Genomic DNA, 115343 nt, shown 5'->3' with positions numbered 1-115343 from the left:
GGGCGGTGGCGTTAGATTGCGGGGAAGTCGACCGTGGTGGCGGCCACGTTGTTGATCAGGTTGGTGAAGAAGTTTTCGGCCACCACGGCAACGATCTCCACGATCTGGCCGTCGCCGAACCCGGCGGTGCGGAGGGCCGCGATGTCTTCTGCCGAAACCTTGCCCCGTGCCTCGGCCACCTTGCGGGCAAATTGCACGGCCGCTGCAGCATGCGGATCGGCCGAGGTTCCCTGCCGCGCCAGGTCGATTTCTTCCCTGCTCAGCTTGGCGAAATTGTGGCCGGTGAAGCTGTGGGCGGCATCGCAATATTCGCAGCCGTTCACAGCCGCCACGGCAAGGGCGATGCGTTCGCGGGTCTTGAGATCGATCGCCTTGCCCAGGCCCTGGTTGAGCGCCGCGTGGGCGGTGATCACCGCCGGGCTGTTCGAGAGCACGCGGAAGAAGTTGGGCACGCGACCCAGCTTGGCGTTGATGGCGCCCAGCGCGGCCTGCGAACCTTCCGGGGCGGCGGCAATTTCGGGAATGGTGATGCGGGACATGACGATATCCTTTTGCCTGTGAGTTTGTCCGCTGGCGCTCATGCGCCGGTGGGAATGGGGTTTTCGACAAGGCTCTGGTTGAAGGCGTCGAACAGGGCATGTTCGCCGGCTCCGGGGTTGTCGCGCATGGCGCGGATGCCTTCGACGATCACCTCGGGCGCGTCGGTTGCCAGCGCCACCAGGGTCTGCTCGATGAAATCGGGCAGCGGCATCGCGCGGGGATCGCCGCTCTTGTAGATGAGGTCGGTATCGACCCACGGCGGGGCGATTTCCTGCACGCGCACCGATGTGTCGCGCAGCTGGAACCGCTGCGACAGCGCGTAGGAATGCAGGGCTGCCTTGGTTGCGGAATAGATCGCGTTGCTGGCGATCGGCACATAGGCCAGCACGCTGCTGGTGTAGAGCACGGTCGCTTCGGGCTTGGTCTTGAGGTGTTCGATCAGGGCCGAAGTCACACGGATCGGTCCCAGCAGGTTGGTGGTGATCAATTCCTGCGCGAGCTCGTCGTCAACCGGGCCGGAGACGTCGTCGAACGGCATGAAGCCCGCGTTGTTGAACACGACATTGAGATCGGGGTAGCGCGCGATCACGTCCCGCGCTGCGCGCTGGATGCTATCGAGCTTGGTGACGTCGAGCTGTACCGACGCCATGCCGGGATTGGCTGCCGTCACCTCTTCCAGCAACGCGGTGCGCCGCCCCGAGATGATGACCTTGTTGCCCAGCTTGTGGAGCGCTTCGGCCAGGCCACGGCCAATGCCGCTGGTGCCGCCAGTGATGAAGATGGTGTTGCCGGTGAGTTTCATGAGGGTAGTTCCGTTTCCGGGAGGGGAGGGGGAAGAGCGATCAGGCCGCGGCGTGGAAGCGCGGCGCGGAATGGGTGGCAGAGAGCTGGGGGCCGAGGGCGGCGCGGGCGGCCTCGAAGGCGTGCCACAGCGCCACGTCGCGCAGCGCAGGGATGGTGCTGGTTTCGCCCTGGTCGAGCCCGGCGAGCGCGGCGTCGACCATGTCTTGCGCGTCCATCACGATCTCGGTGGGCAGATGCTCTACCGGCAACCCGCCGAGGGCCCAGAAATCGGTGCGGGTGGCGCCGGGCAGCACGGACTGGGCGCGGATGCCCTTGTCAGCCAGTTCATGGTTCAGCGACGTGGTGAAAGCCTGCACGAACGCCTTGGTGCCGCCATAGACCCCATTGAGCAGTTCCGGGGCCACCGCGACGATCGAGGCGATGTTGATCACGGTGCCGCCGCCGCGTGCCACGAACCCTGGCACCGCCGCATAAGTCAGCCGCATCAGCGCGGTAACGTTGAGCTGGACCATGGCGGTCATCTTGTCGACGTCGCTTTCCAGCAGCGCGGTGTGCGTGCCGATCCCGGCGTTGTTGACCAGCGCCGTGACGCTGGCATCTTCACGCAGAACCTTTTCGACGCGGGCGAGGTCGGCGCTGTCGCCCAGGTCGGCGGCGAGCACTTCGACCGAGCGGCCGGTCTTGTCCGAGATCTGCGCGGCCAGTTCCTGCAGCTTGTCGCGGTTGCGGGCGACGAGGATGAGGTCATACCCCCGCGCAGCGAGACGGTCGGCATAGATCGCGCCGATACCGGTCGATGCGCCGGTGATGAGAGCGGTTCCCTTGGTGGTGGCGGTCATGGTCGTGGTCCTTGTGCTTGTCGGTGCGAGCGTCATCGCTCGTGACAAGGACCTTATGGACCAGACGGCCTATGTCCGATATGACGTAGAAACTACGTTTTTCAGACATAGCTTGTGGAGGCCACATGCCGCACGTTTCCATGGTGTTGACCCCAGGCTTCCAGTTCCTTGCGCTGGGGGTGCAGGCCGCCTTTGAATTGGCCAATGTCGTGCAGGAAGAACCGTACTATACCTTGTCGATCGCCTCGGTCGCGGGCGGGGAGGTCTTGTCGTCCAGCGGGTTTGCCGTTCCTACGGTGCCGTTGGCGCAGGTCGGGCCGGTTGATACCCTGTTGCTGCTGGCGGGGCTGGTACCACCGCCGCGCCAGGACGAGGCAACGCTGGAAACCCTGCGCACCATGGCGCGCGAGGCGCGCCGCGTGGCTGGCCTGTGCACGGGGGCATTCCTGCTCGGGCAGATCGGCCTGCTCGACGGTCGCCGCGCCACCACCCACTGGGCCTTTGCCCGCCAGATGCGCGAAGACTTTCCCAACGTGCGGGTCGAGGACGACCGCATCTTCATCAACGAAGGGTCGGTGTGGACCTCGGCCGGGCTTACCGCCGGCCTCGACCTGGCTATTGCCCTGATCGAAAAGGATCTGGGGCGCGATGTGGCTGGCGCGATCGCCCGCCGCCTGGTGATGCACCACCGCCGTGCCGGCGGCCAGTCGCAGCATTCCGAAATGCTCGAACTGGCGCCGAGCAGCGACCGTATCCAGAAGGCCGTGATCTTTGCGCGGGCGCACCTGGCCAATCCGCTGACCGTAGAGGAACTGGCCGAGATTGCCGCCCTCTCGCCCCGCCAGTTTGCCCGCGCCTTCCGCGCCGAAACCGGGCAGACACCGGCCAAGGCGGTCGAGCAGATCAGGCTGGAAGCCGCCCGGTTGATGATCGAGGAAACCCGCCACCCGATGGACCAGGTCGCGCGCGAATGTGGGTTCGTCGACATTCGGCGCATGCGGGAGGCATTCATGCGGCAATATGGTCAGCCCCCGCAGACAGTGCGCCGGCTGGCCAAGGCCGCTTAAGCGTTCGCGCCCGAACCCTACAGCCCGGCCGTCACCAGCGACGGTCAGAGTTCGGGTAGGGTTTGTCCGGCAAAGCCCCAGCCGCGCAAGGCGGGTTGCGCGGCGCGGTCGATCAGCCTCTCGGCATCGGCGATCGAGAAGGGATGGGCATTGTCCATGCCATCCAGTTCGTCCCAGGTAATCGGCACGGCAACCGGTGCCCCTTCGCGGGCGCGAGCAGAGTAAGGCAATACCGCTGTGCTGCCGCGATGGTTGCGCAGCCAGTCGATGAAGATCCGGCCCTTGCGCTTGGCCTTGCTCATGGTGGCGGTGAAGCGCTCCGGTGCGGCCAGCGCCAAGGCCTCGGCAAAGCGGCGGGCAAAGTCCTTGTGCGTGTCCCAATCGTGGCCGGGCGTAAGCGGTACCACCACGTGCACGCCCTTGCCGCCCGACAGCATGGCAAAGCTGACCAGGCCGATGTCAGACAGATGACCGGCGATATCGTGGGCGGCGCGGCGCACTTGCGCGAAGTCGAGGTCCTCGTCGGGATCGAGATCGAAGATCATCCGGTCGGGCTGTTCCACCGCCTGCGCGCGGGCACCCCAGCCGTGAAATTCGATCGAGCCCATCTGCACGCAGGAAAGAAGTCCGGCGCTATCGGTAACGTAGAGGTAATCCTCTGTTCCACCGTCCTTTTCGGTGATGGGCACATGGTGGACATCGTCGCCGAACGAGCCGCTGTCATGCTTCTGGAAAAAGCACGCCTTGGCCCGCCCTTGCGGACAGCGCACCAGGCTGAGCGGGCGGTTGGCGGCAAAAGGCAGCATCAGCGGCGCGATGGCCTCGTAATAGTGCGCCAGATCGCCTTTGGTCTGCCCGCTTTCGGGGAACAGGACCCGATCGGGATGCGAGATCTTTACAGGGGCAGTTGGCGCGGAAAGGGGGGCAGGGCGTTCGGGCGTCACATTCTTGGCCTTTTTATCCTGCCGCAGCCCGACAAAGCTGGCATGGCGCACGCGGCCGTCGGCGGTGAACTGGGCAAACGCGATTTCGGCCACCAGCTTGGGCTTGATCCACTGCGCGCCACGTGCCTCGGCCGGAGGGACCAGCGCCCCGGCCTTGCCCTGCGCCAGCGGCGCCATCACTTCGGCCAGTGCCTGCAGCGTCTTGGTATCGAAGCCCGTGCCAACCTTGCCCTTGTAGACCAGCGCGCCGTTTTCCATCTGGCCCAGCAGCAGGGCGCCGAACGGCCGCGCCCGCGCCGGGCTTTTCGTCCAGCCCAGCACGACAAACTCCTGTCGCAGCGTGCATTTTACCTTGACCCACTGGCGGGTGCGGTCTCCGCGATAAGGCGCATCCACCCGCTTGGCGATGATGCCTTCCTGCCCGGCCTGGCACATCGCACCGAACAGTTTTTCGCCGGCGCCGATGACATGCTGGGCAACATGGAGCGGTGGCTGCGCCTGTGCCATCAGCGCTTCGAGGCGTTCCTTGCGCTCGATATTGGGCAGCGGCTTGAGATCATCGCCCGCCAGGCGCAGCAGATCGAAGGCGAAATAGGCCAGCTTTGCGCTATGGCCCGACTTGAGAGCGGCCTGCAGCGTTGAGAAGCTGGGATTGCCCTGCGCGTCGAGTGCCACGGCTTCGCCATCGATCAGCGCGGGCGGAAGGTCGAGCGCGGCCAGGGCGTCGGCCAGCGGCTGAAACCGTTCGGTCCAGTCCAGCCCGGTGCGGGTCAGCAGCTTTACCTCGGCACCCTTGACCGCGGCGAGCAGGCGGTATCCGTCGAACTTGATTTCGTGCATCCAGTCGTTGCCGGTGGGCACGGCATCGACCAGCGTGGCAAGCTGCACCGGCTCGAACGCGGGCAGGCGGGCGGCAGTTTGGCGTTTTGCGCGGCGTTTGGGCTTTGTCGCGGCCGTGGCATTGTGGCGGGCCGCATGCTCCATCGCCTCGGCAAAGCGCTTGCCTTGCTTGCCGGCCAAGGACTGGCTGCCCCGCTTGTCGGCAGCGATCTGGGCCATGGAGCGGCCGGTCAGAACACTGGTCAGCCCGCGCTCCACCAGATGTTCGCTGCTGCCGGCATGATCATCAGCCACTTTGCGGAGCAGCCAGTTCTCCCGCTTTTCCTTGCCGCGCGGCTTCATCCGCACGAGCAGCCACTCGCCGTTCATGCGCTCGCCAAACAAGCGGAAATGCAGGTGGCCCTTTTCCAGGTCCTTGGCGCTCTTGCCTTCGACTGGTTCCCAGCGGCCCTGGTCCCACAGCATCACGGTGCCGCCGCCATACTCGCCCTTGGGGATGCTGCCTTCGAACCGCGCATAGGACATGGGATGGTCTTCGGTGCGAACGGCCAGGCGCTTGTCATCGGGGTTGAGGCTAGGGCCACGCGTCACCGCCCAGCTTTTCAATACGCCATCGACTTCCAGCCGGAAATCCCAATGCAGGCGGGTGGCATCATGCTTTTGCACGACGAAGAGGTGGCCCTGCTCGCTGGGCTCTTCCACGCCCTTTGGCTCGGCCGTGCGGGTGAAATCGCGCTTGGCGTTATAGGGCGCGAGCGGATCGGCGCGGGCCACGAGACTATGCCTTCTTGCGGCGGGTGGCAGGCTTGCGGGCCGGGTTTTTCGCGGGTTTTCGCGCGGGCTTGTCCTCTCCCACCGATTTCTTCAGGGCGGCCATCAGGTCGATCACATTGCCTCCCTTGCCACCGGAATCGTCTTCGGCATCTTCGAGAATGCGCTTGCCCGTGCCCGCCTTGCGCTTCTTCTCGATCAGCCGGTGCAGCGCATCGACATAGCGATCGTGGAATTCGGCAGGCTTGAACGGTGCGGTCTTCTTTTCGATCAGCGTTGTGGCAAGGTTGATCAGATCCTCTGACGGTTCCGTCTCGGGGATGTCCTTGAAATAGCCCTGCGCGCGGTGAACCTCGTCGGCATAGCGGAGCACTTCCAGCACCAGCCCGCGCCCGCATGGTTTAAGCGACACCAGTTGCTCGCGCCCGCGTACCGACAACTGGCCAAGCCCTACGCGCCTGGTTTGCCGCAGGGCATCGCGCAGCACGCCATAGGCTTCTTCGGCAAGGTCGTCGGCCGGCACCACGAAATAGGGTTTTTCGTAATACAGCACGTCGATCTCGGATGGCTCGACGAACTGTACCAGTTCTAGCGTCTTGCGGCTTTCCACCTGCGCCGCCGCGATCTCCTCGTCGTCGAGCAGGACATATTCATCCTTGGATACCTCATAGCCGCGAATGATTTCATCGCGGTCTACCGGCCCCACCCCGGGCGCCACCTTCTCATAGCGGATGCGCTTGCCCGAAGGCTCATGGATCTGGTGAAAGCTGATCGCCGCGCCAGAGCGCGTGGCAGGGTAAACCTCCACCGGAATGGAGACGAGCGCGAGCCGGATCTGTCCTTGCCAATAGGCGCGAGCGGGCATGGTGTACCTCCGCCTAGCAAAAGCGCCGGGCGTGGCAGGGGTTCCCCCGATGAACCTATGTCAAGATTGATGCCGGCATGCCGGCGAGCCGCTCAAAAAGGCGCGACACTAAATTTTCCGGGCCGCTCCAGGGTTAACGATAAATTTTTCATATCCCGTGCAGTATCTGGCCGAGCCGACCAGGACGCCGACATCCGACGATGACGAACACGCTTTTCACGATCTATCTGTTCATCGTCGTCACGCTGGTCGCCAGCGCCGGGATGACCCTGTGGGAACGCAACGCGCAGCCGGCGCGCCGGCGGTTCCTGGGAACCTGCGCGGCCGGCTATGCCGTGCTGGCCACCGGTTGCGTGATCGCGACGACGCGCACGCACATTCCCGGAATTACCGGCGCGGTGTTGAGCAACCTCGTCATGCTGTGCGGCTATATGGTCGTGCTTGATGCGGTGGCGGCGCTCGATGGGCGGCGGCACCGGGGCAAGTCGGCGCTGCTGCTGGGCGGTATGGCCGCGCTATGGGCCTGGGGCGGGGCGCAGTGGGCGGTGTGGACCTGGCTCTATGCCGCGGCGGTGCCGATCGCGATCGTGTGTCTTGCCACTACCTGGGAGGCATGGCGCAGCCCGCCGTTGCGCACGCTGCGCTCGCGCAATGTGCTGATCGCTGTGACCGGGTTCCACGGTGTGGTCTATGCCGCGCGGGCACTCGTACTGCCGGGTATCGTGGCGCGCTTTGGCCAGGGTGCCATCGAACTGTCGAGCACGGTGACGCTCTATACCGGTGTACTGTATTCAGTCGTGCTGCCGATGGTGATGCTGGTACTGGTGCGTGAAGAGGCCGATGCCGGCCTGGTGCGCCTGGCCACGACCGATCACCTCACCGAACTGGGCAACCGCCGCTGGTTTTTCAGCGAAGGCGCCGAGCTGATCGCGGCCGCGCCCGGCGACCTGGCGCTGCTGGCATTCGATATCGATCATTTCAAGTCGATCAACGATCGCTTTGGCCACGCGACGGGTGACAAGGTGCTGAAATCCTTTGCCCTGATCCTGCGCGATGTGGTGGGCCCGCATGCCCTGCTGGCGCGCATCGGCGGGGAGGAATTTGCCATCATGCTGCCCGGGTACGACGGCCAGGGCGCGCGTCGCGTTGGCCAGGCGGTGATCGACCGCTTTGCCGACAGCGCCGTGCTGTGCCGCAGCGGCGTCGCTGTCAGCGCGACGGTGAGCGTGGGGCTGGCCGAACTGGGCAACACCGGCCGCGATGTGGCAACCTTGCTCGGCCTGGCCGACCGCGCGCTTTATGCCGCCAAGACTCTGGGCCGCAATCGCTTGGAACCCGCGCTGGTCGCGCTGGTGCCACCGGCCATGGCAGTGGCCTGATCCCTCGGTTCGATCGCGCTTGCAGCGTGGTTCTGGGACGCATGCCAGACCAGCACCAGATATGTATTGATTAATCACCAACCTTCCTCCACAACGGCGGTGAAGGCGCAAGACTGCCATGGCAGCGGCGCAGCACGAGACAAGCGCGGCGCGATGCCGGGCGGAGGAGAGCGATGCGCAACGATGAAGACGAGCGGCTGTTGTCGCCAGGATATGGCCGCACTTTCATCGCCATGAGTTTCCTGGTGGCGACGTTCAACTTCGCCGACCGTTCGGTCTTTGCTGTCACCGCGCAGGCGATCAAGAGCGACCTGGCGCTCAGCGATTTTCAGCTTGGCATTCTCCAGGGCTTGTCGTTCGCAGTGCTCTATGCGCTGCTCGGCGTGCCGATCGGCCGGCTTGCGGAACGCCGATCGCGCCTGGGCATCATCACCGCCGCCATCGTGTTCTGGTCGGGCATGACGATGGCCTGTGCCGCGGCCGGCAGCTTTGTCCAGATGATGCTGTGCCGCATTGGCGTGGGCATGGGCGAGGCAGGATCGCAGCCGGCGACCTCGTCGCTCGTTGGCGATCTCTTTCCCCGGCAGCGGCGCGCCTCGGTCATGGGGCTGATCCTCCTCGGGTCTCCGATCGGTACGTTTATCGGCGCTTCGGCGGGCGGCGCGGTGGCGGGGCTGTGGGGCTGGCGCACCGCATTCGTGGTGATGGGCCTGCCGGGGCTGCTGATAGGCCTGCTCGTGGTGCTGCTGCTGCGCGAACCGCGCCGCGGGCTGGCCGATGGCCTTGGCGCAACGCCGCGCCCGGCGCCCGATTTTCGCGCGTTCCTCAAGGTGGTGGGGCGCAAGCCGGCGCTGGTCTACGTGATCGCCGGCGGCGCGCTGGCGGGTTTTGGGATGAGTTCGATCTCGCAGTTCCTGGCCGTGTTCCTCAGCCGTGCCTATGATCTGCCGGCGCGCACGGCCGGCACGCTCTATGGCACGATTTCGGCACTGGCGCTGGGCAGCGGGCTGCTGATCGGGTCGTTCGGCACCGACTGGCTGGCGCGGCGGGGTGATGGACGCTGGCCGGCCTGGGGCGCGGCGATCGGCCTGCTCATCGCGCCGTTCTCCTATTGGATTGCGCTCAATGCTGCCTCGCCGGTTACCGGCACGGTGCTGTTGATCATCTCGGGCTGCTTCCTGCTGCTGTATTATGGGCCGACCACGGGCATGATCCAGAACCTACTGGAGCCGCGCATGCGCGCCACCGGGGCTGCGGTGTTTGGCATGTTCTATACCCTGGTTGGCTATGGCGGCGGTCCCACGTTCGTGGGCTGGATGAGCGACTGGTTTGCCACGCGAGCCTATGGCGCGGCGGATTATCTGGCGCGGTGCCCGGCGGCGCGACCTGGCATGGCGGCGCTGGATGCGGCGCACCAGGCCTGTGCCACAGCCTCGGCCAGCGGGCTGCGGTCCGCACTGATGGCCTCGGTCTGCGTGTTCTTTATCGCCGCGGCCATGTTCCTGCTGGCAGCGCGCACCCTGCGCCAAGACTATTTCGTGGCGGAACCGGCGGCATGAGCGCGGATCTGCGTGCCTGGTTCGAGGGCTATATCGCCGCGTTCAACCGCAACGATTTTGACGGCTTTGGCGCCTATTATGCGCCGGACGTGGTCTTTGCCGGCCAGGCTGCCCAAGTGGTGGGGCGTGCGGCGGTGCTTGATTTCTATCGCACCGTGAAGGCGCACCTCGATGAAACGCTGGACCTGTTGACGTTTGTCGGCGCGCCGGACGGCAGCCGCATTGCCGCCGAACTGCGCACGAGCCTGGTGGCGCGTCGCGACTGGCCCGAGATGCCGACTGGCGCCATGCGCGTGGGCGATCGCCGGGAGAGCGTTAACTTCGTGATCTATGATATTGAAGACGGACACTTTGTCCGCGTGCGATCGGCGCGCTTTGGCAGGGGTGCAGCATGACGCCCGAGGCCCGCCTTGCCGCCTATATCGATGCGTTCAACCGCAGCGATTATGATGCCTTGTGCGATTTCTATGCGCCCGATGTGCGGCTGGTGATCGGCAACGGCACCCAGTTGGTGGGCCGCGAGGCGATCGTGGCGTTCTATCGCCCGATCAAGCAGCAGACCCAGCGCACCATCACCGTGCGGCAATGCTTTCACGATGGCCAGGTGCTGGCGGCAGAGCTGGAATCCGAATTCCTGGCGCTGACCGACCTGCCGGAATTTGCCGCCGGGCCGATGCGGCGCGGTGACCGGCGTTATCTCAACAGCCTGGTATTCTATGATTTTGCCGGGCCGCACTACACCCGCATTCGCGCGGCCGTGCTCAAGCGGGCTTATCGCCCTGTGGCGTGAGCCTTGCTGCCCGGCCAAGGAAAGCCATCGGCCGGTTCGGTACTGGGCGCGGCCGGCGCGAATGAGCCCGCACGGTTGACGTCACCTCCCAGATAGCGCGTGCCCGTGGGATAGGCATAAAGCGACCTTTCGCGCAGCGCACCATCGGCGAGGCGCGCCACTGCCGGCACTGCATCGGGCACATTCCCTTGTTCGACCCATTGCACCATCGCCCCCAGGAAATCCTGCTCATAGGGCACATAGCCGCCCTGGCAGTGATAGCCGCCGGGCACCAGGAACAGCCGGGCGAACGCGCGCGTGGCGGCAAGGCCGGCCATGGTGTCGCGCACGGCCTGATAGTAATCAAGCATGCCGCGCGCGCCGGCGGCATTGTCGGCCAGGCCCTGCCACAGGATCAGCTTGCCGCCATGGGCGCGAAAGCGGGTGAGATCAGGATCGGTGGCATCGAACGGCGCCCCGGCGGCAAGCAGCCGGGCGAGGCTGGCACGGGTGAAGCGCCAATCGCGCCAGGTGAAGTTTTCCGGCAGCGCATCGGGCAGCAGCAGCCGCGAAAGAAACGCTTCGGCGGCAAACTTGCCGGTCTGCGTGGCAGCGCCCGGACCGATCCAGCCCAGTTCGCTGCCATAAGGCGCGCCACCTGGAAACAGCGCCGTACCATCGGGCGCGGTCGGCCCCTGGTAATAGGCCCGCGCGGCATCAACTTGGGCCGTGTTGAGGCAATCGCTGCCGTCCTTGTCGCGGCAGCGGAGCGTGGCCGGATCGAAATGGCAGCGGCGCGGATCATCGATCTGGCCATCGCGGATGCCGTCCAGCGCGTCACAGTTGGTGATCACCGCCTGGTGGAGCAGGACGACTGCGGCGGGGGTGAAGACCTCATGCCCGGCTGCGTCGAGCCCGTGCTGCGCTTCCCACAGGAACAGTTGCATCGCTGCGGGCATGGAGACCGAGGAACCCGCAACAATGCCGTCGAAATCGTCGGGGTAGCGTTGTGCCTCCATCAAGGCCTCGCGTCCGCCGCCCGAGCAGCCGACGAAATAGCTGGCCGTGGGCGCGCTGCCGTAAAAGCGCGTGACGATTGCCTTGGCGGCCATCGCCGTGGCGTGGGTTGCCTTGTGGGCAAACTGCATCCGCAATTCCGGGTCACTGGCCCAGGTGGCATCACCGATACCGGCCCCGAAATGGCCGCCGTTGTCAAAGGCCACGGCAAAGCCACCGTCGGCGAGATGGGCGTTGCTGCATGACGGCACGATGGTGTTGCCGATCACGCCACACATGCCGCCGCATCCGCCCTGAAGATAGCGGCCGCGATAGCCCGCCAGCGGCAGGCGCAAGACGAACTGGGTTTGTGGCGCGGCATAGCCGGTGACGAGGCAGGTGGCATCTTGTTCGCTGGCACTGATCACGCGATAGGCGATCGCGCCGGCTCGCGCCGTGACGGGCGTGACCAGCGCGGCGCAAGGAAGCACCGGTGGCTGCATGGCTCGTTCCGGCAGAGCGAGCAGCGGGGCAGCGGGAACAGCGTTGGCCGTGGCGGTGCAGAGCATGCCCAGCCAGAGACCGAATGCGAGTGCAAGGCCGCGCATCATGCGGCGTACCGTGCGATCAGCGCCTGTTCGGCGCCCAGCGGATCGGCGCGCGCGCCCGATACTGCCGCAAACACCATGGTTTCCCGCTGGGGCAGCCGATAGGCGGGCCAATGCGGAACACCGGCACCGTTGGGATCGCCATGGCGGGCAAAGTGCGTCCATGCCGCGCTCATGGTGTCGGCGAGCGGCTGCGCAGCGGCAAAATCGGGGCCGATCGCGCCGGGCGCGCGCGCCAGGGTATCGAACACCAGCGGCAGATCGAGGCCGTGCGGGCTGCGCATGCGGCCACCCTGCGGCTTGACCGGCCAATCGAGCAGATAGGCAAAGACCGGTGCCCGACCGAGCGCGGCATGGCGATCGGCGGCGATGCGGGCATTGCGGCCCATGCCAAGCTCGGTCGTGATGGCGAAATAGGCGTCACTTGCGCTGGCGCCGGGATGAAGCGCGCGAAAACCGGCGATCAGGCCTGCCGCGTCGTGGACGCTGGCGGGAAGCATGGCCGGCAAGCCCGGCCAATCGAGCGTGAAAGCGCCGGGCGGGGGAAACAACCCGGTCGTTTCCGTGGCAGTATGGCCGACGAGCAGGGGAACGTCGGGCGCGACCGGCGGTGCGCCGGGGCCAAAGGGGGTGTGGGGCACGACGGTGCCATCGGCCACCACGCCCGGCCCGCGGGTGGGGTCACCGCCCGTTACCTGGGCGATGGCATCGAGCAGGCGTTTCGCCGGCACCTGGCGCAAGGTATCGAGCGCGGTTGGCGCCAGGCCGAGCGCGGCCATGATCGCGCGGGTCTGGCGTTCCGCGTCATCGGGCGCGATGGTATAGGTGCCAAAACCGCTTTGCAGGATCGCGCGCTGAAACAGGCCGCGTGCCGCTGGCATCGCCAGCAGCGCCGCCACCTTTGATCCCCCGCCCGATTGCCCGAAGATCGTGACCCGGCCAGGATCGCCACCGAACGTGGCGATATTGGCGCGCACCCAGCGCAGCGCGGCGACAAGATCGAGCTGGCCGACATTCGATACCGCTGTGCCGGACTTGGCGAGATCCCCGAAATGGAGGTAGCCAAACGCATTGAGGCGGTGATTGACCGAGACCACTACCACATCGCGGCGCTGACACAGCCGCAGCCCATCGTTGACCGGCGCATCGCCGGCACCCAGTGCAAAGCCGCCGCCATGGATCCACACCATCACCGGGCGGCGCTGTCCATCGTTCACGCCCGGCGTCCAGACATTGAGGACCAGGCAGTTTTCGCTTTGCCGCGCGCCTGTTTCGGCAGGGGCGCCGGGTGGGGCAAGCTGCGGGCAGCGATCGCCGAACGCCAGCGCGTCGCGCACCCCGGACCAGCGTGGTGGCGGCACGGGCGGCAGGAACCGTCGCGCGCCACCCGTGTCGGCGCCATAGGGCAAGCCGCGAAAGACATGCACGCCCTGCTCGATCGATCCGCGCACCAGCCCGCTGGTGGTGCGCACCACGCCGCCCTCTGCAGCACGGCTGCCCGGGGCCAGCCACAGTCCACCGCCGGCGGCAAGCGTGGCGCCCAGCACGGTTCGCCGGTTGACAGGGGTGGTTAGCGCGGCGTTGTCAGCCATGGCAGGCACTCCGTAAACAGGGCTGGTGGAGGCCCGCTCGCTGGCCGGCCTCCATTTGCCACGATCGGCAGGTCGGTCAGAAGTTGTAGCGTACGCCCACGCGATAGCGCCGGCCGATCACGTCGTAATAGACCGAGTTGTTGTTGCCGTTCCACAAGGGCGGCGGCATCACATCGAACAGATTGGTGACGTTGCCATAGACCTGGAGCGTGCGCGGCCCGTTTTTGATCAGATCGAAACTGGCGCCGATATTGGTGTAAAACCGTGATGGCACGCGGTTGATGTTGATGCTGTTGACCAGATTGACGCTATAGCCTGGGTCTTCCGGCCCGATCAGCGACGCATCGTATTTGCCGCCCGAGATGAAATGCCCCTGCAGGTTGAGCGTGAGGCGGCGCAGCGTCAGCGAGGCGAACCCGTCAACCACCCAGGATGGTACCCCGTTGAGGCCGTTGTCGCCAGCCCGGTTGACCGGCGTGGTTGTGCCCGGCATCAGCACCGCGCTATTGGTCAGCTTGATGGTATGTGTGGCGAGGCCGCGCAGATCGAGCGACGAATCCGCGCCCAGGTTGGTGTGATAGCTGGCTTCGAAATCCAGGCCTTTGAGATCCTGGCGGTTGAGATTGAGATAGAGCACCGACACCGACTGGAGAATGCCGCTGGAATTGCGTGTCACCAGGCCACAGATATCGGCAGCGCCGGTGGTGTTGCAGGTATTGACGATGACCTGCGCGCCCAGCGTGGCGATCGCGTCGCGGATGCTGATCTTGTAGTAATCCGCCGAAAGCCGCAGCCCGCGCAGCGCCCCGCCGGGTTGCAGCGTGATCCCCGTGGTAAACGTGCGGGCCTTTTCCGGGTGCAGGTTGATGTTGCCGCCGGTGTAGATCGTGGCGAACACTTGCGAGCCGGTCTTGGTATCGGACAGCGCGCCCACGCCCGTGACCGGGGTGGTGAACAGTTCGGCCGTGTTGGGCGCGCGGATATCCTGCGATTCCGTCACCCGCAGCAGCACCCCATCGATCGGCGCATAGGTGCCGCCGATCTTCCACGTGGTGGCGTTGAAGCTGTTGGATACTGTCAGGTTGGCGGTGTTGTAATGGGTGCGGCGGATCGCCCCGTTGAGGTCAAGGCTGCGGCCAAGCGGGCTGTCCTTGAGCAGCGGCAGGCCCGCTTCGACATAGCCCTCGATCACGTTGACGTGGCCGCGCGTGGGCGTGGCGTTGTAGACGTAAAAGCCATTGGCGGCCGAGATCGGGTCGACGGTGATCGACAGCTGATCGCGCCGCGCTTCCACCCCGGTGGCGAGCGTCATCGGCCCGGCCCAGCCTTCGAACAGCGTGCCATGCACGTTTCCGGCGCCCGCCCACTGGCTGAACCGCGTGTGCTGATAGGTCGTGCCAAAGGCATAGGCCTTGGCCTCGGGCGAGAACTGCCCTTGGCCCAGGATATCGAGCGGCCGGCACGCCGTGTTGGGATCGGTGAGCGCGACGCGGCAGATCGGCTTGCCCGTGACGGGATCGGCCACGGCATCGATCGCCTTGGCATAGTTGGCCGTGATGCGATCGTTGACCGTGGACTGGGTATAATCGGTCACGCCATACTGGACGTAGCCATCCCATGCCCAGGTGCCACCCAGCTTGCCGTTGGCGCCGGTGACGATGCGGAAGGTGTCGCGCTTGGACACGCTGTTCATCTGCCCGAAATCGGTGCCGAGCTTGCCGATGACGAGACCGGTAATCCCATTGGCCTGCATCGTCTGCTTGATCGCGTTGGGCAGGAACGGATTGTCGATCCTGATCAGGCTGCCGTTGCCAGGGAAACCGCCATCGCGCACTTCGGGCCCGCTGGTATATCCGGCGACATGGCCATAGCTCATGTCGATGAAGCCCGTGAAAGCGGGCGAGGCTTCGTATTCGAAATGGCCGAACGCGTTGTAGCGCGTGACCGGGATCGACAGCGCGGGATCGCCGAAGAAGCTGTTGAGGCCGGCACCCGTGCCACCCTCCATGAACAAGGCCCCGGCGTTCTGGCCATAGGAGAACGGCACGGGGTTGCCATTGGCATCGAACTGCAAACCGCCGAGCGGCCCACCGCGCGCGGCCGAGCGCGTGCCGGCAGCATTGACCACGCCGGTGATCAACCCGCCCGGCGTGAGTGTGGCGGTGTGCACGTTATAGGCAATGTTGTTGGCCGGCCGCCCGTTGACACCAGCGGTCTGGGTCAGATTGCCCACCTCGTTCGAGCAGTTGGTGCGGGTGTAGCATCCGCCCACGCCCAGATCCTTGTCGTATTCCGCGCCGAACACGGCGTGGCCGCGGCCGTCGGCAAAGCTGGTACCAGCGGCGATCTGGGCCACGTAGTTGTTGCCATCGCCGCGATCGGTCACACCATATTCGAAATTGCTGCGCACCCCTTCGAGATGCTTGTTGAGGATGATGTTGATCACCCCCGAAACCGCGTCGGAGCCATAGGCGGCAGAGGCGCCGCCGGTGACGATATCGGCGCGTTCGATCAGCAGCGTGGGGATCAGGTTGAGATCGACCGTGCCGGTGGACGTGCTGGGGGCAAAGCGCCGGCTGTCGACCAGCACCAGCGTGCGGCTTTGGCCAAGACCGCGCAGATCGGCGATGCGGGCGCCCGCATTGACCGGGCTGATATTGGACCCCACGGTCGAATTCGATGGCGAGGACGATGCGCGGAACGAGGGCAGCGTGGCCAGGGCTTCGCCAATGTTGGTCGAGCCCATCTTTTGCAGCCGCTCGGTGCCCAGCGTGGTAACCGGCGTGGGCGCGTTAAACGAGGAGTTGGCAAGGCGCGAACCGGTGACGATGATCGCCTGCTCTTCGGTGCGTTCGGCCCCAGCGGGCTGATCAGCGGGCAGATCGGCGGAGGGGGCCGGCGTTGCGGCGGGGGCCTCTTGCGCCGCGGCGCATGATGGCAGCGCGGCAAGGCCAAGCGCGGCACTGGCGAGCAGCCTGGCGTGGCGGGCGGAAGCGTTGGCAGTCTTACCCTTCATGATGGCGTCCTCTCTCGTTCCCCGATTGCAGGTTCGGGGTTTATGGTTCTGATGATGGCATTCGTGCGGGGGGTGGTGGCTGGGCGCCTCGATCACCGCACGAGGTAATAGCGAAACAGCGAATGGTCGGGCGGATCGCTGGGCGATACGTGCGGCCGCCGCACGCCGACCCCAACCAGCACGCTGCGGTTGAGCCATTCGTGCGGCCCGGTCGGCGCGCGGAAATAGGGCGTGCAGCGGAAATAGCGCGGGATGGCTGGCGTATCGTCGGCCATGCCGGGAAGCCGCAGCGGTCCGTGCACATAGCCACGGTTGTGGATGTAGATATGGGCGCCGTCGTCGGCCTCGATCATGTAGTGGGCGTTCAACTCGACCACGCCGTCGGCGCGCACGATCGGCCAATCCGCGCCACTGAAATCGACCAGCCGGCCGTTGAGCCGTGGCCCCGACACGATGCAGTCTGCGCCGACCGAGGTGTAGCCGGCGCTGGCTCCGCCCGAAATCGGCCAGACCCAGCGCTTGTCGAAATTGATGCGGATATCGAACGCGTGCTCGGCATGCAGCGCAAGATTGTCGGCGTGGTCCATGACCTAGTCCTCCTTGGCCGGAACAACCGGCAGCAGCAGGTGCGATGGGTGTGCCGCGCCCAGGTGCAGCACGTGGCGCCCGGCGTTGCGGGTCTGCTCGTGACGGGCAAAAGGCAGGCCGGGCAGGCCTTTGTCGGGAATGTCACGCCCCTGGATCACCAGGCGCAGGCTTTCCCCGGCGGCAAAGCGGGTGGACGACGGCCAGATCTCGATATCGACCGGCACGATTTCACCGGGGCGCAGGCGCTGCTCGGCCGTATGCGGATGAAACGGCTGTAGCGCGGTGCTGCGCTGTGGATCGGTGGCGCGATGGCTGGCGCGCAACCAGCCCAGGGCAACCGGCCCGTCTTCGAAAAAGGCGTAGAAGGTCTGTCCCACAGGCGCGCCGGTGGCGTCATGCTTTTGCAGGGCAACGAACAGGTCCATGTCATCGGCGCCCTCGGCCTCCACCCACAGGCGCAAGGCGGCATGGCCGGTGATCTCGGTATCCTGGGCAAAGCGGTGCTCGAACACGGCGCTGCCGGTTTGCGCATCATAGGCCGTTTTGCCTGCCGCTTGCGGTGCGGCCAGGTGCAGTCCACCGTCGGCGCCTAGCCACAGCGGCGTCGGCTCGATGCGGGCCGGCGGCCATTCGGCCTCGTCGCGCCACTCGGCAATATCGTGGCGATCGCGCACTTCGATCCGCACGCGCGGCCAGGCCGCCAGGCTGGTTGCGCGGCCAAGCAGGAAGTGATCGAAAAACGCTTCGCGCCCGGCCTGGCTCTCGGGCCGGTAATAGTTGGCCCACTTCTTTTGACCGTGCACGGTCAGCCATTTTTGCGGGCTGGCCATGGCCTTGAACGCTTCGAGCGTGCCACGGGTGTGCAGCCCCTGGTCCGACCAGCTTGCCACGACCCAGGCAGGGGTGCGGATCGCGCCGAGGTCGATTTCCTTGCCCTGCCAGAACGCATCGTGGAGCGGGTGGGCCTGGGCATTGGCCCAGGTGTCTTCGGTTTGGCCCAGCGAATAGGCGATGTTGTCCGACGCGCGGGGCAGGAACCCGGTTTCGAGAATGCCGCCGTGATAGGCAAATTCGCGATACCAGTCGGTAAAGCCTTCCCACGGATTGATCGCTGCCAGCGCGGGCGGGGCCAGCGCCGCCACCCAGAACTGGATCGCGGCGAGATAGGAGACCCCGGTCATCCCGATCTTGCCGTTGGACCAGGGCTGCTCTGCCAGCCAGGCGATGGTATCGGCGCAGTCCTGCGCCTCTACCGCGCCATTGTGGTGGAAATCCCCTTCGGAAAGCCAGGCGCCGCGCGGATCGACTACTGCCACGGCATAGCCGCGTGGGCACCAGGCGAGGGGGTCGGCGCCTTCGAACGGCGTCAGCGGCGAAAGCCAGGCGGGATCGACGCCGGAATGGGGCCAGAACACCCGGTTGCTGCGGGCGTGCTTGCCATAGGGGCTCCACGACAGCAGGCAGGGCAGGTCTGCCAGGCCCGCCGTTCCTGCCGGGCGATAGATGTCTGCGAAGATGCGCACGCCATCGCGCAGCGGGATCGCCACGTTGCGTTCGATCACCAGCCCGGCATCATGCTCTATCGCATGATCGCGCGGCGGCAGGGGCGGCTTGCCCGGCGCGCTATGGGGATCCTTGCCGGGGCGCATGAGCGGGGCAAACGCGGGCGCAACCATCACATCACCACGAAGTAGTGAATGCGGTTGGCGTTGGGGATCTTTTCCGCCACGCCGATGAACACGTGCTGGCTCATCCAGGCATGAGGCCCCTCGGGCGCTTCGAACCGGGGCGCCACGCGCATGTAGTAATCGTCGGTGCCCACGTCCTCGTTGCGGGCCATGCGCGCCGCGATTTCGGGGCTGCGTGCCCAGCGATAACCGCGGTTCTGCATATAGATCACCGCGCCATCATCGGCTTCGAGCAAGTAGCGCGCATCGAAATCGATCACGCCGTTGGGGCGCTGCAACGGGAAATCGCCACCCGACATCGGGATCACCCGGCCGTTGAGGCGTGGCCCCTCGATCGTGCCCTTGGCCGCATAGATCGCCGCGCGGGTATCGCCAATGGCAGAGGGTTCGATCCAGCGCAGACCGGCGAGATCGATCGAGATGGTAAAGGCAAATTCGCAGCGCGGCGCGAACGGATGGTCGGACGCAAGGGGGTGCGCCGACACCGGGGGGTGTGCCGGCGCAGGGGGGTGGGATTCGGCCAAGCGATCCTCTCCTGAATAGTTTTGCGAGTTGTTGATTTCTCACTATGTCAGGTGTTGATACATCCACAAGTCTGGCATGACAAGGGGCATTCTTTTGGCTATGGCGATGGGCATGGACACGGACAGCGCCAGTGAAAATCCCAGCCACGCGCGCGTCGCGGATGACAGTTCCCTCGTGCCGGGCCAGAGTGACGGGCACGCGATGCTGGCCGCGTCAGAGCGGCGCTGGCAGCTGTTCGGGCTGAGCCATCTGCCCTATCGGGTCCTGCTGCTGGCCAAGATGATCGACCGCGTCACCTCGCAACACGTGCGCGACCGCGCGGCCATGTCGCTGGCGGAATGGCGCGTCATCTCCCACGTCGAACTGATGAAGCAATGCAGCGCCGCCGAAATTGCCGAGGCGGCATTTGTTGATCGTTCCGAGGTGAGTCGCGCGGTTGCCGCGCTCGAGTCGCGCAAGCTGATCCAGCGCGATCCCAACCCGCGCAACCGCAAGAGCAGCCTGATCTCGCTGACGCCGGAAGGAAAGGCGATCTACGCCATGGTGCGTGAAGAACGCACCCATATGTACGAGGAATGGCTGGAAGACCTGTCGAGCGAAGACCGCGCCCAACTCGACACCGCACTGCGCACGGTGATGCGCCGGATTGTGCTGTCAAACCCGGATGCGCTGAAGGCGTGAAGCCGCGACATCGCGGTTTCATGCGGTCGTTTCGACCTGGCCATAGGCCTATCCAATGGCATCAGAGGTAAAATGTATTTCTGGCTGATAGCGCGCTGCCGTATCGCGGGCCGATAAGGCGGTGCAGGAGAGGATGCATGCGGGCGATTATCCGTCATTCCGGCAGGTATGAGTCCGAGTGTCGCTACGTTCTCCCAATGCTCCAATACATTCAAAACGCTGAGCTGCGACGCGCTACGACGCGGCTTGCCAGCGCAAGGAATAGAATGATGCGCAAGGTAATTCTGGCCAAAACTCTCGCGGTCGTGGTTTGTGCGGCGATGGCGGGCAGCGCTGTTGCCTCCACCAAGCCGGCAACAGCGGCGGCGGCCAGCACCGCCCCCGCGCAAGCGTCAGATGGGCTGTTGCTGCTCGGGACGTCCGGCGGCCCCCTGGCGCGCGCCGATCGCGCTGGCATTGCCACGCTGCTGACGATTGGCGGCCGGAATTATCTCGTCGATGCGGGCGAAGGAGTGGTGCATCAACTGGGCAAGGCAGGAATGCAGGCTCCCGCAGCGCCGATCGTTTTCCTCACCCACTTGCACGATGATCACTATGCCGGGCTGCCAGGGCTGGCATCTTTCAGCTATACGCTGCGCGCGCCACGTCTTGATGTCTATGGCCCGGCTGGCACCGTCGATTTGGTCAGGGGTGTGGCCCAGGTCATGGTTCCCAACGCTCGCATCCGCATGGCTGAGCAGGGATTGAAACACACCCCCGCAGAGTTCGTGGTGGCCCATGAATATGGGGCGGGCACCATCTTCGACGATGGCAACGTGAGCGTGTCGGCCGTGGTCAACACGCACTTTGACTTTCCTGACGGAAGCCCGGCGGCGGTCAACAAGTCGTATTCTTTGCGCTTTGACGCAAAGGGGCACTCGATCGTGTTCACCGGCGATACCGGTCCCTCTCAAGCAGTGGCGACGCTGGCCAAAGGCGCCGACGTTCTGGTTTCGGAAATGGCCTCGAACGCTGATCGTGCGGCGGTGCCGCCGTTTGTGCGACCACACATGGACCGCGAACATCTCTCGCCGCTGGAAGTGGGCAAGCTGGCCGCAGCGGCAGGAGTAAAGACCCTGGTCCTCACGCATATTGGCATCACCGATCCGTCGGACGTCGCTGAAATTCGCAGCGTTTTCAAAGGGCGGATCATCGTGGGTGCAGACCTGACCAAAGTTGCGCTTTGATCGGTTTCCACCGGCGAATTACCCACGCTTCTGCCATTTCACCGGGATGCGCAGATACGTGACGCCGTTCGCGTCGGCCGGTTGGAATTGGCCGGCCCGAATATTGACCTGAATCGAGGGGAGCAGCAGCTTGGGGACCGACAGCCCGGCGTCACGCTGCTCCCGCATGGCGACGAAATCGTCCTCGCTCACGCCGTCGTGAACGTGGATGCTGGATCGGCGCTGTTCGCCCACGGTCGTTTCCCAGCGGTAGTCATTGCGGCCCGGCGCCTTGTAGTCGTGGCAGAGGAACAGCCGCGTCGCATCGGGCAGGGCCAGCAGACGGCGGATCGAGCGATAGAGCGTGCGGGCGTCTCCGCCCGGGAAATCGGCGCGCGCGGTGCCATAGTCAGGCATGAACAGCGTATCGCCCACGAATGCTGCATCGCCAATGTGATAGGCCACGTCGGCCGGCGTGTGGCCGGGCACATGCAGCACCTCAACCTCCAGTTCCCCGATGGCAAAACGCTCACCATCCGCGAACAGCCGATCGAAATCCGAACCGTCGGTCTTAAGATCGTCCATGGCGAACACGGGCCGGAAAATCTTCTGCACGTCGCGGATATGCACGCCGATCCCGATCCAGGCGCCGGTATGTGCCTTGATGAACGGTGCCGCCGACAGATGATCAGCGTGGGCGTGCGTTTCCAGCACCATGGCGATCCGCCAGTCATGCGCCTGGGCGAAGGCCAGGATCTGCGCGGCCGAGCGCGTGTCGGCGATTCCGCCAGCCATGTCGAAGTCGAGCACGGGGTCGATCACTGCCGCTGTGCGCGTAGCCGGGTCTGCAACCAGGTAGCTGATCGTGTTGGTCGGTTCGTCGAAGAACGCCTGGATAAAGGGCTGTGCCATCATTTCCTCCGTTAGCCCTTGCTAATATATTAGGATATGCTACTTTAGCAATATCTAATGGAACGGCGCTGATGGTCAGGCCCCTGATGGATCTGGCGACGTTCTAGGCCAAGGCCGGGCAGGTCACCGATACGCTTGAGGCGCTCGGCAATGCACGCCGGCTGATGCTGCAAGGAGTGATGCGATGACGCTTGCCAACCTTTCCCCCCTAGATGCCCGCGCCGCGATCGATACTGGCGCTCGTCTGGTCGATGTGCGCGGCGCCGATGAACACGCGTGCGAGCGTATTCCCGGTGCCGTCAACATCCCGCTGGACCGCATCGGCGATCTGCCGCGGGACGATCGGCCAGTCGTTTTCCACTGCAAGTCAGGAATGCGGACTGCCGCCAATGCAGCCCAGCTCGCCGCCGCAGCCGGGGGCGCACCTGCCTTCATTCTCGGCGGCGGGATCGACGCCTGGCGGCAGGCTGGCCACCCTACGGTGATCGACCGGGCGCAGCCGCTGGAGATCATGCGCCAGGTGCAGATTACCGCGGGCGCGCTGGTGCTGGCCGGGGTGCTGCTTGGCGTGCTCGTCGCGCCGGGCTTTTTCGCGCTGTCGGCGTTCGTGGGCGCAGGGCTGATGTTTGCCGGCGTGACGGGATGGTGCGGCATGGCCCATCTGCTGCGGGTGATGCCATGGAACCGGCGGGCTGGTGTCTTGCGGTGATCATGCACTCCGCCACTGTCCTCGCAGCGCTCCTGTCGGGCGGCGTGATCGGTTTGATCCTTGGCCTGGTCGGGGGAGGGGGATCGATTCTGGCCGTGCCGCTGTTGGTCTATGTCGTGCGGATTGGTTCGCCGCACGCCGCCATCGGCACCGCCGCTGTCGCTGTCACCGTCAATGCGCTGGCCAGTTTGGTCGGTCATGCGCGCGGCGGGCGGGTGAAGTGGCGCTGTGCCAGCGTCTTTGCCCTGTCGGGCATGGCAGGCGCGGCATTGGGTGCCGAACTGGGCAAGGCTGTTGACGGCAAACGGTTGCTGGTGCTGTTCGGGCTGTTGATGATCGGCGTGGGCCTGTTGATGTTGCGCAAGCGGCGTGGGCAGGAGGCGCCCGACGTGCGGCTGACCCGCGAAAGCGCGGCAAAGCTGTTGCCGCGCCTGGTTCCGATTGGCTTTGCGGTTGGCCTGGCTGCAGGGTTTTTTGGCATTGGCGGCGGGTTTCTGATCGTGCCGGGGCTGATTCTGGCCACCGCCATGCCGCTGCCGCTTGCCATCGGCACGTCGCTCGCCGTGGTCAGCGCGCTGGGCTTCACCACTGCGGCATCGTACGCCCTGTCAGGGCTGGTGGATTGGAACGTGACGGCATTGCTGGTTGCCGGTGGCGTCATCGGTACGATGGCGGGCATCGCGCTCGGCAAGATCATCGGTACGCACAAGGGGCTGCTAGAGCGCGGGTTTGCCGCCGTGGTCATCGCGGTGGGCACCTATGTGACGCTGTCCTCGCTCTGACCGGCGCTGTTCCATAGCGGTTCGCACCATCGCATTTTGCCCGTCGATTTTGGGCCAAAGCGCGATGACCTTCGGCAATAGCGGTAGCAGGCGTTCTGGCTGGTCCGTACACTGGCTCGCCTGAAACCGGAGCCAAGCACCATGATCAGACGCACAGTTGCGGTCATGCTGGCATCGAGCATAGCCTTGTTCATCGTTGCGCTGGTGATGGCGGCGCATGCCCGGCCGGCTGCCGATGCGGCTATCGCCTTTGCGGGGCGCGGCAGTGCCATCTTGGTTGCTGGCGCGGCCGGACTGCTTTTCGCGCAGGCGCTCGGAACGCGCCGTCGATCGTCGTGACGCGTCTGCCGTCCTGTGTGGCCGGGGCGGGCGCTGCCTGGTACACGCGCGGTGTGGAACTGGCCGCATGAGCATTCTCGAGCGCGCCGAATACCTCTTCCATGGCACGGCGGCACGGGGAAGGGCTGACGAATTTCAACCCGTGCGCTGGTGGTTGACCGAGACGGACTGGCACCGGCTGCTGGCCGAGCGGGCCAAGCTCGAGATCATGCCCGGCTATGCGCTGATGCGGCGGCTGTTCGGTCTGCCAATCGCGATCGACTATTACAACCAGGGATCGCGCCTGGTCACCCGGGACGGCACGGCGATCCCGTTCTGGCCCGTCGCCAGTTCGTGAAAGAACCGCTGGTGCCTGGGGGCAACTGCTGTAGTCCAGCTCATGTATCTGAACAGGCTGACTTTATGCGTGATGCGGCACTGCTTGGAATCGGGATCAGCCGCCGGTCGAAGGAATCGCGAAGCCTGCTCCCCCCAGTCAGCTGAGGCTGGCTTTCGACGGTGTTGCCAAGCAGCCACAGCTGAAAATCTCTTGCGGGCGCTCCAATGAGCCTCTGGATCATTCCTATAATATGTTATATAACATAACTTGATGGCGCGAAACGCGTTGCAGGTTTGGAGAGGGAAAATGACTGCATATCGAGTGAAACCATGGCTGGCGTGCGCTTTGCTGGGCACCTCGGCCCTTTGCGCGATCCCGGCGTTCGCTGCCGATGCGCAGGAACAGCCAGCCGCTGCATCGGCTTCCGCTGCCCCGAGCGATCCCGACGTCAAGGACATCGTCGTCACCGCGCAGCGCCGTCGTGAAAGCGTGCAGAGCGTTAACATCGCCGTGACGGCACTTTCGGGTGACGCCCTGACCGAAAAGCGCGTGGCCCGTGCGCTCGATTTGCAGACCGCCGCGCCCGGCATCACCATTTCGCGTTCCGGCATCACCGACAGCTTCAACATTCGCGGCATCGGGCTTGCTTCCGCTTCGCCGCAGGTAACCAACGGGGTCGCCACCTATATCGATGGCGTGTTCCAGACCCCGATCGTGTCAAACGGGCAGTTCTACGACATGGCTGGCGCGGAAGTGCTGCGCGGGCCGCAGGGCACGCTGTCGGGTGCCAATTCCACCGGTGGCGCCGTCTACCTCACCACGCAGCGTCCGCAGCTGGGCAAGCTGGGTGGCTATGCCAGCGCCAATTACGGCAATTACAACAATGCCGGCATCAACGGCGCGCTGAACCTGCCGGTGGGTGATAACTTCGCCATCCGTGCTTCTGGCCTGTTCAATCGCCATGATGCCTGGTTCAAGGATATCGGGCCGGCCAAGAACCAGCCAGAACGGCTCAACGAAATTGATGGTCGCGTGCAGGCGCTGTGGAAGCTTGGCGGGTTTCAGGCCAACTTGAAGGTTGAGGCGGTGCAGCGTCGCACCGGCGGTTTTGCGCTGCAGCCGATCAACACCACGCTGGCCAACAATCCCTATGTCGTGGGCCGCACCAACACCCCCTGGACGGTGAGCTATGACTCGCCGGTCGCCAACTTCGAGCGCGCCTTCACCACGATGCTGGAAGCGAAGTACCAGTTCGATGGCGGGCTGACGCTGCGCTCGGTCACGGCCTATCAGAACAAGCGCCTGGCGGCTGTGTCGGAAACCGACGCCACCTCGATCAACCCCACCAACTGGGCCAGCTATCCCGCGCTGGCTGCGCTGGGCAAGGTGCAGAACCAGGTGGTTGGCGCCAATAACGTGCGCGAGCGCGTTTACAGCCAGGAAATCAACATCATCTCGCCCGACAGCGGCGCATTCAAGTATGTGCTGGGCGGCTATGCGCAGCGCAACAAGATTGATCTGCGCAACTGGAACAGCACCAACGGCGCGTTCACCACACTGCCCCAGCCGATGACCAACAAGGTGTTGCTGGGCGTATTCGGGCAGGCCAGCTATCAGTTGGCGCCCAAGTTCTCGGTCGATGCCGGTTTGCGCTATTCGCATTTCCACGTTGATGGCTTTGGCGCGGTCTATCGCGCCGCGCCGGGCTCCACCATCACCCAGGTGATGACGGTGCCGCCGGTAGGTGCCTCGGTGCTGGTGCCGCAGACCGGTAACGAGGGCGATGGCCGCATGACCGGCAAGCTCGCGCTAAACTTCAAGCCCGATGCCGACAACCTGCTGTTTGTCTTTGCCGCGCGCGGTTACAAGAATGGCGGCATCAACCCGCCGGGCGGCAGCTTTCGCCCGGAAACGGTGTGGGACTATGAAGCGGGCTGGAAATCCAGCTTCTTCGATCGCCGGTTGAAGACGCAGATCGGCGCGTTCTACATGAAGTATAACAACTTCCAGATGGACGTGATCAATCCGCTGTCGGGCCAGAGCGGCGTGGTCAATCTCGCCAACTCCGACATCAAGGGGTTTGAGGCCAGCTTCCAGGGCAAGTTCGATGCCCTGTCGGTGGATGGTGGCCTGTCGTTCGTCGACAGTTCGCTCAGCGCGCTCTCGCTCGTCAACAAGTGGGCGATCCCGGCTGGTGTAAGCACGCCGCAGTGCAATCCGGCAGGCACGCCGGGCACGGTCGGCAACGGCTGCTTCAACTATGTGATCACGAGCACGTCGGGCGGGCCGAACCTCTACAGCCCGAAGTGGACGTGGAACGTGTCAGCCGCCTATCGCATCGACCTGGGTGGTGAACGCACGCTGACCCCGCGCCTGGGCTATGCCTACATCGGGTCGCAGTGGGCCTATCCCACCTATCAGGCGGCTACCGACCTGATCGCGGCGCGCGGGTTGCTCCAGGGCAGCATCACGCTCGACATGGGGGGCTTCAAGGCCGAGGTCTATGGCACCAACCTGGCCAACAAGTTCTATGTCGCCGGGCAGAACGGCAAGAACGAACTCTATGGCGCGCCGCGCGAATATGGCGTGCGCTTCAGCAAGACGTTCTGATGGTGCGTCTCTTCCCGGCGGGGCGCTTGCCCTGCCGGGAAAGCATTATGGCGGGCACCACAATGCCCGCAGCAAAGGCACCAGTTCGGCCTTGAGATGCTCTGGCACCGCGGCATAGATGCGCGCTTCATGGGCGGAAAATTCTGCCACGATGCGTTCGGCCAGGTTTGTTCCGGCTGGGCTGAGGTGCAAAGTCTGGATGCGGCCGCGGCCCGGCCCGGTCACGACCAGTCCCCGTTCCACAAAGCGGCGGATGATCGGGTTGAGGTTGGGGCGCTTGATCGACAGCAGGCGCCCGCATTCGGCTTGTGACAGTCCTGGATTGCGGCCGATCAGCACCAGGATCGAGGCTTCCGATACGCCCACGCCCATTGGCTCGAGATGTTGCGCCAATTGGGCCAGGCGGCTGCTGGCGGCGCGGCGCAGAAGATAGCCGGGATAGGCGAGAAACGGATTGTCCATGGAAATATTCATCTCGATCTGATGCCGCCTGGGCAAGCGGAGCGGCGGAATTTGCCCCGCACAGGGCATGTTATTTATCATAACGCGATGGCGATCAAGCACCGAGCAAAGGAGTGGCGATGAAGCACAATCTGGCGATGGCCCCGTTGACCTTGGCAATTCTGCTCGCCGGGATTGGCCCAGCGCGTGCGGCGCAGGCCCAGTCCACGCAGGCCCCTTCCGCACAGGCCCCTTCCGCACAGGACTGTGCCGCCTTGGCCAAAGCCACGTTTCCCGATGCATCCACCACGCTGTCGCTGGCCGTCTTTCGTGCGGCAACGGCACAGGAGATGCCGGTGGTGGATGGCGCCCGCCCGGCTGCTGCAATCCCGGCAATGCCGGCGCATTGCGAAGTGATTGGCAAACTACAGGAACGCGCGGGTGCCAATGGGCAAATCTATGCGATCAAGTTTCACATGCGCCTGCCCGCCGCATGGAACGGCCGCTTTGTGTTCCAGGGCGGCGGTGGGTCTGATGGCAACCTGGGCGATGCGACGGGCGGCTTTTCCAGCCAACCGGGCGTGACCGCACTGGCACAGGGCTATGCCGTCGTTTCTTCAGACTCCGGGCATGATAACGCGGTCAACAACGATCCGGCGCGCCAGGGTATCGTGACGTTCGGCCATGACGCGCTGGCGCGGCACAACTATGGCTTTGGCTACATCGGCCCGGTGGTACAGGCGGGCAAGGCCTTGATCCAGGCCTATTATCGCCGCGCGCCAGCGTTCACCTATTTCGTTGGCGGCTCCAAGGGCGGCCAGGAAGCGATGATGGCGGTGCAGCGTTTCCCGCAGGAATTCGACGCCGCGCTGATCGGGTATCCGGGCTTTCATCTGGCCTATGCGTCCATTGCACAGCTGTGGGATGGACAGGCCTTTGGCGCTGTCGCCAAGGCCATGGGACAATTGGGCAACGATGGCTTGCCACTCGTCAACAAGGCGATGAGCGACCAGGACATTCTCTTGGCGCAGGGCGCGATCCTGAAGGCCTGCGATGCGCTCGACGGGCGCAGCGATGGCATGATCGAGCATTTTACCGCATGCACCACGGCGCGCGTCGTGCCCGAACTGGCCAAGATCACCTGCCCAAGCGACGATCCGGTACGCAAGACTGCCATGTGCCTGCTGCCGATGCAGGTTGCGGCGCTGCGCAAGGTGATGGGTGGGCCGCGCACCCGTGATGGCAAGCCAATCTATTCCGAATGGGCGTGGGATGCCGGCATTGGTGCAGCCACGGCCCATGGCGTGACGCAGGGTTGGCGGATCTGGAAAATGGGGGGTTATGCCTCACCCATCAACAACGGCGCCTTGCTGCGCCTGGGCGCGCCTACCAATTCGGCAGTCTTCCGCTCGCCGCCGCTCGACGTGGCGGCCGATGTCACCTCGCTGACCCGCTATGCGCTGAGCGCCGACATTGACGAGGCCTATCGCGCAGCGCATGTCAAATGGGGCACATTGCACGAAGCGCCGGTGGATTTCATGCATGCCGACGCAACCGATCTTTCGCCGTTCTATCGGCGTGGCGGCAAGATCATCGTGTTCCACGGTGTCAGCGATCCGGTGTTTTCGGTGCTCGATACGATCCGCTGGCTGTCCGCAGTGGACAGGCATGAGCACGGCAACTCTGCACGCTTCATCCGTTTTTACGCGGTTCCGGGCATGAACCACGGGCGCGGTGGCCCGGCAACCGATCGGTTCGATATCTTCTCGTCGCTGGTCGCTTGGCGCGAAAAGGGTATTGCGCCGCAGGCGATCACCGCCACGGCCGGTGAGGACAGCCCGTGGCCAGGGCGCACCCGCCTGCTGTGCCCCTATCCGCAATGGCCGCATGCACGCGCAGGCAAAAGCGAAAGCGCGGCTTCGTCAGTCTGCCGGTAACGGCGACGACCGGGGATTTGCTGCGCAACATCGAGCCCAATGTACCTGGCTAAAGTGTGACGGAAAACGTTGTCAGTCGTGCGTTAGGTTTGTATCACTCGGCCATGACCTCGTTTATCGGAGCAGACATGGGTTTCCACTCCAATGCCTCTCTTCGCCGCCGCGCCCAAAGGATCGGCGCGCGGGCGCTGCTTGCTGCCTCGCTTGCCATGGTGCTGGGTGGCAGCACCATGGCGCATGGTTCGAACCAGCCGCTCTACGTCAATCCCGACAGCACCGTTGTGCGGGCGGCCAAGGGGCTGACCGGCCAGGCGGAGCAGGACGCGCGCCTGATCGCGCGGTTCCCCACTGGCACGTGGCTGACCAGCGGCACCCCCGAAGAGGTGCAGGCAGAGGCGCACAAACTGGTGGGCGATGCCGCTGCAAAAGGCGCGATACCGGTGTTGGTGGCGTACAACATTCCGTTCCGGGACTGCGCGCTCTATTCCGCCGGCGGGGCAGCAGACAGTGCGGCCTATGCTGCGTGGATTCGCGGCCTTGCCGCAGGCATCGGCAACGGCCGGGCCATCGTGATTCTCGAGCCGGACGGCTTGGGCGTGATCCCTTGGAACACCACGTTGAATGGGCAGCCGGAAAGCTGCCGGCCGGCTGGCATGGATGCCAAGGCAACGGTCGAACGCTATCGCCAATTGCGCGATGCTTCGGCAGTGCTTTCGGCCTTGCCGGGTGTGCAGCTCTACATGGACGGTGGCGGCAGCAGCTGGCTGGCCCCCGGCGAAATTGCCGCGCGCCTCCTGATGGCCGACGCAGGCAAGGCGCGGGGGTTCTTCCTCAACGTGTCGAACTATGAGAGCGATATCCGGCTCAAGCGGTATGCCCGCTGGGTCAGCGACTGCATGGCGCTGGTCTCGCAAGGGGGCCTCAGCCCGCGCGAGTGCCCTGGCACGCCGATCACCGGCGCGCGCGACTATCCGGGCGCCTGGGCGGATGTGGACGCCGCCTATGATACCTTGTTCTGGCGCCTGCACCTGAAACGCGATCCGCAGGCGCAAAAGCATGCCGTGCTCGATACCAGCCGCAATGGCCAAGGCGGATGGGTGCCCAAGCCCGGGCGCTATCGCGATGCAGAGGTGTGGTGCAACCCGCCCGAACGGGGGCTCGGCCGCCGGCCGACACTGGCCAGCGACGATCCGTACATCGACGCTTTCCTGTGGATCAAGATTCCCGGTGAATCCGATGGCCAGTGCTATCGTGGCACCGCCGGGCCAGGCGATCCCGAACGGGGCATGGTTGCGCCGGCAGCCGGCGCGTGGTTTGCGCAGCAGGCCCGCGAGCTGATTACGCTGGCGCGTCCCGGCGTGGAATAGGCGCGCGGGGCGTGGAAGTGGGGCTAATCGTGGTGAGCAGGCGGTGGCGCGGTTGAGCCGCGCACCAGCAGCGCATGGGCATGCTCGTGGCGCTGTTCGAGGGTGGGGCCATCGGGCGTGGCATCGAGCCGGGCGATCAGCCGGTCGGCCGCATCCCAGGCCATCGCGCTGACGGGTTGATGCACCGTGGTCAATTGCGGCCAAGCGGTGCGCGACACTTCCGAATCGTCAAATCCGGCGATCGACAGGTCATCGGGCACGGCAAGCCCCAGCGCGCGCGCGGCCGCGAGCGCGGCGGCGGCCATGTCGTCGTTCTGCGCCAGAATCGCAGTCGGTGCCGGATCGCGCCGCAAGAGATCGAGCGCGGCATCATAGCCCACAGCATAGGTGAAATCGCCGGTCACGATCAGATTCTCGTCCAGGATTTTGCCGTGCTCGGCAAAGGCGCGGCGATACCCTTCCAGACGGGCGAGGCTGGCGGCGTGCGCCGGGTCACCCAGGATGATCCCCACGCGGCTGTGGCCCATGTCCAGCACGTGTGACGCCACGGCCTGGCCGGCGGCGACTTCATCCATGGTGATGACGATCCCGCGTGCAAGATCCTTTTGCGGGGTGATCCGCGCATAGGGCAACCCTTGGCGATCAAGCAGGTCGAGCAGTTCGATTTGATCGCATGCTGGCGGCGCCAAGAGCACGCCGTCCAAGCCCGTGCGCAGCAGCAGTTTGCCCAGTTCCTCTGGCCGTTCCGACGCGTGGTTGAACGGCAGCACCACCAGCCGGTAACGCCCGTTGTGCATCCGATCTAGCGCGCCGTTCTGCAGATCGACGACGTAGCTCGGGCTCGGCCGTTCATAGGTCAGCCCGATCAGGAAGCTGCGGCGCGCGATCAGGCTCTGCGCGGTCAGATTCGGGTGATAGTCGAGCTTGGCGGCCGCATCCTTGACCAGTTGCCGAACGCGCGCGCTGACATGCGGTTCGTCATTGAGTGCGCGAGAGACCGTTTTGGGCGAAACGCCGGACATCTTGGCCACATCGATGATCGTCGTACGCCTGGAAATGTGGGCCTCCGTGCTGCTGCTGTCCAATCGGTACCTTTGGGAGCGACGGGTTTCTTAGCGGGTCTCTTGACTTCTGTCGATGTCCGCCGGTAAACGTTGTCAGTAAGACGGTAAACGTTGTCAGTTCCGAGCAGCAGGGCCGGTACGACATCAGGAGGGGTTTCATGGGAGTGAGGGGACGCAAGGGCTTGGCGCTGCGGATGGCATCTGTGGCGATGGTTGCGGCACTCGTGCCGGCCGCCCATGCGCAACAGGCAGCGGCCACCGACGGCGCCGGCGTGGCCCATCCGGAACTATGGCCAAAGCGTGAGCAGCGCATTGCGTCGGACCCGGCGATGGAAAAGCGAATCGACCAATTGCTCGCTGCCATGTCGCTGGAACAGAAAGTCGGGCAGATCGTGCAGGGCGACATTGCCAGCACCACGCCCGACGACGTGCGCCGCTACCATCTTGGTTCGGTGTTGAACGGCGGCAATTCCGATCCGGGCGGGCGCTACAACGCGCCGGCCAAGGACTGGCTGGCGCTGGCCGATGCGTTTTACGAAGCGTCGATGGCGCCCAGCGGCAACCTGCCGCGCATTCCCATCATGTGGGGCAGCGATGCCGTGCACGGCCACAACAACGTGGTCGGCGCAACGCTTTTCCCGCACAACATTGGCCTGGGCGCCGCGCGCGACCCGGAATTGCTGCGCAGCATCGGCGCTGTCACGGCCAAGGAAATGCGCGTTACCGGGCTGGACTGGACTTTCGCCCCGACGCTGGCGATCGTGCGCGACGATCGCTGGGGCCGCACCTATGAAGGCTTTGGCGAGGCGCCGGAAATCGCCGCCTCCTATGCTGCCCCGCTGATCGAAGGGCTGCAGGGCAAGATCGGTGACAAGGACTGGCTGCGCGGCCCGCACATTATCGCCACGGCCAAGCATTTCCTGGGCGATGGCGGCACCTATGGCGGCAAGGACCAGGGCGATACGCGGATTTCCGAGGCTGGCCTGATCAACACCTTCAGTGCGCCCTACATTCCCGCGCTCAATGCCGGGGTGCAGTCGGTCATGGTCAGCTTTTCCAGCTGGAACGGCACCAAGATGCACGGCAACCAGTCGCTGCTGACGGGGGTGATGAAGCAGCGCTGGGGCTTTGACGGTTTTCTGGTGGGCGATTGGAACGGCCACGCCCAGGTGAGCGGCTGCACCGCCACCGATTGCGTTCAGGCCGCCAAGGCCGGCCTCGACATGTATATGGCGCCCGACAGTTGGAAGGCCTTGTGGCAAAGCACGCTGGCCCATGCGCGCGACGGGTCGCTCCCCATGGCACGGCTCGACGATGCGGTGCGGCGCATCCTGCGCGTCAAGCTGCGTGCTGGCCTGTTCGAGGCGGGCAAGCCGTCGAGCCGGCCCTTTGGCGGCCAGTTCGACCTGTTGGGCAGCGCGGAGCATCGCGCCGTAGCCCGCCACGCCGTGCGGGAATCGCTGGTGCTGCTCAAGAACGCCGGGCAGTTGCTGCCGCTCAAGCCTATGTCCAATGTCCTGGTGGCGGGCGATGGCGCCGATAACCTGACCAAGCAGACCGGCGGCTGGACCTTGAGCTGGCAGGGCACCGGAACCAAGCCGGCCGATTTCCCCCATGCCCAATCGATCTGGTCTGGCATTGCCGAACAGGTAAAGGCGGCGGGCGGTTCGGCCACGCTTTCGGCCGACGGCAGCTTTACCAAGAAGCCTGACGTGGCCATCGTGGTCTTTGGCGAAGACCCCTATGCCGAATTCCAGGGTGATCGCCCCGATGTCGGCTTTGACGATGCACGCAGCCTGGCCCTGCTGCGCCGCCTCAAGGGCGCTGGCGTGCCGACGGTGGCGGTGTTCCTGTCGGGCCGGGCGATGTGGGTAAACCCGTTCCTCAATGCCGCCGATGCCTTTGTCGCGGCATGGCTACCGGGTTCCGAAGGCGGCGGCATTGCCGACGTATTGTTCGGCAAGGCCGATTTTCGCGGCACCTTGCCCTATAGCTGGCCGCGTTCGAGCGATCAGACCGCCGTCAACGTGGGTGACAAGGATTACAATCCGCTGTTCCCCTATGGCTTTGGCCTGAAATATGGCCAGCCTGGCGATCTGGCACCGCTGCCCGAAGCGCGCGCTACGGTCGCGGCGGCTGATCCCGGCGTCCTGTACGCCGCCGGACGTCCCGGCGCAGGGCGGCAGTTGCTACTGGGGGCGCCCGGGGCGCTGTCCACCAATCCTGGCCCGGAATTGATCGATGCGCGCCCCGCCGATCACCACGCGCAAGAGGATTCGGTGCGGCTGCACTGGACCGGCGCTGGCCCCGCCATGGCGGCGATTGCCGGGGATACGCCGGTCAATCTGACGCGCGAGAGCAATGGTGGCCTCGCTGTCGAGCTGGAATTCCGCATCGATGCGGCACCCACGGCCGATGTGAGCCTGCTGATGCAATGCAGCGGCGAAAAGTGCGGCGGCGGCTTCCCGGTCGGCAGCGTGTTCAAAGCGGTGCAGGCCGGCCAGTGGTCGCGCCTCGCCATTCCGCTGCACTGCTTTGAAAAGGCCGGCGTGGACATGGGCAAGGTGACCGTGCCGATCGCGCTGTCCACCAGTGGCGCGATGACCGTCACGCTGTCGTCAGCGCGGATCGTATCGCCGGTCGGGCCGGTGCTGACCTGCAACTGACCGCGCCGCGCCAGGGAGCGGCGCGGCACCGGTCCAAGACCCATGAACCAATCGACATTTCATTCAATCGCCATCCAGTCAGGAGAGGAATACATGAACAGGGGAATCTGGAAGCGCAGCATGGTGCTGGCGCTGCTTTCGACTTGCGCGGCAGCGCCGGCCCTGGCGCAGGAAGCGCCCGCTGATCAGTCGGCCGCCAAGCCGGCAGCGGCTGCGCAGCCCAAGGATGGTCCGGGCGACATCATCGTCACCGCCAACCGCCGCGAACAGAACCTGCAGGATGTTTCCGGCGTGGTCCAGGCGCTGGGCTCGGACCAGCTGCGCAAGGACGGCATTGTCGAACTGCGCCAGTTGCAGCAGGCCGTACCGGGGCTGAGCATTGCCAACCAAGAAGGCAATGTCGAAATCTTCATCCGCGGCGTCGGCTCGGCCAACAACACCGAACTGGGCGATCCCGGCGCTGCGCCGCACCTCAACGGCACCTACATTCCGCGCCCGCGCGGCCTGGGCCTGATGTTCTATGACCTTGAACGGGTGGAAGTGAACAAGGGGCCGCAGGGCACGCTCTATGGCCGCAATGCGCTGGCCGGTACGCTCAACATCATCACCGCCAAGCCCAAATTTGACAGCTATTCCGGCTATATCCAGGCCGAATTCGGCAACCGCAATTCCTATGCGGCCGAAGGCGCCGTCAATATCCCGATCGCGTCGAACTTCGCGATCCGCGCGGCAGGCTATTACGTCAACCGCGACTATGGTTTCCGCAATGTCTCGACCGGCGCACCAGCGATCGGTCTCAAGCCCGCTGGTCTGGAAGAGAACTATGCCGGCCGCCTGTCGATGCTGTGGGAGCCGACCAGCCGCCTGACCATTTCGGTGATCGGCGATTATGGCAAGGAAACCGGCACCGGCTATCCGGGCGCCAACATCTACAGCGCGGTTGAAGCCACTGGCCTGACGGCCAGCGACCTGGACCTGCGCCGCGTGGTCTATCGTGGGCTCCAGGGCAAGATGACCAACGAGCTGTGGGGCGTTCAGGGCAAGATTGCCTATGATTTCGACAAGGTGGGCATGGAACTGACCGGCAGCTACCGCTCGGTCGATTTCAACCAGGTCAACGCGTCGAGCGATGGCATCGATTACCCCGGCCGCAACCTGGCGACCGAGCAGTACGACAATTTCTCGGGCAACTTCTGGCAAACCAAGTCGCAGAGCGAAGTCTTCGAACTGCGCGTCTTTGCCAAGAAGGGCCAGCGCTTCCGCTGGAACCTGGGCGCGTTCTATTTCAACGAAGACCAGCAGGTTGGCTATCTCGCGCTCGCCGATCGCGGCTATTGCTGCTATTCGGGCACCGAATTCACGATGCCTGACGTGCGCGGTAAGAGCCACGCGTTCTATGCCGACGGCACCTATGACGTGGCTGATCGCCTGCGTGTTCTGGGCGGCATCCGCTATACCGAGGAAAGCAAGTCGCGCTATGGCATTGGCGGCAACTGGGCGTTGACGCTGGGCGGCGCCAACTATGCCTGCTGTCTCGCCACGCGCCTTGGCACCGAAGGCTTTGTGCCAGCCTTGCTCAGCCGCCCGAATTTCGACGTGTCCAAGATCAACACCCCGCAGGGCATGGCGCAGTTCCTGATCCAGGGTATCGCCTCGCCCGGTGCGCGCGACACGCTGATCAACCAGATCGGCGCCATTGCCAATGGCACCAATCCGGCCGGCAACTGCTTTACCCGGCCTGATATCGACAACGGCTTTGTCACCTGCCCGACCAACACCAACGGCGGTTTCAGCTATGCCAATCTGACCATCCCCGGCCAGCAGGTGGGCAGCGCTGCATTCAAGTATGCCGATTGGCGCCTTGGTTTCGAGTATGACCTGAGCACCGGCCACATGGTCTATGGCAAGGTTTCAACCGGCCACAAGGCGGGCGGTTTCAACGACAGCTTCAACGGTTCGACCGTGCCGGAAACCTATCGTCCGGAAAAGCTGATCGTGTACGAAGTTGGCAGCCGCAACACGTTTGACGTGATGGGCCGCCGCGCGGTGTTCAACCTCACCGCCTTCTATTACGACTACAAGGACCAGGTCTTCCAGGACCTGACCTGCATCAACCTCGACACCACGCAGACGCCCAACGTCTGCAACGGCTATTCGCTGGTCAACCGCAACATCGGCGCCTCGCGCCTGTTCGGCGCCGAAGCCGAATTCCGCGTGGCGCTGCCCTACCACTTCTCGGTCGACGTGAATGCGGCTTACCTCGATACCCGCATCACCAGTGGCGAAGTCGCGGACGTGCGCGCGCTGGACAACAGCGCGGGTGGCAAGTCGCCGCTGATCAGCCTGGTCGGCAACCAGCTGCCGCTGGCCTCAAAGGTCAACGTCAGCGCGCATATCGCGCAGTGGATCGATGTGGGCCGTGGCCGTTTCGATTGGCAGGTTCTGGCCAACTATCGCTCGGCCTATTACCTGACGCAGTTCAACAACAAGGACGTCGTGTTCCTGAACGGCACGCGGCAAACCGCGCTGCAGGCCGGCTTCCCGGACCGTCAGCCCGGCTTTGTCACGCTGAACCTGGGCGCAGGCTACCAGGTCAACAATGTGCGGATCGAGGCATGGGCCAGCAACCTGCTCAACGTCCAGGCGTCGCAAAAGGAACTGGCGGGCTCCGCGCTCAACATTCGCTTCCTCAACGACGCCCGCACCTATGGCGCGCGTCTGCGCCTGACGTTCTGATCGGGTTCTGAGCGCAGCAAGAGGCCCGGCTTGCCACACGGCAGGCCGGGCCTTTTTGCGGGCGGAATTGTGCCAACGTTTATCGCGAGGCTGACGACAGCACCGCGCTGGCCTCCGCTTCGGCGACAAGGCGGGCGGCATCGTCGGGCAGCAGCCAGCCTTGCCGCACGCGTTGCGCCGCGAGGGACCGGACCCGCGCGACAAAGCCGGCGTGGCTGCCATAGCGTTCTTCCAGCGACAGGCGCGGATCGCCCTTGGCGAGGCGTTCCGCCTTGGTGGCGGCAAAGGGAATGAACCCACCGGCAAAGCCGCAGGGCCCGCCCGCGCCATATCCCTTGGCCAGCACGTTCCAGCCGAGATAGGTGCCCAGTGGCACGAGATGCTGCACCGAAGGGACGTCGCCGCCGGTCTCGTTACCATCGCGGTCCACGCGCGGCACCAGCGAGGGGATAGTGCGGCGAATGGCGGGCGGCTGCTGGGTGATCACGCCCGACAGATCGGGATAGTCGAACCCGGGGCCGTAATCGTAATCGAGCAGATCGTTCATCTTGCCGTCCGGCACCGGCGCGCCGGGGATGGCGGGCCAGTGCATGGCGGCGGCATGGGGCGGGACAAGATCGCCATGGGCCAGGGTGGGATACTGGCTGGGCGGCGGCGCGCGGCCAGTGCTGACCCATGCCACCAGCCGCTTCATCAGCGCGCGCATCGTCGGCAGCGATGGATTGGGATTGTTGGGCAGCGCGCAGACCGGCGCACCGGGCCAGGGCTTGTCACCATCGAGCGAGATGCCGCCGGTGTAGGAACCGCCATGGGTCACGCCAGGGAAGTAATAGCGTCGCACATTGGCCGGGATTGGCACATCGGCGCGGGCATCGGTGCCGACCAGCGCGGGCGACAGGCGCAGCCCCCAAAGTTCGGTGGAGCCGAACGTTTCCATGATCTTGGGGCAGGTTTGTGTTGCCGTGCAGCGATCGAGCAGGCTGTGCGTGCCCCGGCCGCGCACCCGATCGGCATAGCGGCTCCACCACAAGGTGCCTTCGCTGCCCGGCTCGAACAGGGTTGCGGCCCCGCCCGGCACGGCAAAGCGCAGGTTGAGCGGCACCTGGCGTGCCGCGATGTTGGGATTGGCACCGTCGAACACGCGATGGCCCGCTTCATCCTGGTTGAAGCCCAGGTTGATGAAGCTCTTGACGAAATTGCCCGATTGCGAGGTGCCGCTGACCACGCTCCAGCGCACCTGGCCGGCAAGGGGATTGGGCGTGCCATGGTCGTCGGCCGCGGCATGGCGCAGGAAGCTGACTAGATCGCGCGTGGCGGCAAAGCCAATGCCCAGAACCAGCGGATCGCGCGCCTGATAGACCAGCGTATAGGCAAGCGCCGGGTCAAAGCCGCCCTTCAGGCAGATGCGCGCGGGATCGGGCGTGCCGGGAAACGGCGTGGTGCGGCAATCGCCAAAGGCCCATTGGCTGGGAGCAATCGGCTCCAGCGGCGCAGCGTCGCTGGCCTGGCGATAGAGCCTCGCGTGCGCGGGATCGAGATCGACCGGAAGCGGGCGCGGTACGGGGCGGCCGATCCCGCCGGTCAGGCCCCAGGTGCTGCCGGAAAGATCGGTCACGCGGGCCAGCGCCGGCCCGGTCAGGCCCTTGGCCACGGGCACGGTGGCGGTTTGCAGGCCGGGTGCGGGCGCCAGGTCACCCTGCCAGCCGCTGATCACGCGGATGTGGCCATCTTCATCGGGGGCCACTTTGCCATTGCCCCGGTTGGGCACGTCGTAGAACAGCACGCCGCTGCCGCGCGCCAGGGGGCGGGCGATGGCAAACGTGGCGCTATAGGCAACGCGGCCGTTGGCCTGGCGCGGGCCTTGGGCAATGTCGGTGATGATTGCATCGCGCGTTGGCGATACATCACCATCGAATGTCCCGGTGATGATCTCGTAGGGGCGCTCGCCCGGCTTGGTGGGCGCGGGGGTGCGCGTCTCGATATGGATGGCGGTAACCCGCGCCTGCGCGCCGGTGGCCAGGGCGAGCAGGGCAGCCCCGCCCAGCAAGCAGATCCTACGCATCGTCGATCTCCATATCCAGCAGTTGCGCGCCCAGCGTCTTGCCATGGGCATCGAGCGCGAGGGAGCGGGTGACGCCGCCCGAAAGCACGCCATGCAGCACGAAATTCACGGCCTGAAAGTTGGGCAGCACGAACCGTTCGATCCGGCGCGGGCGCAGCGCGGCAAGATGGGCGGCAACCCGCTCAGTCGTCAGCGCGCGCTCCAACTGGCTGAACTGCGCCGGGCCGCGGGCAAACACGCAGATCTGCGAGGTATCACCCTTGTCGCCCGTGCGGGCGTGGGCCAGATCACGAAGTCGCATCAACTCACTCCATGAACGATGGAGGGCGCAACCGCGCCGCGCGGAACGAGGACGGAGGCAACCGCGACCACTTCGCGCAGGGTGGTGGTCACGCCCCCACCACCCGACGGGCCATTGAGATAGAGCGCCTCGACCTCCGCACCAATTTCGGCGGCCGTGGCGCGATCGGCGCAGCGGGCGGCAACGCGCGCGCGCACTTCGGCTGGTTCGGGCGCGCGGCCGGTGGCATTGACGGCATTCACGCCGATCAGGTCATAGCGGATATCGTCCACCGCCAGGCGCTGCATCGCCACCCGCTCGGCCACGATATCGAGCGCCAGCTGGCCGCGCGCCACGGCGCCGGGCCCGGCGTAGCTGATCTGCCCTTCGCCAATGAAGCCGTCACGATAACCGACCGATACCTTGAGGCTTTCGGGGCGGGGGTGGCCGGTCGCGCCCGATACCGCAATGCGATCCGGGCCTGCCTCGGCCAGGTTCAGCGTGGTGAAGTCTGCCACCACATCGGCCTGAAGATAGCGGGCTGGATCAAGGATTTCGTACATCGCCTGTTCGCGCGCATTGGCGAGCGAGAGGCGCCCACCCGTGCCGGCAACCTTGGTGAGCATGGCCGTGCCGTCTTCGTTCACTTCGGCCAGCGGAAAGCCCAGGCGGGCCAGGCCCGGCACATCGTTGTAGCCGGGATCGGCGAAATAGCCGCCGGTCAACTGGCCGGCGCATTCCAGCAGATGGCCAATGGCAGTGCCGCCTGCCAGCCGCGTCCAATCGTCTTCGGCCCAGCCGAAGGCATGGATCATCGGGCCGAGAAACAGCGCAGGGTCGCACACCCGCCCGGTGAAGATCACCTGCGCCCCTTCGGCCAAAGCCTGGGCAATGGGAAACGCGCCGAGATAGGCGTTGGCGGAAATCGGCTTGAGATCCAACAGCGATCCCGCGCGGTCCAGCAGGGGGAGGTCTTCGTCCGCGATGCTGGCCAGCACATCGTCACCCAGCACCGCCGCCATGCGGATGCCGGTCAGGCCCTGCTCACGCGCGACGGCGAGCGCGGCTTCCATGGCGGCGAGCGGGTTGGCCGCGCCCATGTTGGATACGATGCGCACACCGCGTGCCATGGCCGGCCCCAGCACGGCGCGCATGCGCCGCTCCAGCCGGGGGTCATAGCCCGCGGCCGGATCACGCTGGCGCGCCAGTTGCGCCAGCGCGATAGTGCGTTCGGCCAGGCATTCAAAGCACAGGAAATCGAGTTCGCCTTGTTCGACCAGTTCAACGGCCGGCTCGATCCGATCCCCGGCAAAGCCGGCACCGGCACCGATGCGTATGGTTTTCATGCATGTCTCACTCATAGGCCGATCAGGCCGATGGCCAGCGCTGCCAGTGTCATCACCAAGGTGGCGCCCAGCAGCCAGGGAAAGGCAAAACGCTGATGCGCGCCGAGGTCGATGCGGCTCAGGCCTGCGACCAGGAATGTTGCGGGGGTCAATGGGCTGATCGGAAAGCCAACGGTATGCATGCCCAGCAGCGCCGCCTGCGCCACCTGCACGGGCGGCACGCCAAAATGGCCGGCAACTTGCGCGACGACGGGCAGCACGCCGAAGTAGAAGCTGTCAGGGTCGAACACCACGCTGAGCGGCATGCTGGTGACGGCCACCAGCAGCGGCAGGCTGCGGCCCATGCCGGGCGGCACCAGGGCCACGCTGGATTGCGCCAGCGCGTGGATCAGGCCAGCGCCATTCATGATGCCGGTAAACGCGCCAGCGGCAAACAGCACGCCGGCCATCATCATTGCCGGGCGGGCATGGGCCTCGATCTGGGCGCGCTGTTCCTCGGCATTGGGATAGTTGATCGTCAACACCAGGGCAAAGGCGACCATGAAGATCACGGCCGGTTCGGCCACGCCGCTGACCATCAGGCCGATGACTGCCAGCGTGATGGCAAGGTTGAGCCAGAACAGGCGCGGGCGGTGCAGCGGATCGGGGCCGGGGCTGGCTGTTCCCGTGCCTGTTGCCCCGGCATCTTCCGGCTCGGTTTGTACCAAGGGCATGGCAGCGAGGCGGCGTTCTTCCCGCCGGCCCATCCACCACGCCGCGCCGAATACGAACACCAGGCCAACCAGTTGCACCGGCAGCATCGGCGTGAAGATCTGCACCGTGGGAATGTGCAGCGCCGCGCTGGCGCGCAGTGTGGGGCCGGTCCAGGGCAGGAAATTGACCCCGGCGGCAAGCGAGGCGCAGCAGGCCAGCACGCGGCGGTCCATGCCCAGTTGATCGTAAAGCGGCAGCATCGCCGGCACGGTGATCAGGAAGCAGACCGCGCCAGAACCATCGAGATGGATCAGCAAGGCCAGCAAGGCCGTACCCATGGTGATCCGCGACGGCTTGCGCCCCACCAGGCGCAGCACGCCGCCAACCAGCGGCGCCAGCAGGCCAGCATCGCTGACCACCCCGAAAAACAGGATGGCAAACACGAACATGCCGGCAACCGGGGCAATCTTGGTGACGCCGGCAATGATCCAGCCCGGCACGCCGGCGCCCAGGCCCAGCGCTGCCGCGCCGATCACCGGCACCAGGATCATCGCGGCAAGCGGGGATAGTCGGTTCGTCAGGATGACGGCCAGCATGACACCGATGATGGCCAGTGCGCCCAGTGCGAGGGCGGCCGGCGGCAAAGCGGCAGCGGCCAGCATCAGCATGCCCCCTTGGCCGAGAGCACGCGCAGCATGTTCTGCGCCGCGGGCGAGGGGCTGCGCGCAGAAAGATGCGCAATGCCAATCACGCGATCGGCGGCGCTATCATCCAGCAGGTGCCATTCCAGATCGTGCGCGCCAACCATCGGGCGGCAGGACAGCGGAAGCGCGCTGATGCCCAGCCCTGCGGCGATAAAGGCGCCCAGCGTGGCGGGCTGGGTACATTCATAGAGCGGCCGTGGCGCCAGCCCGGCGCGGGCGAATGCGGCATCGGTGATCTGGCGCACACTGCTGGTGGGGGCCATCGCGATGAACGGGGCATCGGCAAAGCTGTGCCAGCCGGGATCGGCCGGTGCGTGCCCGGAGCGGCAGACCAGGGCGCAAGGGTCGGTGAACAAGGGCAGAAAGGTGAAATCCTCGGCCGCGTCATCGGGTGGGGTCATCACTGCCAGATCGATCAGCCGCTCGCGCAGCTGTTGATAGATGGTCCCCGCCAGTCCTTCGCGCACGGTCACATCGACGCCTGGCCAAGCCTCGCGAAAGCGGCTGAGCACGGCGGGCAGATCGCCCACCGCGTAGGATGGCAGCACGCCCAGGGCAATGCGGCCACGCTGGCCCGACAGCGTCTGGCCCAAGAGATCAAAGGCGTCGTCGAAATCGGCGATCAGGCGCTGTGTCAGGCGGAGCAGGTCTTCGCCGGCCTGCGTCAGCGACACGTGGCGGCGGTTACGGTCAAACAGGCGGGCGCCAAGGTCTTCTTCCAGCAGGCGGATGGTGCGCGAGAGCGCCGGCTGCGAGACATGGGCAAGTTCGGCCGCGCGGCTGAAGTTCGCCGTCTGGGCCAGTATGCGAAACTGGCGCAGGGTGGAAAGACTGGGAGTGCGGGCCATGCGGAACCTGTGCGCCAGAGGGAGCCGCCGATAGGTCTTGGCAGCAGGCGCATGGTGGCGGGCGCCACGCCTGGCGTCCAGCCGGCAGGTGCGCTTGGCCCCTGCCGGCACTGGCGCCACGTGTGGAAACCCGCCACCCACGATCAGAAGCGCGCCGCGATGCGGGCGTAGACCTGCCGCCCGAACGGATCGGCGATCGAGGGCAGATAGCCGTTGTACTTGGCAAAGCCGGGCGCGGTGTTGAAGATGTTGATCATCCCCAGCGTCAGCGCATAGCGATCGTCGTGGCCAAAGTTCAGGCTGTATTGCGCATCGAACACCGAAAACGCGCTGACCTTGGTGGTAACGGCGGGCACGACGGCGCCGGTGCCCGAGGTGTTGAGGCTTTGCCCATAGTCATCCTTGACGCCGGCGGTATAGCGCCAGGTCAAAGACAGGGTGTGCGGGCCATAGCCGGCATCGATGCCAGCCACGCTGCGCCAGCGCGGCGCGGCCGAGGACGAGGTGGGCGACTGCACGAACGCGTTGCGATAGCCCACGCCATCATAGACCACCGAGCCGGTGATGTTGCCATTGGCATCGCGGCGCAGAATGCCGGTGTCGACATCGTAGGCCAGCAGATAGGTCAGCGTGTCGCGCAAGGTGAGATGCAGTTGGCCAGCGTCAAACGCATACTGGCCCTGAATGTCGATGCCCGATGTCTTGGTGCCGCTGGGCGCATTGAAGCTGGTGACGACCACCGATTGCAGCGTGCCGGTCAGTGGGTCGCGCAGTACCGCGGCGCCGTTGGGCGCGGTGTTGACCACCTGCTGCGGGTTCTGTGTCGAAATCTGGTTGTTGAACTGATACTTCCAGTAATCGATCGAGAACCGCGCGCCGCGCGTCGGCACGAAGGTGGCGCCCAGGTTATAGACTGTGGACGACTGCGGCTTGAGGTTGGGATTGCCGTAGGTCTGGATCGTGCGGAACGAAGTGGTGCCATCGACCGGATCGGTGACGTTGACCACGTTGGTGCCGATCAGCGAGGCGGAACCGTTGGCCAGCGAGGGAGCCTGGAACGCCTTGCTGTAGGAACCGCGCAGCGAGAACCAGTCGACCGGGTGCCAGTTGGCCGCCACCTTGGGCACGGCCTTGCTATAGCCACCGGCATCTTCATAGCGGCCAGCCACGTTGAGCGTCAGGCTGTCGATCGGCTGGTAATTGGCTTCGGCGAACACGCTCTTCACCTCGCGCGAGAACGCGGTGTTGAGGTGCTTGCCGAGGAAACCGCCATAGCCCGACAGCAGCAGGTCGGAATAGTTGGTGGTCGATTTCTCGCGGCGATACTGCGCGCCGAGGGCGACGTTGATCTCGTGCCCGGCAATGCTGGCCAGCGGGCCATTCACCACCGCTTCGGCGATATAGTATTCGCGCTTGAAATCGGTGAAGACATCGCTTTGCAGATTGTAGATCAGCGACGGATCCATCTGCGACAGGTTGGCCTGGAACGGGCTGTAATAGAGGCAGCTGCCCTTGCCGGGCACAGCGCCGCTGCCACCGCCCAGGAAGTTGGTGTTGCAGTTCGGTCCGCCATAGCCGCGCAGCGCGGCCTGGAACATGTTCATATCGGTATCGCGATCGCGGGCGATCGTTTGCGAGGCGGAATAGGTGGCCGTCGCCAGGTACTTCCAGCGCCCGACCAGATTGCCGCGCGCGCCGAGCACGTAGTGCTGCTGGTTCACCGTATCGCGCATCACGCGATATTCGTATCCGCCCGGAAAGCCCTGCGCCCCGATCGCCCGGCCATAGAACAGCACATCGACGCCAAAGGGATTGTAGGGGTTGGACGCAGGCATCGTGGCGTTGCCCGCGTTCTGGGCATAGGACGGCACGCCAAACCGCTCGGAATCCTGATGGTAATAGCTGAGTTCGGCAAACAGCGTATTGGCGTCGTTGATTTCGAACGTGGTGTCGTTGTGGATGTTGACGCTGCGCGCACGCGGGCGGATCGGGTTCTTCGGCTGGAAATTGTAGAGGCAGTTGCCAAGGCCAAAGGCCGCGCCGCCAGTGGGGGAATAGACGCTGTTGGTGCCGTCGGCCCCGCAATTGGGATCGACCACCTTGAGCGTGCCCGTGGCCGACTTGTTGGCATCATAGAGCGCGGTGTAATCGTTGCCGTTGATCACAACGTGGCCGCCCGTGGCGGTGAGCGGCCGGCCGGTCAGCAGATAGCTGCCCGGATAGCCGGCCGCGGTGGGATTGAAGAAATTGGTGACGGCGCGATCGGAATTCTGGAGATTGTCCTGAAACCGGTAGGACGCCGAAAGCACGGTGTGGAAGCGATCGTTGCCCACGCCCATCATGGCCTGCACGTTCCACGCCGGGGAATCGGCGATGCTGGTGAACTGGGCGCTGGTCTTGAACCCGTTGAACTTGGTGTCGGTCAACACGTTGAACACGCCCGCCACGGCATCGGCACCATAAGTGGACGATGCACCATCGAGCAGAACCTCGACCCGCTGGATGGCGATATCGGGCGTCAGGCTGTTGAGGTTGACATAATCGTCACCGGCCTGCGGGGTCACGCGGCGGCCGTTGAGCAGCACCAGCGTGGAGCCGGCGCCCAGGCCGCGCAGGTTGGCCGAACGGGTATCGCGCGTATCCGCGCCGCCCTTTGACAGATCCTGCAAGCCGCCGGTGCTGCCCACGTTCTGCGGGATGAAGCGGGTGAGGTCGCCAATCGAGGACGAACCAGTGCGCGCGATCGCGGCGTTATCGACTGCGAGAATGGGCGAGGCGCGGTTCTCCTGGCGGATATTGCCGAGGTAGGAGCCGGTCACCACGATTTCCTGCGGCTTGGCTTCCGGCGCGGCTTGATCGGCAGGCGGCGTTGTCTGCGCTGGCGTGGCCTGCGCGGCTGCCGCGCCGTGCCAGCCCATCACGCCCATGGCGAACGCCGTGCCGACGAGCAGATTGTGCTTGATCCCGTGATAGCCCTTCATGTGCACCTCCTGATCACCATCGCCGGGGAGGCGCAGCCAGGGATGCCGCCGCAAAACGCGGCGTGCCATCGTTGCTCTCCCCACCATGGCGGTGTTTTCTTGTGAAGGCGCAATGGCGGACGGCCACGATCAAGTGAAATACAATTGGTCTATCGTCTTATAACGTGAAGTTATAAATCCATGGGGTTGGTCGGTCACGCTGATGGCACCGATGGCGACCCGCCAAGGGCGCGGGCGCAGCTTTCCAAAATGGGCCGCTATTTAAATCCCGCGTGGCCGGGCAGACACGGGCCCGCAACGTTTGGCCGCGTCAAGCAGGGCCGAAAAAGGGAGAGGGGAGCACCATGCTTCAGATTCACGGTAATTTCCGCGCGCATGCCGCAGCCTCGCTGGGCGCGATGGCGCTGGCGTTGGTGGGGACCAACGCTTTCGCGCAGGCCGCCACCGAGGCGGCGCCAGCTCCGGTGCCCGCGCAGGCCAGCCCGGCACCGGGCGAGATCGTCGTTACCGCGCAGCGCCGCTCGGAAAGTTCGCAAAAGGTTGCCATCGCGCTCACCGCGGTGGGTGGAGACCAGCTCACGCAGAAAGCCGTGCTGGTGCAGCGCGATCTGCAGAACGTGGCGCCCGGCCTTACCATCACCAAGGCAGGCCTCACCGAATCCATCAACATCCGCGGCATCGGTCTGTCGAGCGGATCGCCGCAAGTGGCCAATGGCGTCGCCACTTATGTCGACGGGCTGTTCCAGCCGCCGATCGCGCAGAGCTTTGATCTCTACGACATCCAGAGCATCGAAGTGCTACGCGGGCCACAGGGCACGCTGGTCGGCTCCAACTCCACCGGTGGGGCGATCTTCATCAATTCCAAGCGCCCCAAGCTGGGCGATCTGGGTGGTGACGTGACAGCCGAATACGGCAGCTACAAAAATGTCCGCCTCAACGGCGCGATCAATGTGCCGGTAGGTGACAACCTGGCCTTGCGCTTTGCCACCAACCAGCATTGGCGCGATTCCTATTACACCGATCTTGGCCCCTACAAGAACCAGCCCGACAGCCTGAAGGAACACGATGAGCGGCTGTCTGCGCTCTACCAGTCCGGCGGCTTTACCGCCTATTGGAAGGGCGAACTGGCGCAGAAGAGCACGGGCGGCTATGCCTATCAGCCGATCGCCGGAACGCAGTTTGCCGCCGGCCGCCAGGCGACGCCCTACGAGCTGAACTACGACACCAAGACCGCGAATTTCGAGCGCGCGTTTACCACGGCGCTGGAATTGAAGTACCAGACCCCTGGCGGTCTCGTTGTCCGGTCGGTGAGCGGATACCAGAACAAGCGCGTCTGGAACGTCTATGATCTGGATGGCACCAATCTGGCGCAGGTCGCTGGGCCGTTTGGCGCGCAGTATGAAGATCAATATGTGCGGGAAAAGGAATATTCCCAGGAAATCAACATCATTTCCCCTGATTCCAAGCCGCTGAACTTTATTCTGGGTGGCTATTACCAGCACAACGATATCGACGTGCTGCTGCATTTCACCGGCACCGCGCCGTTCCCGATCGTGGTCAATCCGATGAACAGCAAGACCACGATGGGCGCATTTGCCCAGGTGAACTATCGCGTTACCGAAAAGCTCGAAATCCAGGCGGGCGCGCGCTATTCGCACTATCATGTCGATGGCACCGGTGGCGTTTATCTTGGCGGGCCGCCGCCTTCGGCCTTCCTGACGATTCCGCAGACCGGCACCGAGGCCGATGGCCGCATGACCGGCAAGATCGCGCTGAACTACAAGCCCGATGCCGACAACATGCTCTATGTCTTTGCCGCCCGTGGCTACAAGCCGGGTGGGATCAACCCGCCTGGTGGCATGTTCAACCCGGAAACGGTGTGGGACTTTGAAGCGGGCTGGAAATCGAGCTTCCTCGATCGGCACGTGCGCACGCAGATCGGCGTATTCTATAACAAGTACAACAATTTCCAGATGGATGTGATCAGTCCGGCGTCTGGTCAGAATGGCGTGGTGAACCTCGCCAATGCCACGATCAAGGGCTTTGAAGGGCAGCTTCAGGCGAAGCTGGCCGGTTTCGGCCTCGACGCCGGCGTGTCGTATGTGGATTCGCAACTCAGCAGCGTGACGGTGATCAACAAGTGGCAGCCGGGCGCCGCCACCGCGCAGTTGCCGGCCTGCGCCACCGGGGTAACCAGCAACTGCTTCCCCTACCAGTTCATCACGTCTGATGCCGGGCCGAACCTGCTGTCGCCGAAATGGACCTGGAACGCCGGCCTGGATTACACCTATTCGCTGGGCGAGGGGCGCTCGATCGTGCCCCGCGTGAACTATTCCTACATCGGGTCGCAATGGGCCTACGTTACCTATCTGCCGCAGTTTGACTTGATCAACGCGCGCCATCTGGTCAATGCCAGCGTCACGCTCAACTGGGACAACTTCAAGGTGGAGCTATACGGCACCAACCTGACCAAGGAATATTTCGTGACCGGGCAATCCGGCCTCAACGAATTCCGCACCGCGCCGCGCGAGTTCGGCGTGCGTCTGGGCGCCAAGTTCTGATGGTGGCATCGCTGCCTGGCAGCATCGGTCGGGGTCACCCGGCCGATGCTGCATCGCTGATGGAGCGCCTGCCATGCCATTGATTGCCGATACGATCGCGCGGGCAATGCAGCGGATGGTGGCGCCACGGCTGGCCCAGCCGGAAAGTGGGCTGGCGTTTCACGAAATTCCTCGGCGTTGCCGCACCATTACGATTCCAACCACGCAAGGGAGTGCTGCGGCCACGGTGTTCGCGCCGCACAACACGGCGGGCCCGGTGCCGGTTCACGTCAACTTCCATGGCGGTGGCTACGTCATGGGCCACCCCGAGCAGGATGATGCATTTTGCGCGTTCCTGGCCGAGCGGGCCGGCGTCTGTGTCATCAATGTCGATTATGCGCTGGCGCCGCAGCGACGCTTTCCGATAGCGGTAGAGCAAGCCTGCGAGGTGATCCGCTGGGTGGCGGCGCAGGCGGGGGCGCAGGGGTGGGACGGCGATCGGCTGACCGTGGGTGGGCAAAGTGCCGGTGGCGGTTTGGCTGCTGCTGCCAGCCTGCTGCTTGCCCAGGCAGGCGGGCCGCCCATCGCCGCGCAGATCCTCCATTACCCGCCGCTCGATCTCGTCACGCCGCCTGCACACAAGCAGGCCCGGGCGGCGCGTCCGGTCATTTCACCGGGTGTCGCGCGGCTGTTCAATGCGGTCTATGTGCCCGATCCATCGATACGTGCAGATATGCGCGCCTCGCCGTTGGTGGGCGCACCCGATGATTTGCTCGACAAGGTGCCGCCGGCGATCGTCATTGCCGCAGGGCTGGATCTCTTGCGGGCAGAGGCTGCCGCCTATGCCCAGCGCCTGAACGCGCGCGGCCGCTTGCTGGAATATATTGAGGTGCCCGATCAGGACCACGCCTATAACCTGCGCGGCGGCACGCGCGAGGTGGTAGAGGCAGTCTATCTTCAAATCGCCCGACATATTGCGCGCCTTGGGCGCTGATTGTCCCAGCCTTACCAGTAATCCTGCAGGGCCAGTTGGCAGCGCCACTGCGCTTCGTTGGGGGCATCCTGGCTGCCGCCAATCAGATGGGCATGGATCTGCCGGCTGGCCTCGAACAATTCGCGGGCGGCGGCTTCGGGCAGGTCGGCACTGCGGGTGCGCCGAATAAGGATCGATCCCGCCATGGCGCGGGCAATGAAGTGCAGCACGCCGTTGCCCGACATATCGGCAATATCGCGGATGAAGCCATACCAGTTCTGGCCCAGCACCGTGGCATTGGGCGCCTGCTGCATTTTCTGGAACGAACGCTCGACGCGGTCGAGATAGCGGGCATCCTGTCGCGCCCGCGCCAGATCGATCATCCCGATATTGGCGCGGTTGAGCACGGCGCGGCAACGATCAGGCGAGACCGCGTTGGCAGCGATAAAGGCGTTGATCATATGCAGCGCCCTGCCAGCTTGCGGTTCGCAGGCAAACACGCCACCGCCGCGGCCGCGCCGCATCACCACGTGCTGGGCATCGGCCAGGATGCGCACGGCTTCCACCGCCACTTCCAGGCTGGTGTCATGGGCTTCCGCGATGCTGGCGAGCGAGCCCAGGAACGTTTCACCGGGCGGCAGCAGAGCGATCTGCTGGCGCAGTTTCGCCGCCAGGCGATGCCCGCGCGAGGCCGGCTCTTCAAGCTCGGACCAGGTTGGAAGCAACGCCTGCGTCTGGCACGGCGCACGGGTTTGCTGCACCGGTGCGTCTTGCAGCATGGCCCGCACCAAGCGCCCCAGCGGATCATCCTGCCCGACAATTTCCGCCTGCAGCCATTGGCGCGCATCTTCCATCGCGGCCGGCGAATTGCTGGCAATGATGTCACTGCGGATGGTGTCCAGCGTCTGGTCGAGGCCGGGCAGGCACACGCGCAGCCCACCCTTGCCCTTGCCGCCGCGCCGGGGTTCCATCACACCGCGCAATTGCAGGATGCGGCTGGTCTGCCGCGCCACGCGGCGGCCAACGCCAAACGTCGCGGCAACACTGCCTTCGGTCAGCACGACAGCGGGGCTTGGCGTCAGGCAGATCGACTGCTCGATGCGGTCGGCAACGGTGGCTGGGGTCGATCCGCCCAGGTCATGGCCATTGATCACGCGCCCGAACAGGTCGCGCGCGCGCGACAGCGTGGGCGTGTCGGCGATGGGTAACGCGCTCTCCTGCAAATTGGCCACGGCCGATATCCCACCCCATGCAGCCGCCAATGCGGTCTGTCGCGGCACCGTGCCTGACAAAATCACAGCGGGCAACACCCCGGCAATGGCAAAATCGGTGCCTTTTGGGGTGGAATACCGGCGCGGTGCCGGTGAAGCGTGCCGCGCCATGACGGTGGTGGCGCGGCACGCGGCGTTTCAGGGGATCAAGCGTTCGGCGCGCAGCTGGGCGAACAGATCGAAAAAGGCAGTGTCCGTCGCCTGATAGCCGGTAAATCCCAGGCTGCGAGAGCGCGCCATGTCGGTTACCACCTCGATCGGGCGGCCCAGGTCTGCGTCGGTGTGCCAGGGCGAGGCGAGCCGGGTGAGGTCTGCTTCTGCCAGGCCTTCGCGCGCGGCGATGCTGCGCCACACCGGAGCATCGCCCGCCATCTGATCGGCCAGTGGCCGCACGCTGCCGTCAAACCCGGCCGGTTCCACGCCAAACCATTGCGCCAGGCGTGGCCACATCCAGCGCCAGCGGAAGATATCGCCATTGGCGCAGTTGAACGCCTGGTTTGCCGCAGCGGGCGTAGTCGTGGTCCACAGCAGTTGCTGCGCCAATTGCCGCGCGTCGGTCATGTCGGTAAGCCCATTCCACTGCGCCGCGCATCCCGGGAAGTGAAATGGACGGCCCAGTTCACGGCACAGCGTGGCATAGACCGCCAAGGTGGTGCCCATGTTCATCGCGTTGCCCACGGCCTTGCCGATCACGGTGTGGGGGCGGTGCACGCTCCAGGCAAAGCCGCTGCGTTGCGCGGCGGCGAAGAGTTCGTCTTCCTGGGCATAATAGAAATTGTCGAGCGGCAGGCGGGCTTGATCCTCGCGAAACGGCGTATCGGGCAGGTTGCCCTGGCCATAGGCTTCGAACGGACCAAGATAGTGCTTGAGGCCGGTGACCAGTGCCACATGCCCGACGCTGCCAGCCGGCTCCACCGCGCGCAGCAGGTTGCGCACCATGGCCGCGTTGACCGCGATGTTTTCCTGTTCCGTGGCGCGGCGCAGCCAGGTGGTGACGAACACGGCATCGGGTCGATGCCCGGCAAGTGCGGCGGCGGTGGCAGTGGCATCGGTGAGGTCTGCGGCGATCGGCTCCACCCCGGGCAGCGGCAGCGGATTGCGCGCCAGGCCCAGCACGCGCCAGCCTTGGGCATGAAGCAGCGTGGCAATGGCCTGGCCGGTGATGCCGGTGGCCCCGGCAACAAGGGCAGTCTTGGTCATCGATGGTTCCTTGTTGAGCAAAAACCGCTAATTGGGGCGCCGCTCGCCCGGCGCCAAGAAGGCACCAGATGGTAACCACTGGCGTTGGAAGGGCAGCGATATCGTTGGCAAAGCAAGGAGTGCCGCCGTGATACCGGGCAGCCCGGAAGAGGAATGGCGCGAGGATTGTGCCCCGCGCCGGATCCTGGAACTGTTTGCCACTAAGTGGACCAGCATGGTGCTGCACACCCTGCATGCGCGGCATGACGGGCGGGCCCGCAGCGCGGCGCTGCTGCGCAGCCTGCCGGGCATTTCCAAAAAGATGTTTGCCCAGACGGTCAGGGAAATGGAGGCGAGTGGCTTGCTGGCGCGCACCACGCGCGATGATGTCGCACCGCCTGAAGTGGATTATGCGCTGACCGCGCTGGGCCAGCGCTTCGTCGTACCGGTCGAGGCGCTGTATGGCTGGGCGCGCGACAATGCCGACGCGCTCGACGCGCTGACCCCGCGCGCGCGATCGCGGCGGCGCGGCTGATCAGGCCATGGCGGTCATGCCGGCTCGCCCAAGCATACCAGATCGGTGACGAGTTCAAGTGTGGGAGCGGCAAGGCCATGGCGGGCAGCAATGGCCAGCACCGCGCCGTTGATGGACTCGACCTCGGTGCGCCGGCCGGCGAGCCGATCTTGGAGCATCGAGGGCTTGTGCCCGGTGTGATTGGCGAGGGCAAAATCGACCTTGGCCATGGTTCGAGTGCGATCGAACGCGATGCCCTCCGCCCGGGCAATGGCGGCGATTTCGTCCATGATCATGCCGACGATGCGGCGGATCGGGGCGCTGTCCAAGCGGCCGACGGGCACTTGCCCCAGCGTGCAGAGCGCATTGAGCGCGCTGTTGAAGGCAACCTTGTCCCACACCATTGCCTCTACCTCTGGGGCGAAGCGGGCGTTGAGGCCGGCGCCATCGAGGATATCCGCCACATGGCGCGCCTGCGTGTCGGCGGCCGCGATCAGTCCTGCCAGCCAGACATGGCCTTGCCCGTGTGAAGAAACCGCATTGGCACCGTGCAGGTCCGCGGGAAAGTCGGTCACGCCCCAGACGATGCGCTCGCGCGGAAACACCGTCGCGATGGCGTCGGTATTGCCCAGCCCGTTTTGCAGGGTCAGCACGGTACAACCGGTATCGACCAGATGCGCGGCAGACGCGATTGCTGCGGCACTGTGCATGCCCTTGGTGAACAGGACCAGCAGATCGACCGGCCCGTCCACCGCAGCGATCGGGCAAGCGCCGACCCGTGCGGCAAAATCACCATCGTCCAGTGACAGCGCAATGCCTTGCGCGGCGATCGCGTCCATCCGCGCCTGGTCCACGTCGGCCACGGTCACCCGATGTCCGGCCAGGGCCAGCTTTGCCGCAAACAGGCAGCCCATTGCGCCTGCACCGATTACCACGATCCGCTGCATCCCCGAATTCTCCCACGTGTGCACACAGGCGCGTGTGCCTGCACAGGCGCGAGTATCCGGATCGGGATTTGACAGTGTCAACCCGCCGGCCGGGCAGGGCTCACAGCGGCACGATTGGCAGGTAACGCAGGAACCGCTGCGCGGCATCGGGCAGCACGCCCGCCCTGCGGCGATAGACCCAGAATTGCCGCCAGGTTTCCAGCGCCGGCACGCTGAGCTGGCGCAGGCGCCCGCTGGCGACATAGGGTTCGAGCAGCGGGACCGGCAACCAGCACAGCAATTGGCTGGCCCCGGCAATGGCGATCATCGTTTCGACCGAACTGGTGCGCGCCACGACGCGGGCCTGGTGCCCCAGTTGCGCGGCCAGGGTTTCGAACCGGATGCGCGGGGTCAGCCCCGCCTCGGGCATGACCCAGCCATGGGCAAAGACGCTGGCGAGATCGGGGCTGTCGGCGATCGGGTTGTCGGCGGCGCAGAACACGGCAAACATGTCGGCATGGTCGCAGCGGCCCAGGCACTGCGCATCGGCGGCGTCCTGCTCCACCCGGCCAGAGGTGATCGCTAGGTCGATCTGCCGCTGCTCCAGCGCGCGCACCAGGCCGCTGTCGACGTCTTCGATCGCCTCGAACGCCAGGTCGGGGTTGTCGGCCAGCATCTGCCCGGCGTGCGTCGCCACCAGGGTGCGCATCACGGCGGCGGTCGCGCCAATGCGCACCACGCCGCGCCGCAGCCCGCGAAACGCCGCCAGTTCATCGCGCAGCGTGTGCATGTCGGCCAGCAGGTGGCGGGCATGGCGTTGCAGCAGCACGCCCGGATCGGTCAGCACCATGCCGCGCGTGGTGCGATCGAACAGCGGCTGTTGCAGCCGTTCCTCCATGCGGTGGATCAGGCGGCTGAGCGCGGGCTGGGTCAGATTGGCCTGGCGTGACGCGCGCCCCAGGCTGCCGCATTCGGCCACGGCCAGAAAGGCTTTCAACTCGCGCTCATCAAAATCCATGCGTTGACGGTATGACTTTCTCCTGGATTTGCAATTGAACTTATCGCCAAATGCGCGAGACTGCGGCAAAAGATCGGGAGATTTCAGGATGCGGACCGTTCGCGACGTGACAATCACGCTGTTGCGCGAGCTGGGCATGACCACGCTGTTCGGCAATCCCGGCTCCACCGAACTGCCGCTGTTCCGCGATTTTCCCGATGATTTCCGCTATGTCATGGGGCTTCAGGAAAGCGTCGTGCTGGGCATGGCCGATGGCTTTGCCCAGGGCACCGGCCGCGCGGCGTTCGTCAACCTGCACAGTTCGGCCGGGGTGGGCCATGCCCTGGGCAACCTGTTCACGGCGTGGAAAAACCAGACTCCGCTGGTGGTTACCGCCGGGCAGCAGGCGCGGGCGATCCTGCCCTATGAACCGTTCCTGTTTGCCGAGCGTGCCGCGGAATTTCCGCGCCCGTTCGTGAAGTGGGCGTGCGAGCCGGCACGCGCGCAGGATGTGCCCGCGGCAATCGAGCGGGCCTGGCTCGTGGCGATGGAACCGCCCTGCGGACCGACGTTCGTCTCCATCCCGATCGATGATTGGGACCAGCCTTGTCCGCCACACCAGGTCCGGCGCGTCGCTGCCGATCGCCTGCCATCGACTGTGGCCATTGCCGAATGCGCGGCCGCACTCGATGCGGCGCGGCAGCCGGCGCTGGTCGTGGCGGCCGGCGTGGCGCGCGACGGCGCGTGGGAGCAGGTGGTGGCCCTGGCGGAACGCCACCAGGCGCGCGTCTACGTTGCGCCAATGGCGGGGCGCTGTGGGTTTCCCGAAGACCACGCGTTGTTCGGGGGCTTCCTCACTGCCAGTCGCGAGGCGATCGTGGCCACGCTTGCCAGCCACGACGTGATCCTGGGGCTGGGCGGGCCGGTCAATCTCTATCATGTCGACGGGCAGGGGCCGCACATGCCGCCCGAGGCAGATCTCTGGTTGATCGGTGACAATCACGTTCACGCCGCCTGGGCGCCAGCGGGGCGGGCAATCGTGGCGCAATGCCATCATGCGCTCGATGCCCTGCTTGCTGCCTCCCGTCCCGCGCCGCGCGCCCGGCCTGCGCCCTTGGTACGGCCGGCGCGGCTTGATGGCGTGGCCATGACCGATGGCTATGTGCTGCAACGGCTGGCCGACCTGCGCGCGCCGCAGACGATCATCGTGGAAGAGGCACCGTCGAGCCGCGGGCCGATGCATGATCGCCTGCCGATCCTTTGCCCCGATACCTTTTACACCACCGCCAGTGGCGGCCTCGGCCATGGCCTGCCGGCGGCAGTCGGCATGGCGCTGGCCCGCCCGCACGACAAGGTGATCGCGGTCTTGGGCGATGGGTCGGCGATGTACGCGATCCAGGGCCTGCATGCCGCCGCGCAATGGAACCTGCCGATCACGTTCCTGATCCTCAAGAACGGACGGTACGAGGCGCTGCATCATTTCGGCCGTCATTTCGGCATGCAGCATCTGGTCGGCACGCAGTTTTCCGAGCTGGATTTCGTGGCGCTGGCGGCCGGGCACGGCGTTCCGGGCCGATCGGCCAGCGACGCTGCCACGCTCGATGCTGCATTGGCCTGGTCGCTCGCGGCGGCCGGGCCGACGCTGGTGGAAGCGGTGATCGATTGAGCCGGGTGGGAGACAAGGCGATGGGCACGTTTCAACTGGCTGACCTGATCGACGATCGGCCGGACGAGGGCATCTTCCGCGTGAACCGCGCGATCTTCACCGATGCCGATGTCTTTGCCGCCGAACAGCGTGCGATCTTCGAGCAGGGCTGGGTGTTCCTGGGCATGGAATCACAGGCTGCCGGGCCGCACGATTTCTTCACCACCACGATCGGCCGCGCCCCCGTGCTGGTCCAGCGCGATGGCGAGGGGCAGTTGCGGGCCTTCATCAATTCGTGCCCGCACAAGGGCGCCAGGTTGGCACAGGTGCGCCAGGGCAACGCGCGCCTGCATGTCTGCCCCTATCACAGCTGGAGCTTTGACAGCGCCGGCCGCAACCGCGCGATCAAATGGAAGAACGCGGGCTGCTATACCCAGGCGTTCGACAGCGAGGACCATGGCCTGGCGCCGCTGCCCCGCTTTGGCAACTATCGCGGCTTTCTGTTCGGCAGCCTGGCGCCTGGCGAACTATCGTTGGCCGATTACCTGGGTGAGGCGGCCAAGCTGCTCGACCTGGTGGCGGATCAGAGCGAGGATGGACTGGAACTGGTGCCGGGTCAGGTCACCTTCACCTTTGCCGCCAACTGGAAGCTGCAGCTCGAAAACTGCTCTGACGCGTATCATTTCACTTCGGCCCATCCCTCCTACATCAGCGTGCTGGAGCGGCGGCAGCAGGAAATGAGCGCCGATGTGGTCGCATCGGTCTGGGAAAACAGCGATTACTGGAAGGAAGAAGCGCAAGGCGTGGCGGGAGGCAGCTTCAGCTTTGATCACGGCCATGTGCTCAACTGGGGCATATTCGGCATCACGCCGGCGATCCCGCTGTATGAGCAAGCCGGTGCGCTGGGCGCGCGGCTGGGCGAGGGCAAGCGCGACTGGATGTTCAACATGCGCAACCTGACGATCTTTCCCAATCTCCAGATCGCCGAAAACGCCTCGAGCCAGTTGCGTGTAATCCGCCCGATCGGCCCGGGGATGACCGAGATGCGCACCTGGTGCATCGCGCCCAAGGGCGAAAGCGCCGCGGCGCGGCGCCAGCGCATTCGCCAGTATGAAGATTTTTTCAATCCCACCGGCATGGCCACGCCCGATGACACGGTGTCCTATGAAAACTGCCAGGCCGGCTTTGCCGGCACGGTGCAGCCCTGGCTGCAAGGACACGGGCGGGGGATGACCGCGACCCAGCCGGGCGGCAATCGCTTTGGCGACCGTATCGATCTCAAACCCGCGCACAATGTGCTGGCGGATTCGCGGCTGAGCGATGAAACCCTGCTGCAGAACTACTATCGCGCCTGGGCGGCACGCATGGCGCCGGAGCTGGCTGCATGAGCCACGCGCTGACATACGAGGCCGCGCGCGACCTGCTCTACCGCGAAGCCCTGCTGATGGACTCTGGGCGCTATGCCGAATGGCTGGCGCTGTTCACGCCGGACATCGAATTCTGGATGCCCACCTGGCGTGACGAGGTCACGCTGTCCGACGATCCGGATCGCGAACTCTCGCTGATCTACTATCGCGGGCGGCGCAATCTCGAGGACCGGATCATGCGCCTGCAATCGGGGCTGTCGGTGGCATCCAGCCCAGCGCCACGCGTTGTCCACCTGGTGTCGAACATCCTGGTGACCGACGCGGAACTGGGCACTGTCTCGGCGGCGTTCACCTGTCATCGGTTCGATGTGCGGATGGACCGGGCCGACGTGTTCTTTGGCCGATATGAATATCGCCTGGTGCGCACCGAGGCGGGGTGGTCCATTGCGCGCAAGAAGATCATCCTGCTCAACGATACGATCCCGACGGTGGTGGATATCAACGCCATCTGATCGCCCCACGCTTGCGCCGGAGCTGGCCAGCGTCGATGGTGCCTGGCTGCGCGCCGCGAACAAGGCAGCGGGTCGCCAAGAGGATGCAGGATGATGGATTTCCAGACCGTGCGCTATGCCCGCGAGGGCGACGTGGTGACGATCACGCTCGATCGCCCGGATCGGCTCAATGCCTTGAGCGAGACGATGTTCGTCGAACTGGGCCAGGCGCTTGACCTTGCCGTGGCCGATGGCGCGCGGGCGGTGGTGCTGACGGGCGAGGGGCGCTATTTCTGTTCAGGCGCTGATCTGGGCGGTAATGCAACCGATGACCTGGGCGCAACGCTCGATGCCTATTATCATCCCGTGGTCACGCGGCTGGCTGCGCTCGACGTGCCACTGGTCACTGCGCTCAATGGCCCGTGCGCCGGCGCGGGGATGAGCCTGGGGCTGGCTGGCGATCTCGTGGTGATGGGTGAGAGCGGCTACCTGCTCATGGCGTTTGCCAATATTGGCCTGGTGCCCGATGCCGGGGCGACTTGGCTCGCCGCGCGCAGCATTGGCCGCTGTCGCACTCTGGAGTTGGCCCTGCTGGGCGAGCGGCTTGGGGCCGCAGAGGCCAAGGCGGCTGGCCTGGTGACGCGGGTAGTGCCCGATAACGATGTCATGGCCGAGGCCATGGCCCTGGCGCACCGGCTTGCCGCTGGCCCCACGCTCGCGCTGGGCATGATCCGCCGGCAGGTTGCGCGTGCGCTGGAATGCGATTTTTCGACGACACTGGAGATCGAGCGCGCCAACCAGTCGGCCGCCGGCCGCACTGCCGATTTTGCCGAGGCGATCGAAGCCTTTGCGCACAAGCGCAAGCCGCAGTTCACCGGGCGCTGAGCGGAAGGGCCGCTATCGGGCGGCGCGCAGCGCCAGCTCAACGCGCAAGCCACCCTGGGCACCTTCCGCCAGGTTCAGGGTGCCGCCGTGCAGCGCCACAAGGTCGCGCACGATCGCCAGGCCAAACCCGTCGCCCTGTGGTGCTTCATCGAGGCGGACGCCGGGTTGCAGCGCCAGTTCGCGCTGGTCGGCGGCAATCCCCGGGCCATCGTCTTCGATCGCCACGCGTGTGCGGTTGCCGTCTGCCCAGGCCGTGACGGCAATGGCCGAACGGGCGTGGCGGGCCGCATTGTCGAGCAGATTGCCGAGGATTTCCGACAGGTCGTGCCCATCAAGTGAGACGGCCAGCGCGCTGGGCACATCGACCGATAACGCCAGGCCGGGGTGAAGCGAGCCGATCACCTGCGCCACATCGGCCACGGCCGGGGCCAGGGGCGTGCGGGCGCGATGCGCCACCGCTGCGGTGCGGGCGCGGGCGAGGTGATGGCGGATGACCTCTTCGATCCTGGCGATCTGGCTGGTCGCGCGGGCGTCGCCGTCCACCGTCAGGGCCAGCGTCGCCACAGGGGTTTTGAGCGCATGGGCAAGATTGGCGGCAGAGGCGCGGGCCGCCTGCAAGGCAGCGGCGCTTTCACGGGACAGCGCGTTGAGTTCGACCGCCAGCGGTTTCAGTTCGGCTGGTTGATCCTCGTCCACGGTAGTGCGCGTGCCGTGGCGAATCTGACCAAGCTGATCCCGCAACGCGGCAATCGGCCTGAGCGCCAGGCGAAGCTGAAACAGCGCGGCCAGCATGAACAGTACGGCCAGTACGGCAATGATCGACAGGAGCGGGACAAGCGCGGCGCGGATGGGCCGGGCAATCACTTGCGAAGGCGCGGCGGCGATTAGGGTAACCGCACCCCGGCTGGTGCGGATCACCGCCTGCCGGGCATGAACCCGGCCGCCGCTATCCTGGCCATCACGCGGGGCGGATGGCGTGGTCACGCCCTCCGCCGCCGGAGCGGGCGCACCGGGCGGCGGCGGCGGCAAGAGCGGGGGGTGGGGCGGGGCCAGGGGCGCTGGATCGAGCGTGGGAAAATCGGACGAGCCGATTTCTCCGTCTGGCCCGACGATCCGCCAGCGCCAGTCGGGGCGCAGCGTCATGACGCCGATCTGATTGTCGATGCGGGCGCGGTCGATCGTGCCATCGTCACGCACGGCACTGGCCATCACGGCGATCTGCGCGTCGAGCCGCTGGTCCAGGCCCTCGGTCACGAAACGGGTAAGGATGCCGGCGATCGACCATGCCGCGATGACGAGCGCCGCCAGAGCGGCGATCGCCGACAGCGCCAGCATCCTGGCCCGCAAAGACTTGGGTTTCATGCCGCTACGCCGCTCGCCGTCAGGCGATAGCCCCGCCCGCGCACGGTTTCGATCAGGCTGGCGCCGATCTTGCGCCGCAAACGCCCGATGATCACGTCGAGCGTATTGGAATCGACATCGGCATCGCCTTCATAGATGCGCTCGATCAGGTCGAGCCGCTCGACCACTGCTTCGCGCCGCATCATGAGTTGCGACAGCACGCGCCATTCGAACGCGGTCAGCTTGAGCGGCAGGCCATCCAGTTCGAACTGGCCGGTCTGGCTTTCGAAGACCAAGGGGCCGCAGACCATCTGCGGGTTGGCATGCCCGGCCGCGCGCCGCACGATGGCGCGCAGGCGCATCATCAGTTCCTCGATGCGGAACGGCTTGGTGAGATAGTCGTCGGCGCCGGCCTTGTAGGCAGAAACCTTGTCGGCCCAGGCCTCGCGCGCGGTCAGGACGAGGACGGGCACGGTCTTGGCGCCCTTGCGCCATTCCGCCAGCACCGCCGCGCCGGTTTTCCCAGGCAGGCCAAGATCGAGGACCACCGCATCATAGGGTTCGGTCTCGCCCAGGTGCTGCGCGTCGATGCCGTTGTCGACTAGGTCGACCGCGCAGTTCTCGCCGCGCAGCTTGCGGGCAATCGCCTCGCCCAGGTCGGGATCGTCTTCAACAAGCAGGATGCGCATGGCCGCTCAATACCGCCGCAGGTTAAACCGAACATGAAACGCCAGCTTCAGGCTGCGTCGGAAGGGGCAGCATAGAACGGGGCCATCGACAACCCAAGGAGTTGAAAGATGGTCGATTGGAAAAATCCGGTTGGGCACATCCCACACCGTATGAAGCTGGCCAGCGGCGTGGCCGTGTTGCTGGCCCTGGGCGGCGCCGCGGGGGCGGGGGCAGTTGCCTATACCCGTCCGCCGGTGGAAATGGCGCCGACCGTGCCAACCGCGATTGCCCAGGTGCCGCAGCGCAGCGGGATCACCACGGTGAAGGGCAAGGTCGCCGAGGTCTATGGTGATCGTTTCGTTCTGCAGGATGGCACGGGCCGTTTGCTGGTCGATGTCGGCCGCGATGGGGCGGGCCAGGTCCGCTCTGGCAATGCGCTGATGGTGCAGGGCCGGTATGATAATGGCCAATTGCGCGCCTCGTACCTGGTCGATCCACAGGGTGGCGTAACCCAAGTCGGTGCGCCGCCTCCGCCTCCGCCTCCGCCGCCTCCGCCGCGTGGCCCCGGCCGTGATGCGCCGCCGCCCCCGCCACCGCCACCGCCCACTGGCGCAGGTGCGCCGCCTCCGCCCCCACCCCCGCCGCCGAGCGATGGTTCGGCTCCCCCGCCTCCGCCTCCACCGCCGGCTGCCGGTGCGAATGGTGCCGTCGGTCAGCCAGGGCCGGGCACGCCGCCGCCGCCGCCGCCCGTGGCGCCAGGCGCAGCGACCAAGTAACCCTGTCGCACAGCCGCGCCACTTGCTGGCGCGGCTGGAGCGCGTTCAAAAGCTTACGGCGGCAGACAGGCGCAGTGTCCGCGCCGCGCCGACATAAAGCGTGCTGCCACCGGTGGCCCAATAGCGCGTGTTGGTCACGTTGTCGGCATTGGCGCGCAACGTCATCGTGCGGCCCGCCGCCAGGGCCAGCCGATAGCTAGCGCCAAGGCTGAGCGTGGCATAGGCGGGCAGCACACCCTGGTTGAGCACGTCGGTAAAGCGCTTGCCGGTGTAGTAGACGCCCGCGTTCAGCCCCAGCGGCAGCGCACCTACGGGCTGCCAGTTGACGAAGGCCGAGCCTGACCAGCGCGGCGCGTTGTCCACCAGCTTGCCGTCTTGCGCGGCCACCCCGGTCTGCCGCTGGCGGGCGACAAGATATTGCCCGGCCAGCGCCACCGATACGCTCGGCACGATCGTTCCCTGGACCGATGCCTCGATCCCCTGGTGCAGGGCACGACCGTTGACGACGTAGGTGTTGGTGGCCAGATCGGTATAGGCAAGGCCGCGGTTGATGCGGAACCAGCCGAGCGACAGCAGCATGCCGCCCGCTTCGGCCCGCGCGCCCAGTTCCAGCTGCCGGCTGCGCACTGCGGGCAGGACGCTGCCGGCATTGGTCGTGCCATCGGGCGCGGTGCCGGCGCTTTCCAGCCCCTCGATATAGCTGAAGTACAGACTGGTCTTGGGCGTGGGGCGCAGCACCAGTGCTCCGGTGGGTGTCCAGGTGCGCAGGGCAAAATCGGTGCTGGTGGTGCGGGTGCGATAGTCCACGTGGCGCACGCCCGCGATCACCAGCAGTTTTTCACCGATATGCGCCTGGTCCATCGCATAGAGACCGGTATCGATGTTCACGCTGCCGGCGGTAAGCCGCACGGTGGTGGGGGTAAGTGCCGACAGCGGCAGGGCCAGCGGCGCATAGAGGTTTTGTTTTACCGCGGCATAGCTTTGCGGGTGCTGGTCTTCCTGCACCTGTCGGTTGCGGGCATAGCCCAGCAGCAGTTCGTGGCGGATGCCCAGGGTTTGCGCCTCGCCGGCCAGTTCCGCCCGCCAATAGAGATTGGCGTATTCCTGATCGGGGGTGTAGGTCGCCGCGATCGTGCCGGCGCCGGTCACCAGGTTGGTTTTGCCGATATTGGCGATCATGCGCTGGCGGCGGGTGTTGGCATAGCCGCCTTCGACGCGCACCGACCACGTGCCGGCCAGCCGATAATCCATGCGGCCCAGGGCGTTGGTCACCCAGGTGCGATAGGGTGCGTTGACCGGGGCATAGCGGTTATGCGGGCTGGGGATCGCGGGCAAGGTGATCACGCCGTTGACCGCGGTGGGCAGGGTGATGCCGCCCGGTTCATCGGTTGCGCGGCGATAGTGCTCGACATCGAGCTTGAACGACAGCCGATCGCTTGCCTGCCAATCAAACGCCCCGCTGGCGAGATAGCGATAGCCGTTGACCCCATCGATCGGTGTTTCGATGTGCGAGCCATAGGCGTTGATGCGGATGCCGATGGCATCACCTGCGCCCACCTTGCGGCCGATGTCGAACCCGCCGCCCACGCTGCCTTCCACATCGCCATCGACATAGAGGCTCGTCACCGGGCGATCGCCAGCGCGCTTGGTTACCACGTTGACGATGCCTGAGGGCGTGCTGAGCCCGTAATAGAGCGCGGAAACGCCCTTGAGCAGTTCGACGCGCTGCTTGTTTTCCACCGGGATCGGGCCAAGATTGATGATCTGCAACGCGCCGTTGAGGCGGTAGTTGGTGCGCGCGTTGAGCAGCACGCCGCGCGCGGCAAAGTTGTTGCTCGTGGTCGGGCTGGTCGATTGCTGGGTAATGCCCGGCGTGTTGCGCAAGGCATCGTCGAGGCCCTTGGCGCCCTGGTCATCCAGCATGGCGCGGGTGATCACCGCGACATTGGCCGGCGTATCGAGCGCGGATTGATTGCGGAACGCGCCCACCTGCACCACCTGCGCGCGATAGGGCGCTTCTTGCCGCCCGGTCACCACGATCTCTTCGTCGAGCTGGCGTTCGGCTTGGGGGGCCTCGCCATCCGGCGCAGCAGGAGCGGGAGCAGCGGTGGCGGCGGCGACGCTTGCGGCGGCCGCCGACGCGAGCAGAAACAGCATGATACAGGTCCCCTTGGCGAATCCCTCGGGTGGAATTCACAGCTGCCCTAATTGATATTGATATTGGTTTGCAATAATTGATCGTAATGAGACCGACGATTCGCCCACCCGGCACCATCGCCCTGCGCAAATGGTTGCAACGGCTGCATAGCTGGCTGGGGCTCAGCCTTGGGCTGGTCCTGGCCGTGATGGGCGCGACAGGTGCCATGCTGTCTTTCCAGGACGACATCCAGGCGCGGCTGATCGCGCCGCTGCCCGTGCGCGCGGGTGAGGCGGTGCTGGCCCCAGCGGTCTTGCTGCAACGCGCCGCACTGGCGCAGCCGGGCAAGGCGATCGCGCGGTTCGAGGTGGACAGCGATCCCACCGTGCCGGCGCGGATCAGCTATGTTGACAAGGCAGCTGGGGCCAAAGAGCGTGAAACCGTGCTGCTGGACCGCCGTGACGGGCGCATTCTGGGGCCGCTGCCCGCTGCTGCGCTGTTCGATACGGTAGAGCGGGTGCACCGTTGGCTGGCGATGCCGGGCAATGGCAAGGGTTGGGGGCGGATCGTGACCGGCAGCGCGGCGATCGCGCTGATCGTGCTGGCGCTGGGTGGGCTCTATCTGCGCTGGCCGACCAAGCCGCGTGACTGGCGCGCGTGGTTGACCATTCCGCCGGGGCGAAAGGGCCGCTGGTGGTGGCGCGAGGTACACCTGCTGCTCGGCGGGCTGATGATGGCGGTCTATCTGCTCAGCGCGCTGACCGGGCTGTGGTGGTCGTTCGATTGGTATCGTGGCGGGGTTCAGCGCCTGTTGGGCGCAGAGCAGGCCGAGAAGGTCAAGGCGCGCGGCAAACCTGATTTCGCCCTGGCTTGGCAGGGGTTTGACGCGGCAACCGCAGGTCATTCCTATCAGCGGATCATGCTGATCGTGCCGGAAAAGGGTGCTGCCTTGCGCTATCGCGCGCTGCCCGTGGCGGCGCGGCACAACCGGGCGGATGATGCCGTGACGATCGACGGGGCGACCGGCAAGGTTCTGGCCACCGATTTTGCCGCGCAACGGCCAAGCGGTGCTGTCATCGTCGCCAGCATGTTCGAAATCCACCGCGGCGCGTTCTTTGGCCTGCCCGGGCGGATCGCGCTGTTCGTGACCAGCCTCAGCCTGCCGTTCTTTGCGATCAGCGGCGTGTGGTTCTACCTCGCCCGTCGCCGCATGAAGCGGAAGGGGCGGGCACGGCGCGTCGCCTCAGTTCAGCCGATCGCAACGCCCTGAGGCCCTGCTGCCGCCAGACTTTCCACCAGGGCATCGAACACGGCACGATGGCGGGCGCTGGATCGCAAGTCTTCGTGCATGACGACCCACAGCGGCAGATCAAACGAAAACGCATCGGGCAGTACACGGATCAACGCGGCATCGCGCGCGGCCACGGCCACCTGGCAGATGCCGATGCCAAAGCCCGCGCGGATCGCGGCGAGTTGCACCAGCGCGTTGTCGATCCGCAGCGCGAAATCGCTGTGCTCCAGACCCGGCAAGGCGTCGAGCACCGCGCGGGACAGATCGCCAATGCTGTCGACCCCGATCAGGTCATGGCGTGCCAGATCGGCAATGACCTTGGGTTGGCCATGCCGAGCGAGATAGTCGGCATGGGCATAGAGCCCGAGTTCCAGCGCGCCGAGCTTGCGCGCGAGCAGGGCCTGTTGCGTCGGGGCGACCATGCGGATGGCGATATCGGCATGGCGTTGCAGCAGGTCACCGATCGCGTCACTTGCCACCAATTCGATGCTGAGTTCCCGGTAACGTTGGCGCAGCATGGTGAGCACCGGTGGCAGATGCTCGGCCGCCACCACCTCGCTGGCGGTAATCCGGACCGTTCCGGCAATCGCGTCTGCGCCCGCCGTTGCGGTGCGCAGCAGCGCGGCCGAGGTGGCCAGCATGGCTTCCGCATAGGGTTGCAGGGCAATGGCCCGATCGGTGGGCGAAAGGCCGCGTTGCGAGCGCAGGAACAAGGTGCCACCCACCGCCTGTTCCAGTGCCTCGATATGGCGGGCGACGCTGGGCTGGGTTAGCCCCAGGGCCCGCGCCGCCGCCGAGAGCGAGCCTTCGCGAAGCACGGCGGCGAAGGTGCGGTAGATATCCCAGTTTGGCTCTCGGTTCATCTATTTCCGTATAGCCGCTTGCCGCATTCAGTCAATTTCATGGATCGTGCTCTTGCGCCAATCCTGTCGCCGTCAACACAGGAGAGCGACATGGAACGGATTGCGCTGGTTTTGGGCGTGACGGGGGGCATCGGCGGCGCCGTGGCCCGGCGGCTGGTGGAACGCGGGTGGAGCGTGCGCGCACTGGTGCGGGCGCACAGCGCACACCGGGTGCCGCAGGGCGTAGCGGCGGTGATCGGCGATGCCATGGATCGGGCGGCGGTTGCGGCGGCGGCAGAGGGCGCAAGGGTTATCGTGCACGCCGTCAATCCGCCCGGCTACCGCAACTGGGACACCGTGGTCTTGCCGATGCTGGACAACACCATTGCCGCGGCGCGGGTCAACCGCGCGCAGATTTTGCTGCCGGGCACCATCTACAACTATGGCCCTGACAGCTTCCCGCTGATCGCTGAAACCGCGCAGCAGCATGCCGTCACGCGCAAGGGCGCGATCAGGGTTGAGATGGAGCGCCGGCTGCGCGCTGCTGCCGATGCTGGAGACGTTCGCGCGCTGATCGTGCGGGCCGGCGATTTCTTTGGCCCAGGCGCGGCCAACAGCTGGTTTGCCCAAGGCCTGATCACGCCGGGCGCCCGTCCGCGGATTATCCGCAATCCCGCCACGCGCGGCGTCGGGCATCTCTGGGGCTATCTTCCCGATGTGGCCGAAACCATGGTCCGCCTGGTGGAGCATGATCAGGTGCCGGCCTTTGCCAACTATCACATGGGTGGGCACTGGGACGACACGGGCACCGCGATGGTCGAGGCCATTGCCGAGGCGTTGGGCGCGCCAAAGGTGCGGATTGCTCCGTTCCCGTGGTGGGCGCTGCGCCTGGCCGCCCCATTTGCGCAGATGCCACGCGAATTGATGGAGATGCGCTATCTTTGGCAGCAGCCGGTGCGGCTGGACAATGCCCAACTGATCGCGCTGCTGGGCGAAGAGCCGCACACGCCGCTTCCCCAAGCCGTGCGCGCCACGCTCGCCGCGCTGGGCTGCATGCCCTGATCCGCCACGGCAGCGTTGCCCCGATCAAGCGCCGGGGCAACGCCGGGATCAGAAGCTCTTGCTGATGCCTACGAAAATGCCGCGCCGCGCCCCGAACGAGGGCGCCCCGACACCCACGCCGGTCCCGTCGCGGATTTCATAGACGTGGTCGAACAGGTTCTGCACATCAACGCGCACGTCAAACCCGCTGTTGCCAAACTTGTGGCCGGCCGAAAGGTTGAACGTGACATAGGATGGCAGCGAGGCGCCGTTGGGCACGGTGCTGCCATCGGCCAAGACCAGGTCGCTGCGCAGGCCAGAGCCCAGGATCGCGCTGGCGCTGACGCGCGAGCCGGCCAGGGCGCCATCGCGCCAGTTGTAAGACGCGCCCGCCGATCCCGACCAGGTCTGGTTGTGATCGAGGTAGATGTAATGGTTGGCGATATAGGCAAGGTCGGCAGCGGCAAAGTTGTATTCGTTGGACACGATATCGGTGCCCTGGGCCTTGGCATAGGCGATGTTGCCATAGGCGTTGAAGCCGCCGTGGCTGTAGTTCAGCGTCAGTTCGGTGCCAAAGATGCGTCCACGCGCATAGTTGAACGGGGTCAGGATGATCGGGGCGCCGAACTGGCCTTCGTCCACCAGATGGGTGGAGCGGCGGATATAGCCATCGAGGCCCAGCGTGAAGTTGCCGATCTTCTGCTCGAAACCCGCATCCCAGTAGTTTTCGCGCTGGGCATAGGTGGTGTTGTTGGTCCGCACGTTGGGCGAGGCGGTGGTGTTGTAGACCTGTGCCAGGTTGCTGTCGGCAATGAGTTCGAATGGCGCCGGCGAAAAGTAGCGGGCATAGCCGGCATGCACTGTCAGCCCATGACCCGGCGTCCATACCATGTTTGCCCGCGGGGAAAGCTGCCGCTCGTTGCGCGGGCCGTCGTTTTCATCGAACCGTGCGCCATAGTTCAGCACGAAATGCGGCGTGATGTGCCATTCGTCCTGAAGATAGGCGCTATAGGTGCGCTGGGTAACGCCGATCGCGAACGGCAGCGAGATCGGCTGGGCGTTGGCCAGGATCGCGCCTTGCTGCCATCCCTGGTCGGGCTGGGTGGGATCGAACGTATCGCCGGTGGTCGGGAACACGTTGGTGTTGGTGCTGCTGGTCGAACGGTCGTGCTCGAACAGCAGCCCGGCGCGCAGGGTGTGCTGTTCCGACAGCTTGTAGGCGCTATCGACCTGGAACGCGAAAGTCGTGTCCTTCTTGTTGGCATACTGTGCCTCACCATTGAACAGCAGTTCGCCGGTATAGTCTGGCCGATAGGTGAGGGTCGCCACGCGGCCGATGGCCGAGGCCTGGAACGAGAACGGCCCGGCGGCATGCAGCCACGACAGCGCGCCAAAGCCGAAGGTCTGCAACTGCCGTTCGTTGAGGTTTTCGCTGTTGAAGCTGGTCTGCCCGTTGACCGACACCGGATTGCCATTGGCATCGGTCTGCCCGCCCACCAGCCCGGTGGGATTGGGGATCTGATAGGCCTGGTTGGTATAGCCACCGGTCAGCGCGATGCGGTCGTTGGCGCCCAGGATATGGTCGATATAGCCAAAGCCGTTGAACTGGTCGGTCTGATCGTGGATGGCGTGGCGGTTGCCGTTGACGTTTTCGATGCCCAGGTCGGAATGCTTGTAGTCGCCCGAGGCGAACCAGCTGGTTGCGCCTGAGCTTCCCGCGATCTGCACGCTGGGTTCGATCGTGCCCTGGCTGCCGCCATAGACACTGACCGTGGTGCCGTCCTTGAGGCCGGACTTGGTGGTGATATCGATGATGCCGCCAGTGCGCAGGCCATATTGCGCGGGCAGGGTGCCGGTTACCAGGCTGATCTTGTCGACCAGGCGGGGTGAGAGCATCTGGCCGAACACCGCGATGCTTTCGGGAATGATCACGCCGTTGATGCGGTATTGCACGCCGTTGTGTTCATCCCGCACGTGGAACTGGCCGAACTGGTCCTGGCTGACACCGGGCATTTGCAGGATGATATCCTGGATCGGCTGGTTGTCGGCGCCGGGCAGGTTCTGGATCGCCTTCTGGTCCAGCGTATAGGTCGATGCGCCCAGGCTGGTCTTGATGCTTTCGCGCGCATCGTTGAGCCGCTGGGCGGTCACGACGATTTCGGACGGGGGCGCTGCATCGCTTTCGGCAAAGGCGGCCGGGGCGGCAAAGGCGGCATAGAGACCGGTAGAGGCCAGAAAGCAGGTGCGAAGGGCCTGACGCGAAAGCATGGTTTCAATATCCCTGGAAAGGTCTCGTGTTCTTGCCAGGGTAGCTAGCGGTGGCCTCGCCCAGCGAACATGGCAGCCTTTCCCGATTTTGCCGGGAAAAATTCCCGATCGTGATTGCAGGCCTTGCCACGGCGCAGACTGTGCTAGGCGGCGTGAACCTGAACGTCTTCACATGCCGGCACGAACCATGTCTCTGCGTCTGCGCGTCATCCTGCTTATCACCCTGGTGCTGGCTTCCAGCCTGACGCTGTGCGCGCTGCTGGTGGGCTATCAGGTTCGCCAGGAACTGGCTGCCGAACTGCGCGCGGCGATGGCGGGCGCGCGGCAAACCGCCAGCGGCACGTTTGAAGACCTGCCTCGCTCCGATCATTCGCTCCGCGATCTGCGGCAACTCGTCCACGCCTTCGATGGCAATCGGCATGTGCGCATGGCGGTGGTCGATCGGCAGGGACAGGCCCTGCTCACCTCGCGTCCCAGTGGAGAGGCGCCACCGCCAGCCTGGTTTGGCCGTCTTGTGGAAGTGGAGGCGGCTGCGGTTGTCTTGCCCATTCCCGATGCGCCGGGACAGGGTCTGGCACCAGGCCTGCGCCTGGTCCTGACGCCCACGCCGCAGTCTGATGCGCGATCGGCCTGGAACGAGGCATTCACCATGCTCAAGGTGATCGCCGGGGTTGCCCTGATCGGTGGCGTGCTGATCTGGCTGGCGGTGGGGGCGGGGCTGCGCCCGCTGGTCTTGCTGGGTGAACAGTTCGCCAAGGTGGGGCAGGGCGATTATGCCGCCGCCGTGCCAGAGGCGGGGCCACCGGAATTGCGCCTGTTGCAGCGCGGGTTCAATGCGATGACCGGGCAACTGGCAGCAACGATGCGGCGCAACCGCCAGTTGGGCGACCAGATCGTCCGCCTGCAAGAGGAAGAGCGCGCCGAAATCGCGCGTGACCTGCATGATGAGATCGGCCCGCGCTTGTTTGCCGTGGGCCTCGATGCCGCACTGCTGGCGCAGCTGTGCGAAGCGGGCAAGCCCGCAGAGGCGATCCGCCATGCCCAGGAAATCCAGCAGGCGGTGGTGCATATGCAGGGGCAGGTGCGAGACCTGCTCGGTTGGTTGCGCCCGGCGCGGCTTACCGAATTTGGCCTGGCGGCGGCGATCAAGGATCTCGTGGCGTTCTGGGCAGGACGGCGCGGGGACATAGCCTTCGCGCTCGATCTACCCGAAACCGCACTGGATGAAAGCACGGCCGAGGTCGCCTACCGCGTGGTGCAGGAGGCCTTGAGCAATGCCATGCGCCATGCCCGGCCCGCCCGCATTGCCATCACGCTTACACACGAAGCACCGGATCGCTTGACCGTGCGGATCGAAAACGACGGCGTACCACAGGCCGCGCCCGATGCATCGCGCAGTGGCGGGTTGGGCCTGCTGGGCATGCGCGAGCGGGTGGAAGCCCATGGGGGGCAACTGGCCTATGGACGCGAAGCCGCTGCGGCGGTGTGGCTGGTGCGTGCGCAACTGCCGTGCCAGATCCACGCAGTGCCGGCGGCAAACGGGCAGGAGCAGGCGTGATGAACATTCTGCTGGTTGATGATCACGCGATCGTGCGGGCCGGACTTGGCCGCATGCTGATGATGACGCCGGGCACACAGGTGTTCGAGGCGGCGACCGGGCGCGACGGGCTGGCAATCGCGCGGGCCAACACGCTCGACCTGGTGATCCTTGATCTCAACCTGCCGGAACTCGGCGGGATCGAACTGGTCGCTCGCCACCGCCAGATCGGCGCGACGCCGATCCTCGTGCTGTCGATGCACGCCGACCCACTTTATGTGGCGCGGGCGCTCAACGCCGGGGCGCAGGGCTATGTCAGCAAGAACGCGTCGCCCGATGAACTGCTGCTCGCCATTCGCAAGGTCGCGGCGGGGGAACGCTATGTCGAACAGGCAATCGCCCAGGAACTGGTGACCCAGGCCTATGTCCCGGCCACGACCCTGGCACAACTGGCGCCGCGCGACCTGGAAATCCTCCGCCACTTGGCCGCCGGGCGCAGCCTGAGCGAAATCGCCGATATCCTCGGGCTGGGATACAAGACGATCGCCAACAACTGCAGCCTGATCAAAAGCAAGCTGGGCGTGGTGCGCACCGCCGATCTGCTGCGCATCGCGCTGGAAGCCGGCCTGTCCTGACGCTGCCAGAGCGTGGCACGGTTCAGCGCCCTGGCCAGTTGGGAAAGAACAGCCGCTGGCGATTGGTCTTGAGGCGCCCGGGCTGGGTATACTCGCCCAGCCAGCCGTCGCTTTCGTCCAGGAACTTGGCTTCGGTCAGCGGCTTGCCTTCGGCAGCGAGGCGGTCGATCACCTGACGGGCATAGAAGTGGCGGAAGATCCGGTCGAATTCCGTCAGGTAGACGTCGGCCACATCGGTATCACCGCGGATCAGCAGCATGTTCTCGTCGTTGGCTTCCAGCGATGATGTCGAAAAGTTGGCCGATCCGGTGCAAACCAGCGGATTGTCTCCCAAGGGATCGATCAGCAGGAACTTGGTGTGGATGAAGAACACGTGCCCCTGCTTGCGGAACAACTCTTCCTTGAGGAACCACGCATCGAGGCTTGAGGGTGGGAACACCTTCTTGCTCTTGGCATAGTCACCCAGGATGGATCCATAGGCCGCCACCACGTCACGGTCTTGCGCCATCTTGGCTTTCAGCAGCTTGTCCGGCTCATCCTCCAGCAGGATGAAGCGCACGAATGGCCGATCGATACCGAACTGCGCGGCAAGCAGCTTGTTCACGCCGAACGCGGCGGTGAACATGACCGTGCCGGTCGCAGCGGCAATCTGGTCGGCATACCAGGCTAGCATTACGTCGTTCTTGCGTGGGGAGAAGAACGTGGTGATGCCAGGCGGTGCCGTCAGCGCATCGAGATCGTCCTGTGGCGTCTTGGCCTGGGTCCAGGTGGAAAGTTCCGGCGTTGTCGGATCTTTCGACAACTCGGTCCAGTAATCGAGGTAGTCTTGCGCGACATCGCGGTTGCGCACGATATGGACCACGTTGGTCTGGCCGATGAAGCCCGAGGCGGTGAAATTTGCCGATCCGGCGAGCACTTCCACAGCTTCCCCGCCGCGCAGCCACACGATGAACTTGTTGTGCGGGATATTGCGGCGGCGCGTGCGCTTGATGAGCCGCAGGTTGGGCTGGTTGGCCAGGCCGAGCCGTTCGATCGCGTTCTTGGCGGTCGTTGTTGCGCTTGTCGGCACTTGTGTGTGGGTCTTTTCGTCAAGTTCGGTTCCCGCCTCGTGCACGATGCGCACGTCCACACCGCGCGCGGCCGCCGCGCGCAGCGCCTTGAGGATGGGGGTATAGGTGAATTCATAGGCCGCAACGCGCAGGGAATCCCCGTCTGCCGCCTTGGCGATGAAATCCAGCGCCGCCTGCAACGCCCCCCGCGAAAGCCACTGCACCTCGCGGTCGGCGGGATCGTCCTCGTCCTTCGGCTTCTGGTTGTGGAAGGTTTCGGCAAACGCCTGGGAGGCGACCGCACCAAAATTGAAATAGACGCCGTGCGCGCCGGCCGTCGGGTCAATCGTCGCTATCGTGATCTCGGCAGCATCGCCCAGTGTGACGGCCGCCACCGGTCCATACACCGGATGCACCCGATAGGTGATGTCCTGGCCGGGGGCGGCGTTGAAGTCTGACCAGATCAGGCTTTGGATCGGGTAGCGGTTGCTGGGATAGCTTTCGGCCGGATCGGGGTTTGGCTCCACGCTGGCAAAGACCTTGCGCCCTTGCAGCCAGACCGGTTCCCCGTTTTCCAGCCGGGCAATGGCAAAGCCCAGCAGTCCGTCGCGCGCCTGCTCTGCAATATCGATCGCCAGCAAAACCACGCGCGTGCCGGAAATGGCCCGCAGCCGAAGAAATCCCGTTTCCGTGGTGACCCGCATGCCCTGTCCCCCGCCCTATTCGCAGTCCACAGTAATATTCAGATCGCGAATCAGAATATCATGAATCTGGAAATATGGGGCGATAAATAGCGCCGGCGTGGAATGTATTGATCAATGCATTGATTTTGACCGGAACGACTGGTCAGGTAATCGTCACCTTTTCATCACGGCCCCGCGCTGCTGACGCGCTTAAACGACTGTGCCCACCAGCCGGCCGATACCCGCCGTAACGGCCAGCGCCAGCGCCCCCCAGAACGTGACGCGGGCCGTGGCGCGCCATACATTGGCGCCACCGGTGACAGCACCGATTGCACCGAGCACGGCCAGGAACAGCAGCGAGCCGACGATTTCGATCGGGATCAGCCAGGCACGAGGCGCGATCGCCGCGATCAGCACCGGCATGGCGGCGCCAAAGGTGAATGTTGCTGCCGAGGTGAATGCGGCCTGGATCGGCCGGGCCGTATTGGCAACGGTGATGCCCAGTTCGTCGCGGGCATGCGCGGCGAGAGCGTCCTTGGCCATCAGTTCGCGGGCGATGATATGCGCCGTTGCGTCATCGATGCCGCGCCCGCGATAGATGCCGGCCAGTTCTTCCAGTTCGCCGGAAAAGTCTGCGGACAGTTCGGCCCGTTCGCGCGCCAGGTCGGCCTGCTCGGTATCGTGCTGCGAACTGACCGAGACATATTCGCCCGCAGCCATCGACATCGCCCCCGCGACCAGGGCCGCCAGCGCTGCGATCAGCACGCTGGACCGCGTGCCGCCGGCCGCAGCGACGCCCAGGATCAGGCTGGACGTGGAAAGAATGCCATCGTTTGCGCCCAGCACCGCGGCGCGCAGCCATCCGATCCGGTCGACGAGATGATATTCGCGGCCCGCTTGCTTGGTCATCGGCACAGGTACGTTTCCTTTGTCAGCAAGGTTGCCCTGCGCAATGCCTGGACAGACGCGAGTGGCACACGGCAAGAGGCGGGAAAACGCCCTTACCTTGTCGCCGTTCCAGGCTGCTGTCACGCCCCAATTGTGGCGCGGGGCAGGGCTTAATCGGCCATGGCCATGCTTTCCCCCCAGGCGGGAAAGGGATCGGGCAGCGTTGCCCATGCATCCGGGGTGAAGGCCTGAGCCGGGACCAGGCATGCATCAAGATCGCGGCGGATGCGGGCCTCGTCCATGCCGATGCCGATGAACACGAGTTCCTGGCGTCGATCCCCCCACTGCGCATGCCAATGCTGCGCAACAAACTGTTCGAAGCGATCGTCGGCAGGCCATTGCTGTTTGGGAATGCTGCCCCACCAGCGGCCCATCCGCGCGGTCATCGTCTGGCTGCCGGCCACGGCCAGTTCACCGACCCAATCCGGCCTGGTCGCCAGCCAGAAATGGCCCTTGGCGCGCACCACCTGATCGAGGCCGTTGGTGGTCAGAAAGGCGTGGAGGCTGGCGGGATCGAACGGTTGGCGTGCGCGATAGACGAAGCTTTCGATGCCATATTCCTGGGTTTCGGGAACGTGGCTGGCATAGCCATAGAGTTCCTTGGCCCACAGCGGATGCTGCGCCGCCTTTTCTTCGTCGAACAGACCCGTGGCGAGAATATCGGCAAGTTCTATCCGGCCATGATCACACATGCGGATGCGGGCATCGGCATTGAGGCTTGCCACCAGCTTGCATACCAGTTGCAGATGATCCTGTGTCACGGCCGACGCCTTGTTGATGACCACCACGTCGGCAAATTCGATCTGCTCAACCAACAGGCCCACCAGGCTGCGGTCATCCTCGTCGCCCAGCGCCTCCCCGCGGTCGGCCAGGAAATCCTGACTGGCGTAATCCTTGAGCAGGTTGACGGCATCGACCACCGTAACCATGGTATCGAGCCGCGCCACGTCGCCCAGGCACATGCCAGCCTCGTCACGGAACGAGAAGGTAGAGGCAACCGGGAGCGGTTCGGAAATGCCCGTGCTTTCGATCACCAGGTAATCGAACCGCCCGGCTTGCGCCAGCGCCCGCACTTCGTGGAGCAGATCATCACGCAAGGTGCAGCAGATGCAGCCGTTGGTCATTTCAACCAGCGCTTCCTCGCTGCGCGACAGCGCCGCCTCACCGCCACGCACCAGGTCGGCATCGATGTTCACTTCCGACATGTCGTTGACGATGACGGCAACGCGCAGACCGGCGCGGTTGGCGAGGATGTGGTTAAGCAGCGTAGTCTTGCCCGCACCAAGAAATCCCGACAGCACGGTGACGGGAAGGCGGGAGTCAACGACGGGCGGCATAGCGGTGGGATCGGTCATCGTTTCTGTCCTGCGAATCATGATATAATGTATCATCCAGGTTATTTCGCAATGACGCAAGCGTGGTTTGTGGCCAGGGCTCGGTGAATGGTGGCGGTGGCTACTTGCCTATCGCCGTCGCCGCCGCCAAACTAACCCGATGAAACGGATGCCTTATCTTGCCGCCGCGTTGTCTCTCCTGCTTGCCGGGTTTGCGCCTGTCCCGGTGCAGGCCCAAACTGCCGATGGCGACGTTCCGCTCACCCCGCAAACCTTGGGCGATGCGCTGTCATGCCGATCGCGCGATGCGCTCGAGGCGTTTGCCGGGGCGCTGTTCCTGGCTGGCGATGCGCCGCCCTGGATGCACGAAATCAAGGATGACAAGCAGACCGAGGGCATGCTCGGCCTGTATGGCTATACCCTGGCTAAGCCGGCGATGCTGCTGGGCGAGCCGGTCGAACGCGTCTATTTCATGCAGAACTGGGTGGTAACGCTGTGGCCGCGCAAAAAGGCCGAGGCGTTTATCGCGGCACACCACCTGGAGCGCGCGCCGATCAAGGCGACCGAGCAGTATTACCATTTCATCGATCCCGAAAGCGGGCCGATGCTGGGCGCGTTCGAACCGACCGGCAATGCCATGGCGGCGATGCTGGCCAAGGCCTTTGGCGGTGAAGCACCGCATTCCGCGCCCAGCGACAGTCTGTTCGTGGGCTGCAACTATGCCGTGGCATCGCAAGAGATGTTCCTCGATGCAGCGCGCCAGTCTGACGCGATCGTGGGCCGCAAGGCGCATGAGATTGGTGAGGCGGTGGCACCGAAAAAGCCCTGACCTTTGCAGCCCCGATTGCCTTGGCCGAACCCATGGATTAGGCCAAGGCAACCGGGGCCATGCGACCTCCCGGTCAGGCGCGAGCCCAAGCGTTGCCTTTCGCTCGCCTGCGGTTTCGTGGGCGCAAAAGGTGTTGGCCGGGCCATGAACGAGACGTCTCCCCCTCCGCAATTCAACGAAATGGTGCGCGTGGCGGCGCGGATCGGCTGCCTCAGCTTTGGCGGGCCGGCCGGGCAGATCGCGCTGATGCACCGTGAACTGGTCGAGCAGCGCAAGTGGATCAGCCAGGATCAGTATCTGCACGCGCTGAATTTCTGCCATCTGCTGCCCGGGCCCGAGGCGCAGCAACTGGCGATCTGGATCGGGTGGAAGCTGCACGGCATTCGCGGCGGGCTGGCCGCCGGCTTGCTGTTCGTGATCCCCGGGGCGCTGGTAATCCTGGCGCTGTCCATCTTCTATGCCTCGGCCGCCGGATTGGCGTGGTTTGCGGCAGTATTCCTGGGGATCAAGGCGGCGGTATTGGCCATCGTGGTGCAGGCGCTGGCCCGTGTCGCCGGGCGGGCGCTCGGCACGCCGTTTCGCAAGGCGGTCGCCGCGCTGGCGTTTCTGGCGCTGTTCCTGTTCAACGCACCGTTTCCCCTTGTCGTGATCGGGTGCGGCGGCCTGGGCGCGGTGGTGGCGCGCTATCGGCCCGCCTCGCTGGGACTGGGAACGGCAGCGCCGTTGCTGCCCCATTCGCCGCGTCCCTGGGCGCATAGCCTATGGTCGATCGCCATCGGCGCCGCCGCCTGGGCAGCGCCGATGATCGCGGTTCTCGCCCTGTTGGGGCCGCACCATGTGCTGTGGCGCATCGGCCTGTTCTTTTCCAAGCTTGCCGTCGTGACCTTTGGTGGTGCCTACGCCGTGCTGGCCTACATGGCGCAGCAGGCCGTTGGCGCGCAGCACTGGTTGAGCGCGGCCGAGATGGGCGATGGGCTAGGCCTGGCGGAAACCACGCCGGGGCCACTGATCATGGTGACGCAGTTCGTGGGCTATCTCGCCGCGTTTCGCGCGCCGGCCCCGTTCACGCCCTTGGTGGCGGGCATACTCGGCGCGGGGTTGACCACCTGGGTCACCTTTGCCCCATGCTTTCTGTGGGTCTTTGCCCTGGCGCCGTGGATAGAGCGGCTCGAACATGCGCGCCTGCTCAAGGGAGCGTTGGCACTGATCACCTCGGCCATCGTTGGGGTGATCGCGAACCTCAGCGCCTGGTTTGCATTGCAGGTGCTGTTTGCGGTGCTCCGCCCGGTGCGGATCGGGCCCTTGGCGCTGAACGTGCCGGTTCTGAGCAGCTTTGACGTGCGGGCCGGGTTGCTGGTGGTGGTTTCTGCCTGGCTGATTTTGGGCCGCAAATGGAATGTCGCCTTCACCCTGGGCGTCGCCGGGCTCGGCGGTTGGCTGCTCTCTCTTGCCTGATTGGCCAGGGGCCAGGCTAAACCGGATCGATCCGCAGCAGGGCAGTGATCGTCAGGCGGTCACCGCCCGCCCATGATCCGGCCACGTCGCCGCAGTGCAGGCAGTTGGCAGGATAGACGATCAGCCGATTGTGCCGCAGCGCGGCAGCGCCGATCCGTTCGAACATGGCGGTGTCGTTGGTGTGATAGGCCGCGGGCGGCAGGCCGTGCCTTGCCGCATCGGCGGCCAGCGCCTGGCGCCAGGCCGGCGCGCGCGCCTTGGTTACCCGCTCAAACCCGGTGGCGCGGTGGCGGTGGAAGCTGGTGCCGCCATGCGGCGGATGGCACAGATAGTGCACCACGGCCTTGATCGTCTCGTCCGCATCGTCAAAGTGCGGGATGCGCTGCACCGGCGCGAGCGCCGCTGGATCGTGCGTGGCAATGGCGAAATCGGCGCGCAGCGCGCGCGCCTGCTCCAGGCCGGGCCAGGCCTGGACTGCGCGATTGAGCCAGTCTGTCCAGGCCGCCGGCGCTGGCGCGCGCACGCCGGGGTAAAGGTCGTCCGTGGTGGCGGCCAGGCTGGCTGCGGCGGCTGCAGCGTGGAGTGCCTGCGGCGCGGGATGGGCATCGTCGATGATCCACAGCGGGACAGCCTCGCGGCCCATGCGGATCGGGGGCTGGACCGGCACCGGCGGTCTCTCAGGCGCCCGGTGTGAACCAGTCGGCCTGCGCCGCCAAGCGGGCATTGCGGCGGCGGACCAGCGCGCCGACATGGTCTTGCGACAGGCACATTGCGGCCATGATCATCAGATCGGCGAAATCGGCAATGCCATCGCGGGCGCGGCCGAGCGCAACCTCGTCTATGCCGTAAAGGCCCGTCAGCAGGCTGGTACTGCCGTCGTGAAACGCCAGGTCCAGCTTGAACTCGCGCACGACCTTGTGTTCGAGCATCAGATCAACCAGCCGGCGCGTGGGCTCCTGGCCTTGCACCAGGCGGCCCAGGATCGCCTGGACCGAACGGAAATAGTCGCTTTCGCCGCCCTCGGCGGTGACGATCGGGCAGGGGCCGGCCGGATCGATCGCGGGGCTTTCGGTATCGATGCAGATCACTGCCTCGGCCCCTTCGCCACCCACGAAGAACGGCAGGCGCAGCAGGTTGAGCGGCAGGACATCGGCATCGATCGTGCTGCCGTTCCAGAACAGGTTTTCGTGCGGCTCAAGCCCCATCAGCGCGGCAGGATAGAACGCGCCGGTTTCCCCGTCCTTGGCCAGAAACACCGGGAACTGGCGCGCCACGGTGCGGATTTCGTCGGCTACCAACGGCACGAGGTGAACGGTGGCGGCGCTGGCCGCCGCGCGCGCGGGATCGATGCGGAGATCGGCGTGGTCGGTGCGGGTGAGTTGCGCAAGCTTCATCGTGGTTCGTCTCGTCTCGGCTCAGAGCGGCGGAAAGCGGTGCTGCGCCAGCTTGTCGAGCAGGGCGCGGTTGGTGGGCATCATCTGGCCAAGCTTGCGCTTCATCGCAGCGGTGCGGGCAAAGGCATCGTCGGCCATGTCACGCTGCGCCAGTTGGCCGGCGCGGGGCCGGGTGCGGAAACCCATGCCATAGAGCACGTATTGATAGCTGGCAGCGGGGAACATCTCGTGCGCACTTGCAAAGTCGTGCTCGCCAGGGGGCGTGTCGCGCCAGAGTTCGAGCTGATCCTGCAGGTCTTGCGGGATCGTGGCCGGATCGCGGTTGTCGCGCCAGAATGCCGTGTCGCTGCGTTCGGACAGCACATAGTGCAGCTTGAGGAACTCGATGATGCGGTCCCAGCGATAGCGCGTCATGCTGTTGAAGCGGCGGGCGACAAAGTCCATCGCCTGGCGCGTGGCGGGCATGCTGGTGGCGATGTAATCGGCCGATAGCTCGATCAGCACCAGGGCTGAAGCTTCCAGCGGTTCGAGAAAACCGGCCGCGAGGCCCACCGCGACCACGTTGTTCTTCCAGAACTGGGCGCGATGGCCCGAACGGATCGGGATTTCGCGCGGGGTCAGCCTGGCAAAACCGGGGCCGACATAGGCGGCGAGTTCTTCCTCGGCGCGATCGGCGCCAGCGTGGCGGCTGGAATAGACATAGCCGATGCCGCGCCGGGTGGGCAGGCCGATGTCCCAGATCCAGCCATGCTTTTGCGCGGTGGAAATGGTGTGCGAAGCGATCGGGCTGTCTTCCTCTACCGGCAGTTGCACGGCCAAGGCGCGATCGATGAACAGCACATCGGATCGATCGATGAACGGCACCTCCAGTGCCTCGCCCAGCAGGCGAGAAGCAAAGCCGGTGCAATCGACAAACAGGTCTGCCGCGATCGTGCCGCTGTCGCGGCCGATGACGGCAGCGATATCGCCATCGTCGCGCCGCGTGACGCCCACGATCTCGTCATCGATGTGGTTGACGCCCAGCTTGCCGGTGCAATGCGTGGCAAGAAGCTCACCCAGCTTCACCGCATCGAGATGATAGGCATAGTTGGCAATGCCGGCGTAATCGGGCGAGGTCATCAGCTTGGGCGCAAGGCCCTGTTCGCACAGGTATTCCTGAAAACAAACGGCATCGGAAAACGAAGGCCCGCCATTGCCGTTGCCCTGGGCGGCACTGTTCCAATAGGGCGCGAGGTCAAGATCGGGAAACCCTTCGGGCAAGACCAGCGGGTGATAGTAGAAATCATCCGCCGCGCCGGTGCGCCAGCGGGCGAACTTGGCGCCCTGCTTGAACGAGGCATGGCACGCGCGCATGAAATCGGTTTCGGCAATGCCGATCTTGCGCAAGGTGTTGCGCATGGTTGGCCAAGTGCCTTCGCCCACGCCGATCGTGCCGCGCGAGACGCTTTCGACCAGCGTGACCGCAAGATCGCGCCCATGGCGTGCGGCGATCAGCCCGGCGGTGAGCCAGCCAGCCGATCCGCCGCCAACGATGCAGACCGAACGGATCGCGCGGGGCGACGTGCCGGACATTGCCATGTATCTCCCGTCGTGTGTGCCCGGTTTCCCGGGCAGGAGGGGCGCGCACGGACAGTTTCCCGTTGCGCGCCCCCTTTGTTCATCCCGTAATGCTACACGGGTTTGCTTTAGAAGTTGACCCGTGCCCCGAACTTGAAGCGCCGGCCCGAATCCTCTGCATAGAGGAACTGGTTGGTATAATAGGCATATTTCAGCGTGCGGGAATTGGTCAGGTTGGCGCCTTCGACAAAGACCGAAAACTCTGGCGTAACGTGATACGTGGCGCTGGCATCGATCTGCGAATAGGGGCGAACCTGGGTAACCGCCTGGCCCGCGCCATTGAGCGGCGGCGGGGCAAGGTATTGCAGGAACCGGTCGCGCCAGTTCCACGCCACGCGGGCCTCGATCCCGTTCTTGTCATAGAACAGCACCGCATTGGCCGAATTGGACAGGCCGGTCAGCGCGAACTTGTTGGCCAGGTTCTGGGTATCGAGCTTGCGGTTGGAGCCGACCAGCGTGCCGTTGAGCTGGAAGCCGAAGCCGCTGTTGCCCAGGGTATGCTGCCAGGCCGCCTCGATACCCTTGACCGTGGCATCCTGCCCGTTGACCGGTGCGGTCACCGTGAACTGCGCAGGCAGGCCGGTTGCCGGATCGAGCAGCGGGCCGCCAGAAGCGTTGGCCACCGTGCCGGTGGTCTGGTTCAACACGATGAAGTTGTTGACGCTCTTGAGATAAGCCCCAATCGAAATGTAGCTGCTTGGCGCGTAATAGTATTCGGCCGAGAAATCCAAGTTGCTGGACTTGAACGGCTTGAGATCGGCGTTGCCACGGCTGGCAGCGAAGTTGCCGGGCCGCAGCGTGACCAGCGTCGTCACCGGCGAAAGCTGTTCCAGCGTCGGCCGGGTGATCGTCTGCGACGCGGCAAAGCGCAGGGTTACCGCATCGGTCAACTGCCACTTCAGCGCGATGTTGGGCAGCACATCGAGGTAGTGCGCCTTGCCCACCGTACGCGTGGTGCCCGATGAGGCCGAACCGTACTGGGTCTGGTCATTGGCCAGCTTGACCAGGCCAATATAGGCCGTGGCCAGGCCGTTGACGCTGGTCTGGGTATCCTCGAACCGCACGCCAGCCACGATCGACAGCGGCCGGCCGCCGACATCGCCCTTGAACTCGGTTTCGAGATAGGCACCCAGCACGCGTTCGGTCACGATCGTGTCGTTCACCAGGGGCGGCGCAAAGGTGAAGTTCGGGTTGGTCACGCGCTGCTGCGCGGTGATCGCGTTGAACAGCGTAGGGCCATCGAACGTCAGCCACTGCGTGGCCAGGCGGTTGGCGCCGCTCAGGCCCGACAGAAAACCGCTGCCGGCGTTGAACGTGGTGATCGGCACCCCAGCCGGAGCCGGCGCATTATAGCCGCAGGTGGTGCAGCCGGTACCGCCATCGTTGGAATAGAGCGATGTGTCCTTGCGATCGCGCGAATAATAGAGGCCGAAGTTGGCGTTCACCAGGCCTTCGCTGCCATCGCCCTTGTAGGCGAAATCAGCGCGACCCTGGGTCACCTTGTCGCGGATGCCATAGCCGCGCAGCAGCATCACGTGCTGGCACATCGGCTGTCCGGCACCCACCGGCGTGGTGCTGCCCGGCTGGCCCGAATTGGTCACTGCGCTGCCGCAGGGGCTGGCGGGATTGGCAAAGGTTGGCAGGGTTTCGGTCTGCCAAGGCAGGACCGAACCATCCGACTGATAGCGCGACGAGCCGGTGAGATACCCAAGCAGCGCCAGATAGGCTTCCTGCCCACCGTTGGGGTCTTCCTTGGCCAGCGAATAGGTGCCGTCGAACGAGGCCGTAAGGTTGGGCGTGACCTTCCATTCCAGGTTGAGCCCGAATTCGCGGGTGTTGGTGCGCTTGTCGAACTTCTTGTAGTGGAAGTCGGTGGCGATGCCGCTGGCCTGGGTCAGGTCGGTTGCGGTGCCATTGGCATCGGTCACCACGTCGGTCAGGTTCGATGCGGTGAACCAGTGACCGTACGAGCGTGTTTCGGTCTTGTTGGTGAACTTGGTATAGAGCGCATCGGCGGTGATCGTCACCGCATCGCTGGGCCGGTATTGCAGCACCACCGTGCCGCCAATGCGTTCGCGGTCTTCGCGCGTCACCTTGGTGTCGTAGTTCTGCGGGATGAAGATGTTGCCCTGCGGATTGTTGGCGCTGATCGTGCCTTTGCCGCCGTTCACCTCTGCCGCCGGCACCGCCGGGTTGACCAGCCAGCCGTCGGTCTGCGCCTGCGCCAACCGCGTAAAGCGATGCTGGTAGCTGCCCGAAACGAGGATGCCGAACTTGCCATCGGCCAGCGTGTCGGCAAACAGGAACGAGGCGTCTGGCGCTACCTTGCGCGCGTTGCCGTCATAGTTGCCGTCAACTGTCGCTGAAAACTTGCGGCCCTTGTAGTCGAAAGGGCGCGCGGTCTTGATGTTCACGGTCGAACCGACACCGCCCGATTGATAGCGCGCGGTGGACGACTTGTAGACTTCCACGCCCGAAACCAGTTCCGACGCCAGCGTGTCGAACGAAAAGGCCCGACCCGAGGCCTGGCTCGGGTCGGTAGGGGTGGCCACCTGGCGGCCATTGACCAGAACCGTGTTGAATTCCGGGCCAAAGCCGCGAACCGTGATGAAAGCGCCTTCGCCGCCGGAGCGGTCGATCGAAACGCCGGTGATGCGTTGCAGGGATTCGGCAAGATTGGCATCGGGCAGCTTGCCGATGTCCTTGGTGGAAATGGCATCGACGATGCCTGACGATGCGCGCTTGATGCCGCGCGCACTGTCGAGGCTGGCGCGCAGGCCGGTGACGATGATCGCCTGCGGCTCGGGCTCTGCCGCAGCGGGTGCTTCTGGGGCCGGGCGGGGCGCTGCGGCTGGTTCTGGCGCGGCGGCCTGGCTCGCCAGGGCAACGGTTTGCGTGGCAAGCGGGGCGCGGTTCGACAGCGGGCGGGCGATCACTGCAAACGTCGCGGGGCCGGTCTGGCGGGCGGCGAGGCCGGTGCCGGCGAACATGCGCTCAAGCGCGTCGGACACGGTAAGGCGACCGCGCACTTCGTTGGTGCGCACCGCGCGGGTGACCTTGCGCGAGGCAATGATCTGCACATTGGCCTGATGGCCGAGGATACCGATGGCGGTTTCGGCCGATTGCGCCGGAATGGCGAATTGGCGAAGTTCGGTGTTAGCCTGTGCGGCAACGGGCATGGTTGCCATGCAGGCAATGCCAGTCGTCGCAAAAAGAACGCCACGCAGTGTGGTCGTTGTCATATATCCCTCCCATCAGGATTTCATTACGCATCAGATCATTTCGATCTGTGTTGGCCTAGAGACATGCTCTGGCGATTATCCTTCTTCGATTGTGAAAATTTATTTCTAGAATCCTGTTTCGGCTGCGCGTTCGATACGGATGGTGCGCGGATCGCTGACATCGATCTTCACGGCCAGCGTCGCCTTGAGTGTCTGGGCAAAGCCGTCTGGGTCACCGATGCGAAACAGCCCGTCGAACTGCTCGGCCGCCACTTCGGGATCGGCGATCACGATCTGCCGCTGGTTATAGCGGTTGAACTCGTCAGCCGCCTCGCGCAGCGTGGTGCCGTTGAGATCGATCATGCCGTTGCGCCAGGCCAGCGCGCGGTCGACCGGTGCGGTTTCGCTCGCCTGATAATGCACCAGGGCGCGGGCGTTGACCATGGCACGCTCGCCCGCCACCACGCGCAGGCGCTGGGTGGCATCGGCGGCAGACCAGGTTTCGACCACGCCCTCCGTCACCAGGATTTCCACCCCTTCCTCGCGCTTGCGCACCGAAAAGGCCGTGCCGATCGCCTGGGCGCGCACCGGGCCAGAGGCAACGACGAACGGCCGCTGCGCGTCCTTGGCCACTTCGAACCAGGCCTCGCCCTGAGCGAGTTCCACCTCGCGCGCATGGCGGCCAAGGTTGACCTTGAGCGCGGTATCGGAATTGATCGTCATGACCGAGCCATCGTCGAGCGGAACGCGGCGGATTTCACCCAGGCGGGTGACGTATTGGGCGCCATTGGCAAGCACCAGGCGCGTGGCGGCCGCGCCGGCGATGCCCGCTGCCACCAGGCCGCCCAGCACGCCACGCCGTGCCCAGGCGCCGCGATCGTTGGCAGGCTCGATCGCGTCATCGCCTGGCGCGCTGTCGACCGCTTCGGGCGCGGCCGGCGGGGTGACCGCGCCAGGCAGTTCCCATGCGGCCTGTACCTGCAGCAGCAGGCCATGGCGGCGCGGATCGGCCGCCAGCCAGGCTTGCAATGCGGCTTCGTCGGCAGCGCTCCAGGTGGCGGGATCGTCCATGCGCGCCACCCAGGTGGCAGCGGCATCACGATCGGCGGGGGGAAGGGGGCTGCTTGTGGTCATGACGCCCTCCGTCCGGTGGGCAGCATCTCGGGTTCGCGTTCGAGCCGGTCCCAGCCTTCGCGGATGGCGCGCACTCCCACCCACACCTGCTTTTCAACGGCCTTTTCGGTCATCCCCATGTGGGCGGCGATTTCCTTTTGCGACCAGCCTTCGAACTTGCGCAGTTCGACGATGCGGCGGCAGCGTTCGGGCAATTGCGCCAACAGGCTGCGCACCCGCTCGAACGCCATGCGCGTGGCGACCTGCTCCTCGGGCGTGGGCATTCCGGTGTCGCGATAGCTTTCAATCTCGCTGATCGCCTCGAATGGGGCGATCAACTGGCGCTTGAGCCGGCGGGCCAGCAGGTTGCGGCAGATTGAAAAGAAATAGGCATGCCCGCAGTCGATATGGTCGACAGTATCGAGCATGGCGATGCGGCAATATGCGTCCTGCATGAGTTCATCCACTACATCGGGCGCAATCCGCCGCTTCACGAACCATGCCCGCAGGCGCGGTTCGTGCGGCATGATCTCTTGCGCCACCCATCGCGCCAAGGCGCGGCGACGCTCGAGTTGCGCTCGCAGATCCGGTCCCGTCCCATCCTCCATCGGCTTTGGGTTTTCCCTCTTTCACAGGCCTAGAGACCGGCCGGCGCCATTTCCTTCCGCTTGCGGCAAAATATTTCGCGACGATAGCGCCGATCCGGCGATATCCGCAAAAAACGCTGGCGCTTGGCCCGGCCAGATCAGCCTAGAAGACGCGATGTTGCACATATTTGCGATATTCATCAATCCGTCACGGGTCTTACCGCGAAGCGTCATGATTGCCGCCTACGGCCGCCCCCGAAACGATAAACGTTCTTCGGGGCAATCATAATGCGCATCACCAAACTGGCACTTGTATCGTCGGCATCGCTTGTGGCGAACCTCGCCCTGGCTTTGCCAGCCATGGCGCAAGCCGCGCCGGCCACGACACCCGCACCTGTCGCAGCCGCAGCGGATGCGGCGGCCGATGCCGGCGAAATCGTCGTCACCGGCACCTATGCCCGCAGCTTGAATGCGGCCACGCAGGTGAAGCGCACGGCAGCGTTCCAGGTCGATTCCATCGCCTCGACCGACATCGGCAAGTTCCCCACCCAGAACGTGGCCGAGGCGCTGCAACTGGTGACCGGCGTGGCGATCACCCGGCCGCGCGGCGAGGGGCTGTATGTCAGCGTGCGCGGGCTGGGGCCGCAGTTCCAGAACACGCTGCTCAATGGCAGCCCGGTGGCAGTCAATGAAGTGATCGAAAACGGTGGCGCCGCCGGGCGGCAGTTTCGCTTTGAAATGCTGCCGGCCGAATTCACCTCGCGCATCGACGTGGTCAAGACGCCCACCGCCGACATGACGGAAGGCGCGCTGGGCGGCAACATCAACGTCAAGACGTTTGAGCCGTTCGACGTAGGCACCAAGACCACGCTCAACTTGCGCGGTACCTATACCAGCAAAACCGATCGCGTGCGCCCCAATGCCACGCTGATCACCAGCTGGGTGAACAAGGACGATACGTTCGGCGTGCTGGCCGGGGCGCAGTATTGGGCCAAGGACGTGCGCAACGACCGCTTCCTGAACTTCGGTTGGTACAAGGATCGCTTCGCCTCCACCCTGGGCAGCGGCTATTACCTCCCCACCCGCACGCGCCCCACGGTGGAAACTGAAAAGCGCAAGCGCATCTCGGGCATGCTCTCGCTGCAATGGCGCCCCAGTGCCGAGGCGACGACCACGCTCAACCTGATGGCGACGCGGCTTGATGTCGCCTATGACGAGTTTGGCCTGGATATCTATCCCGACGATAGCAGCGTCGCTGGCCACAAGCCCGTGCTGGTGCCGGGCAGCGTGGTGCTGGATGGCGATACGGTGGTCAAGGCCACGATCAACGACGTGCGCTTCATGGCCTCGCGCGAGTACAGCCTCAACCGCCACGACCTGTTCAACGCCAATCTGCGCCAGACCTGGGACAGCGATGGCTGGCATGTGGTGGGCCTGGCCAACTGGTCCTATGCCCACAGCTATCACCCAAGCTATGACGTTGGCACCGTGCGCAGCCGCGCGATGTTCTTTGCCCCGCTGACCTATGACGCCACCGGCGGCTACAAGGCCGTGCCCACGTTCACCACCACGGTCGATCCCACCAATCCAGCCAACTACCAGCTTTATCAGTTCAACATCGCGCCCAAGAACAGCAAGGACTGGAACTTCTACGGCCGCGCCGACGTGGCGCGCGATCTGGGTGGCTTCATCTCCAAGCTGGCGGCGGGCGGCGAATACCAGTTCCGCAAGCGTGACTATTCGCGCCGCGATTTCCTGGTCAACCCGGCCGCCGGCACCCCGCTCACCAGCCTGGGCAGCGGCGCCTATCAGCAGCTGCCGTTTGACGATTACCTGCCGGGGCAGGGCGGCAATATCCCGCGCCAGTTCCTGGTGCCGGTGACCAGCGCCTATCTCAATGCCTTCTTCACGCCGGCGGTGCGCAATTCGGCGCTGACAGCTGCCGACCTTGCTGCCTCGTTCCACACCACCGAAAAGATCGCCAGCGTCTATGCTCGCGCCGATTACACCTTTGCCATTGGCGGCGTGGCGATCACCGGCAATCTGGGTGTGCGCTATGTCCACACCGACCAGGTGGCGAGCGGCAACCTGCGCAGCGGCAGCACGACCACGCCGGTCAGCTTCCCCAAGACGTTCAACAACGTTCTGCCGAGCTTCAACCTGCGCGCGGAATTTTCGCGCAGCCTGGTGGGCCGCCTCAGCGCCAGCCGCGTGTTGACCCGTCCCAACGTGACCGACAGCGCGCCGCGCATTACCGTGTCCACCGACGCGCCCACGGCGAGCGGCGGCAACCCGGCGCTGGTGCCGTTCCTGGCCACCCAGTTCGACGGGTCGCTGGAATGGTACTTCAACCCGACCGGCTCGCTGACGGGCGCGGTGTTCTACAAGGCGATGGATAACTACATCACCCAGCAGAACGTGCCGATCGACATTCCCGGCCGCGGCACCGTGCAGTTGAGCACCCAGGTCAATGGCGGCAATGCCAAGGTCTATGGCCTGGAGGCGGCCTATCACCAGGTGTTCACATTCCTGCCCGCGCCGTTCGATGGGCTGGGGCTGCAGGCCTCGTACACCCGCACCTCGGTCGAGGCGAACTACACCGCTGGCTCGCGCCCGATCGTCAACGAGTTGATCGGCTTGTCGAAGAACAGCTTCAACGTGGTGGGCTTCTATGAAAAGGGCCCGCTGTCCACGCGGCTGTCCTATGTCTGGCGCGATCGCTATCTGTCCAGCACCGGCAGCACGACCCAGGCGCCGGTCTATACCGCTGCGTTCGGCTCGCTCGATGGCTCGATCGCGGTGCGCGTGACGGACAATGTCACGCTCAGCCTGGAAGCGATCAACATCGCCAAGGCGCGCCAATATACCTACAACGACCGCACCATCCGCTTTGGCGAAATCAACGATTACGGCCGCACGATCCTGTTCGGCGCGCGGGCGGAATTCTGATGCGGCGGTCTTTTGCAACAGGCGCCAGGCTGGCGCTCGGCGGGGCCTTGGCCCTGCTGGCGCCGGCGGTGGCCGGGGCGGCGGGCGCGCCGCTGCGGATGAACGACATTCAGGTCGTCGGTTCGCACAACAGCTTCAAGGCACAGATTCCGGCGCCGATCATGGCCCAGTTGCGTGCCCGCGATGCCAGGCTGGCGCAGGCGCTGGATTACTATCACCTGCCGCTTGCCGCGCAGCTCGATGCCGGGGTGCGCCAGGTGGAGATCGATATCTTCGCCGATCCGGCCGGCGGGCGCTATGCCCACCCGGCCGGGGAAGCGCTGCTGCCGGCAGATCAGCAGGGCAAGGGGCCGGGGTTTGACCCGGCGGTGATGGCGCAGCCGGGGTTCAAGGTGCTGCACATTCCCGATATCGATTACCATGCGGTGTGTCCCACGCTGGTCAGCTGCCTGGGCGAGATCGATCGCTGGTCACGCGCCCATCCGCGCCACCTGCCGATCATGATCACGATCAACGCGGCCGACAGTGCCGACAGCCGCCTGGCCACCCAGCCACTGCCGCTCGACAATGCCGCACTGCTCGATCAATTGGATGGGGAAATCCGCCAAGCCCTGCCGGGACGGCGGCTGATCACGCCTGACGAGGTGCGCGGCAGTGCCAGCACGCTGGCCGATGCGGTGCATCGCCGTGGCTGGCCCACCCTGGCGGCGGCGCGCGGGCGCATCTTCATCCTGTTCGATGTGCGGCCGGCGGTGTCTGACGCCTATCGCATGGGGCATCCGTCGCTGCGTGGGCGGGCGATGTTTGGCTGGTATCCCGATGGCCAGCCGGAAAGCGCGATCCAGATCGTGCAAGACCCGCTGGTAGATGGCGCGCGGATCAAGGCACTGGTCAAGGCTGGCGTGATCGTGCGCACCCGCACCGACGCCAACACGCAAGAGGCGCGTGCCCACGACCTGGCCAAGGCCCGCGCCGCGCAGGACAGCGGCGCCCAGGCGATCAGCACCGATTACTATCCCGGTGCGCCCGATCCGCTGGGGCTGGGCTTCGTGGTAACCTTGCCGGGCGGCGCGATGGCGCGCTGCAATCCGGTGCGCGTTGCCGGGCGCTGCACTCTGGCGCCCTGACGCCTCTCGGGCATGGCACTGCGCGGGCACTTGTGCCATCGCGGTGCCATGACGATACGCCTGATCTGCCTCGATGCCGATGATACCCTGTGGCACAACATGCGCCACTTCAACGGGGCCGAGGCCGCCTTTACCGCCATGCTCGAACCCTTTGCCGAAGCAGGCGTGGCCCGGCGCGCACTGGAAGCGTGCGAGGCGCGCAATCTCAAGGTCTATGGCTATGGCGCCAAGGGCTTTACGCTGTCGCTGATCGAGACCGCGCTGGAACTGTGCGGCGCTGCGCTCACCCCGGCGATGATCGCCGATCTTTTGGCGGTGGGGCGAACCCTGTTGCAGCATCCGGTGGAACTGCTCGATGGCATTGCGCAGACCCTGCCGGCCTTGCAGGCGCGCGGGGAACTGGTGCTGGTGACCAAGGGAGACCTGCTGCACCAGGAAACCAAGCTGGCCGCCTCGGGCCTGGGCGAATGCTTTTCGGGCGTGGAGATCGTCAGCGACAAGACCGTGCAGACCTTTACCGGTCTGTTCGCTCGCCACGGTGTTGCCCCGCACGAGGCGATCTTGGCCGGGGATTCGCTGCGTTCGGATATCCTGCCAGCGCTCGGCGCCGGGGCCTGGGCGGCCTATGTTCCGCAAGACGGCGCCTGGTCTCACGAACAGGCGCCGGTGCCAGACGGGGCAGAGCGCTTTGCCACGCTCACGCGCCTGGGCGAATTGCCCGCGCTGATCGATCGGATCAACGCGGGCGCTGGTGGTTAGGCAGTCTGGCCCTTGCGGCTGGTCAGCACGATCGCGATCAGTCCGATGGCCGAGGTGGCCGCGCCGGCCAGCGCGATTACCGGATAGCCCCAGCCCAACGCAATCACCCCGCCGCCCAGCGCGGCACCGAGAGCATTGCCGAGGTTGAACGCACCGATGTTGACCGATGAGGCAAGGTGCGGCGCATCGGCGGCGGCACTCATCACCCGCACTTGCAGCGGCGGCACCAAGGCAAAACTGGCCACGCCCCACAGGAACACGATGACTGCCACGGCGCCTGCATGCGGCATCAAGGCAGCAAAGGCGACGAGCACGGCGGTCAGTCCCGCCAGTGTAACGATCAGCGTGCGATCGACCGAGCGATCGGCAAACTTGCCGCCTAGCCAGTTCCCCACCGTCAGGCCCACGCCATAGGTGACCAGCATGGCGGTGATGAAGCCAAGCGAGGCGTGCGTGGCATTGCGCAGGATCGGGCTGATATAGGTGAACACCGTGAACATCGCGCTCGACCCCACCACGGTCAGCGCCAGGGCGCCCAGCACCTTGCCGCGCATCAGCACGCGCAGTTCGGCCATGGGGTTGGCGTCGCCCTCTGCCGGCAAGGGCGGCAGCGTAAACCGCAGCGCGGCCATCATCAGTACGCCCAGCGCGGCGATGGCCCAGAACGGCGTGTGCCAGCCCACATTCTCCCCGGCCCAGGTGGCGAGCGGCACGCCCACCACATTGGCGATCGTCAGCCCCATGAACATCGTGGCGACAGCGCCGGCCTGACGCTGTGGCGGCACCAGGCTGGCTGCCACCACCGAACCTACGCCGAAGAAGGCGCCGTGGTTGAAAGAGGTTACCAGCCGGGCCAGCAGCATCATGTCATAGCTGTTCGCCAGCGCGGCCATCAGGTTGCCCAGGGTAAAGATCCCGGCCAGCCCGACCAGCAGCGTGCGGCGCGACACGCGCCCAGTGGTCAGCGTCATGATCGGCGCGCCCACAACCACGCCCATGGCATAGGCGCTGATCAGCAGGCCAGCGGCCGGGATCGAGACGCCCAGGCCCGTGGCGATCGCGGGCAACAGGCCCATGGGGGCAAATTCGGTCACCCCGATGCCAAAGGCACCCAGGGCCAGGGCCATGAGCCCGGCATTCCATTTCATACGATGATCCTGATCTGTTTTGCGGCGCCCGAGCGCCTTGCCAATGAATGCACAGATGGCGCAGACTGATCCCCGTGTTTAGAGGGTTTGAACGCGAAGGATTTTTGCAATGGGTGCAAAGATGCCAGCCAATCCGGCAGTGGGCGGCGAAGCCGCGCCCGGAGTGGACCGTGCCCGCGAAATGGCGCTGTTTGCCGCCGTGCATGACTGCGGCAGCTTTTCCGGCGCAGGGCGCGTGCTGGGCCTGAGCCCTTCGGCGGTGAGCCGGGGTATCGACCGGATCGAGGCGCGGTTGGGCGTGCGGCTGCTGCTGCGCTCTACCCGCGCCTTGGCGATGACGGCCGAGGGGCAAGCCTATCTGCGCGCGGCGCGTCGCATCCTCGCTGATCTTGACGAGGCAGAGCAGCAGATCGCCGATCGCGGCACGCCGCGCGGGCGCCTGCGCGTGAGCGCGGCACTATCGCACGGGCGGCTGTGCATCGTGCCGCTGCTGGGCGCCTTCGTGCGCCGCTATCCCGATGTGCTGGTCGATATCGCCCTTACCGACACCTTGGTGGACGTCGCCGCTGGCGAGGCGGACGTGGCGATCCGCTTTGGCCCATTGGCCGATAGTGCGCTTACCGCGCGCAAGCTGGGCAGCAATGGGCGGGTGATCGTCGCCTCGCCCGATTATCTCGCGCGCCATGGCGTGCCGCAGGTGCCCGAAGACCTGCACGCCCACAATTGCCTCAACTTCAATTTCCGCCGGGCCGAACCGGTATGGCCGTTCCGCCGCGTGCGGGCCGATGGCACGGTAGAAGATTTCGCGCTGGAGGTGCGCGGCACGATCGTGGCCAACAATGGCGAAACCCTGGGCGATTTGGCCCAGGCCGGCATCGGCATCGCGCGGGTGGGGACATTCAGCGTGACCCAGGCTCTCGCCGATGGGCGGCTGATCCCGCTGCTCGAAGCGTTCAATCCCGCCGATGAGGAGCAGATTCATGCCGTGTTTGTCGGCGGAACAGCCACGCCGGCGCGCGTGCGGGTCTTTGTCGATCACCTGGTCGAAAGCTTGCGGCCAACGAAAAATCCCGGCGCATGAGGTCATGCGCCGGGATCGTTGCCTGCAGCAAGGCAGGGATCAGTGGCTGGCGGAAGCCGAGCCGGTAACCGAGCCGCTGGCGCTGCCGGCGACGCTGCCGGAGGCCTGCTGGGCCGCGTTGCGCGTGGCACTTGCTGCACCATTGGCCGCGCCCTGGCCGCTGGCGGCGGCATTCGCCGCATAGCCACGGGTGGTGTTGGCGGCGCTCTGCGCCTTGGCCTTGCCCGCTTCGGCGGCATTGGTGGCAGTGCTGCGCGCCTGGGCGACGCGCTCGCTGGCGGCATCACGCGCCGTTTGTGCGGTGCTGGTAGCACGGGCGCGGGCCATGCTGGCGGTGTCCTCCACGCGGGTGGCCGCGCCGCTGGCGGTGGTGCGCGCCGTGTTCGTGGCCGAACGCGTGGTGCTGGTCAGCTGGTCGGTGCCAATGGCCTGGGCATTGGCGCTGCCACCCACGGTGCCGCTGCCATTGCCAGCCAGCGAACCGGTCAGCGATCCTGCGGGAGCGGTCAGCCCCTGGCTGGCCGAACCCGAAGCGTTGCCGCTGGCGGTGCGATCGGCGTGAACCTTGCCGTTGTGGCGGTTCACGCTGGTGTTGCCGCTGGTGCTGCCCGAGCCATTTGCGGTGCCACGGGTGGTGGAGCGCACGGTGTCGAGCGTGGAGGAACCGTCAAACGCGCCGTCGAGCGTGCCGCCCACCATGCCGCCACGGCCGATGGCGCCGCCCATCACGCCGCCAAGGCCACCCCCAAGACCGCCACCCATCCCGCCGCCAAGGCCACCGCCGCCCAGCAATTGGGCGTGGGCCGGCATGGCGATGAGAGTGCAGGCAACAAGCGAAGTGGCAAAGAGCTTACGCATGATCTGATCCTTTCCTGAACTGTGGGATCGACCTGCCATCTGTGCGGCCGATCATGATCCCGTTGTTCTGAAAACGGACCTCCGCTCGGGTTTAATCCATCCTCGCAAATTTTTTTCGATCGACCGGAAGATCAGCGGCAAATCGTGCACAGCAGCCCGCGCCCATACTGCTGATCGGGGCCGCGCGGGCCCAGGTCGATCGCCTCGCGGTCCAACGCCTGGGGCAACGCAGCATGCGCATCGCGCGCCGCAGCCACGCGCGATGCGACGAGCGGCGCTGCAAACGATGTGCCACGCACCGGCACCATTTGCCCCCGGGCATTGGCGGCCCGCAATCCGGCGCCAGGCGCGGCGTAATCGAGGTGCAAGGCACGGCCAGCCTCGATCAGGGCGCGGTTGCGGGCGTCAACTGCGGTCGCGGCCAGAATGCCGGGGTAGCTCGCGGGATAGGCTGGCGGCGCAGCGGGGCCATCGTTGCCCACGGCAGCGACGATCACCGCGCCGCGCTGCAGGGCCGCTGTCATCGCCCGCGCCAGCACAGGACTGGCCGGGCCAACCAGGCTGATGGTGATGACGCGCACCTGCCGGCCGATCAGCCAGTCCACCGCCCGGGCGATGGCCAGCGCGTTGCCGCCAGTGGGACCATGGCCATAGACGTCTGCGGCCAGGATATGCCGCACGCCGGCGCCAGACAGCAGGTTGGCCACCGCGCTGCCATGGTCAGACGCGGCCGGCGCGCCGGGGGCGAACCCTTGCAACGCATCGACCGCTTGCGCTGGTGCGCCGTCGATCATGCCCACCGGTGTCTGCAACGCGGGCATGGTGCCCAGATGCATCGTGCCGCCACGCGCGCGAGCGGTGCCGGCGGTAAAGTGCAGCACGTCGGCACTGATCGTCGCATCGGGCAGGGCCTGGCCCAGCGTGCTCTGCGCCTGCGCCAATGTCATCCCCTGCGGAATGGAAAGGCGCGTTACCGTCAGATCGAGAGAGGCCAAGCGTTCGTTGCCCACAACGGCAAAGCCCAGCGCCCGTGCCTTGTCGAGCATGGCTGCCTCTGGCGCCATCAGCAGCAATTCGCCTTTTACGGCGGGATTGCCGGCCGCGTCCCGTTCGAGGGTGGCGCGGTTTTGCCGTATCAGCCGGTCGATCCGGTCCACCCGCGCTGCGGCGAGCGCCCTGGCGTTTTGCACCATGGTGCTGGTCGCGGTGTCGAGCGCCTGTGCCACGTCGCCAGGCACGCTGTTGGCCACCTGGCGCGCGCGATCGAGAACAGGATCGAGCCGGTTGTCGAGCGAATTGCCAAAACCTTGGCCGATGCCGGGGACGATCCCCTGCGCCAGGGCAGGCGCCGCCAGTGTCGTGGCGCCAAGAGCAGCAAGCAGGGCAGGGGTGATCGTGCGCAAGACGGTTTCCCAAGTCAGGCGGGATTGCCTATGGATGAAACGAGCGACATGGTTCGTTCTATCCATGGGAAAAGGCAAGAACGCTGACCGACCGTTTTGAAACCGCCATGCTGGCCCTGCTGCCCCGGCTTCGCCGGTTTGCCTTGGGCTTGGCACGCGACGGTGCGCGGGCAGACGATCTTTGCCAGATGACCGTGGAACGCGCGCTGCGCAGCCGCCAGCAATGGCAAGAGGGCAGCCGCCTCGATAGCTGGATGTATCGGATCATGCGCAACCTGTGGATCGACGAGGCCCGTGCCGAAACCCGCCGTGGCCAAACCTTTGTGGACGAAGAAGCGGGCGTGACTGTGGGCGCCGATGGCGGGCAGGAGGCGCGGGCGGAGCTGTCCGACGTGGACCGCGCGATGGCGCGCCTGCCCGATGAACAGCGCGAGGCGGTCTTGCTCGTGATGGTCGAAGGCTGGTCCTACAAGGAAGCGGCCGAGATCGTTGGTTGCCCGGTGGGCACCCTCAATTCCCGCCTGGTGCGCGGGCGCGACGCGCTTCTTGCCATGCTGGGAGACGACCTGTGACGCCCTCTCCCGAAACTCTGGCTGCCTATGCCGATGGCGAACTCGATGCGGTGATGCAGGCAGAGGTCGAGCGCGCCATGGCCGCCGATCCCGCGCTGGCCCGGCAGGTTGAGCGCCACCGCGCGCTCAAGGCCCGGCTTGCCGCGCATTACGCCCCGGTGTTGGATGCGCCTTTGCCGCCCGGTTTGCTCGCCGCGGCCAGCCAGCCACATATCAGCGCCGAGGTGATCGATTTCAACGCCGCCCGTGCGCGCCGCCCGAGACGCCTGGTGTGGGGCGGGGGCATCGGCCTGGCGCTTGCCGCATCGCTGACGCTGGCGGTCGTGCTGCAGCATCCAGGCGGGAATGGCGCGGGGCCGGGCTATGCCGATGGCGCACTGGCCAGCGCGCTCGATACCCAGCTGTCCGGTCAGGCGCCCGCTGGCGCTGCCGCGCGGGTGGTGATCAGCTTTGCCGATGCATCGGGCGCGTTGTGCCGGGGCTATGACAGCAGCCAGGGCGGCGGCATTGCCTGCCACAACGCGCGGGGATGGAAGCTGATCCGGCAGGTGGGCGGCGGCGCAGCGGCGGGGCCGGGCGACGATGGCGCCTATCGCCAGGCCGGCAGCCATGATGCGGCGTTGATGGCCCTGGCGCAGGACATGGCGCAAGGGCCTGCGCTCGATCCCGCCGCCGAACGCGCGGCGCGGGCAAAAGGCTGGCGCAAGCCCTGACGCGTCTTGTCGGCATCCGCCGCGTGCCCCTGCCTGGGGCGAGACACGCGGCGGATCGGCCGATCAGAACGTCTTGCGCAGCGTCACGCCACCATAGCGCACGTCATCGCGCGGCACATAGCGCACGATGCCGGCCACCCCGCCATTGACCAGGTAGCTGGCATAGTGGGTGTTGGTGATGTTCTTGACATAGGCGCGCAGCTGCCAGCCATCGTCGTGGCCCAACAGCGCGACGCTGCCGTTCCAGATGGCATAGGCGGGCTGGATCGTGCCCGGCGTCTGCGTCAACTGGTACTGCGTCTCGCTCTTGAACGCGATGTCGCTCTGCAGTTCCAGATCGACCGCGTCGGTCAGGGCAAAGCGATAGGCGGCATTGGCAAACAGCTTGACCTTGGGCGCGAAGGGCAGCGGCTGGCCATTGATGTCGCAGCTGGCGGGCAGGCCGGCCGGGCAGTTGAAGTTCAACACCTTGGCATCGTCATAGGCGGCCGACAGATCGACCGTGAAGCCCTTGGTCGGCACCAGGGTGACATCGGCCTCGACCCCTTGGGTGCGGACCTTGCCGGCGTTGATCAGGCGCGTCACCGCCGTGCCGTTGACCAGATCGGCCACGTTCGCCTGATAGTTCTTGAACGTGGTCGAATAGACCGCCAGCGCATAGCGGACCGAGCGATCGGCCGTGCTGCCCTTGATGCCCACTTCGAATGAATTGGAGGTTTCGGGCAGCAGCGCGATTTCGTCGGTCGGCTGCATGTTGAAAAAGGCGTTGTAGGCCGGCCCCTTGTACCCGCGTGACCAGGTGCCATAGACTTGCGTGTGGCTGCTCACGTCCCACTGCAGCCCGGCGCGCCAGGAATCGCCACGGGTCGACGTGCTGCCGTTGCTGTTGTGATAGGCGCGGATGCCCGACACGTTGAACGCGGCACTGCCGGTGTTGGCCGGATCGGCCGTCGACGTGCGCACGTGATAATAGCTCAGCTTGTCCCAGGTGGAGCGATAGCCGGCGATGGCGCGGAAATTGCTGGTGAAGTTGATGTTGGCTTCACCAAACAGCGCATAGTTGTTGGCGCGGATGCCGTACTTGGCAACGCCGGTCGTCACGCCAGACGTGCGCGTCAGATCACGCTGATAGCGCTCGTCGGTTTCCGCGCGCAGGGCATAGGCACCGATGACATAGTCGATCAGCTTGCCCTTGGGCGAGGTGAGGCGCAGTTCCTGCGAATACTGGTTGGTGTTGACGTCACCATGGTCGTCGCTCTGCGGCTGCACGGCGGGCGAGGCCTGCGTGGCATCGAGATCCTGGTGCTGGTGGTTCTTCCAGCCGCGCCAGGCGGTGATCGAGGTGACCTTGTAATCCCCCAGCGAGAGATCGGCGGTTAGCGATGCGCCGAAGTTCTCGTCGCGCACGTTGGTATCGAACGTGGTGGCGGCGGTGCGGTTGCTGGGCCCGGCAGTAATGCCATAGCCGGCCAGGATGCCCACCAGCGTTGGCGAGGCAGTGACCGCATTGGTCGGATAGGCGATCTGGTTGGTATTGGCATAGACCCCGTTGGAGGTCGTGTCATAGCTGTGCAGCCAGTCCCCTGCGAGCGTCAGCGTCAAGGCGTCGCTCGGGCGCGCCTCGATCTTGCCGCGCAGGCCATAGCGTTCAAACCCGTTGACCTTGTCCTTGGTCACCGCGTTCCACACGTTGCCCTTGTAGTTGGCGTAAACGCCGTCGATCCGCGCCGCGACCGTATCGGTCAGGCCGCCGGTGACGCCGGCCTTCACGCGGTATTCGGCGTCGGTTGTGGCGCCGCCTTCGACATAGGCGTGGAAGGCCTGGGTGGGCGCGGCGGTGACGATGTTGATCACGCCAGCCGAGGCGTTCTTGCCAAACAGCGTGCCCTGCGGGCCGCGCAGCACTTCGATGCGCTCAACCTCGCCCACGTCGAGCGTGGCCTGGCCGGGGCGGTTGAGCACCACGCCATCGAGCACGGTGGAAACCGAGGATTCGACACCCGGTGACGTGGTGATCGTGCCCACGCCGCGAATGAACACGGTGCGGTCCTTGTTCGATGCGCCGCTGCGGAAATCGACCGTGGGCACGCTGGCCGACAGGTCCTGGAGATTGTGGATGCCGCGATCGTTGAGCGACTGGCCGCTGACCGCGCTGATCGCGATCGGCACTTGCTGCAGGCTTTCGTTGCGGAAACGCGCGGTGACGACGATTTCGCCCGGTGCCGGCGCGTCTGCTTCTGCCGGGGCAGGCGCCGCGGGCGGAACATCCTGGGCGGCGGCGGCGGCGGGCACGATCAAAGCACCGGCGAGCAAGAGCGCGCTGCGCAGCGAAACGGAAAACTTCGGCATCGATTTCTCCCTTGAACGCGGCGGCGCTATACTCAACCCTATAGGTAGAGAAGAAAGTTTTTCTTTAGTGCCCCAACGCCATGCCCATGGCGCTTCCTTCGGTCCCTTCCTCCACCGCGACGATGCGCGGCATGCCCAGCCTGATCAGCCCCAACGCCAAGAGGTAAGAGACGGCAGCAAAGGCAAAGAGCGGGCCATAGCCCAGCCCGGCCGCCAGGGTGAGGCCGGCAATCTTGGTGATCGCGGTGCCGCCCATATTCCCACAAAACGCGGAAAAACCAGTGACGCGGCCCACGCGTGCGCGCGGGGTGACATCGGCGATCAGGCCAAACAGGCTGGTGGAAAATCCCTGGTGTCCGGCCAGCGCCAGTGCCAGCACCGCCGCGGCGCTCCACGCGCTGGGGGCCAGCAAGGCCAGCGGCACCGGCGTGACCACCAGGGCAGAGGCCAGCATCACGCGCTTGCGCACGCGGTCGATCGACTGGCCGGCGCCGATCCAGCGGCTCGACAGCGTGCCGGCCAAGACCGATCCGACTGCCGCGCCCGCATAGGCGAGGGCCAGCGGCGGGCCGAGTTCGGTGCCGGCCAGCCCAAACGCGCGGTGGAAATAGTCCGGCATCCAGAACAGCATCAGGAACCAGGTGGCATCAGACAGCACCTTGGCACCGGCGATGATCCAGGTGCGCCGCTCCCGCCACACCGGCCTGGCGCCATGATGATCTTGCGCCTTGGCCATCGGCGTATCGGCAAAATCGATGCCGCGCGTGGCCAGCCACCAGGCGAGCGCCCAGACCAGGCCCAGCGCGCCGGCCATGACAAAGGCTGCGCGCCAGCCCCAGATCGCTGCAACGATCGGAATCGCCAGTGGCGCCAGGATCGCGCCGATCGAGTTGATCGCGTTGGACAGGCCGATGCCGGTCGAGCGCTGCTCGGGCGAAAAGATCGCCGCCATCGTCTTGATGCCGGCCGGGGTGCCCATCGCCTCGCTCGCGCCAAGGCTGATGCGGCAGGCCATGAACGCGGAAAAGCTGCGTGCCCAGCCATGCGCCATCGCGGCAAGGGACCAAGCCGCTACGCCAAAAGCATTGGCCCGTCGCACGCCCAGCCGATCGACCAGCCAGCCCGCCGCAAGAAAGCCGAACGCCGCCCCGGTTTGAAACAGCGCCGCCAGCGTGCCGTAATCGTCATCGCTCCAATGCAGGTCGGCGGCGATGGTTGGCTTGAGCACCGCAATAATCTGGCGATCGACCAGATTGAGAATGCCCGCCGTCAGGGCCAGTGCAAACAGCAACTGGCGGCGGCGGGGGCTGAGCAGGGCAGTCATCGGTGGCGGCACTCCTTTGCCATGCCTGTTACGGGGTGCGGCAAGGGAGTGCCAGAAAGTTCAACTTTTGCAGTAGAGATTAAAACGGTGCGTGGTCGATATGCGGCAAGACGTGGCGAGCAAACAGATCCGCCTCGCGCGCATGGGGATAGCCCGAGAGCACAAAGGCCTCGATCCCTGCCGCGCGATAGGCGTTGAGCTTGGCCAGAACCTGGTCAGGATCACCCACGATCGCCGCGCCGCAGCCCGATCGGGCGCGCCCGATACCGGTCCACAGATTGTCTTCGACATAGCCATCGCTAGCGGCTGCCTTGCGCAGGGCGGCCTGGGCCTGCACACCCACCGATTGGGAATCGAGCGACTTGGCGCGGATCGCTGCGCCTTGCGCGGCGTCCAGCTTGCTCAGCAGGCGATCGGCGGCGGCGCGGGCCTCGCTTTCCGTCTCGCGCACCACCACGTGCACGCGATAGCCGCAGCGGATGGTGCGGCCATGCCGTGCCGCGCGGGCTTTCATATCAGCGACGATGTCTTTCACCGCCTCCATGCGGTCGGGCCACATCAGATAAACATCGCAGCCCTTGGCGGCGGTTTCGCGCGCCGGTTCAGACAGGCCACCGAAATAGAGCGACGGCACGCGCGGCGCGGCCTGCAACATGCGTGGCGCGTCGAGCTTGAGGTTCCAGAACCGCCCCTGGTGATCGAGTGGCTGCCCGGCGAGCAGGGTACGCAGGATGGCGATCGCCTCGTCGGTGCGTTCATAGCGCGACGCCCCGTCAAGCGTTTCGCCCGGCAGGTCGCTGGAAATGATGTTGACCGTCAGTCGCCCGCCCAGGATCTGGTCGATCGTGGCGATCTGGCGTGCCAGTTGCGCTGGCCACATTTCGCCGACCCGCACCGCCATCAGCAGCTTGATACGCCGCACCTGCGTGGCGATCGCGGCGGCAAAAGCCGTGGTATCGAGGCCCAGGGCATAACCCGAGGGCAGCAGGATATTGTCAAACCCGCCCTCTTCGGCACCCAGCACGATATTGCGGCAATGCTCCCAGCTTGATTGCAGCGCCGGGTCGCTTTGCCCGAGATATTCATAGTCGTCATCGCAAAGCGCTGAAAACCAGCTGATTTCGCAGGGATTTTGGGTTGCGGGATGTTGGGTCACGGCATGGATTCTCCGCGCGATGCTTCCAGCACCGCGTACCATTCGCCGCGCGTCCATTCGACCTTGAACGCGTCGCGCAGCGCGGCAATGCGGGCAGGTTGCTGCGAACCGACGATGGGCACGATCCGCGCCGGGTGCGCCATGATCCAGCTCAACGCCGCCGCGCTCGCATCGGTGCCATAGGCCGCGCCCTGCTTGGCCAGCAGCGCGCCGACCGGGTGCGCGGCATCGGTCAGCCTGCCACCGCCCAGCGGTGACCAGGCCAGCACGGCCATCTCGCGTTCCATCGCCTGGTCCAGCGTGCCATCATAGAGCGGGTCAAACCGCGCGGCGGAATATTCCGGCTGCGTCGACACCAGCGGGAAGGGCAGGAAGGCCTGCAATGCCGCAACCTCGGCCGGGCTGTAGTTCGACACGCCCACGTGCTTGACCTTGCCTGCCTCGACCATCTCGACCAGCGCGTCGGCCACTTCGCGCGGGTGGGTGAGGAAGTCGCGCCGGTGGATCTGGTAAAGGTCAACGCTGGGCAGCCCAAGCCGCGCCAGCGAGGCATCGATCGCGCTGCGCAGATAGGCCGCGGTCGAATCATAGGGCTTGCCCAGCCAGATGCCGCCCTTGGTGGCGATCACCATGCGCTCGCGCCAATGCGGATTGGCGGCCAGCGCCTTGCCGAACAGGGCCTCGGCCCCGCCAAAGCCGACCGGGGCATCGCAGCCATAGATATCGGCGGTATCGAACAGGGTTACGCCCGCATCCAGCGCGGCTTCCACGCGATCGGCAATGGCGCCCAGATCATCGTTGCCGTCGGGGCTGGCCAGCCGCCACATGCCCCAGGCAATCGGGAAAACGGCAAGTCCACTCTTGCCGAGCGCGACGGGTTCGGTCTTTAGGCTGAGGTTCGTCATGGAGAGCGCCATGGCACAAGGAGCTTGGTGATGGTAGAGAAACTGCGTTACGGCTTGGTCGGCACCGGCATGATGGGGGTGGAGCATATCCACAATATCAAGCTGTTGCCCGATGCCGAAATCGTCGCCATCGCTGATCCCGAAGCAACCTCGATCGACTGGGCGTGGGCCGCGCTGGGTGATGCGGGCCAGGATGTGGCCGTGCATGCCGATGCCGCCAGCCTGGTAGCCGCGGGCGGAATCGATGCCGTCGTTGTCGCGTCGCCCAATTTCACCCATCGCGCCGTGCTGGAGCCGCTGCTCGCCAGCGACGTGGCGATCCTGTGTGAAAAGCCGCTGTGCACCACCATGGCCGATGCGCGCTGGGTGGTGGAGCAGGCCGCCGCGCGCCGCGCGCCGTTCTGGACCGGCATGGAATACCGCTTCATGCCGCCCGCTGCCGCGTTCATCGATGCCATCCACGCCGGCCAGGTGGGCGCGCTGCACATGCTCTCGATTCGCGAGCACCGCTTCCCGTTCCTGGTCAAGGTGCGCGACTGGAACCGCTTTTCGGCCAAGACCGGCGGCACCATGGTCGAAAAATGCTGCCACTTCTTCGATCTGATGCGGCTGATCACGCAGAGCGAGCCGGTGCGGGTCTATTGCTCGGGCGCCATGGACGTGAACCACGTGGACGAGCGCTATGAGGGTGCACGGCCTGATATCATTGATAACAGCTTTACCACGGTGGACTTTGCCAACGGCACCCGCGCGATGCTGGACCTGTGCATGTTTGCCGAAGGGGCCGAACACCAGGAAGAAATGAGCGCGACGGGCGACAAGGGCCGGCTGGATGTGTTGATCCCGCCCGGAGACCTGGTGTGGTCGCCGCGCGTGCCCTGGCCGGGGCCAAAGGCGGTTGAACGCCGGCACGTGGCGGTGGACGAAACCGCGCTGGCGGCCGGATCACACCACGGATCGACCTATTATCAGCACGCGGCGTTTGCGCGGGCGGTGCGGGGTGAAGGAGATGTGCTGGTGACGGCCCATGACGGGCTCATGGCCGTAGCGATCGGCACGGCGGCGGAGATCAGCGCGCGTGAGCACCGCGCGGTGGACATGGCAGAGGTGCTGGGTTGATGGGCCAGCAGTGAAGGCGTGAAGGCAAATAACCAAGGCCGGGCGGCGGACCCTCTGCCGCCCGGCCCTGGTTGGAAGATCAGTTGGCGGCGCCGCGGCGCATGTGCTTGCCGCCATAGCGCTGGCCCAGATAGGCAGAAAGACGGCGCAGGTAGCTGACAGCCTCGGTCGCGCTACCATTGTTGCACGGCAAGGGATTGCGGCTGGTGCCGGTGGCACGACGCTCCACCTTTTCGCACAGCAGCTCGATATCGCTGCGGCTCAGCAGATTCTTTTCCCGCATCAGACACAGCAGCGATTCGAGGATGATCAGGCTTTCATCGCCCGCATCGGTTACGCCGTCACGCATGCCTTCGCTCATCGCCAGACCTCTTCCGTATATATGTTATGCAACAGATACTATTCCGGTCTGGCGCTTTGGCAAGCGATTCAATCGAGGCCGCCTCCCAAGGTGCGATAGAGCGTAACCAGGTTGTTGGCCCGGGCCAGGCGCGTGGTCACCAACTGCTGCTGCGCGGCATAGGCGCTACGCTGTGAATCAAGGGCAGTGAGGAACGATTCTACCCCGGCCCGGAACCGCGCATCAGACAGCATGGCGGCCTGCTGGGCGGCCTGAACCCGGGCGGTTTGCGCGGCCATCTGTTCGTCGATGGTGCCGCGCTGGGCCAGCGCATCGGAAACCTCGCGGAATGCGGTCTGGATGGTTTTCTGATAGGTCGCCACCGCCGCATCGCGTGATGCCTTGGCATAATCGAGATTGGCCTGGTTCTGCCCGAAATTGAACAGCGGCAGGCTGGCTGAGGGCGAGACGGTGTAGGTTCCCGTTCCCGACGAGAACAGGTTGCTCAGCGTCGAACTGATCGTGCCGATCGTGGCGGTGAGCGAGATGCGCGGGAAGAACGCGGCCCGTGCCGCGCCGATATTGGCGTTCTGCGCGATCAACTGGTGTTCTGCCTGGAGCACGTCGGGCCGGCGCAGCAGCACGTCGGAACCAAGATTGCCCGGAAGAGCATCGATCGTTGCCGGTTCGGTGCCCAGCCCCTGCGGTTGCAATTCGGTGGGCACAGGCGCACCGGTCAATAGCTGTAGCGCGTTGAGATCCTGCGCCACCTGGGTTTGCAGCACGGCAATGTCATTGCGCGCCGATTGATAGCTGGTTTCCGCCTGCTGCATTTCCAGGGCAGAGGTCACGCCGATGCGGAACTGCGCCTTGGTCAGATCCAGGCTCTGCGCATAGGCCTTGAGCGTGCGTTCGGACGTGGCCAGCTGATCGCGATCCGCGCCCAGCGTCAGCCAGGCGGCGGCGATTTCACCGATCAGGGTAACGCGCGTGGCGCGCCGCCCTTCCTCGCTGGCCAGGTACTGCTCCTGCGCCGCCTTGGAAAGGTTGCGCAGGCGCCCGAACAGGTCGATCTCGAACGAAGACAGCCCGACGTTGCCAGTGAAATACTGGATGTCGGCCGGGCCCGCGCTGGCCGCGCCACCAGCGCTGGCGGCAAAGGACGCGGTGTTGGTGTAAGTGCCCGATCCGCTGGCGCTGATCGCCGGGAACAGGTTGGCGCGTTGCGAGCGATATTGCGCGCGCGCCGCCTGCACATTCGCCACGGCCAGGCGCAGGTCCTGGTTGTTGGCCAGGCCCAGCTCGATGATCTGGCGCAGGCGATCGTCGCGAAAGAATTCGCGCCAGCCGATCCGGGCCAGGTCTTGCATTTGGGCCGCGTCAGCCGCCGGATAGACGCCTTGGCCCTGGGGCAGGGCCGGCGGCACGGCTGGCGCCGGCCGGGCATAGCGCGGCGCCAGGTTGCAGCCCGACAAGAGCAGGGCAGGCAGCACGGCCGCGAGCACGGTTTGGGATTTGATCACGACAGTCAGACTCCCTGGGGCGCGGACGCGCCCTCGTCGTCTTGGGTATGGGTTTGATCGGCCTGCTTGCGCCGCGTGAAGAGGTTGAAGACCACCACGAAGAACATCGGCACAAGGAAGATCGCCAGCACGGTTGCGGAGAGCATGCCGCCCACGACGGCACGACCGATGGCATTCTGGCCGCCAGCACCAGCCCCGGTCGCCACTGCCAGGGGCAGCACGCCGAAGATGAAGGCAAGGCTGGTCATCAGGATCGGTCGCAGGCGCAGCCGGGCGGCACTGATCGCCGCGTCGAATGCGCCCATGCCGTCGCGCATGCGCTCTTCGGCAAATTCCACGATCAGGATCGCGTTCTTGGCCGACACCCCGATGGTGGTGATCAGGCCCACCTGAAGGTAGATATCGTTGTTCAACCCCGTCAGCGTGGCTGCCAGCACCGCACCGATCACGCCCAGCGGCACAACCATGATGACCGAGAGCGGCACGGACCAGCTTTCGTACAGCGCAGCAAGGCACAGGAACACGATCAGCAGCGAGAGGCCATAGAGCGCCGGCGCCTGCCCACCCGAAAGCCGTTCTTCATAGGAAAGACCGGTCCACTCCAGCGCGGTGCCGGGGGGCAGCTTGGCGTGGATCGCTTCCATCGCGGCCATGGCGCTGCCGGTGGCGACGCCCGGTGCCGGTGCGCCGAGGATTTCCATCGAAGGCAGGCCGTTGTAGCGGGTGAGCTGCACCGGCCCCTTTTCCCACGAGATAGTGGAAAAGGCGCTGAAGGGCGTCATGCTGCCGTTGCTGGATCGCACGAACAGCTTGTCCATGTCTTCGGGCGCCATGCGATAGGGCGCATCGGCCTGGACATAGACCCGCTTGACACGGCCGCGATCAACGAAGTCGTTGACGTAGCTGCCGCCCCACGCCGTGGCGATCGTGCTGTTGATCGTGGACAGATCGAGGCCGAGCGCACCCGCCTTTTCCTGATCCACCGTCACCTTGAGCTGCGGCGCATCGTCGAGCGAGTTGGGGCGTACGCCGACCATGCTCTTGTCCTGCATGGCCATGCCCAACATCATGTTGCGAATTTGCAGCAGCCGGGCATGCCCCAGTCCGGCCTGGTCCACCAGTTGCAGGTCGAACCCGGTGGCATTGCCCAGTTCCTGCACGGCCGGCGGTGTGATCGCGAAGATCAGCCCGTCGCGATAGGCGGCAAACGCGCCCATGGCGCGCCCGGCGATCGACTGGGCCGCGTTGGCCTTGCCAGAGCGTTCGCTCCACGGCTTGAGCGGCACGAATGCGAGGCCGCTGTTCTGGCCCGATCCCGCGAAACTGAAACCATTCACCGTGAACACGCCGGCAATGTTGGCGCTTTCCTGCTTGGTGAAGTGGTCACGGATCACGGTGAGGCCCTTTTCCGTGCGCGCGGCGGTAGAGCCGGCTGGGCCTTGGACCAGAGCGATGACCATGCCCTGGTCTTCGTCGGGAAGGAACCCGCCGGGCAGCCGCACGAACAACAGCGCCAACCCGCCCACGATCAGGGCATAGACCACCATCGAACGTTTCCAGTTGCGCGCGGTGGAGCGCACGCTGCGTTCGTAGCGTTCCTGGCCGGCATCGAATTTTTCGTTGAACCAGCGGAAGAAACGGGCCAGCGGCCCATTGCTTTCCTGCTCATTGGGTTTGTGCGGCTTGAGAATGGCGGCGCACAGCGCGGGCGTCAGCACCAGGGCGACGAGCACGGAAAGCGCCATGGCCGAAACGATCGTGATCGAGAACTGGCGATAGATCACCCCGGTCGATCCGCCGAAGAACGCCATCGGCAGGAACACGGCCGCCAGCACCATGGCGATGCCGACCAGCGCGCCGGAAATCTCGTTCATCGATTTGCGCGCAGCATCGATCGGGCTGAGGTGCTCGGTCACGATCAGGCGCTCGACGTTTTCGACTACCACGATCGCGTCGTCAACCAAGAGGCCGATGGCCAGGACCATCCCGAACAGCGTGAGCGTGTTGATCGAATAGCCCGCCACCGCCATGACGGCAAAGGTGCCCAGCAGAACGACAGGAACGGCGATCGTGGGGATCAGCGTGGCGCGCCAGTTCTGCAGGAACAGGAACATCACGAGGAACACCAGCACCACGGCCTCGACCAGGGTGTGCACGACCTGCTCCACCGAAAGGCGGACGAACGGCGTGGTATCGTAGGGGTAGATGACCTTGATGTCAGACGGGAACTGCGTGGAAAGCTCGTTCACGCGGGCCTTGATGGCGTCAACCGTGTCCAGCGCGTTGGCGCCAGGCGCCAGCTTGATCCCAAGACCAGCGGCAGGCTTGCCATTCCACTTGGATTCAAATCCGTAGTTTTCCGCGCCAACCTCGACGCGGGCAACGTCGCCCAGGCGGACCACGGCGCCGTCGCTGCCGATCTTGAGGCGGATCTTGGAGAATTCCTCTGGCGTGGACAGGCGCGATTGCACCGCCACGGTCGCGTTGAGCATCTGCGTGCCCGGTGCGGGCAGGGCGCCGATCTGGCCGGCCGAAACCTGGGCGTTCTGCGCTTTCAGCGCGGCCGTGACATCGGCGACCGACAGGGCGTACTGGTTCAGCTTGAGCGGATCGAGCCAGACGCGCATCGCGTATTGCGACCCGAAAATCTGCGTGTCACCCACGCCCGAAACGCGCGACAGGGGATCCTGCAGCTTGGAAACGAGGGTGTCGGCCAAGTCCGCGCCGGAACGCTTGCCGCTCTCCGAATACAGGCCAACGAACATCAGGAAGTTCTGCGTCGCCTTGGCGACTTGCAGGCCCTGTTGCTGCACTTCCTGCGGCAGCAGCGGGGTGGCCGCCTGCAGCTTGTTCTGCACCTGCACCTGGGCGATATCAGGGTTGGTGCCCTGCTCGAACGTGAGGGTGATCGTCACCGTGCCCGCAGCGGAGGACGAGGACGAGAAATACCGCAGATGATCCAGCCCCTTCATCTGCTGTTCGATGATCTGGGTGGTGGTCTTCTCCAGGGTTTCGGCGTCAGCCCCGGGATAGGTCGCTGTGATCGACACCGCCGGTGGGGCAATTGCCGGAAACTGCGAGATCGGCAGCGTGCGGATAGCCAGAACGCCGGCCAGCATCAGCACGATCGCGATGACCCATGCGAAGATGGGTCGGTCGATGAAAAAGCGTGACATGCGGGATTACTTTCCCTTTGCCTGGCCGGGTGCTGTGCCGGCCGGGGCGTTGGGGTTCCAGGCCTGCGGATTCACCGGCATCCCCGGCTGCAGCATCATGCCACCTTCCACGATCACCTTGTCGCCGCTGCGCAGCCCGCCGGTAACGATCCACTTGTCACCCTGCGTGCCGCCGGTCTGCACCGGGCGTGCCTCCACCTTGTTCTGCGCGCCAACCACCATGACCACGGCATTGCCATGTTCATCGCGGGTCAACGCCTGTTGTGGCACCAGCATGGCATTCTGCACCGTGCCCTGCACCAGGCGGGCGCGAACGAACATGCCCGGCAGCAGCAGGCTGCGCGGATTGGGGAACACGGCGCGCAGCACCTGCGAACCGGTCGCCTGGTCCACGGTCACGTCGGTGAACAGGAGGTCGCCTTGCAGCGGATAGGTGCTGCCATCTTCCAGGATCAACTGGACCTTGGCCTTGCCGTCCTTGGTCAGCTTGCCGTCCATGATCTGGCGGCGCAGCTTGAGCAGGTCGGCGCTGGATTGGGGAATATCCACATAGACCGGATCGATGCGCTGGATCGTGGTGAGCGCGGTGGCCTGTGCGGCCGAAACCAGCCCGCCCGTGGTGGTGAGCGAGCGGCCGATGCGCCCGCTGATCGGCGCGGTGATGGTCGTGCGCGCCAGATCGATCTGCGCGGTCCGCAGGGCAGCTTCCTGTGCCGCCACATCGGCCCGGGCCTGTCCGGCGGTGCTCACCGCGTTGTCATAGTCTTGGCGGGCGATGGCGTTGATCTTGACCAGTTCGCCATAGCGGCTCGCCTGGGCCTGGGTCGAGGCGATCGCGGCGCGGGCCTTGGCCAGCGCTGCCCGCGCGCTCATCACCTGGGCCTGATAGGGCGCGGGATCGATGCGATAGAGCGGCTGGCCGGCGCGCACGAAATCACCCTCGGTGAACAGGCGCGACTGGATCAGGCCGTTGACCTGGGGCCGCACGTCGGATGTTTCATAGGCCACCGTCCGGCCCGGAAATTCGGCCGTGATCGGCAGGGGCTGTTCCTGCACTGCCACCACCGAAACGGCAGGCGCAGCGCCGCCGCCTGGCCCGCCGGGACCGCCCGCGCCTGGGGGTTGCGATCCGCATGCCGCAAGGGCCAAAGCCAGCGCCGGGGTGACGCGTCGCAAAAATGTCATGCAAAATCCTGCCGATCAGTGTATGAGAGTGAACGATCACTCACAAATTTGCGCTACTGCGCCGGGGGGCCAGTGGTCAAGCAGGAAATTTTGGGTAGAGAGAGGCTATGACTACGGATCAGGCGCCAGTGTGCCTCAGGGCGGGGGGCAAGGCGGCACAGCGGCGGGAAAAGATTACTGCTGCTGCGCGTAAGCTATTTATAGAAAACGGTTTTCATGCAACCGGCGTGGCTCAGATTGCCAAGGAATCGGGCGTGGCCGTGGGCCAGCTCTATCGCGATTTCGCGTCCAAGGAAGCGATCATCGCCGAGATCGTGGCGTCTGACTCCGGCGAATTCTTGGAACGTGGTGATATCGTGCTGGGCGTTGCCCTCCGTGACGAATCGGCAGTGTGGCAATGGTTGCACGATTTCCTGATTCCCGATCCCGATTGCCCCAACGTGCTGATCGCGGAAATCGTGGCCGAGTCTGCCCGCAATCCCAAGGTGGCCGAAATCTTCAAGCGCTGCCACAACACCGTGCACGCCGGCCTGCTCCGCGCGATCGAAGTGCTCTTGCCTGGCGATGACGTGGCATCGGCTCGTGTCTGTATGGCCGACATGCTGCTGATGCTGTCGCTGGGTCTGATGCAGCACGATCTCATCCGGGGCGAGGCCGAGGCGCGGCGCATGGCAGAGATGGCCTTTGCCTCTTTCCGGGCGCAGATCCTTGCGCTGCGCGGCGCAGACCAGGCGCCCGCTGCCATGGCCGGCGTGGCCTGCCGGTCAAGCGCCGCACGGGATACCGAGCTCGCCTGATCAGTACATTACAACCGATTGCATAGCCTGCTGCGCCGTGCCACGCTGTGTTTCATGGCGAGCGCTGTGCAATCGGCAATATCCGGCGCTGGCATGTTCCTGTCGTTGCCTTGGCGGACACCGCGCGCATGATATCGTTGCATCACCATCTCCGGGCGCTTGCCACCACGCTGGCAGCGGGAACGGTGATGTGTGCGCTGGCCTTTGTCCCTGCCGTCGCGGCGCGCCGCCTTTGGCGATGGGGTGCACGATGATGCGATCGCGCGGCTGACGGCGGCGATGACGCTGAGCGCCGGCGGAACCGCGCTGATGTATTACGGGGAAGAGATCGGCATGGCCGATCTGACCGCGGCGGAACTCACGGACGTGCCGCTCGGCCCCACGCGCGTGCTGCTGACGAGCCAACGCGATGCCACCGTCGATCTTGCCAATCCGGTGCTGGCGCCCTTTGCCACCCGCCTGGTGGCGTTCCGCGTCAGATAGCCGGGCGCATCCGCTGCGTCAGGCGCGCAGGGCCAGGCTGATCCGGCACTGCACGCCGGCCGGCGCAAAGTACAGGTCCACGCGGTTGCCACCGGTGCGGGGCAGGGCGCGTTCGATCAGCGTGGTGCCAAAGCCCTTGCGGTCTGGCTGGCGCACGGCCGGGCCGCCGCTTTCGTGCCACAACAGTTCGACCCGGTTTTCCGCAGCGATGGTATGCCAGGTGACTGACAAGGTGCCGGTTTCGCACGATAGCGCGCCGTACTTGATCGCATTGGTCGCCAGCTCGTGCAGGATCAGGGCCAGCCCCTGTGCGGCAGCGGGCGCGATTTCGGCGCTGGGGCCCTCCATGGTGATGCGGCCGAACAGATCGACATGCAGCTTCATCACCGCCATCACCGTAAGTGCCACGTCGGCCGGCGCCAGATGCCCTTCGATCAGCGCCGGCTGCGTTACCGACAGCACGCTCAGCCGGGCCAGGATATCACGCCGTGCGGTGACCATGTCATGCGCATCGCGCAGCGTGGCGGAAACCACCGCCTGGGCCATGGCCAGCGTGTTCTTGATGCGGTGCACGCTTTCCCGCATGATTGTGGCCATGCGCTGTTCGGCGCGCTGCTGCTCGGTCACGTCCACGCCCTGCACGAAAACCCCGTGCACCGCGCCGGCGGCATCGCGCAGCGGCTGATAGGCGAAATCGAGATAGCGTTCTTCCGGCGGAAGGCCCGGCGCCAGTTGCAGCGAGACGAGCGCGCTGCGCCCGATATAGGGCTGCCCGGTGCGGTAGACACCGTCCACCAGGTCGACAAACCCCTGTTCCACCACTTCGGGCAAGGCCTCGCGCAGCGGGAGGCCCAACAGCGGTCGATGCCCGATCAACTGGTTGTAGGCAGCGTTGGCGATTTCGAACACGTGGTCCGGCCCGCGCAGGATGGCGATGAAGCCTGGCGATTGATCGAACAGGTCGCGCATCCGCTCGATTTCGGCCTGCACCTTGTTGGCGCGCATCAGGATGCCTGCCTCGAGGATGGCGGCCCTGCCCGAATCTGCGGTTTGGGTCAGCAGCGCGGTGATGTCGGCGGTGTGCTGCAGGATGTAGCGCAACCTGCCGTCCGCGCTCATGATCGGTACGTGCGTCGCGCTCCAATAGCGCATTGTCGGCACTGTCCCCGGATCACCCACGGCATAAGGGATGAAGGCAATGTGATCGGTTTCATGGGCGCGCTGCACGCGATTGAGCGACTTGCGCAGCAGGCGGTAGCTTTCGCTGTCCGGATCAGCCGGAAAAGCCTCGAACAAGGGCAGGCCGACGAAGGTTTCGCGCGGGCGCCCCACGGCCGCGACATAAGCGTCGTTGCAACCCGCGATCGTCAGATCGGGTTGGAACAGCACATAGGCATTGGGTGCAGCGCCGATCAGCCCGCCCAGGCGGCCATCGACGATAGTGATCTCGTCAATCGGTTCAAAGGCTGCGTCAGTTGGCGTGTGCGGGCGATCCATGCCGTTTCCTCAACATTGTGCACGGCGGTCCCGCAGCGATGAATCTGCCGCTGTGCAGACGGTTTTGGCAGATGTAGTTCCGGGTGATAAAACACCAGATCGCCTTTGTCTGCCGACTTCAGCTTTCGGGCATGCTGTAAAACATTGCAAAGGGATTTTGCGCTATCTCGCTTTGCGCGCAGGCATTGCTAAGGAGGCGGTTGGTCGCCCGGGAATTGCGGGCGCAGAAGGGCCGCCGTGCGCATAGCGATTTTGGAAGATGACGTGGCCTTGGCCGGGTTGGTGGAAATGACCCTGGCCGAGGCGGGGCACAGTTGCGAGGTGTTCGGCGACGGGCAGGTGCTGACGCGCGCCCTGCATCGGACCACCTACGATCTGCTGATTCTCGACTGGAACGTGCCCGGCATGACCGGGCTTGCCATCATCGAATGGACACGCGGCAACCTGGAAGTGCCGCCGCCCGCACTCATGCTCACCAGCCGCTCGGCCGAGGAAGACATCGTGGCCGGGCTTTCTGCCGGCGCAGACGATTATGTGATCAAGCCAGTGGCGCCGGCCGTGCTCAAGGCGCGGGTCAACGCCCTGGTGCGCCGCGCCTATCCTTCGACCAGCCCCATGGTCGAACAGTTTGGCCCCTACAAGTTCGACACGCGCGCCGATACGGTGGAGCTGGAGGGGCAGCCGGTTGCCCTCACGGCCAAGGAATTTGCGCTGGCGCTCCTGCTCTTCCGCAACATGCACCGTGCCTTGTCGCGCGCCTATATCTTCGAGGCGCTGTGGGGCCGCAATCCCGATCTGCCCACGCGCACGCTGGATGCGCATATCTCCAACATCCGCACCAAGCTCAACCTGCGGCCCGGCAATGGCTTCAAGCTGGTGCCGATCTATGCCTATGGATATCGCCTTGAAGCGCTGGCTGCCTGACGCCGTGGCCCGGCCACGCCTTGCGCTCGCCCTTGCGCAGTCGCTGTCGCTGGTGGCGTGCTTGGCTCCTTGCGCCGCGCATGCTGCATCGGCGCCCGACAATGCGTTGTTGACGCCCGCCCCGGATGACATGGTGCGCTACCTCGTGCGGTCGGGTGACAACCTGTTCCGCCTGGCCAGCGATTATCTGATTCGGCCTGAGACCTATCGCACGGTCCAGCAGCTCAACCACGTGGCCGATCCGCTGCGCCTGCCCATTGGCAAAACGCTGTTGATCCCTCGCGTGTTGCTCAAGCAGGAAGCGGTCCGGGGTACGGTGTTGAGCTGGCGCGGCGCGGTGCGCATCGATGGCCGGCCGGCGGCCAATGGCATGCCGGTGACCGAGGGCATGCTGCTCGAAACCGGGCAGCGCTCGTTTGTCACCGTCACGCTGCCCGATGACACGAGCATCGCGCTGCCATCGCAATCGGCCGTGCGGGTGCGCCGCCTGCGCAAGGTGGTGCTGGATCGGCATGTGGAGCGCCTGTTCGCGATCGAGCGGGGCCGGGCGAGCGCCGCTGTCACGCCGATGACCGATCCGGCCAGCACGTTTCAGTTCGCCACGCCCGGCGCCGTCACCTCGGTGCGCGGCACCCGTTTCCGCATGAGCTACGACGCCGATGCGCACCGTGCGACGAGCGAGGTGCTGGAAGGTAAAGTGGGTTTCGATACCCAAGGGCGCAGCGCGCAGGTGCTGCCTGCCGGTTTTGGTTCCGCGAGCGATCTGGATGAGCCGATCGCGCTGTTGCCGCCACCGCTGCTGGCTGATGCGGCAGCCCCGCAAACCGACGCGGATCTGCGCTTTTCCTGGCAAGCCATGCCGGGCGCGCGGGCCTATCACCTGCAACTGGCGGCCGATGCCCAGTTCCTCAAAGTGCTGGATGAAACCGTCGTGGCCGGATCTTCGGCGCAATTGGCGGGTCTGCCCGATGGACGCTATTTCGTCCGCGCTACCGCGATTGATGGCCATGGGCTGGAAGGCAAGCCGGCCCTCGCCGAATTCGAGCGGCGGCTGGAAAACAGCCTGCGCCTGTCGGTGGAAGAAAGCTGGAATGGCCCGGTGCGCCAGTATGTGTTCCACTGGGACCCGGCGCATGAAAGCCGCGCCACCTTCCGCTTCCAGTTGGCCAAGCCAGGCCGCGAAGACCGTCCGACGATCGACCGAGCCGGTCTTTCCAGCCACGCCTTGGTCGGTCTCGCTCTGGCCCCCGGCCGCTATCGCTGGCGTGTGCTGATGGACGAGATCATCGACGGGCATACCGTGTCGCGCTGGACCGATTATCAAGACGTGCGGATCGAGGCATCCTGGTGAGCTTGGGCCATCAGCTGAAACTGCGCACGCAGTGGTGGCTGATCCTGCTGGCGGCAAGCGTGCTGGTCATCGTGCTGACCGCCGACCGCACGATGCTGCGGCTCGACAATGCATTCTACGATCGCCTGCTGCAACTGGGCGCACCGGCGCCGGGGCAGTCGGTGCTGATGGTTGAAATCGACGATGAAAGTATTGCGCGGCTGGGACGTTGGCCCTGGAACCGGGGCATCCATGCCGCGCTGATCGACCGGATCAAGGCGGGGCAGCCGCGTGCAATTGCCTATGACGTGCTGTTTACCGAACCGGGCGATCCGGCCGTCGATGCGCTGCTGGCCGGCTCGATCGCCGCAGCCCCGCCGATCTTCCTGCCGATGGTGCCGCCCGCGCCCGGTCTTTCCGGTGTGGCCGCGACGCCTGTGCTGCCGATCGCGCCCGTGCGTCAGGCCGCAAGCGGCATCGGCTATGCCACGATCGATCCTGACGCCGATGGTGTGGTGCGGTCCGCTACGGTTGCTGCCGGGCCTGTGCAGCACCTCATGGCCCTGGCCGCCTTGGCTGCCACCAGCCCGGCAACGCCCGCTGATCATCCTGCGATGTCGGTGGGCGCGCGCCTGATCCCGTTCGGTGCTGGCGGCGGACACTGGCCGGGTGTTTCGGCTGCGGCCGTGCTGGCCGGGCAAGTACCGCCCGAACTGCTGCGGGATCGCGTGGTTCTGGTCGGCGCCACTGCCACGGGGCTCGGCAGCCGCTATCCCACACCCACCGGCAGTGTCATGTCTGGCCTGGAAATCGAAGCCAATCTGGTGAACGGCCTGATCAGCCGCACGATGATCCGCCCGGCCGGCATGCCGGCGCGGCTTGGCCTGGGACTGATGCCACTTTGGGTGCTGATGATCGGCCTGGGTCCATGGCGACGGATGCCGGCCATGGTGGTCTTTGCCCTTTGCGCTGGCGTGGTGGTTGCGATCGCGGCGCTG

At 65.4% G+C, this 115343-nt stretch carries 92 protein-coding genes (1 of these 92 only partly in view); 42 read left to right on the top strand and 50 right to left on the bottom strand.

Annotation, left to right across the window (positions count from 1 at the left end; all coding sequences use genetic code 11):
- Positions 1–11 precede the first annotated feature (11 nt).
- From ABIC78_RS08075 to ABIC78_RS08065, 3 genes are read right to left on the bottom strand one after another with little or no spacing between them, the layout of a single operon-like run.
- Positions 12–539: a carboxymuconolactone decarboxylase family protein gene (locus ABIC78_RS08075; protein WP_354488789.1), complete on the bottom strand. Its 528-nt coding sequence runs from the start codon at positions 537–539 to the stop codon at positions 12–14.
- Between the two features lie 38 nt (positions 540–577).
- Positions 578–1342, bottom strand: coding sequence for an SDR family oxidoreductase (locus ABIC78_RS08070; protein ID WP_054131210.1), 765 nt, complete (start codon positions 1340–1342; stop codon positions 578–580).
- A 40-nt stretch (positions 1343–1382) separates the two neighbouring features.
- Positions 1383–2183, bottom strand: coding sequence for an SDR family NAD(P)-dependent oxidoreductase (locus ABIC78_RS08065; RefSeq protein WP_179563140.1), 801 nt, complete (start codon positions 2181–2183; stop codon positions 1383–1385).
- 125 nt (positions 2184–2308) lie between these two features.
- On the opposite strand from ABIC78_RS08065, the gene ABIC78_RS08060 reads away from it, so the two are divergent.
- Positions 2309–3250, top strand: coding sequence for a GlxA family transcriptional regulator (locus ABIC78_RS08060; RefSeq protein ID WP_354488786.1), 942 nt, complete (start codon positions 2309–2311; stop codon positions 3248–3250).
- Between the two features lie 44 nt (positions 3251–3294).
- On the opposite strand, the gene ligD is transcribed toward ABIC78_RS08060, so the two are convergent.
- On the bottom strand, positions 3295–5808 hold the full coding sequence (gene ligD / locus ABIC78_RS08055) for a DNA ligase D (RefSeq protein ID WP_354488784.1): 2514 nt from the start codon (positions 5806–5808) through the stop codon (positions 3295–3297).
- Positions 5809–5812: 4 nt separating this feature from the next.
- Positions 5813–6670, bottom strand: coding sequence for a non-homologous end joining protein Ku (ku, locus tag ABIC78_RS08050; RefSeq protein ID WP_354488782.1), 858 nt, complete (start codon positions 6668–6670; stop codon positions 5813–5815).
- A 200-nt stretch (positions 6671–6870) separates the two neighbouring features.
- Here ku and ABIC78_RS08045 point away from each other — a divergent pair, with 200 nt between their 5' ends.
- From ABIC78_RS08045 to ABIC78_RS08030, 4 genes are all read left to right on the top strand, one after another.
- Positions 6871–8049: a GGDEF domain-containing protein gene (locus ABIC78_RS08045; RefSeq protein WP_354488780.1), complete on the top strand. Its 1179-nt coding sequence runs from the start codon at positions 6871–6873 to the stop codon at positions 8047–8049.
- 173 nt (positions 8050–8222) lie between these two features.
- Positions 8223–9608: a spinster family MFS transporter gene (locus tag ABIC78_RS08040; RefSeq protein ID WP_354488778.1), complete on the top strand. Its 1386-nt coding sequence runs from the start codon at positions 8223–8225 to the stop codon at positions 9606–9608.
- A complete protein-coding gene (locus ABIC78_RS08035; RefSeq protein WP_354488776.1) occupies positions 9605–10003 on the top strand; it encodes a nuclear transport factor 2 family protein in 399 nt (132 codons plus the stop codon). The genes ABIC78_RS08040 and ABIC78_RS08035 overlap by 4 nt, the downstream gene beginning before the upstream one ends.
- Positions 10000–10398, top strand: a complete 399-nt coding sequence (locus ABIC78_RS08030; protein ID WP_022676589.1) for a YybH family protein — start codon at positions 10000–10002, stop codon at positions 10396–10398. Before ABIC78_RS08035 ends, ABIC78_RS08030 begins: the two co-directional genes overlap by 4 nt.
- Here the strand turns inward: ABIC78_RS08030 and ABIC78_RS08025 are convergent.
- From ABIC78_RS08025 to ABIC78_RS08000, 6 genes are all read right to left on the bottom strand, one after another.
- A complete protein-coding gene (locus ABIC78_RS08025) occupies positions 10380–11984 on the bottom strand; it encodes a tannase/feruloyl esterase family alpha/beta hydrolase (protein WP_354488774.1) in 1605 nt (534 codons plus the stop codon). The two genes, ABIC78_RS08030 and ABIC78_RS08025, sit on opposite strands and share 19 nt — an antisense overlap.
- Entirely contained in the window at positions 11981–13573 is a 1593-nt protein-coding gene (locus ABIC78_RS08020; RefSeq protein WP_354488772.1) for a carboxylesterase/lipase family protein, read from the bottom strand. The genes ABIC78_RS08025 and ABIC78_RS08020 overlap by 4 nt, the downstream gene beginning before the upstream one ends.
- 76 nt (positions 13574–13649) lie before the next feature.
- Complete coding sequence (locus ABIC78_RS08015) at positions 13650–16589, bottom strand: TonB-dependent receptor plug domain-containing protein (RefSeq protein ID WP_354488770.1); 2940 nt, start codon at positions 16587–16589, stop codon at positions 13650–13652.
- A gap of 92 nt (positions 16590–16681) precedes the next feature.
- The gene (locus ABIC78_RS08010) at positions 16682–17176 is read right to left on the bottom strand and encodes a DUF3237 domain-containing protein (RefSeq protein WP_354488768.1); all 495 of its coding nucleotides are present in this window, start codon (positions 17174–17176) and stop codon (positions 16682–16684) included.
- Between the two features lie 3 nt (positions 17177–17179).
- Positions 17180–18853 (bottom strand): CocE/NonD family hydrolase, encoded by a 1674-nt coding sequence (locus ABIC78_RS08005; RefSeq protein WP_354488766.1) that lies wholly within the window; start codon positions 18851–18853, stop codon positions 17180–17182.
- A complete protein-coding gene (locus ABIC78_RS08000; RefSeq protein WP_169041187.1) occupies positions 18853–19389 on the bottom strand; it encodes a DUF3237 family protein in 537 nt (178 codons plus the stop codon). The genes ABIC78_RS08005 and ABIC78_RS08000 overlap by 1 nt, the downstream gene beginning before the upstream one ends.
- Before the next feature lie 112 nt (positions 19390–19501).
- On the opposite strand from ABIC78_RS08000, the gene ABIC78_RS07995 reads away from it, so the two are divergent.
- Positions 19502–20071, top strand: a complete 570-nt coding sequence (locus ABIC78_RS07995; RefSeq protein ID WP_171798370.1) for a MarR family winged helix-turn-helix transcriptional regulator — start codon at positions 19502–19504, stop codon at positions 20069–20071.
- Between the two features lie 269 nt (positions 20072–20340).
- Positions 20341–21297: an MBL fold metallo-hydrolase gene (locus ABIC78_RS07990; RefSeq protein WP_354488763.1), complete on the top strand. Its 957-nt coding sequence runs from the start codon at positions 20341–20343 to the stop codon at positions 21295–21297.
- 18 nt (positions 21298–21315) lie between these two features.
- Here ABIC78_RS07990 and ABIC78_RS07985 read toward each other — a convergent pair whose 3' ends face one another.
- Positions 21316–22188, bottom strand: a complete 873-nt coding sequence (locus tag ABIC78_RS07985; protein ID WP_354488761.1) for an MBL fold metallo-hydrolase — start codon at positions 22186–22188, stop codon at positions 21316–21318.
- Positions 22189–22372: 184 nt separating this feature from the next.
- Here ABIC78_RS07985 and ABIC78_RS07980 point away from each other — a divergent pair, with 184 nt between their 5' ends.
- The 5 genes from ABIC78_RS07980 to ABIC78_RS07960 all read left to right on the top strand — a co-directional run bounded on the left by ABIC78_RS07980 (position 22373) and on the right by ABIC78_RS07960 (position 26947).
- Complete coding sequence (locus ABIC78_RS07980; protein WP_354488759.1) at positions 22373–22897, top strand: rhodanese family protein; 525 nt, start codon at positions 22373–22375, stop codon at positions 22895–22897.
- Positions 22898–22899: 2 nt separating this feature from the next.
- Positions 22900–23679 (top strand): sulfite exporter TauE/SafE family protein, encoded by a 780-nt coding sequence (locus tag ABIC78_RS07975; protein WP_354488844.1) that lies wholly within the window; start codon positions 22900–22902, stop codon positions 23677–23679.
- 165 nt (positions 23680–23844) lie between these two features.
- Complete coding sequence (locus ABIC78_RS07970; RefSeq protein ID WP_354488757.1) at positions 23845–24018, top strand: hypothetical protein; 174 nt, start codon at positions 23845–23847, stop codon at positions 24016–24018.
- Positions 24019–24085: 67 nt separating this feature from the next.
- Positions 24086–24355: a hypothetical protein gene (locus ABIC78_RS07965; protein WP_171794216.1), complete on the top strand. Its 270-nt coding sequence runs from the start codon at positions 24086–24088 to the stop codon at positions 24353–24355.
- Between the two features lie 288 nt (positions 24356–24643).
- Positions 24644–26947, top strand: a complete 2304-nt coding sequence (locus tag ABIC78_RS07960) for a TonB-dependent receptor (protein WP_354488755.1) — start codon at positions 24644–24646, stop codon at positions 26945–26947.
- 45 nt (positions 26948–26992) lie between these two features.
- Here the strand turns inward: ABIC78_RS07960 and ABIC78_RS07955 are convergent, their stop codons facing one another.
- A complete protein-coding gene (locus ABIC78_RS07955) occupies positions 26993–27409 on the bottom strand; it encodes a MarR family winged helix-turn-helix transcriptional regulator (protein ID WP_158271964.1) in 417 nt (138 codons plus the stop codon).
- A 119-nt stretch (positions 27410–27528) separates the two neighbouring features.
- Here ABIC78_RS07955 and ABIC78_RS07950 point away from each other — a divergent pair, with 119 nt between their 5' ends.
- Together ABIC78_RS07950 and ABIC78_RS07945 are read left to right on the top strand one after the other, a co-directional pair.
- Positions 27529–29325 carry a tannase/feruloyl esterase family alpha/beta hydrolase gene (locus ABIC78_RS07950; protein WP_354488752.1) on the top strand — a complete coding sequence of 599 codons (1797 nt, stop codon included), beginning with the start codon at positions 27529–27531 and terminating at the stop codon, positions 29323–29325.
- 128 nt (positions 29326–29453) lie between these two features.
- A complete protein-coding gene (locus tag ABIC78_RS07945; RefSeq protein ID WP_354488750.1) occupies positions 29454–30692 on the top strand; it encodes a glycoside hydrolase family 6 protein in 1239 nt (412 codons plus the stop codon).
- Positions 30693–30715: 23 nt separating this feature from the next.
- On the opposite strand, the gene ABIC78_RS07940 is transcribed toward ABIC78_RS07945, so the two are convergent.
- Entirely contained in the window at positions 30716–31723 is a 1008-nt protein-coding gene (locus ABIC78_RS07940; RefSeq protein ID WP_354488749.1) for a LacI family DNA-binding transcriptional regulator, read from the bottom strand.
- Positions 31724–31965: 242 nt separating this feature from the next.
- Between ABIC78_RS07940 and ABIC78_RS07935 the strand changes: the two genes are divergently transcribed.
- Both ABIC78_RS07935 and ABIC78_RS07930 read left to right on the top strand, forming a co-directional pair.
- Positions 31966–34422 carry a glycoside hydrolase family 3 protein gene (locus ABIC78_RS07935; protein WP_354488747.1) on the top strand — a complete coding sequence of 819 codons (2457 nt, stop codon included), beginning with the start codon at positions 31966–31968 and terminating at the stop codon, positions 34420–34422.
- A gap of 93 nt (positions 34423–34515) precedes the next feature.
- Positions 34516–37158, top strand: coding sequence for a TonB-dependent receptor (locus ABIC78_RS07930; protein WP_354488745.1), 2643 nt, complete (start codon positions 34516–34518; stop codon positions 37156–37158).
- A gap of 79 nt (positions 37159–37237) precedes the next feature.
- Here the strand turns inward: ABIC78_RS07930 and ABIC78_RS07925 are convergent, their stop codons facing one another.
- From ABIC78_RS07925 to ABIC78_RS07900, 6 genes are all read right to left on the bottom strand, one after another.
- Entirely contained in the window at positions 37238–39220 is a 1983-nt protein-coding gene (locus ABIC78_RS07925) for an alpha/beta hydrolase domain-containing protein (protein ID WP_354488743.1), read from the bottom strand.
- Positions 39213–39521, bottom strand: a complete 309-nt coding sequence (locus tag ABIC78_RS07920) for an AtuA-related protein (protein WP_171795918.1) — start codon at positions 39519–39521, stop codon at positions 39213–39215. The genes ABIC78_RS07925 and ABIC78_RS07920 overlap by 8 nt, the downstream gene beginning before the upstream one ends.
- Positions 39521–40846, bottom strand: coding sequence for an acyclic terpene utilization AtuA family protein (locus ABIC78_RS07915; RefSeq protein ID WP_171792178.1), 1326 nt, complete (start codon positions 40844–40846; stop codon positions 39521–39523). Before ABIC78_RS07915 ends, ABIC78_RS07920 begins: the two co-directional genes overlap by 1 nt.
- A gap of 11 nt (positions 40847–40857) precedes the next feature.
- The gene (locus tag ABIC78_RS07910; RefSeq protein WP_354488740.1) at positions 40858–42201 is read right to left on the bottom strand and encodes a CitMHS family transporter; all 1344 of its coding nucleotides are present in this window, start codon (positions 42199–42201) and stop codon (positions 40858–40860) included.
- Complete coding sequence (locus ABIC78_RS07905; protein WP_309805736.1) at positions 42201–43091, bottom strand: LysR family transcriptional regulator; 891 nt, start codon at positions 43089–43091, stop codon at positions 42201–42203. Before ABIC78_RS07905 ends, ABIC78_RS07910 begins: the two co-directional genes overlap by 1 nt.
- A gap of 143 nt (positions 43092–43234) precedes the next feature.
- On the bottom strand, positions 43235–46141 hold the full coding sequence (locus tag ABIC78_RS07900; protein ID WP_169047754.1) for a TonB-dependent receptor plug domain-containing protein: 2907 nt from the start codon (positions 46139–46141) through the stop codon (positions 43235–43237).
- A 275-nt stretch (positions 46142–46416) separates the two neighbouring features.
- Between ABIC78_RS07900 and ABIC78_RS07895 the strand changes: the two genes are divergently transcribed.
- Both ABIC78_RS07895 and ABIC78_RS07890 read left to right on the top strand, forming a co-directional pair.
- Positions 46417–48633, top strand: a complete 2217-nt coding sequence (locus ABIC78_RS07895) for a TonB-dependent receptor (protein ID WP_354488737.1) — start codon at positions 46417–46419, stop codon at positions 48631–48633.
- 73 nt (positions 48634–48706) lie between these two features.
- Positions 48707–49606, top strand: a complete 900-nt coding sequence (locus ABIC78_RS07890) for an alpha/beta hydrolase fold domain-containing protein (RefSeq protein WP_354488735.1) — start codon at positions 48707–48709, stop codon at positions 49604–49606.
- 11 nt (positions 49607–49617) lie between these two features.
- Here the strand turns inward: ABIC78_RS07890 and ABIC78_RS07885 are convergent, their stop codons facing one another.
- On the bottom strand, positions 49618–50817 hold the full coding sequence (locus tag ABIC78_RS07885) for a hypothetical protein (protein WP_354488733.1): 1200 nt from the start codon (positions 50815–50817) through the stop codon (positions 49618–49620).
- A 177-nt stretch (positions 50818–50994) separates the two neighbouring features.
- Positions 50995–52056 (bottom strand): SDR family oxidoreductase, encoded by a 1062-nt coding sequence (locus ABIC78_RS07880; protein WP_354488731.1) that lies wholly within the window; start codon positions 52054–52056, stop codon positions 50995–50997.
- Positions 52057–52183: 127 nt separating this feature from the next.
- Here ABIC78_RS07880 and ABIC78_RS07875 point away from each other — a divergent pair, with 127 nt between their 5' ends.
- The gene (locus tag ABIC78_RS07875) at positions 52184–52570 is read left to right on the top strand and encodes a winged helix-turn-helix transcriptional regulator (RefSeq protein ID WP_022676560.1); all 387 of its coding nucleotides are present in this window, start codon (positions 52184–52186) and stop codon (positions 52568–52570) included.
- 14 nt (positions 52571–52584) lie between these two features.
- On the opposite strand, the gene ABIC78_RS07870 is transcribed toward ABIC78_RS07875, so the two are convergent.
- Both ABIC78_RS07870 and ABIC78_RS07865 read right to left on the bottom strand, forming a co-directional pair.
- Positions 52585–53496: a ketopantoate reductase family protein gene (locus ABIC78_RS07870; protein WP_354488729.1), complete on the bottom strand. Its 912-nt coding sequence runs from the start codon at positions 53494–53496 to the stop codon at positions 52585–52587.
- Between the two features lie 100 nt (positions 53497–53596).
- Positions 53597–54493 (bottom strand): LysR family transcriptional regulator, encoded by an 897-nt coding sequence (locus ABIC78_RS07865; RefSeq protein WP_022676558.1) that lies wholly within the window; start codon positions 54491–54493, stop codon positions 53597–53599.
- Positions 54494–54581: 88 nt separating this feature from the next.
- Between ABIC78_RS07865 and mdlC the strand changes: the two genes are divergently transcribed.
- The 4 genes from mdlC (at position 54582) to ABIC78_RS07845 (ending at position 58860) form a co-directional block, all read left to right on the top strand.
- Positions 54582–56138, top strand: a complete 1557-nt coding sequence (gene mdlC, locus ABIC78_RS07860; protein WP_354488727.1) for a benzoylformate decarboxylase — start codon at positions 54582–54584, stop codon at positions 56136–56138.
- A gap of 5 nt (positions 56139–56143) precedes the next feature.
- Positions 56144–57505, top strand: a complete 1362-nt coding sequence (locus ABIC78_RS07855) for an aromatic ring-hydroxylating oxygenase subunit alpha (protein WP_354488842.1) — start codon at positions 56144–56146, stop codon at positions 57503–57505.
- Positions 57502–57996, top strand: a complete 495-nt coding sequence (locus ABIC78_RS07850; protein ID WP_354488725.1) for an aromatic-ring-hydroxylating dioxygenase subunit beta — start codon at positions 57502–57504, stop codon at positions 57994–57996. The genes ABIC78_RS07855 and ABIC78_RS07850 overlap by 4 nt, the downstream gene beginning before the upstream one ends.
- A gap of 93 nt (positions 57997–58089) precedes the next feature.
- Positions 58090–58860 carry an enoyl-CoA hydratase-related protein gene (locus ABIC78_RS07845; RefSeq protein WP_354488723.1) on the top strand — a complete coding sequence of 257 codons (771 nt, stop codon included), beginning with the start codon at positions 58090–58092 and terminating at the stop codon, positions 58858–58860.
- Positions 58861–58872: 12 nt separating this feature from the next.
- Here the strand turns inward: ABIC78_RS07845 and ABIC78_RS07840 are convergent, their stop codons facing one another.
- Together ABIC78_RS07840 and ABIC78_RS07835 are read right to left on the bottom strand one after the other, a co-directional pair.
- Positions 58873–60222 (bottom strand): ATP-binding protein, encoded by a 1350-nt coding sequence (locus ABIC78_RS07840; RefSeq protein WP_354488721.1) that lies wholly within the window; start codon positions 60220–60222, stop codon positions 58873–58875.
- Positions 60219–60890 carry a response regulator gene (locus tag ABIC78_RS07835; RefSeq protein ID WP_062784559.1) on the bottom strand — a complete coding sequence of 224 codons (672 nt, stop codon included), beginning with the start codon at positions 60888–60890 and terminating at the stop codon, positions 60219–60221. The genes ABIC78_RS07840 and ABIC78_RS07835 overlap by 4 nt, the downstream gene beginning before the upstream one ends.
- Positions 60891–60998: 108 nt before the next feature.
- On the opposite strand from ABIC78_RS07835, the gene ABIC78_RS07830 reads away from it, so the two are divergent.
- On the top strand, positions 60999–61646 hold the full coding sequence (locus tag ABIC78_RS07830) for a hypothetical protein (RefSeq protein WP_354488719.1): 648 nt from the start codon (positions 60999–61001) through the stop codon (positions 61644–61646).
- Between the two features lie 45 nt (positions 61647–61691).
- On the opposite strand, the gene ABIC78_RS07825 is transcribed toward ABIC78_RS07830, so the two are convergent.
- Entirely contained in the window at positions 61692–63803 is a 2112-nt protein-coding gene (locus ABIC78_RS07825; protein WP_168350958.1) for a TonB-dependent siderophore receptor, read from the bottom strand.
- Between the two features lie 86 nt (positions 63804–63889).
- On the opposite strand from ABIC78_RS07825, the gene ABIC78_RS07820 reads away from it, so the two are divergent.
- The gene (locus ABIC78_RS07820; protein WP_354488717.1) at positions 63890–65053 is read left to right on the top strand and encodes a PepSY-associated TM helix domain-containing protein; all 1164 of its coding nucleotides are present in this window, start codon (positions 63890–63892) and stop codon (positions 65051–65053) included.
- Here the strand turns inward: ABIC78_RS07820 and ABIC78_RS07815 are convergent.
- Positions 65032–65937: a LysR family transcriptional regulator gene (locus ABIC78_RS07815; RefSeq protein ID WP_354488715.1), complete on the bottom strand. Its 906-nt coding sequence runs from the start codon at positions 65935–65937 to the stop codon at positions 65032–65034. The two genes, ABIC78_RS07820 and ABIC78_RS07815, sit on opposite strands and share 22 nt — an antisense overlap.
- Positions 65938–66027: 90 nt before the next feature.
- On the opposite strand from ABIC78_RS07815, the gene ABIC78_RS07810 reads away from it, so the two are divergent.
- Positions 66028–66978 carry an NAD-dependent epimerase/dehydratase family protein gene (locus tag ABIC78_RS07810; protein ID WP_354488713.1) on the top strand — a complete coding sequence of 317 codons (951 nt, stop codon included), beginning with the start codon at positions 66028–66030 and terminating at the stop codon, positions 66976–66978.
- Positions 66979–67026: 48 nt separating this feature from the next.
- Here the strand turns inward: ABIC78_RS07810 and ABIC78_RS07805 are convergent, their stop codons facing one another.
- The gene (locus ABIC78_RS07805) at positions 67027–69225 is read right to left on the bottom strand and encodes a TonB-dependent receptor (RefSeq protein WP_354488711.1); all 2199 of its coding nucleotides are present in this window, start codon (positions 69223–69225) and stop codon (positions 67027–67029) included.
- A 187-nt stretch (positions 69226–69412) separates the two neighbouring features.
- Here ABIC78_RS07805 and ABIC78_RS07800 point away from each other — a divergent pair, with 187 nt between their 5' ends.
- Positions 69413–70783 (top strand): histidine kinase, encoded by a 1371-nt coding sequence (locus ABIC78_RS07800; RefSeq protein ID WP_169047767.1) that lies wholly within the window; start codon positions 69413–69415, stop codon positions 70781–70783.
- The gene (locus ABIC78_RS07795; RefSeq protein ID WP_054131177.1) at positions 70783–71397 is read left to right on the top strand and encodes a response regulator; all 615 of its coding nucleotides are present in this window, start codon (positions 70783–70785) and stop codon (positions 71395–71397) included. The genes ABIC78_RS07800 and ABIC78_RS07795 overlap by 1 nt, the downstream gene beginning before the upstream one ends.
- A 22-nt stretch (positions 71398–71419) precedes the next feature.
- Here the strand turns inward: ABIC78_RS07795 and ABIC78_RS07790 are convergent, their stop codons facing one another.
- The 3 genes from ABIC78_RS07790 to ABIC78_RS07780 all read right to left on the bottom strand — a co-directional run bounded on the left by ABIC78_RS07790 (position 71420) and on the right by ABIC78_RS07780 (position 75432).
- Complete coding sequence (locus ABIC78_RS07790; protein ID WP_354488708.1) at positions 71420–73150, bottom strand: phospholipase D-like domain-containing protein; 1731 nt, start codon at positions 73148–73150, stop codon at positions 71420–71422.
- 189 nt (positions 73151–73339) lie between these two features.
- The gene (locus ABIC78_RS07785; protein ID WP_169047770.1) at positions 73340–74038 is read right to left on the bottom strand and encodes a VIT1/CCC1 transporter family protein; all 699 of its coding nucleotides are present in this window, start codon (positions 74036–74038) and stop codon (positions 73340–73342) included.
- A 149-nt stretch (positions 74039–74187) separates the two neighbouring features.
- On the bottom strand, positions 74188–75432 hold the full coding sequence (locus tag ABIC78_RS07780; RefSeq protein WP_354488706.1) for a GTP-binding protein: 1245 nt from the start codon (positions 75430–75432) through the stop codon (positions 74188–74190).
- 139 nt (positions 75433–75571) lie between these two features.
- Here ABIC78_RS07780 and ABIC78_RS07775 point away from each other — a divergent pair, with 139 nt between their 5' ends.
- Together ABIC78_RS07775 and chrA are read left to right on the top strand one after the other, a co-directional pair.
- Positions 75572–76240, top strand: coding sequence for a hypothetical protein (locus tag ABIC78_RS07775; RefSeq protein WP_354488704.1), 669 nt, complete (start codon positions 75572–75574; stop codon positions 76238–76240).
- A gap of 144 nt (positions 76241–76384) precedes the next feature.
- Complete coding sequence (chrA, locus tag ABIC78_RS07770) at positions 76385–77695, top strand: chromate efflux transporter (protein WP_354488702.1); 1311 nt, start codon at positions 76385–76387, stop codon at positions 77693–77695.
- Positions 77696–77711: 16 nt separating this feature from the next.
- Here the strand turns inward: chrA and ABIC78_RS07765 are convergent, their stop codons facing one another.
- From ABIC78_RS07765 to ABIC78_RS07740, 6 genes are all read right to left on the bottom strand, one after another.
- Positions 77712–78362 carry a DUF6445 family protein gene (locus ABIC78_RS07765; RefSeq protein ID WP_354488700.1) on the bottom strand — a complete coding sequence of 217 codons (651 nt, stop codon included), beginning with the start codon at positions 78360–78362 and terminating at the stop codon, positions 77712–77714.
- Between the two features lie 10 nt (positions 78363–78372).
- On the bottom strand, positions 78373–79089 hold the full coding sequence (locus tag ABIC78_RS07760; RefSeq protein ID WP_022675901.1) for a SapC family protein: 717 nt from the start codon (positions 79087–79089) through the stop codon (positions 78373–78375).
- A 21-nt stretch (positions 79090–79110) separates the two neighbouring features.
- Positions 79111–80661, bottom strand: a complete 1551-nt coding sequence (locus tag ABIC78_RS07755; RefSeq protein ID WP_171798399.1) for a tryptophan halogenase family protein — start codon at positions 80659–80661, stop codon at positions 79111–79113.
- A gap of 113 nt (positions 80662–80774) precedes the next feature.
- Positions 80775–83894, bottom strand: a complete 3120-nt coding sequence (locus ABIC78_RS07750; RefSeq protein ID WP_354488698.1) for a TonB-dependent receptor — start codon at positions 83892–83894, stop codon at positions 80775–80777.
- Between the two features lie 159 nt (positions 83895–84053).
- On the bottom strand, positions 84054–85061 hold the full coding sequence (locus ABIC78_RS07745) for a FecR family protein (protein ID WP_354488696.1): 1008 nt from the start codon (positions 85059–85061) through the stop codon (positions 84054–84056).
- Positions 85058–85567, bottom strand: coding sequence for an RNA polymerase sigma factor (locus ABIC78_RS07740; RefSeq protein WP_210426734.1), 510 nt, complete (start codon positions 85565–85567; stop codon positions 85058–85060). The genes ABIC78_RS07745 and ABIC78_RS07740 overlap by 4 nt, the downstream gene beginning before the upstream one ends.
- 348 nt (positions 85568–85915) lie before the next feature.
- On the opposite strand from ABIC78_RS07740, the gene ABIC78_RS07735 reads away from it, so the two are divergent.
- Genes ABIC78_RS07735 through ABIC78_RS07725 form a run of 3 tightly spaced genes read left to right on the top strand, consistent with a single transcriptional unit; the run spans position 85916 to position 90462 of the window.
- A complete protein-coding gene (locus ABIC78_RS07735; RefSeq protein WP_354488694.1) occupies positions 85916–88576 on the top strand; it encodes a TonB-dependent receptor in 2661 nt (886 codons plus the stop codon).
- A complete protein-coding gene (locus ABIC78_RS07730; RefSeq protein WP_354488692.1) occupies positions 88576–89703 on the top strand; it encodes a Ca2+-dependent phosphoinositide-specific phospholipase C in 1128 nt (375 codons plus the stop codon). The genes ABIC78_RS07735 and ABIC78_RS07730 overlap by 1 nt, the downstream gene beginning before the upstream one ends.
- A 48-nt stretch (positions 89704–89751) precedes the next feature.
- Positions 89752–90462: an HAD family hydrolase gene (locus ABIC78_RS07725; RefSeq protein ID WP_354488690.1), complete on the top strand. Its 711-nt coding sequence runs from the start codon at positions 89752–89754 to the stop codon at positions 90460–90462.
- Here the strand turns inward: ABIC78_RS07725 and ABIC78_RS07720 are convergent.
- The gene (locus ABIC78_RS07720) at positions 90459–91610 is read right to left on the bottom strand and encodes an MFS transporter (RefSeq protein ID WP_354488688.1); all 1152 of its coding nucleotides are present in this window, start codon (positions 91608–91610) and stop codon (positions 90459–90461) included. The genes ABIC78_RS07725 and ABIC78_RS07720 overlap by 4 nt on opposite strands.
- Positions 91611–91719: 109 nt before the next feature.
- Between ABIC78_RS07720 and ABIC78_RS07715 the strand changes: the two genes are divergently transcribed.
- Positions 91720–92691, top strand: a complete 972-nt coding sequence (locus ABIC78_RS07715; RefSeq protein WP_022674538.1) for a LysR family transcriptional regulator — start codon at positions 91720–91722, stop codon at positions 92689–92691.
- A gap of 39 nt (positions 92692–92730) precedes the next feature.
- On the opposite strand, the gene ABIC78_RS07710 is transcribed toward ABIC78_RS07715, so the two are convergent.
- Together ABIC78_RS07710 and ABIC78_RS07705 are read right to left on the bottom strand one after the other, a co-directional pair.
- Positions 92731–93549, bottom strand: coding sequence for a hypothetical protein (locus ABIC78_RS07710; protein WP_354488685.1), 819 nt, complete (start codon positions 93547–93549; stop codon positions 92731–92733).
- Between the two features lie 131 nt (positions 93550–93680).
- Positions 93681–94952, bottom strand: a complete 1272-nt coding sequence (locus ABIC78_RS07705; RefSeq protein ID WP_354488683.1) for a S8 family serine peptidase — start codon at positions 94950–94952, stop codon at positions 93681–93683.
- A gap of 107 nt (positions 94953–95059) precedes the next feature.
- Here ABIC78_RS07705 and ABIC78_RS07700 point away from each other — a divergent pair, with 107 nt between their 5' ends.
- Together ABIC78_RS07700 and ABIC78_RS07695 are read left to right on the top strand one after the other, a co-directional pair.
- The gene (locus ABIC78_RS07700; protein ID WP_354488681.1) at positions 95060–95524 is read left to right on the top strand and encodes an RNA polymerase sigma factor; all 465 of its coding nucleotides are present in this window, start codon (positions 95060–95062) and stop codon (positions 95522–95524) included.
- On the top strand, positions 95521–96237 hold the full coding sequence (locus ABIC78_RS07695; RefSeq protein ID WP_354488679.1) for an anti-sigma factor family protein: 717 nt from the start codon (positions 95521–95523) through the stop codon (positions 96235–96237). The genes ABIC78_RS07700 and ABIC78_RS07695 overlap by 4 nt, the downstream gene beginning before the upstream one ends.
- Before the next feature lie 63 nt (positions 96238–96300).
- Here the strand turns inward: ABIC78_RS07695 and ABIC78_RS07690 are convergent, their stop codons facing one another.
- The 4 genes from ABIC78_RS07690 to ABIC78_RS07675 all read right to left on the bottom strand — a co-directional run bounded on the left by ABIC78_RS07690 (position 96301) and on the right by ABIC78_RS07675 (position 101971).
- The gene (locus ABIC78_RS07690) at positions 96301–98586 is read right to left on the bottom strand and encodes a TonB-dependent receptor (RefSeq protein ID WP_354488677.1); all 2286 of its coding nucleotides are present in this window, start codon (positions 98584–98586) and stop codon (positions 96301–96303) included.
- A 64-nt stretch (positions 98587–98650) separates the two neighbouring features.
- Entirely contained in the window at positions 98651–99910 is a 1260-nt protein-coding gene (locus ABIC78_RS07685; protein ID WP_354488675.1) for an MFS transporter, read from the bottom strand.
- A 79-nt stretch (positions 99911–99989) separates the two neighbouring features.
- On the bottom strand, positions 99990–101066 hold the full coding sequence (locus tag ABIC78_RS07680; protein ID WP_354488673.1) for an LLM class flavin-dependent oxidoreductase: 1077 nt from the start codon (positions 101064–101066) through the stop codon (positions 99990–99992).
- Positions 101063–101971: an aldo/keto reductase gene (locus tag ABIC78_RS07675; protein ID WP_354488671.1), complete on the bottom strand. Its 909-nt coding sequence runs from the start codon at positions 101969–101971 to the stop codon at positions 101063–101065. Before ABIC78_RS07675 ends, ABIC78_RS07680 begins: the two co-directional genes overlap by 4 nt.
- 30 nt (positions 101972–102001) lie before the next feature.
- Between ABIC78_RS07675 and ABIC78_RS07670 the strand changes: the two genes are divergently transcribed.
- Positions 102002–103090 (top strand): Gfo/Idh/MocA family protein, encoded by a 1089-nt coding sequence (locus tag ABIC78_RS07670; RefSeq protein WP_354488669.1) that lies wholly within the window; start codon positions 102002–102004, stop codon positions 103088–103090.
- Between the two features lie 79 nt (positions 103091–103169).
- On the opposite strand, the gene ABIC78_RS07665 is transcribed toward ABIC78_RS07670, so the two are convergent.
- From ABIC78_RS07665 to ABIC78_RS07650, 4 genes are all read right to left on the bottom strand, one after another.
- Positions 103170–103451, bottom strand: coding sequence for a hypothetical protein (locus ABIC78_RS07665; RefSeq protein ID WP_233250961.1), 282 nt, complete (start codon positions 103449–103451; stop codon positions 103170–103172).
- A 68-nt stretch (positions 103452–103519) separates the two neighbouring features.
- Positions 103520–104953, bottom strand: coding sequence for an efflux transporter outer membrane subunit (locus tag ABIC78_RS07660; RefSeq protein ID WP_354488666.1), 1434 nt, complete (start codon positions 104951–104953; stop codon positions 103520–103522).
- Between the two features lie 5 nt (positions 104954–104958).
- Positions 104959–108129: an efflux RND transporter permease subunit gene (locus tag ABIC78_RS07655; protein WP_354488664.1), complete on the bottom strand. Its 3171-nt coding sequence runs from the start codon at positions 108127–108129 to the stop codon at positions 104959–104961.
- Between the two features lie 6 nt (positions 108130–108135).
- Entirely contained in the window at positions 108136–109314 is a 1179-nt protein-coding gene (locus ABIC78_RS07650; protein ID WP_169047784.1) for an efflux RND transporter periplasmic adaptor subunit, read from the bottom strand.
- Between the two features lie 107 nt (positions 109315–109421).
- Between ABIC78_RS07650 and ABIC78_RS07645 the strand changes: the two genes are divergently transcribed.
- A complete protein-coding gene (locus ABIC78_RS07645) occupies positions 109422–110111 on the top strand; it encodes a TetR/AcrR family transcriptional regulator (protein ID WP_354488661.1) in 690 nt (229 codons plus the stop codon).
- Between the two features lie 192 nt (positions 110112–110303).
- Positions 110304–110594, top strand: a complete 291-nt coding sequence (locus tag ABIC78_RS07640; protein ID WP_354488659.1) for a hypothetical protein — start codon at positions 110304–110306, stop codon at positions 110592–110594.
- A gap of 18 nt (positions 110595–110612) precedes the next feature.
- Here ABIC78_RS07640 and ABIC78_RS07635 read toward each other — a convergent pair whose 3' ends face one another.
- Positions 110613–112091 (bottom strand): sensor histidine kinase, encoded by a 1479-nt coding sequence (locus ABIC78_RS07635; protein ID WP_354488657.1) that lies wholly within the window; start codon positions 112089–112091, stop codon positions 110613–110615.
- A gap of 237 nt (positions 112092–112328) precedes the next feature.
- Between ABIC78_RS07635 and ABIC78_RS07630 the strand changes: the two genes are divergently transcribed.
- The 3 genes in view from ABIC78_RS07630 to ABIC78_RS07620 are tightly spaced (each overlapping or abutting the next) and all read left to right on the top strand, a layout consistent with a single transcriptional unit that may run on beyond the window.
- On the top strand, positions 112329–113015 hold the full coding sequence (locus ABIC78_RS07630; RefSeq protein ID WP_022676752.1) for a response regulator transcription factor: 687 nt from the start codon (positions 112329–112331) through the stop codon (positions 113013–113015).
- Positions 112996–114366, top strand: coding sequence for a FecR family protein (locus tag ABIC78_RS07625; RefSeq protein WP_354488654.1), 1371 nt, complete (start codon positions 112996–112998; stop codon positions 114364–114366). Before ABIC78_RS07630 ends, ABIC78_RS07625 begins: the two co-directional genes overlap by 20 nt.
- Positions 114363–115343, top strand: partial view of a CHASE2 domain-containing protein gene (locus ABIC78_RS07620; RefSeq protein ID WP_354488652.1) — the 5' portion only. 1272 nt of this gene lie beyond the right edge of the window; 981 of the gene's 2253 nt are visible here — the first part of the coding sequence; the start codon lies at positions 114363–114365; its stop codon lies off the right edge, out of view. The genes ABIC78_RS07625 and ABIC78_RS07620 overlap by 4 nt, the downstream gene beginning before the upstream one ends.

Origin of the sequence: Novosphingobium sp. 1529, assembly GCF_040544855.1 — a bacterium.
In the GTDB taxonomy this organism is placed as follows: Bacteria; Pseudomonadota; Alphaproteobacteria; order Sphingomonadales; family Sphingomonadaceae; genus Novosphingobium; species Novosphingobium capsulatum.
Note: the sequence above shows the minus strand (reverse complement) of the source record. Positions and strands in the feature narration are given on the sequence as shown.

Bases quoted from the DNA above. Each gene is read 5' to 3' on its own strand.
- ABIC78_RS07780 (WP_354488706.1), bottom strand. From the start codon at position 75,432: ATGACCGATCCCACCGCTATGCCGCCCGTCGTTGACTCCCGCCTTCCC.
- ABIC78_RS07685 (WP_354488675.1), bottom strand. From the start codon at position 99,910: ATGACTGCCCTGCTCAGCCCCCGCCGCCGCCAGTTGCTGTTTGCACTG.
- ABIC78_RS07700 (WP_354488681.1), top strand. From the start codon at position 95,060: ATGCTGGCCCTGCTGCCCCGGCTTCGCCGGTTTGCCTTGGGCTTGGCA.
- ABIC78_RS08020 (WP_354488772.1), bottom strand. From the start codon at position 13,573: ATGGCTGACAACGCCGCGCTAACCACCCCTGTCAACCGGCGAACCGTG.
- ABIC78_RS07745 (WP_354488696.1), bottom strand. From the start codon at position 85,061: ATGACCACAAGCAGCCCCCTTCCCCCCGCCGATCGTGATGCCGCTGCC.
- ABIC78_RS07665 (WP_233250961.1), bottom strand. From the start codon at position 103,451: ATGAGCGAAGGCATGCGTGACGGCGTAACCGATGCGGGCGATGAAAGC.
- ABIC78_RS08005 (WP_354488766.1), bottom strand. From the start codon at position 18,853: ATGGTTGCGCCCGCGTTTGCCCCGCTCATGCGCCCCGGCAAGGATCCC.
- ABIC78_RS08035 (WP_354488776.1), top strand. From the start codon at position 9,605: ATGAGCGCGGATCTGCGTGCCTGGTTCGAGGGCTATATCGCCGCGTTC.
- ABIC78_RS07645 (WP_354488661.1), top strand. From the start codon at position 109,422: ATGACTACGGATCAGGCGCCAGTGTGCCTCAGGGCGGGGGGCAAGGCG.
- ABIC78_RS07850 (WP_354488725.1), top strand. From the start codon at position 57,502: ATGAGCCACGCGCTGACATACGAGGCCGCGCGCGACCTGCTCTACCGC.
- ABIC78_RS07635 (WP_354488657.1), bottom strand. From the start codon at position 112,091: ATGGATCGCCCGCACACGCCAACTGACGCAGCCTTTGAACCGATTGAC.
- ABIC78_RS07720 (WP_354488688.1), bottom strand. From the start codon at position 91,610: ATGAAATGGAATGCCGGGCTCATGGCCCTGGCCCTGGGTGCCTTTGGC.
- ABIC78_RS07715 (WP_022674538.1), top strand. From the start codon at position 91,720: ATGGGTGCAAAGATGCCAGCCAATCCGGCAGTGGGCGGCGAAGCCGCG.
- ABIC78_RS07970 (WP_354488757.1), top strand. From the start codon at position 23,845: ATGCTGGCATCGAGCATAGCCTTGTTCATCGTTGCGCTGGTGATGGCG.
- ABIC78_RS08010 (WP_354488768.1), bottom strand. From the start codon at position 17,176: ATGGACCACGCCGACAATCTTGCGCTGCATGCCGAGCACGCGTTCGAT.
- ku (WP_354488782.1), bottom strand. From the start codon at position 6,670: ATGCCCGCTCGCGCCTATTGGCAAGGACAGATCCGGCTCGCGCTCGTC.
- ABIC78_RS08015 (WP_354488770.1), bottom strand. From the start codon at position 16,589: ATGAAGGGTAAGACTGCCAACGCTTCCGCCCGCCACGCCAGGCTGCTC.
- ABIC78_RS07830 (WP_354488719.1), top strand. From the start codon at position 60,999: ATGGTCGATTGGAAAAATCCGGTTGGGCACATCCCACACCGTATGAAG.
- ABIC78_RS08030 (WP_022676589.1), top strand. From the start codon at position 10,000: ATGACGCCCGAGGCCCGCCTTGCCGCCTATATCGATGCGTTCAACCGC.
- ABIC78_RS07845 (WP_354488723.1), top strand. From the start codon at position 58,090: ATGGATTTCCAGACCGTGCGCTATGCCCGCGAGGGCGACGTGGTGACG.
- ABIC78_RS07880 (WP_354488731.1), bottom strand. From the start codon at position 52,056: ATGACCAAGACTGCCCTTGTTGCCGGGGCCACCGGCATCACCGGCCAG.
- ABIC78_RS07820 (WP_354488717.1), top strand. From the start codon at position 63,890: ATGAGACCGACGATTCGCCCACCCGGCACCATCGCCCTGCGCAAATGG.
- ABIC78_RS07740 (WP_210426734.1), bottom strand. From the start codon at position 85,567: ATGCCGCACGAACCGCGCCTGCGGGCATGGTTCGTGAAGCGGCGGATT.
- ABIC78_RS07750 (WP_354488698.1), bottom strand. From the start codon at position 83,894: ATGGCAACCATGCCCGTTGCCGCACAGGCTAACACCGAACTTCGCCAA.
- ABIC78_RS07975 (WP_354488844.1), top strand. From the start codon at position 22,900: ATGCACTCCGCCACTGTCCTCGCAGCGCTCCTGTCGGGCGGCGTGATC.
- ABIC78_RS07985 (WP_354488761.1), bottom strand. From the start codon at position 22,188: ATGGCACAGCCCTTTATCCAGGCGTTCTTCGACGAACCGACCAACACG.
- chrA (WP_354488702.1), top strand. From the start codon at position 76,385: ATGAACGAGACGTCTCCCCCTCCGCAATTCAACGAAATGGTGCGCGTG.
- ABIC78_RS07810 (WP_354488713.1), top strand. From the start codon at position 66,028: ATGGAACGGATTGCGCTGGTTTTGGGCGTGACGGGGGGCATCGGCGGC.
- ABIC78_RS07825 (WP_168350958.1), bottom strand. From the start codon at position 63,803: ATGCTGTTTCTGCTCGCGTCGGCGGCCGCCGCAAGCGTCGCCGCCGCC.
- ABIC78_RS07650 (WP_169047784.1), bottom strand. From the start codon at position 109,314: ATGACATTTTTGCGACGCGTCACCCCGGCGCTGGCTTTGGCCCTTGCG.
- ABIC78_RS07950 (WP_354488752.1), top strand. From the start codon at position 27,529: ATGAAGCACAATCTGGCGATGGCCCCGTTGACCTTGGCAATTCTGCTC.
- ABIC78_RS08070 (WP_054131210.1), bottom strand. From the start codon at position 1,342: ATGAAACTCACCGGCAACACCATCTTCATCACTGGCGGCACCAGCGGC.
- ABIC78_RS08045 (WP_354488780.1), top strand. From the start codon at position 6,871: ATGACGAACACGCTTTTCACGATCTATCTGTTCATCGTCGTCACGCTG.
- ABIC78_RS07925 (WP_354488743.1), bottom strand. From the start codon at position 39,220: ATGCGTAGGATCTGCTTGCTGGGCGGGGCTGCCCTGCTCGCCCTGGCC.
- ABIC78_RS07955 (WP_158271964.1), bottom strand. From the start codon at position 27,409: ATGGACAATCCGTTTCTCGCCTATCCCGGCTATCTTCTGCGCCGCGCC.
- ABIC78_RS08065 (WP_179563140.1), bottom strand. From the start codon at position 2,183: ATGACCGCCACCACCAAGGGAACCGCTCTCATCACCGGCGCATCGACC.
- ABIC78_RS07965 (WP_171794216.1), top strand. From the start codon at position 24,086: ATGAGCATTCTCGAGCGCGCCGAATACCTCTTCCATGGCACGGCGGCA.
- ABIC78_RS07755 (WP_171798399.1), bottom strand. From the start codon at position 80,661: ATGTCCGGCACGTCGCCCCGCGCGATCCGTTCGGTCTGCATCGTTGGC.
- ABIC78_RS07960 (WP_354488755.1), top strand. From the start codon at position 24,644: ATGACTGCATATCGAGTGAAACCATGGCTGGCGTGCGCTTTGCTGGGC.
- ABIC78_RS08075 (WP_354488789.1), bottom strand. From the start codon at position 539: ATGTCCCGCATCACCATTCCCGAAATTGCCGCCGCCCCGGAAGGTTCG.
- mdlC (WP_354488727.1), top strand. From the start codon at position 54,582: ATGCGGACCGTTCGCGACGTGACAATCACGCTGTTGCGCGAGCTGGGC.
- ABIC78_RS07935 (WP_354488747.1), top strand. From the start codon at position 31,966: ATGGTTGCGGCACTCGTGCCGGCCGCCCATGCGCAACAGGCAGCGGCC.
- ABIC78_RS07805 (WP_354488711.1), bottom strand. From the start codon at position 69,225: ATGCTTTCGCGTCAGGCCCTTCGCACCTGCTTTCTGGCCTCTACCGGT.
- ABIC78_RS08025 (WP_354488774.1), bottom strand. From the start codon at position 11,984: ATGATGCGCGGCCTTGCACTCGCATTCGGTCTCTGGCTGGGCATGCTC.
- ABIC78_RS07735 (WP_354488694.1), top strand. From the start codon at position 85,916: ATGCGCATCACCAAACTGGCACTTGTATCGTCGGCATCGCTTGTGGCG.
- ABIC78_RS07865 (WP_022676558.1), bottom strand. From the start codon at position 54,493: ATGGATTTTGATGAGCGCGAGTTGAAAGCCTTTCTGGCCGTGGCCGAA.
- ABIC78_RS07835 (WP_062784559.1), bottom strand. From the start codon at position 60,890: ATGCGCATCCTGCTTGTTGAAGACGATCCCGACCTGGGCGAGGCGATT.
- ABIC78_RS07790 (WP_354488708.1), bottom strand. From the start codon at position 73,150: ATGCGGGTCACCACGGAAACGGGATTTCTTCGGCTGCGGGCCATTTCC.
- ABIC78_RS07930 (WP_354488745.1), top strand. From the start codon at position 34,516: ATGAACAGGGGAATCTGGAAGCGCAGCATGGTGCTGGCGCTGCTTTCG.
- ABIC78_RS07690 (WP_354488677.1), bottom strand. From the start codon at position 98,586: ATGCCGAAGTTTTCCGTTTCGCTGCGCAGCGCGCTCTTGCTCGCCGGT.
- ABIC78_RS07815 (WP_354488715.1), bottom strand. From the start codon at position 65,937: ATGAACCGAGAGCCAAACTGGGATATCTACCGCACCTTCGCCGCCGTG.
- ABIC78_RS07795 (WP_054131177.1), top strand. From the start codon at position 70,783: ATGAACATTCTGCTGGTTGATGATCACGCGATCGTGCGGGCCGGACTT.
- ABIC78_RS07945 (WP_354488750.1), top strand. From the start codon at position 29,454: ATGGGTTTCCACTCCAATGCCTCTCTTCGCCGCCGCGCCCAAAGGATC.
- ABIC78_RS07800 (WP_169047767.1), top strand. From the start codon at position 69,413: ATGTCTCTGCGTCTGCGCGTCATCCTGCTTATCACCCTGGTGCTGGCT.
- ABIC78_RS07675 (WP_354488671.1), bottom strand. From the start codon at position 101,971: ATGACGAACCTCAGCCTAAAGACCGAACCCGTCGCGCTCGGCAAGAGT.
- ABIC78_RS07915 (WP_171792178.1), bottom strand. From the start codon at position 40,846: ATGAAAACCATACGCATCGGTGCCGGTGCCGGCTTTGCCGGGGATCGG.
- ABIC78_RS07920 (WP_171795918.1), bottom strand. From the start codon at position 39,521: ATGCGACTTCGTGATCTGGCCCACGCCCGCACGGGCGACAAGGGTGAT.
- ABIC78_RS07900 (WP_169047754.1), bottom strand. From the start codon at position 46,141: ATGGCACGCCGCGTTTTGCGGCGGCATCCCTGGCTGCGCCTCCCCGGC.
- ABIC78_RS08060 (WP_354488786.1), top strand. From the start codon at position 2,309: ATGCCGCACGTTTCCATGGTGTTGACCCCAGGCTTCCAGTTCCTTGCG.
- ABIC78_RS07670 (WP_354488669.1), top strand. From the start codon at position 102,002: ATGGTAGAGAAACTGCGTTACGGCTTGGTCGGCACCGGCATGATGGGG.
- ABIC78_RS07895 (WP_354488737.1), top strand. From the start codon at position 46,417: ATGCTTCAGATTCACGGTAATTTCCGCGCGCATGCCGCAGCCTCGCTG.
- ABIC78_RS07725 (WP_354488690.1), top strand. From the start codon at position 89,752: ATGACGATACGCCTGATCTGCCTCGATGCCGATGATACCCTGTGGCAC.
- ABIC78_RS08040 (WP_354488778.1), top strand. From the start codon at position 8,223: ATGCGCAACGATGAAGACGAGCGGCTGTTGTCGCCAGGATATGGCCGC.
- ABIC78_RS07710 (WP_354488685.1), bottom strand. From the start codon at position 93,549: ATGCGTAAGCTCTTTGCCACTTCGCTTGTTGCCTGCACTCTCATCGCC.
- ABIC78_RS07905 (WP_309805736.1), bottom strand. From the start codon at position 43,091: ATGGCCCGCACTCCCAGTCTTTCCACCCTGCGCCAGTTTCGCATACTG.
- ABIC78_RS07990 (WP_354488763.1), top strand. From the start codon at position 20,341: ATGCGCAAGGTAATTCTGGCCAAAACTCTCGCGGTCGTGGTTTGTGCG.
- ABIC78_RS07910 (WP_354488740.1), bottom strand. From the start codon at position 42,201: ATGCTGGCCGCTGCCGCTTTGCCGCCGGCCGCCCTCGCACTGGGCGCA.
- ABIC78_RS07995 (WP_171798370.1), top strand. From the start codon at position 19,502: ATGGACACGGACAGCGCCAGTGAAAATCCCAGCCACGCGCGCGTCGCG.
- ABIC78_RS07655 (WP_354488664.1), bottom strand. From the start codon at position 108,129: ATGTCACGCTTTTTCATCGACCGACCCATCTTCGCATGGGTCATCGCG.
- ABIC78_RS07730 (WP_354488692.1), top strand. From the start codon at position 88,576: ATGCGGCGGTCTTTTGCAACAGGCGCCAGGCTGGCGCTCGGCGGGGCC.
- ABIC78_RS07980 (WP_354488759.1), top strand. From the start codon at position 22,373: ATGACGCTTGCCAACCTTTCCCCCCTAGATGCCCGCGCCGCGATCGAT.
- ABIC78_RS07775 (WP_354488704.1), top strand. From the start codon at position 75,572: ATGAAACGGATGCCTTATCTTGCCGCCGCGTTGTCTCTCCTGCTTGCC.
- ABIC78_RS07840 (WP_354488721.1), bottom strand. From the start codon at position 60,222: ATGAAACCCAAGTCTTTGCGGGCCAGGATGCTGGCGCTGTCGGCGATC.
- ABIC78_RS07785 (WP_169047770.1), bottom strand. From the start codon at position 74,038: ATGACCAAGCAAGCGGGCCGCGAATATCATCTCGTCGACCGGATCGGA.
- ABIC78_RS07870 (WP_354488729.1), bottom strand. From the start codon at position 53,496: ATGCAGCGGATCGTGGTAATCGGTGCAGGCGCAATGGGCTGCCTGTTT.
- ABIC78_RS07760 (WP_022675901.1), bottom strand. From the start codon at position 79,089: ATGAAGCTTGCGCAACTCACCCGCACCGACCACGCCGATCTCCGCATC.
- ABIC78_RS07890 (WP_354488735.1), top strand. From the start codon at position 48,707: ATGCCATTGATTGCCGATACGATCGCGCGGGCAATGCAGCGGATGGTG.